Source organism: Pseudoxanthomonas sp. LARHCG66 (assembly GCF_052871755.1).
Genome location: NZ_JBIXJW010000004.1, coordinates 279194 through 390909 on the forward strand (window position 1 = coordinate 279194; position 111716 = coordinate 390909).

General features: G+C 67.5%; 105 protein-coding genes, 1 pseudogene and 2 riboswitches (2 of these 108 running past the window's edge). Of the genes and pseudogenes, 61 read left to right on the forward strand and 45 right to left on the reverse strand.

The features are described from left to right. From ACIPRS_RS14060 to ACIPRS_RS14090, 7 genes are all read left to right on the forward strand, one after another. Positions 1-217: the 3' end of a hypothetical protein gene (locus ACIPRS_RS14060; RefSeq protein ID WP_446538968.1), read on the forward strand. The gene continues 308 nt to the left of window position 1, outside the view; the window shows 217 of its 525 coding nt (coding positions 309-525); its start codon lies off the left edge, out of view; it ends in the stop codon at positions 215-217. 115 nt (positions 218-332) lie between these two features. Then, positions 333-632, forward strand: coding sequence for a hypothetical protein (locus ACIPRS_RS14065; RefSeq protein WP_446538969.1), 300 nt, complete (start codon positions 333-335; stop codon positions 630-632). 10 nt (positions 633-642) lie between these two features. Next, positions 643-1503: a sterol desaturase family protein gene (locus tag ACIPRS_RS14070; RefSeq protein ID WP_446538970.1), complete on the forward strand. Its 861-nt coding sequence runs from the start codon at positions 643-645 to the stop codon at positions 1501-1503. Positions 1504-1577: 74 nt separating this feature from the next. Further along, complete coding sequence (hglS, locus tag ACIPRS_RS14075) at positions 1578-2942, forward strand: 2-oxoadipate dioxygenase/decarboxylase HglS (protein WP_446538971.1); 1365 nt, start codon at positions 1578-1580, stop codon at positions 2940-2942. Positions 2943-3237: 295 nt separating this feature from the next. Continuing rightward, positions 3238-3456: riboswitch (cobalamin riboswitch) on the forward strand. 273 nt (positions 3457-3729) lie between these two features. After that, complete coding sequence (locus tag ACIPRS_RS14080) at positions 3730-6066, forward strand: ribonucleoside-diphosphate reductase subunit alpha (protein ID WP_446539109.1); 2337 nt, start codon at positions 3730-3732, stop codon at positions 6064-6066. Positions 6067-6339: 273 nt separating this feature from the next. Next, on the forward strand, positions 6340-7359 hold the full coding sequence (locus tag ACIPRS_RS14085) for a ribonucleotide-diphosphate reductase subunit beta (RefSeq protein ID WP_337732898.1): 1020 nt from the start codon (positions 6340-6342) through the stop codon (positions 7357-7359). Between the two features lie 222 nt (positions 7360-7581). Further along, on the forward strand, positions 7582-7998 hold the full coding sequence (locus ACIPRS_RS14090) for an acyl-CoA thioesterase (RefSeq protein ID WP_142122924.1): 417 nt from the start codon (positions 7582-7584) through the stop codon (positions 7996-7998). Between the two features lie 12 nt (positions 7999-8010). Here ACIPRS_RS14090 and ACIPRS_RS14095 read toward each other — a convergent pair whose 3' ends face one another. Together ACIPRS_RS14095 and metE are read right to left on the reverse strand one after the other, a co-directional pair. Next, a complete protein-coding gene (locus ACIPRS_RS14095; RefSeq protein WP_446538972.1) occupies positions 8011-8544 on the reverse strand; it encodes a hypothetical protein in 534 nt (177 codons plus the stop codon). 168 nt (positions 8545-8712) lie between these two features. Continuing rightward, entirely contained in the window at positions 8713-11004 is a 2292-nt protein-coding gene (metE, locus tag ACIPRS_RS14100) for a 5-methyltetrahydropteroyltriglutamate--homocysteine S-methyltransferase (protein ID WP_446538973.1), read from the reverse strand. A gap of 199 nt (positions 11005-11203) precedes the next feature. After that, positions 11204-11437, reverse strand: a riboswitch (cobalamin riboswitch). A gap of 107 nt (positions 11438-11544) precedes the next feature. Here metE and ACIPRS_RS14105 point away from each other — a divergent pair. Further along, positions 11545-12807, forward strand: a complete 1263-nt coding sequence (locus tag ACIPRS_RS14105; RefSeq protein ID WP_446538974.1) for a serine hydrolase domain-containing protein — start codon at positions 11545-11547, stop codon at positions 12805-12807. On the opposite strand, the gene ACIPRS_RS14110 is transcribed toward ACIPRS_RS14105, so the two are convergent. Next, positions 12808-13866: a linear amide C-N hydrolase gene (locus ACIPRS_RS14110; protein WP_446538975.1), complete on the reverse strand. Its 1059-nt coding sequence runs from the start codon at positions 13864-13866 to the stop codon at positions 12808-12810. A gap of 110 nt (positions 13867-13976) precedes the next feature. On the opposite strand from ACIPRS_RS14110, the gene ACIPRS_RS14115 reads away from it, so the two are divergent. Further along, the gene (locus ACIPRS_RS14115) at positions 13977-14294 is read left to right on the forward strand and encodes a hypothetical protein (RefSeq protein WP_337732893.1); all 318 of its coding nucleotides are present in this window, start codon (positions 13977-13979) and stop codon (positions 14292-14294) included. Positions 14295-14304: 10 nt separating this feature from the next. After that, entirely contained in the window at positions 14305-15156 is an 852-nt protein-coding gene (purU, locus tag ACIPRS_RS14120; RefSeq protein ID WP_192203192.1) for a formyltetrahydrofolate deformylase, read from the forward strand. 163 nt (positions 15157-15319) lie between these two features. Here the strand turns inward: purU and ACIPRS_RS14125 are convergent, their stop codons facing one another. After that, positions 15320-16657, reverse strand: coding sequence for an APC family permease (locus ACIPRS_RS14125; RefSeq protein ID WP_446538976.1), 1338 nt, complete (start codon positions 16655-16657; stop codon positions 15320-15322). Between the two features lie 152 nt (positions 16658-16809). On the opposite strand from ACIPRS_RS14125, the gene ACIPRS_RS14130 reads away from it, so the two are divergent. Next, positions 16810-18120: an amidohydrolase gene (locus ACIPRS_RS14130; protein ID WP_446538977.1), complete on the forward strand. Its 1311-nt coding sequence runs from the start codon at positions 16810-16812 to the stop codon at positions 18118-18120. Between the two features lie 156 nt (positions 18121-18276). On the opposite strand, the gene ACIPRS_RS14135 is transcribed toward ACIPRS_RS14130, so the two are convergent. After that, positions 18277-19062, reverse strand: a complete 786-nt coding sequence (locus ACIPRS_RS14135) for a TSUP family transporter (RefSeq protein WP_192203189.1) — start codon at positions 19060-19062, stop codon at positions 18277-18279. 179 nt (positions 19063-19241) lie between these two features. On the opposite strand from ACIPRS_RS14135, the gene ACIPRS_RS14140 reads away from it, so the two are divergent. Beyond that, on the forward strand, positions 19242-20573 hold the full coding sequence (locus tag ACIPRS_RS14140; RefSeq protein ID WP_446538978.1) for a M20 family metallopeptidase: 1332 nt from the start codon (positions 19242-19244) through the stop codon (positions 20571-20573). A gap of 215 nt (positions 20574-20788) precedes the next feature. Here ACIPRS_RS14140 and ACIPRS_RS14145 read toward each other — a convergent pair whose 3' ends face one another. Together ACIPRS_RS14145 and folE are read right to left on the reverse strand one after the other, a co-directional pair. Then, a complete protein-coding gene (locus ACIPRS_RS14145) occupies positions 20789-21172 on the reverse strand; it encodes a YchJ family protein (protein ID WP_446538979.1) in 384 nt (127 codons plus the stop codon). Between the two features lie 144 nt (positions 21173-21316). Next, complete coding sequence (folE, locus tag ACIPRS_RS14150; protein WP_337732887.1) at positions 21317-21922, reverse strand: GTP cyclohydrolase I FolE; 606 nt, start codon at positions 21920-21922, stop codon at positions 21317-21319. Between the two features lie 337 nt (positions 21923-22259). On the opposite strand from folE, the gene ACIPRS_RS14155 reads away from it, so the two are divergent. Next, positions 22260-22880, forward strand: a complete 621-nt coding sequence (locus tag ACIPRS_RS14155) for a hypothetical protein (RefSeq protein WP_142122914.1) — start codon at positions 22260-22262, stop codon at positions 22878-22880. 99 nt (positions 22881-22979) lie between these two features. Here the strand turns inward: ACIPRS_RS14155 and ACIPRS_RS14160 are convergent, their stop codons facing one another. From ACIPRS_RS14160 to ACIPRS_RS14170, 3 genes are all read right to left on the reverse strand, one after another. Beyond that, the gene (locus ACIPRS_RS14160; RefSeq protein ID WP_446538980.1) at positions 22980-23468 is read right to left on the reverse strand and encodes a DUF421 domain-containing protein; all 489 of its coding nucleotides are present in this window, start codon (positions 23466-23468) and stop codon (positions 22980-22982) included. 20 nt (positions 23469-23488) lie between these two features. Then, positions 23489-23830: a cupin domain-containing protein gene (locus ACIPRS_RS14165; RefSeq protein WP_446538981.1), complete on the reverse strand. Its 342-nt coding sequence runs from the start codon at positions 23828-23830 to the stop codon at positions 23489-23491. Between the two features lie 119 nt (positions 23831-23949). After that, positions 23950-24396, reverse strand: coding sequence for a fasciclin domain-containing protein (locus tag ACIPRS_RS14170; RefSeq protein WP_446538982.1), 447 nt, complete (start codon positions 24394-24396; stop codon positions 23950-23952). A 311-nt stretch (positions 24397-24707) separates the two neighbouring features. Between ACIPRS_RS14170 and ACIPRS_RS14175 the strand changes: the two genes are divergently transcribed. From ACIPRS_RS14175 to ACIPRS_RS14200, 6 genes are all read left to right on the forward strand, one after another. Further along, a complete protein-coding gene (locus ACIPRS_RS14175) occupies positions 24708-25007 on the forward strand; it encodes a hypothetical protein (protein WP_192203185.1) in 300 nt (99 codons plus the stop codon). 187 nt (positions 25008-25194) lie between these two features. Continuing rightward, complete coding sequence (locus tag ACIPRS_RS14180; RefSeq protein WP_446538983.1) at positions 25195-25665, forward strand: LuxR family transcriptional regulator; 471 nt, start codon at positions 25195-25197, stop codon at positions 25663-25665. Positions 25666-25914: 249 nt separating this feature from the next. Continuing rightward, positions 25915-27012, forward strand: a complete 1098-nt coding sequence (locus tag ACIPRS_RS14185) for a sensor histidine kinase (protein ID WP_446538984.1) — start codon at positions 25915-25917, stop codon at positions 27010-27012. Then, on the forward strand, positions 27009-27758 hold the full coding sequence (locus ACIPRS_RS14190) for a LytR/AlgR family response regulator transcription factor (RefSeq protein ID WP_446538985.1): 750 nt from the start codon (positions 27009-27011) through the stop codon (positions 27756-27758). The genes ACIPRS_RS14185 and ACIPRS_RS14190 overlap by 4 nt, the downstream gene beginning before the upstream one ends. 150 nt (positions 27759-27908) lie before the next feature. Continuing rightward, positions 27909-29366: a serine hydrolase domain-containing protein gene (locus ACIPRS_RS14195; RefSeq protein WP_446538986.1), complete on the forward strand. Its 1458-nt coding sequence runs from the start codon at positions 27909-27911 to the stop codon at positions 29364-29366. A gap of 71 nt (positions 29367-29437) precedes the next feature. Further along, a complete protein-coding gene (locus ACIPRS_RS14200; protein WP_337732879.1) occupies positions 29438-29734 on the forward strand; it encodes a hypothetical protein in 297 nt (98 codons plus the stop codon). A 495-nt stretch (positions 29735-30229) separates the two neighbouring features. Here the strand turns inward: ACIPRS_RS14200 and ACIPRS_RS14205 are convergent, their stop codons facing one another. Beyond that, positions 30230-30730 carry a M48 metallopeptidase family protein gene (locus ACIPRS_RS14205; RefSeq protein WP_446538987.1) on the reverse strand — a complete coding sequence of 167 codons (501 nt, stop codon included), beginning with the start codon at positions 30728-30730 and terminating at the stop codon, positions 30230-30232. A 76-nt stretch (positions 30731-30806) separates the two neighbouring features. Here ACIPRS_RS14205 and ACIPRS_RS14210 point away from each other — a divergent pair, with 76 nt between their 5' ends. The 5 genes from ACIPRS_RS14210 (at position 30807) to ACIPRS_RS14230 (ending at position 35836) form a co-directional block, all read left to right on the forward strand. Then, positions 30807-31355 carry a DUF2058 domain-containing protein gene (locus ACIPRS_RS14210; protein ID WP_446538988.1) on the forward strand — a complete coding sequence of 183 codons (549 nt, stop codon included), beginning with the start codon at positions 30807-30809 and terminating at the stop codon, positions 31353-31355. Between the two features lie 37 nt (positions 31356-31392). Continuing rightward, entirely contained in the window at positions 31393-32517 is a 1125-nt protein-coding gene (locus ACIPRS_RS14215) for an alpha/beta hydrolase family protein (protein WP_446538989.1), read from the forward strand. A 558-nt stretch (positions 32518-33075) separates the two neighbouring features. Continuing rightward, positions 33076-34167 carry a sensor histidine kinase gene (locus ACIPRS_RS14220; RefSeq protein WP_337732875.1) on the forward strand — a complete coding sequence of 364 codons (1092 nt, stop codon included), beginning with the start codon at positions 33076-33078 and terminating at the stop codon, positions 34165-34167. After that, complete coding sequence (locus tag ACIPRS_RS14225; protein WP_337732874.1) at positions 34164-34925, forward strand: LytR/AlgR family response regulator transcription factor; 762 nt, start codon at positions 34164-34166, stop codon at positions 34923-34925. The genes ACIPRS_RS14220 and ACIPRS_RS14225 overlap by 4 nt, the downstream gene beginning before the upstream one ends. A gap of 338 nt (positions 34926-35263) precedes the next feature. Beyond that, entirely contained in the window at positions 35264-35836 is a 573-nt protein-coding gene (locus ACIPRS_RS14230; RefSeq protein ID WP_337732873.1) for an ester cyclase, read from the forward strand. 127 nt (positions 35837-35963) lie between these two features. On the opposite strand, the gene ACIPRS_RS14235 is transcribed toward ACIPRS_RS14230, so the two are convergent. The 5 genes from ACIPRS_RS14235 to recC all read right to left on the reverse strand — a co-directional run bounded on the left by ACIPRS_RS14235 (position 35964) and on the right by recC (position 45637). Further along, a complete protein-coding gene (locus tag ACIPRS_RS14235; RefSeq protein WP_337732872.1) occupies positions 35964-36308 on the reverse strand; it encodes a hypothetical protein in 345 nt (114 codons plus the stop codon). 8 nt (positions 36309-36316) lie between these two features. After that, positions 36317-36589, reverse strand: coding sequence for a hypothetical protein (locus ACIPRS_RS14240; protein ID WP_142122901.1), 273 nt, complete (start codon positions 36587-36589; stop codon positions 36317-36319). Positions 36590-36774: 185 nt separating this feature from the next. Then, positions 36775-38652 (reverse strand): exodeoxyribonuclease V subunit alpha, encoded by a 1878-nt coding sequence (gene recD / locus ACIPRS_RS14245; protein ID WP_446538990.1) that lies wholly within the window; start codon positions 38650-38652, stop codon positions 36775-36777. Next, complete coding sequence (locus ACIPRS_RS14250; protein WP_446538991.1) at positions 38649-42266, reverse strand: UvrD-helicase domain-containing protein; 3618 nt, start codon at positions 42264-42266, stop codon at positions 38649-38651. The genes recD and ACIPRS_RS14250 overlap by 4 nt, the downstream gene beginning before the upstream one ends. Beyond that, on the reverse strand, positions 42263-45637 hold the full coding sequence (gene recC, locus ACIPRS_RS14255) for an exodeoxyribonuclease V subunit gamma (RefSeq protein WP_446538992.1): 3375 nt from the start codon (positions 45635-45637) through the stop codon (positions 42263-42265). Before recC ends, ACIPRS_RS14250 begins: the two co-directional genes overlap by 4 nt. Before the next feature lie 219 nt (positions 45638-45856). On the opposite strand from recC, the gene ACIPRS_RS14260 reads away from it, so the two are divergent. The 6 genes from ACIPRS_RS14260 (at position 45857) to ACIPRS_RS14285 (ending at position 50109) form a co-directional block, all read left to right on the forward strand. Then, positions 45857-46645 carry an ABC transporter ATP-binding protein gene (locus ACIPRS_RS14260; protein ID WP_446538993.1) on the forward strand — a complete coding sequence of 263 codons (789 nt, stop codon included), beginning with the start codon at positions 45857-45859 and terminating at the stop codon, positions 46643-46645. Between the two features lie 175 nt (positions 46646-46820). Then, positions 46821-47573, forward strand: coding sequence for an MlaE family lipid ABC transporter permease subunit (locus ACIPRS_RS14265; RefSeq protein WP_192203171.1), 753 nt, complete (start codon positions 46821-46823; stop codon positions 47571-47573). Between the two features lie 3 nt (positions 47574-47576). Then, positions 47577-48119 carry an outer membrane lipid asymmetry maintenance protein MlaD gene (mlaD, locus tag ACIPRS_RS14270; RefSeq protein WP_192203170.1) on the forward strand — a complete coding sequence of 181 codons (543 nt, stop codon included), beginning with the start codon at positions 47577-47579 and terminating at the stop codon, positions 48117-48119. Positions 48120-48127: 8 nt separating this feature from the next. Next, a complete protein-coding gene (locus tag ACIPRS_RS14275) occupies positions 48128-48790 on the forward strand; it encodes an MlaC/ttg2D family ABC transporter substrate-binding protein (RefSeq protein WP_446538994.1) in 663 nt (220 codons plus the stop codon). Further along, positions 48774-49076, forward strand: a complete 303-nt coding sequence (locus ACIPRS_RS14280) for an STAS domain-containing protein (RefSeq protein WP_446538995.1) — start codon at positions 48774-48776, stop codon at positions 49074-49076. Before ACIPRS_RS14275 ends, ACIPRS_RS14280 begins: the two co-directional genes overlap by 17 nt. 31 nt (positions 49077-49107) lie before the next feature. Further along, positions 49108-50109 (forward strand): MlaA family lipoprotein, encoded by a 1002-nt coding sequence (locus tag ACIPRS_RS14285; protein ID WP_446538996.1) that lies wholly within the window; start codon positions 49108-49110, stop codon positions 50107-50109. A 106-nt stretch (positions 50110-50215) separates the two neighbouring features. Here the strand turns inward: ACIPRS_RS14285 and rmuC are convergent, their stop codons facing one another. After that, positions 50216-51511: a DNA recombination protein RmuC gene (gene rmuC, locus ACIPRS_RS14290; RefSeq protein ID WP_446539110.1), complete on the reverse strand. Its 1296-nt coding sequence runs from the start codon at positions 51509-51511 to the stop codon at positions 50216-50218. A 217-nt stretch (positions 51512-51728) separates the two neighbouring features. On the opposite strand from rmuC, the gene ACIPRS_RS14295 reads away from it, so the two are divergent. The 3 genes from ACIPRS_RS14295 to fabV all read left to right on the forward strand — a co-directional run bounded on the left by ACIPRS_RS14295 (position 51729) and on the right by fabV (position 55363). Further along, positions 51729-52367 carry a suppressor of fused domain protein gene (locus ACIPRS_RS14295; RefSeq protein ID WP_337732864.1) on the forward strand — a complete coding sequence of 213 codons (639 nt, stop codon included), beginning with the start codon at positions 51729-51731 and terminating at the stop codon, positions 52365-52367. Between the two features lie 172 nt (positions 52368-52539). After that, complete coding sequence (locus ACIPRS_RS14300; RefSeq protein WP_446538997.1) at positions 52540-53976, forward strand: amino acid permease; 1437 nt, start codon at positions 52540-52542, stop codon at positions 53974-53976. Between the two features lie 169 nt (positions 53977-54145). Continuing rightward, positions 54146-55363, forward strand: a complete 1218-nt coding sequence (fabV, locus tag ACIPRS_RS14305) for an enoyl-ACP reductase FabV (RefSeq protein WP_446538998.1) — start codon at positions 54146-54148, stop codon at positions 55361-55363. Between the two features lie 185 nt (positions 55364-55548). On the opposite strand, the gene ACIPRS_RS14310 is transcribed toward fabV, so the two are convergent. Both ACIPRS_RS14310 and ACIPRS_RS14315 read right to left on the reverse strand, forming a co-directional pair. Next, positions 55549-56229, reverse strand: a complete 681-nt coding sequence (locus ACIPRS_RS14310) for a 3-keto-disaccharide hydrolase (protein WP_446538999.1) — start codon at positions 56227-56229, stop codon at positions 55549-55551. Between the two features lie 2 nt (positions 56230-56231). Beyond that, complete coding sequence (locus ACIPRS_RS14315) at positions 56232-57401, reverse strand: class I SAM-dependent rRNA methyltransferase (protein ID WP_446539000.1); 1170 nt, start codon at positions 57399-57401, stop codon at positions 56232-56234. Positions 57402-57642: 241 nt separating this feature from the next. On the opposite strand from ACIPRS_RS14315, the gene ACIPRS_RS14320 reads away from it, so the two are divergent. Continuing rightward, on the forward strand, positions 57643-58602 hold the full coding sequence (locus ACIPRS_RS14320) for a TerC family protein (RefSeq protein WP_446539001.1): 960 nt from the start codon (positions 57643-57645) through the stop codon (positions 58600-58602). 90 nt (positions 58603-58692) lie between these two features. After that, complete coding sequence (locus ACIPRS_RS14325; protein ID WP_337732858.1) at positions 58693-59478, forward strand: rhomboid family intramembrane serine protease; 786 nt, start codon at positions 58693-58695, stop codon at positions 59476-59478. A 149-nt stretch (positions 59479-59627) separates the two neighbouring features. Here ACIPRS_RS14325 and ACIPRS_RS14330 read toward each other — a convergent pair whose 3' ends face one another. Beyond that, positions 59628-61943 carry a TonB-dependent receptor gene (locus ACIPRS_RS14330; protein WP_446539002.1) on the reverse strand — a complete coding sequence of 772 codons (2316 nt, stop codon included), beginning with the start codon at positions 61941-61943 and terminating at the stop codon, positions 59628-59630. A gap of 262 nt (positions 61944-62205) precedes the next feature. Here ACIPRS_RS14330 and ACIPRS_RS14335 point away from each other — a divergent pair, with 262 nt between their 5' ends. Together ACIPRS_RS14335 and ACIPRS_RS14340 are read left to right on the forward strand one after the other, a co-directional pair. Then, positions 62206-63225, forward strand: coding sequence for a TIGR00266 family protein (locus tag ACIPRS_RS14335; RefSeq protein WP_446539003.1), 1020 nt, complete (start codon positions 62206-62208; stop codon positions 63223-63225). 52 nt (positions 63226-63277) lie between these two features. Then, the gene (locus tag ACIPRS_RS14340) at positions 63278-64342 is read left to right on the forward strand and encodes a patatin-like phospholipase family protein (RefSeq protein ID WP_446539111.1); all 1065 of its coding nucleotides are present in this window, start codon (positions 63278-63280) and stop codon (positions 64340-64342) included. A 9-nt stretch (positions 64343-64351) separates the two neighbouring features. Here ACIPRS_RS14340 and ACIPRS_RS14345 read toward each other — a convergent pair whose 3' ends face one another. The 4 genes from ACIPRS_RS14345 to ACIPRS_RS14360 form a co-directional block, all read right to left on the reverse strand. Next, the gene (locus tag ACIPRS_RS14345; RefSeq protein ID WP_446539004.1) at positions 64352-64963 is read right to left on the reverse strand and encodes an HD domain-containing protein; all 612 of its coding nucleotides are present in this window, start codon (positions 64961-64963) and stop codon (positions 64352-64354) included. Between the two features lie 171 nt (positions 64964-65134). After that, the gene (locus tag ACIPRS_RS14350) at positions 65135-65434 is read right to left on the reverse strand and encodes a putative quinol monooxygenase (protein WP_446539005.1); all 300 of its coding nucleotides are present in this window, start codon (positions 65432-65434) and stop codon (positions 65135-65137) included. An 84-nt stretch (positions 65435-65518) separates the two neighbouring features. Next, positions 65519-66199, reverse strand: a complete 681-nt coding sequence (locus ACIPRS_RS14355) for a glycosyltransferase (protein ID WP_446539006.1) — start codon at positions 66197-66199, stop codon at positions 65519-65521. Then, the gene (locus ACIPRS_RS14360; protein ID WP_446539007.1) at positions 66196-66678 is read right to left on the reverse strand and encodes an Lrp/AsnC family transcriptional regulator; all 483 of its coding nucleotides are present in this window, start codon (positions 66676-66678) and stop codon (positions 66196-66198) included. The genes ACIPRS_RS14355 and ACIPRS_RS14360 overlap by 4 nt, the downstream gene beginning before the upstream one ends. Positions 66679-66807: 129 nt before the next feature. Here ACIPRS_RS14360 and phhA point away from each other — a divergent pair, with 129 nt between their 5' ends. The 8 genes from phhA to ACIPRS_RS14400 all read left to right on the forward strand — a co-directional run bounded on the left by phhA (position 66808) and on the right by ACIPRS_RS14400 (position 74959). After that, the gene (gene phhA / locus ACIPRS_RS14365) at positions 66808-67692 is read left to right on the forward strand and encodes a phenylalanine 4-monooxygenase (RefSeq protein WP_446539008.1); all 885 of its coding nucleotides are present in this window, start codon (positions 66808-66810) and stop codon (positions 67690-67692) included. A 46-nt stretch (positions 67693-67738) separates the two neighbouring features. Next, positions 67739-68194, forward strand: coding sequence for an azurin (gene azu, locus ACIPRS_RS14370; RefSeq protein WP_446539009.1), 456 nt, complete (start codon positions 67739-67741; stop codon positions 68192-68194). A 148-nt stretch (positions 68195-68342) separates the two neighbouring features. Then, on the forward strand, positions 68343-70958 hold the full coding sequence (gene acnD, locus ACIPRS_RS14375) for a Fe/S-dependent 2-methylisocitrate dehydratase AcnD (RefSeq protein WP_446539010.1): 2616 nt from the start codon (positions 68343-68345) through the stop codon (positions 70956-70958). A gap of 43 nt (positions 70959-71001) precedes the next feature. Beyond that, positions 71002-71466: an SRPBCC family protein gene (locus ACIPRS_RS14380; RefSeq protein WP_446539011.1), complete on the forward strand. Its 465-nt coding sequence runs from the start codon at positions 71002-71004 to the stop codon at positions 71464-71466. Between the two features lie 83 nt (positions 71467-71549). After that, entirely contained in the window at positions 71550-71936 is a 387-nt protein-coding gene (locus ACIPRS_RS14385) for an endonuclease domain-containing protein (RefSeq protein ID WP_446539012.1), read from the forward strand. Between the two features lie 12 nt (positions 71937-71948). Then, positions 71949-73142: a 2-methylaconitate cis-trans isomerase PrpF gene (prpF, locus tag ACIPRS_RS14390; RefSeq protein ID WP_446539013.1), complete on the forward strand. Its 1194-nt coding sequence runs from the start codon at positions 71949-71951 to the stop codon at positions 73140-73142. A gap of 84 nt (positions 73143-73226) precedes the next feature. Beyond that, positions 73227-74333, forward strand: a complete 1107-nt coding sequence (locus ACIPRS_RS14395; RefSeq protein WP_446539014.1) for a sensor histidine kinase — start codon at positions 73227-73229, stop codon at positions 74331-74333. After that, a complete protein-coding gene (locus ACIPRS_RS14400) occupies positions 74330-74959 on the forward strand; it encodes a response regulator (protein ID WP_446539015.1) in 630 nt (209 codons plus the stop codon). The genes ACIPRS_RS14395 and ACIPRS_RS14400 overlap by 4 nt, the downstream gene beginning before the upstream one ends. Positions 74960-75129: 170 nt before the next feature. Here the strand turns inward: ACIPRS_RS14400 and ACIPRS_RS14405 are convergent, their stop codons facing one another. After that, positions 75130-76365, reverse strand: a complete 1236-nt coding sequence (locus tag ACIPRS_RS14405) for an MgtC/SapB family protein (protein WP_446539016.1) — start codon at positions 76363-76365, stop codon at positions 75130-75132. 91 nt (positions 76366-76456) lie between these two features. On the opposite strand from ACIPRS_RS14405, the gene ACIPRS_RS14410 reads away from it, so the two are divergent. After that, positions 76457-77488 carry a class 1 fructose-bisphosphatase gene (locus ACIPRS_RS14410; RefSeq protein WP_337732842.1) on the forward strand — a complete coding sequence of 344 codons (1032 nt, stop codon included), beginning with the start codon at positions 76457-76459 and terminating at the stop codon, positions 77486-77488. A gap of 34 nt (positions 77489-77522) precedes the next feature. After that, entirely contained in the window at positions 77523-78236 is a 714-nt protein-coding gene (locus ACIPRS_RS14415; protein WP_446539017.1) for a 2OG-Fe(II) oxygenase, read from the forward strand. 16 nt (positions 78237-78252) lie between these two features. Here the strand turns inward: ACIPRS_RS14415 and ACIPRS_RS14420 are convergent, their stop codons facing one another. Continuing rightward, positions 78253-78786, reverse strand: a complete 534-nt coding sequence (locus ACIPRS_RS14420; protein ID WP_446539018.1) for a nucleoside 2-deoxyribosyltransferase — start codon at positions 78784-78786, stop codon at positions 78253-78255. Positions 78787-78878: 92 nt separating this feature from the next. Beyond that, a complete protein-coding gene (locus ACIPRS_RS14425) occupies positions 78879-79964 on the reverse strand; it encodes a PA0069 family radical SAM protein (RefSeq protein ID WP_446539019.1) in 1086 nt (361 codons plus the stop codon). A gap of 57 nt (positions 79965-80021) precedes the next feature. Between ACIPRS_RS14425 and cls the strand changes: the two genes are divergently transcribed. The 3 genes from cls to ACIPRS_RS14440 all read left to right on the forward strand — a co-directional run bounded on the left by cls (position 80022) and on the right by ACIPRS_RS14440 (position 82565). After that, the gene (gene cls, locus ACIPRS_RS14430; RefSeq protein ID WP_446539020.1) at positions 80022-81476 is read left to right on the forward strand and encodes a cardiolipin synthase; all 1455 of its coding nucleotides are present in this window, start codon (positions 80022-80024) and stop codon (positions 81474-81476) included. A gap of 64 nt (positions 81477-81540) precedes the next feature. Further along, positions 81541-81801: a hypothetical protein gene (locus ACIPRS_RS14435; protein WP_337732837.1), complete on the forward strand. Its 261-nt coding sequence runs from the start codon at positions 81541-81543 to the stop codon at positions 81799-81801. Further along, positions 81798-82565 carry a pyridoxine 5'-phosphate synthase gene (locus tag ACIPRS_RS14440; protein ID WP_446539021.1) on the forward strand — a complete coding sequence of 256 codons (768 nt, stop codon included), beginning with the start codon at positions 81798-81800 and terminating at the stop codon, positions 82563-82565. Before ACIPRS_RS14435 ends, ACIPRS_RS14440 begins: the two co-directional genes overlap by 4 nt. A gap of 27 nt (positions 82566-82592) precedes the next feature. Here ACIPRS_RS14440 and ACIPRS_RS14445 read toward each other — a convergent pair whose 3' ends face one another. The 12 genes from ACIPRS_RS14445 to dnaA form a co-directional block, all read right to left on the reverse strand. Continuing rightward, the gene (locus tag ACIPRS_RS14445; protein WP_446539022.1) at positions 82593-82988 is read right to left on the reverse strand and encodes an ExbD/TolR family protein; all 396 of its coding nucleotides are present in this window, start codon (positions 82986-82988) and stop codon (positions 82593-82595) included. 142 nt (positions 82989-83130) lie between these two features. Then, complete coding sequence (locus ACIPRS_RS14450) at positions 83131-83541, reverse strand: ExbD/TolR family protein (RefSeq protein WP_192203093.1); 411 nt, start codon at positions 83539-83541, stop codon at positions 83131-83133. 3 nt (positions 83542-83544) lie between these two features. After that, the gene (locus ACIPRS_RS14455; protein ID WP_192203091.1) at positions 83545-83973 is read right to left on the reverse strand and encodes an ExbD/TolR family protein; all 429 of its coding nucleotides are present in this window, start codon (positions 83971-83973) and stop codon (positions 83545-83547) included. A gap of 46 nt (positions 83974-84019) precedes the next feature. Further along, on the reverse strand, positions 84020-84781 hold the full coding sequence (exbB, locus tag ACIPRS_RS14460) for a TonB-system energizer ExbB (protein ID WP_142122860.1): 762 nt from the start codon (positions 84779-84781) through the stop codon (positions 84020-84022). Positions 84782-84877: 96 nt separating this feature from the next. Further along, a complete protein-coding gene (locus tag ACIPRS_RS14465; RefSeq protein WP_446539023.1) occupies positions 84878-85549 on the reverse strand; it encodes an energy transducer TonB in 672 nt (223 codons plus the stop codon). 159 nt (positions 85550-85708) lie between these two features. After that, on the reverse strand, positions 85709-86902 hold the full coding sequence (locus ACIPRS_RS14470; RefSeq protein WP_446539024.1) for a tetratricopeptide repeat protein: 1194 nt from the start codon (positions 86900-86902) through the stop codon (positions 85709-85711). Between the two features lie 133 nt (positions 86903-87035). Next, the gene (locus ACIPRS_RS14475) at positions 87036-87842 is read right to left on the reverse strand and encodes a M48 family metallopeptidase (RefSeq protein ID WP_337732834.1); all 807 of its coding nucleotides are present in this window, start codon (positions 87840-87842) and stop codon (positions 87036-87038) included. A gap of 70 nt (positions 87843-87912) precedes the next feature. Continuing rightward, a complete protein-coding gene (locus tag ACIPRS_RS14480) occupies positions 87913-88743 on the reverse strand; it encodes a CPBP family intramembrane glutamic endopeptidase (RefSeq protein WP_446539025.1) in 831 nt (276 codons plus the stop codon). An 11-nt stretch (positions 88744-88754) separates the two neighbouring features. Continuing rightward, positions 88755-91202, reverse strand: coding sequence for a DNA topoisomerase (ATP-hydrolyzing) subunit B (gene gyrB / locus ACIPRS_RS14485; protein WP_192203082.1), 2448 nt, complete (start codon positions 91200-91202; stop codon positions 88755-88757). A 101-nt stretch (positions 91203-91303) separates the two neighbouring features. Beyond that, positions 91304-92422, reverse strand: a complete 1119-nt coding sequence (recF, locus tag ACIPRS_RS14490) for a DNA replication/repair protein RecF (RefSeq protein ID WP_446539026.1) — start codon at positions 92420-92422, stop codon at positions 91304-91306. Between the two features lie 202 nt (positions 92423-92624). Then, on the reverse strand, positions 92625-93725 hold the full coding sequence (gene dnaN / locus ACIPRS_RS14495; RefSeq protein ID WP_192203079.1) for a DNA polymerase III subunit beta: 1101 nt from the start codon (positions 93723-93725) through the stop codon (positions 92625-92627). Between the two features lie 431 nt (positions 93726-94156). Then, on the reverse strand, positions 94157-95488 hold the full coding sequence (gene dnaA / locus ACIPRS_RS14500) for a chromosomal replication initiator protein DnaA (RefSeq protein ID WP_192203228.1): 1332 nt from the start codon (positions 95486-95488) through the stop codon (positions 94157-94159). Between the two features lie 271 nt (positions 95489-95759). Between dnaA and rpmH the strand changes: the two genes are divergently transcribed. The 6 genes from rpmH to ACIPRS_RS14530 all read left to right on the forward strand — a co-directional run bounded on the left by rpmH (position 95760) and on the right by ACIPRS_RS14530 (position 101447). Next, entirely contained in the window at positions 95760-95900 is a 141-nt protein-coding gene (gene rpmH, locus ACIPRS_RS14505; RefSeq protein WP_013536759.1) for a 50S ribosomal protein L34, read from the forward strand. Between the two features lie 87 nt (positions 95901-95987). Further along, the gene (rnpA, locus tag ACIPRS_RS14510) at positions 95988-96428 is read left to right on the forward strand and encodes a ribonuclease P protein component (RefSeq protein ID WP_337732831.1); all 441 of its coding nucleotides are present in this window, start codon (positions 95988-95990) and stop codon (positions 96426-96428) included. Positions 96429-96441: 13 nt separating this feature from the next. Continuing rightward, a complete protein-coding gene (gene yidC / locus ACIPRS_RS14515; protein ID WP_446539027.1) occupies positions 96442-98160 on the forward strand; it encodes a membrane protein insertase YidC in 1719 nt (572 codons plus the stop codon). Between the two features lie 88 nt (positions 98161-98248). Continuing rightward, complete coding sequence (gene mnmE, locus ACIPRS_RS14520; protein ID WP_446539028.1) at positions 98249-99589, forward strand: tRNA uridine-5-carboxymethylaminomethyl(34) synthesis GTPase MnmE; 1341 nt, start codon at positions 98249-98251, stop codon at positions 99587-99589. Between the two features lie 238 nt (positions 99590-99827). After that, positions 99828-100814: an energy transducer TonB gene (locus tag ACIPRS_RS14525; RefSeq protein ID WP_446539029.1), complete on the forward strand. Its 987-nt coding sequence runs from the start codon at positions 99828-99830 to the stop codon at positions 100812-100814. Between the two features lie 201 nt (positions 100815-101015). After that, positions 101016-101447 carry an outer membrane beta-barrel protein gene (locus ACIPRS_RS14530; protein ID WP_446539030.1) on the forward strand — a complete coding sequence of 144 codons (432 nt, stop codon included), beginning with the start codon at positions 101016-101018 and terminating at the stop codon, positions 101445-101447. Positions 101448-101636: 189 nt separating this feature from the next. Here ACIPRS_RS14530 and ACIPRS_RS14535 read toward each other — a convergent pair whose 3' ends face one another. The 4 genes from ACIPRS_RS14535 to ACIPRS_RS14550 all read right to left on the reverse strand — a co-directional run bounded on the left by ACIPRS_RS14535 (position 101637) and on the right by ACIPRS_RS14550 (position 105974). After that, on the reverse strand, positions 101637-102818 hold the full coding sequence (locus tag ACIPRS_RS14535; RefSeq protein WP_446539031.1) for an ABC transporter permease: 1182 nt from the start codon (positions 102816-102818) through the stop codon (positions 101637-101639). Then, positions 102815-103561 carry an ABC transporter ATP-binding protein gene (locus ACIPRS_RS14540; RefSeq protein WP_446539032.1) on the reverse strand — a complete coding sequence of 249 codons (747 nt, stop codon included), beginning with the start codon at positions 103559-103561 and terminating at the stop codon, positions 102815-102817. The genes ACIPRS_RS14535 and ACIPRS_RS14540 overlap by 4 nt, the downstream gene beginning before the upstream one ends. A 43-nt stretch (positions 103562-103604) precedes the next feature. Beyond that, entirely contained in the window at positions 103605-105113 is a 1509-nt protein-coding gene (locus ACIPRS_RS14545; RefSeq protein WP_446539033.1) for an alpha/beta fold hydrolase, read from the reverse strand. Between the two features lie 108 nt (positions 105114-105221). Beyond that, entirely contained in the window at positions 105222-105974 is a 753-nt protein-coding gene (locus tag ACIPRS_RS14550; RefSeq protein ID WP_337732825.1) for a ferredoxin--NADP reductase, read from the reverse strand. A 99-nt stretch (positions 105975-106073) separates the two neighbouring features. On the opposite strand from ACIPRS_RS14550, the gene ACIPRS_RS14555 reads away from it, so the two are divergent. From ACIPRS_RS14555 to ACIPRS_RS14570, 4 genes are all read left to right on the forward strand, one after another. Next, on the forward strand, positions 106074-107045 hold the full coding sequence (locus tag ACIPRS_RS14555; protein WP_446539034.1) for an ABC transporter ATP-binding protein: 972 nt from the start codon (positions 106074-106076) through the stop codon (positions 107043-107045). Next, the gene (locus ACIPRS_RS14560) at positions 107042-107851 is read left to right on the forward strand and encodes an ABC transporter permease (protein ID WP_337732823.1); all 810 of its coding nucleotides are present in this window, start codon (positions 107042-107044) and stop codon (positions 107849-107851) included. The genes ACIPRS_RS14555 and ACIPRS_RS14560 overlap by 4 nt, the downstream gene beginning before the upstream one ends. Beyond that, the gene (panE, locus tag ACIPRS_RS14565; protein ID WP_446539035.1) at positions 107851-108780 is read left to right on the forward strand and encodes a 2-dehydropantoate 2-reductase; all 930 of its coding nucleotides are present in this window, start codon (positions 107851-107853) and stop codon (positions 108778-108780) included. Before ACIPRS_RS14560 ends, panE begins: the two co-directional genes overlap by 1 nt. Before the next feature lie 68 nt (positions 108781-108848). Further along, entirely contained in the window at positions 108849-109364 is a 516-nt protein-coding gene (locus ACIPRS_RS14570) for a hypothetical protein (RefSeq protein WP_192203059.1), read from the forward strand. A gap of 4 nt (positions 109365-109368) precedes the next feature. Here ACIPRS_RS14570 and ACIPRS_RS14575 read toward each other — a convergent pair whose 3' ends face one another. Both ACIPRS_RS14575 and ACIPRS_RS14580 read right to left on the reverse strand, forming a co-directional pair. Beyond that, positions 109369-111030 carry a tetratricopeptide repeat protein gene (locus tag ACIPRS_RS14575; protein WP_446539114.1) on the reverse strand — a complete coding sequence of 554 codons (1662 nt, stop codon included), beginning with the start codon at positions 111028-111030 and terminating at the stop codon, positions 109369-109371. 65 nt (positions 111031-111095) lie between these two features. Then, positions 111096-111329, reverse strand: a pseudogene (locus ACIPRS_RS14580) (winged helix-turn-helix domain-containing protein); the annotation flags it as partial. 182 nt (positions 111330-111511) lie between these two features. On the opposite strand from ACIPRS_RS14580, the gene ACIPRS_RS14585 reads away from it, so the two are divergent. Next, positions 111512-111716: the 5' portion of a hypothetical protein gene (locus ACIPRS_RS14585; RefSeq protein WP_446539036.1), read on the forward strand. Its footprint extends 122 nt past the window's final position; the window shows 205 of its 327 coding nt (coding positions 1-205); its start codon is at positions 111512-111514; the stop codon falls past the right edge of the window.

Sequence of the window (111716 nt, forward strand, 5' to 3'; positions counted from 1 at the left end):
GTATGCCAACGGTCCGAACGGCGGCACCGCCAGCACCAGCGGCGGCATCAGCCGCGACGCGGACGGCCATGTCAGCGGCGCGCGCAACACCACGGCCACCGGCGCCAACGGCAACAGCTACACCGGCAGCACGACGGTGTCGGACGGCACGCTGGTGCACACACGCAGCTGCACCAATGCCGCCGGTGACGCCATCGCCTGTCCGCGCGGCAACTGATCGGCCTGCATCCGCTTTCCCGCAGGCGCGGCGGCATGGCACTCCCCCCTGTCGCACGGATGCATTCCCGCACCGCCGCGCCTGCACCTTTCCTTCCCTCACCCGGAGATTCCCGATGTCCCGTTCCATCCTGCTCCCCCTCGCCACCACGCTGTCCATCTTTGCGCTGGTGGCCGCTCCCGTCGGCGCGCAGCAGCGCACGCTGACCGAAGAACAGAAAGCCAAGCTGCAGGAACGGCTGCAAGCCGCCGATGCCAACGGCGATGGCCTGATCGACAAGGCGGAAGCCGAGGCCAGGCTGCCGCGCGTGGCGAAGAACTTCGACACGCTGGACGCCAATGGCGACGGCAGGCTGTCGCCTGACGAGATGCGGGCGATGGCAGCGCAGCTGGCCGAACGCCGTCGCCCGCGCTGAGGCCGCGACGATGGCATCGCTGCCCCCGCTGTTGGGTGTGCCCCTGCTGGTGTTCGCCGGCATCGCCGCGCTGGAAGGCGCATGGTTGATGCGGCGCGGCGGCTATGACTGGAAGAGCTACTGGGCATCGCTGGGCGATGCGGCGGGACGCGCACTGCTGGGCCTGCTGATCCAGGGCGGCGTGGTGGGCATGCTGCTGCTGGCGATCTGGGAATTCCGGCTGACGACGATCGCGATGGATCGCGGGTGGCACTGGGTGGCGCTCTTCGTCGGCCAGGAGTTCTGCTACTACTGGATGCATCGCGCCGATCACCGCGTGCGCTGGTTCTGGCTGAACCATTCGGTGCACCACTCCTCCGAGCAGTACGCCCTGTCGACCGCGTACCGGCTGGGCTGGACCGGCAAGCTGACCGGTGCCGCGGTGTTCTTCGGGCCGCTGGTGTGGCTGGGCTTTCCGGTGCCGTACGTGGTCGGCGCGCTGGCGGTGAACCTGCTGTACCAGTACTGGCTGCATACCGAATTGGTGCCACGGCTGGCGCGCCCCATCGAGTTCGTCTTCAACACGCCCGCGCATCACCGCGTGCACCACGCCAGCAACCCGGAGTACCTGGACTGCAACTATGGCGGCGTGCTGATCGTGTTCGACCGCCTGTTCGGCACCTGCCGCGAGGAAATCCCCGGCGTACCGCTCCGCTACGGGCTGGTCGAGCCGGTGCGCAGCTACAACCCGGTGAAGATCGTCTTCCACGCCTGGGTGAAGCTGGGCCGCGACCTGCGCCGGGCGCGTGGCCTGCGGCAGGTCGTGATGACGCTGTTCGGGCCGCCCGGATATGTCCCGGACGGCGCGGAAGCGGTCCGCCCGCGCCGTTGAGAGTGGCCCGCGCCCGCCCGGGCGGCGACAATACGCGCCCCCGGCGGCCCCACGCCGCCCGCATGCCGAGCCCCATGACCGCTTTCGTTCCGCCCGACCGCATCCGCGGCCTGTTCGCCCAGGCCATGTCCGACATGTACCGCACCGAGGTGCCACTGTACGGCGACCTGATCGCGCTGGTCGGCGACATCAATGCCGACACGCTGGCCCGCGACACCGCGCTGGCGGACCGCCTGCAGCGCACCGGCGAGACCGGGCGGCTGGACTTGGAGCGCCATGGTGCAATTCGCGTCGGCACGCCGGCGGAACTGGCGATGCTGGGCCGCGTGTTCGCGCTGATGGGCATGCACGCGGTGGGCTACTACGACCTGACCGTGGCCGGCGTGCCGGTGCATGCCACCGCGTTCCGCCCACTGACCGAAGAAGCGCTGGCCGCCAATCCGTTCCGCATCTTCACCTCGCTGCTGCGGCTGGAGCTGATCGCGGACGCGGCCTTGCGCACGGAAGCCGAGGCCATTCTGGCCCGCCGCGACATCTTCACCGCGGGCGCGCGTGCCCTGGTGGCACAGGCCGAACGCGATGGCGGACTGGGTGAGGCCGACGCGCAGCGCTTCGTCGCCGAAGTTCTCGAGACCTTCCGCTGGCACGGCGATGCCACCGTCTCGCTGCAGACCTACCAGGCCCTGCACGGCCTGCACCGGCTGGTCGCCGACGTGGTCAGCTTCCATGGCCCGCACATCAACCACCTGACCCCGCGCACGCTGGACATCGATGCCGCGCAGGCGGCGATGCTCGACCGTGGCATCCAGGCCAAGGCCCTGATCGAAGGCCCGCCCCGCCGTGCGGTGCCGATCCTGCTGCGACAGACCAGCTTCAAGGCGCTGGAAGAGGAAGTCGCCTTCCCCGATGCCAGCGGCACGCTGGTACCCGGCAGCCACAGCGCGCGCTTCGGCGAGATCGAACAGCGCGGCCTGGCGCTGACGCCGGCCGGACGCGAACTCTACGACCGACTGCTGGCGCAGGTGCGCCAGGCAGGCGGTGCCGGCAATACCTCGGCGGACTATCCGCAGCGGCTGGCGGCCGCGTTCGCCGCGTTCCCGGACGACGAGGACACGCTGCGCCGTGAGGGCCTGGGCTACTTCCGCTACCGCCTGACCGATGCCGGCGCAGCACTGCCCGCCAGCGAGCGCACAGCGATGACGCCTGACGCGCTGGTCGAGGCGGGCCACGCCGTGGTCGATCCCATCGTCTACGAAGACTTCCTCCCGGTCAGCGCGGCGGGCATCTTCCAGTCCAACCTGGGCGGCGGCGAACAGCGCGCGTATGACGCGCACGCCAACCAGGAAGCGTTCGAAGCAGCACTGGGCAAGACGATCCACGACCCGTTCGCGCTGTACCAGCAGGCGCAAGACGCGTCGATCGCCGCGCTGAAGGCGTGATGCTCCTTCCCCTCTCCCTGCGTGAGCGGGGAGAGGGTGCCGAAGGCGGGTGAGGGGCGAACGAAGTCCGGGCACCCAATGCGTCGGATCGCGACAGCGCTTTTGATGCCAAAGAGCTTCATGCACGAATCATCACCGCGCCTGCCCCTCATCCGCCCCCGTATCCAGTACGGGGCAGGCTCTCCGGGCACCTTCTCCCCGCCGCGCGGGGAGAAGGCTTCAAAGCGTGAAACCCGCATCGCGTCGACATCGGCTGTTCCACACAACATTTGGTGTTGACGCTTCCATACACCCCCACTATCTTGTGGCCGTCGGTTCCGGAGATGGCTAGTCTCCGGATGAAAAGGGAAGCCGGTGACGCCTCGCGCCACTCCGGCACTGCCCCGCAGCGGTAATTGGGAACGACCCCGCCACACAGCACTGAGGCCCACGCCTCGGGAAGCGGCGGACTAGGAGGAAGGCACCGCCTTCCACGCCCATGAGTCCGAAGACCTGCCGACAGCCGCGCGTTGCACACCGCGCGGTGCCGGCCGCGGATTCTCCGGGGGGAGATGGCTGGCGAAGCAGGGCACCCGCAGTCCGACTGCGTGGTCTCGCCGCCTGCGACGCCGCTTCCCCACTGTGATTCCCCATCCGGCCTTCCGCTGCCCCGCGAGGGACGGGCCGCCGCGTGCACCACGCATGGAGGAATCTCGTGACCCAGATCGACACCGCCGTCGCCGACGCAGGCACCACCCCGTCCCAGAAGGACGCGTTTTCTCTGACCCCGCCGCCCACCGCCACCGCGATGAGCGTGACCAAGCGCAATGGCGGCCGCGAGCCGGTGGACCTCAACAAGATCGTGCGCGCGGTGCAGCGCAACTGCGAAGGCCTGCACGCCATCGACCCGATGCGCGTGGCCACCCGCACCATCTCCGGCCTGTACGACGGCGCCAGCACGCGCGAACTGGACGAACTGTCGATCCGCACCGCCGCGCTGCTGACCGGCGAGGAGCCCGAATACAGCCGCCTGGCCGCGCGCCTGCTGGCCGGCTACATCGTGAAGGAAGTCACCGGCCAGGAGATCCACGCGTTCTCGCAATCGGTCACCCGCGGCCACGAGGTCGGCCTGATCAACGACCGCCTGCTGAACTTCGTGCAGACCAACGCGCGCAAACTCAACGACGCGCTGGATGCCTCGCTCGACCTGCACTTCGACTACTTCGGCCTGCGCACGCTGTACGACCGCTACCTGCTGCGCCACCCGCACACCCGCAAGGTGATCGAGACCCCGCAGCAGTTCTTCCTGCGCATCGCCTGCGCGCTGAGCGAGGACGTGCCGGAAGCGCTGGCGCTGTACCGCCGCATGGGCAACCTGGACTACCTGCCCAGCTCGCCGACGCTGTTCAACAGCGGCACCACCCACGAACAGCTGTCCTCGTGCTTCCTGCTGGATTCGCCGCAGGACACGCTGGAGTCCATCTACGCCAAGTACGGCGACATCGCGCAGCTGAGCAAGTTCAGCGGCGGCATCGGCGTGAGCTACACCCGCGTGCGCTCGCGCGGCTCGCTGATCAAGTCCACCAACGGCCACAGCAACGGCATCGTGCCATGGCTGAAGACGCTGGATTCCTCGGTCGCCGCGGTCAACCAGGGCGGCAAGCGCAAGGGCGCGGCCTGCGTGTATCTGGAAACCTGGCATGCCGACATCGAGGACTTCCTCGAGCTGCGCGACAACACCGGCGACGAAGCCCGCCGTACGCACAACCTCAACCTGGCCAATTGGGTGCCGGACCTCTTCATGAAGCGCGTGGAGGCCGATCAGGAATGGTCGCTGTTCGATCCGCGCGTGGTGCCGGAGTTGACCGACCTGTACGGCGCTGCATTCGAGCTGGCGTACACGCAGGCCGAGACGCAGGGCAAGGCGATGAAGACCATCTCCGCCCGCAAGCTCTACGGCCGCATGATGCGTACGCTGGCCGAGACCGGCAACGGCTGGATGACCTTCAAGGACAAATGCAACGCCGCCAGCAACCAGACCCTGCGTGCCGGCAACGTGATCCACCTGTCCAACCTGTGCACCGAGATCCTCGAGGTCACGTCGACCGAAGAGACGGCGGTGTGCAACCTGGGCTCGATCAACCTCGCCCGCCATTTCGACGAGGACGGGTATTTCGATTTCGACAAGCTGGCCGAGACCGTGCGCCTGGCCGTGCGCCAGCTGGACCGCGTGATCGACCTGAATTTCTATCCGATCGAAACCGCGCGCCGCGGCAACCTGCGCTGGCGCCCGGTGGGCCTGGGCTGCATGGGCCTGCAGGATGTGTTCTTCAAGCTCCGCCTGCCGTTCGACAGCGCCGAAGCGCGTGCGATGTCGGCGAAGATCGCCGAGACCATCTACTTCCACGCACTCGAAACCTCGGTGGAACTGGCGCAGGAACGCGGCCGCCATCCGTCGTTCGCCGATACCCGCGCCGCCAACGGCGAACTGCAGTTCGATGCATGGAACGTTGTGCCCGAGAACGCAGAGCGCTGGGACGCGCTGCGCGCGCGCATCAAGGAGCACGGCCTGCGCAACTCGCTGCTGATCGCCATCGCGCCGACGGCGACGATCGCCTCGATCGCCGGCTGCTACGAATGCGTGGAGCCGCAGGTGTCCAACCTGTTCAAGCGCGAGACGCTGTCGGGCGATTTCCTGCAGGTCAACCGCTACCTGGTGGACGAGTTGAAGAAGCTGGGCCTGTGGACGGCGGAGACGCGCGATGCGATCAAACTGTCCGAAGGCTCGGTACAGGGCCTGGCGCAGGTGCCGGACACGCTGCAGCAGATCTATCGCACCGCGTGGGAAATCCCGATGCGTTCGCTGATCGACATGGCCGCCGGCCGTGGCGCCTTCATCGACCAGTCGGCCTCGCTCAACCTGTTCATGGAGAGCCCGAACATCGGCGCAATGTCGTCCATGTACATGTACGCGTGGAAGCAGGGCATCAAGACCACCTACTACCTGCGCTCGCGCCCGGCTACCCGCATCGCCAAGACCACGGTGAGCGCGGCGGCGACCACCGCGCCGAAGCGCGACTACACCCCGACCGAAGCCATCGCCTGCTCGCTGGAGAATCCGGAAGCCTGCGAGGCCTGCCAGTAACGTATCCCCGCGTCGGCATCCCCGACGGACTACGGGACACGGAGGTTCCGGGCGCATGGAAGCGCCGACCCACGTAAATCGCCCCTTCCCCCGCGTGCGGGGGAGGGCTGGGGTGGGGGCCAGCCGACGACTCCGACGGCAAACCACCACAGGCTCGGCCGAAACCTTCGCTGCTCTTTCCGCTCCAGCAAACGAACGCCTAACGGCTTCGTTCGCCCCCATCCCAGCCTTCCCCCGCACGCGGGGGAAGGAGCAGAACAGGAACACCGCACCATGTCCGCACACCCCAAGCAGATGCTGCTAGACCCCGGTTTCGAACTGACGCTGCGCCCGATGCGCTACCCGCAGTTCTATGACATGTACCGCGACGCCATCAAGAACACGTGGACGGTGGAGGAGATCAACTTCCAGATCGACATCACCGACCTGCATTCGAAGATGACGCCGGCCGACCGCCACCTGATCCACCGGCTGGTCGCCTTCTTCGCCACCGGCGACTCGATCGTGTCGAACAACCTGGTGCTGAACCTGTACCAGCACCTCAACGCGCCGGAAGCGCGCATGTACCTGTCAAGGCAGCTCTACGAAGAAGCGCTGCACGTGCAGTTCTACCTGACCCTGCTGGACAACTACCTGCCCGACCCGTCGGAGCGCTTCAAGGCGTTCGCCGCGGTGGAGAACATTCCGGCGATCAAGAAGAAGGCCGACTTCTGCTTCAAGTGGATCGACAGCATCCAGGACCTGCGCAGGATCGAGACCCGCGACCAGCGCCGCCAGTTCCTGCTCAACCAGATCTGCTTCGCCGCGTGCATCGAGGGCCTGTTCTTCTTCGCCGCGTTCGCCTACGTGTACTACTTCCGCTCGCGCGGCCTGCTGCCGGGCCTGGCATCCGGCACCAACTGGGTGTTCCGCGACGAGAGCTGCCACATGGAGTTCGCGTTCGAGTGCGTGCGCACCGTGCGCGAGGAAGAGCCCGACCTGTTCGACGACGTCATGCAGCAGCAGGTGTACGACATGCTTGAAGAGGCGATCGAGTGCGAAGTGCAGTTCGCCGAGGACGTGCTGTCCGGCGGTGTGGCCGGCATCTCCACCCGCGACATGCGCCAGTACCTGCAGCATTGCGCCGACCAGCACTTCGCCAAGCTCGGCATGGACAAGAAATACAACGTGCGCAACCCGCTGCCCTTCATGGAACTGCAGGACGTGCAAGAGCTGACCAACTTCTTCGAACGCCGCGTGTCGGCCTACCAGTTGGGCGTGCAGGGCGAGGTGGGCTTCGACCACGCGTTCTAGCGCAAGCGCCTTGCAGGAGCGACGTGAGCCGCGACCGCACGAATGACGGGGCCTGGCCTCGGATCACTTCAAGGCAACCCAAACAAGCGGCCGCCGTCATCCGTGACGCTGCCGGGCCGGAGAGGGATTCGTTGCCGCGGTCGCGACTCACGTCGCTCCTACACCAGCACAACATCCGGCGCGCTATGCTGCGGTCGGGAGCACGCGAACCGGAGCACCACCATGACTGAACTGGCCAACGCCGAAGTGCGTCCCCTCGAGGCGCGCCTGCTGCACATGGTCTTCCCCGACCACACCAACCACCTGGGCACGCTGTTCGGCGGCCAGGCGCTGGCGTGGATGGACATGTCGGCCTTCATCGTCGCCTCGCGCTATGCGCGCAGCACCGTGGTCACCGCACGCTCGGAGCAGGTGGACTTCAACCAGCCGATCCACAAGGGCGACCTGGTGGAAGTGGTGGCGCGCGTGGTGAAGGTCGGCCGCAGCTCGATGAACGTGGACGTGGAAGTCATCACCGAGAACCTGCTGACCGGCGAACGCAAGCTGTGCACGCGCGGCCACTTCGTGATGATCGCGCTGGATCCACTGGGCCGGCCGACGCCGGCACCGCCGTTGCCCCCCGCGATTGCGCAGGACTGACCGCCGCGACGTTCAGAGGGTGGACGTGGTCTCGTTGCCCGCCTGCGCCAGGATGCGTTCGGCCTCGCGCTTCTGCTCTGCGGACAGTGCGTGCACGACCACGGCGGAGTCGCCCTTCCGCAGCGCACCGAGCACTTTCATCACGTAGGGATCGTGATCGGGTCGCAAGGTGACCAGCCCGCCGACCATCAGGCCGGCGATGCCGCCGAAGAACGCCAGCGCCGCCAGCGACAGCCACGGCGATTGCGTGATCATCGGCACCGCTTGCATGCGCAGCACGGCGTAGGCAAGTACGCCGGCAAGCGCACCTATGGCACCCAGCTTGGCGTGCGACCAGAGCATGGTGCGATAGATGCCGTGGCTTTCAGGCTCCAGCATGCGGCCCGGCTTCGTATCGCCGGGCGTGAGGACCTGGACCTGGCTCGCCGGCAGGCCCATCGCCTCACGCGCGCGCGCCGCCTGCAGGCGCGCCACCGCCACGCTCGGACAGATGGCCGCCACCTTGCTGTTGGAAACCTCTTCGGTGAAGAACACGGATCCGGTCATGACGACGGCTCCCGGTGGGGGTGTAAGCCCACCGTGATGCCGGCGGCGTTGGCGAAGGGTGAAACCCGTGTGCAGCCGATGTTGCGCGCCTGCCGGTGTTCACGCTGGGCCATGCGCGCGAACGCGCCCCTGCGCGATGCCCCGCGCCACGCGGGGCATCCGCTTCCCCTACGCCGCGCGAACCTCCCCCTGGCGCACGGCCCGTGCCGCTTCGACCATGCGCTCCAGAGCCGTGCGTACCTCCGGCCAGCCCCGCGTCTTCAGGCCGCAATCGGGATTGACCCAGATCTGCTCCGGCGCCAGCACCGCACGCGCTTTCTCAAGCAAGCCGATCATCTCGCCGACCGAGGGAATGCGCGGCGAATGGATGTCGTACACGCCCGGCCCGATGTCGTTGGGATAGCGGAACTTCACGAAGGCATCCAGCAGCTCCATGCGCGAGCGCGAGGTTTCGATGGAGATCACGTCGGCGTCCATCGCCGCAACGGCGTCCATGATGTCGTTGAACTCGGAATAGCACATGTGCGTGTGCACCTGGGTGTCGTCGGCCACGCCGGCGGCGGTGATGCGGAAACACTCCACCGCCCAGTCGAGGTATGAAGACCAGTCGGCGCGCCGCAGCGGCAGGCCTTCGCGCAGTGCAGGCTCATCGATCTGGATGACGCAGATGCCGGCCGCTTCCAGATCCAGCACTTCGTCGCGCAGCGCCAGCGCGATCTGCCGGCAGGTCTGCGCGCGGGACTGGTCGTCGCGGACGAAGGACCACTGCAGCACCGTCACCGGGCCGGTCAGCATGCCCTTCATCGGCCGGTCGGTCAGCGACTGCGCGTACTGCGACCAGCGCACCGTCATCGGCGCCGGGCGCTGTACGTCGCCGTAGATTACCGGCGGCTTCACGCAGCGCGAGCCGTAGCTCTGTACCCAGCCATTGCGGGTGAAGGCGAAGCCTTCCAGCTGTTCGCCGAAGTACTCCACCATGTCGTTGCGCTCGAACTCGCCATGCACCAGCACGTCGATGCCGATCTCTTCCTGGAAGCGGACGCAGCGTTCGGTCTCCTCGCGCAGGAAGGCTTCGTAGTCCGCGTCCGGCAGCTTGCCGCTCTTGTTCCTTGCCCGTGCCTCGCGCACTTCGTGGGTCTGCGGGAACGAGCCGATGGTGGTGGTCGGGAAATCCGGCAATCCGAAGCGTGCCGCCTGCGCGGCACGGCGTTGCGGGTAAGGCGAATCGCGATGGATGTCGGCGACCTCCGTCGATGCCAGGCGCGCCGCCACTGCGGGACGATGCACGCGCGCCGAATGCCGGCGCGATTCGATCCGGTCGCGGGCGATGGCCAGGCCCGGCTCCGCCGCGCGCGGATCGCGCAGGGCATCGGACAGCAGGCGCAGTTCTTCGATCTTCTGGCGCGCGAAGGCCAGCCACGATCGCAGGTCGGAAGGCAACGCCTTCTCGCCGGCCACGTCGACCGGCACGTGCAGCAGCGAACACGACGGCGACAACCACAACGCGATGTCGCCGACATGGCCCTGCGCGTACTTCGCCAGGATCAACGCGTTGTCCAGGTTCGTGCGCCAGATGTTGCGACCGTCCACCAGCCCCGCCGACAGCACGCGGCCCTTCGGCAGATGCTTCAACACCTCGTCCAGTTGCTCCTTGCCGCGCACCAGGTCGACATGCAGGCCATCCACCGGCAGCGCGCACGCGAGCGGCAGGTTGTCGCCCAGGCGGCCGAAGTAGGTCGCCAGCAGCAGCGACGGCCGCGCCCCTTTCGCCAGCGTGGCATAGGCCTGCACATAGGCGGCGCGCGCGGCATCATCCAGATCCAGCACCAGGCAGGGTTCGTCGATCTGCACCCAGTCCGCCCCTGCGTCGTGCAGCCTGGCCAGCAGCGCCGCGTACACCGGCAGCAATGCTTCCAGCAGCGCGAGACGATCGCTGCCATCCACCGTCTTGGCCAACAGCAGGAAACTCACCGGCCCCAGCAGCACGGGCCGCGCGGCATGGCCGGCGGCGCGCGCTTCCAGGAATTCCGCCACCGGCTTGTCGCCACGCAGGCGGAAGGTCTGGCCGGCGTGCAGCTCCGGCACCAGGTAGTGGTAGTTGGTGTCGAACCATTTGGTCATCTCCAGCGCGCGCAGGTCGGCACCGCCGTCCTGCACGCCGCGCGCGAGTGCGAAATAGCCGGCCAGCGGATCGGCGTCGGCCAGCGCGCGGTAGGCGTCCGGGATGGCATCGAACAGGAAGGCGGTGTCCAGCACGTGGTCGTACAGCGCGAAGTCGTTGCACGGCACGACATCGGCGCCGGCCTCGCGCTGCAGCTGCCAGTGGCGATGGCGCAGGTCGCGCGCGGTGCGCTGGAGGTCGTCGGCGGTGCTTTCGCCCCGCCAGTAGCTTTCCAGGGCGGATTTCAGTTCGCGCTTCACGCCGATGCGCGGGAAGCCGAGGGTGGTAACGGTGGTCATGGTGCGTGTCCTCATGCGGTAGCGGATGAGGAACGAAGGAACCGCGCGCCAGGCCAGGGCCCGCCACGCCAGCGACCTTCGCCCCCGCGGGCGAGCCGGAGTGCCGAAGTCGGGCGCAGGAGGACGCATCCGGGCAGGCGCGCACGGACACGGGCTCCGGCCACCTCCCCTCGGAAGCTCCAGGTCAGTCGGAGGACGGTCGTGTCCTCCGGCCAGGGCAGGTCTTCGGGCTCATGGACGGGCGCGGGTGCGCTGGCCTACTTCCCGCCGCTTCCCGGTCCGCGAGGACCAGTGCTGTTGGCGAGGTTCGTTTCCAAATACCGCTGCGGGGCAGCGCCGGAATAGGCCCATGGAACAGGCCGCACCGGCTTCCCTTTTAATTCCATCGCTATATCTGGATAAAGCGATGGAATCCTTGGCGATGGGCAAAGTACCCCCGGCATGGTGGTACGTCAAGTGCAGCCATGACGATCTCGCGGCGGGGTTTGCGGTCGCTCGTTCGTCCACCTCCATGACGCCACGATCTTCAACCAGGCCCGCATGAATCATCCCTCCCTGCCATCCCTCCCGCGCCGCCGCTGGCTGAAGACCGCCGCCCTGTCGACCCTGGCGGCCGCGACCTGGCCGCAGGTCACCCGCGCCGCCGCCTGCGACGATGCTGCCGGCTGGATCCCGCCCGATCCTTTCCTCGCCGACCTGCCGCGCCTGATGCAGGCATTGCGTGTCCCGGCCATCGGCCTGGCGGTGGTGGAACGCGGCGAGGTGGTGTGGTCACGCAACCTCGGGGTATCGAATGCGCAGGCGCGTACGCCGGTGGCGGACGACACGCTGTTCGAGGATGCCTCGCTCAGCAAGCCCGTGTTCGCCTACCTGGTGCTGCAACTGGCGGACCAGGGCGTGATCGATCTCGACGCGCCGCTGGTGCGTTACCGGCGGATGGACTACCTGGCCGATCACCCCTGGGTGGACCTGGTCACCGCGCGCGACGTGCTGCGCCATTCCACCGGCATGCCGAACTGGCGCAAGGATCCGGCGAACGAAAAACTGGTGCCCGCAGTGAAGCCCGGCACGCGCATCGACTATTCGGGCGAGGCGATCTTCTGGCTGCAACTGGTGGTGGAGACGCTGACCGGCGAGAGCCTGGACGAGTCCATGCAACGCCTGTTGTTCGGTCCGGCCGGCATGCGCGACAGCAGCTACACGTGGAGCGCGGACCTCGCCGCGCGTTCGGTCCATGGCCATCGTGCCGTCGAGGACGAAGAGCCCGGCATGCCGCCGCAGATGCTGCGCGAACAGTGGAGCGCGGCGCAGGTCATCGCCGGTCGCTGGGGCAGGCCGCTGTCCGCGTGGCGTTACGAAGACGCCGCGCGCGCACTGCCACTCGTGCAGGCGATCACGCCCAAGGGCCTGGTGAACTGGCCCGGCGACATCCTGGCCAATGCCGCGGCCAGCCTGCGCACCACGCCGACGGACTACGCCCGCTTCATGGCGCTGATGGTGCGTACGCCGCGCGCGCCCTGGCAGATCAGCGAGGCCACGCGCACGGCGATGCTGACGAAGCAGATCGACGTGCCCGGCCGCTGGACCGAGAAGGGCCTGGGCTGGAACCTGGAAGCCACGCCGCGCGGGCCCGTGTTCTACCACTCGGGCAGCAATGGCGGCATCTTCAAGAACTTCGCCCTGGGCGATCTTGCCGGCCAGCGCGCGCTGGTGGCGCTGACCAATGGCGGCAGCGGCAACGTGCTGTACCGGCGCGTGGTGCGCGCGGCCACCGGTCACGACCTGCTGGCGTTCGACCTCTGACTACAGGCCCAGGAACTCGAACGGCTCCGCCGGCCTGAAGTCCTTCACCGCATTGCCGGCGAACACGTTGCGCTGGTCAGGGCCCAGGTCCAGACGCAGCACCTTGCCGGTCTCCTTCGAGAAGTCCACGTCCTTCAGGTCCACCCAGAAGGTGTTGGGCGTCAATGCGGATTCGAAGAAGTACAGCCTGCGCTTGTGGTCGGCCACCGTGCGCCAGCGGGTGGACGAAATGTTGGGCTCCTCCGGCGTGTTGATGCCGAATGGCACCGACGCGTTGCGGATCACGCTGAAGACACTGGCCAGTGCCTTCACCGGATCTTCGCTCTTGGGAATCGCGTTGACGTGGAACGACGCGCGCGCGAAGCGGTCCGAGGCGCGGTTCGTGCCCGGCAGCATCACCGTGCCACCGATCTGCTTCCAGTACGCGTTGAGCGCGAGCTGCTGGTCGAACACCGGCGAGTTGGTCATCACCTGGTACTGGCGCCCGTGATGGATCACCTGCTTCCCGCCGATGTACTCGATGATGGCGCTGTCGCCGCTGGCGTCCGACAGCGACAGGTGCAGCGTGGCCAGCCGGTCCTCGCCGGGCACCTTGTCGGTCACCAGGGTGAAGGGCTCCTTGCGCAGCGCCTCGACGGCTTCCTTCACGCTGCCGTAGTTGTCCAGCGCGTACTGCGCCCACGCCGCGATGCTCAAGCCCGGGCCGCGCCCGTTGTAGACCGGGTACTCGGATTCCACCAGCCACAGCACGTTCGCCATCAGGCCGGCTTCGTTCATGCCGTCGGTGGTGGAGACCTCGTAGCCGGTGGCGATGACGCTGCCGTACTTCGATGTCCACGTGATCGAGTTCGGCCCCGCCTGTCCGCTGCGCTGCATCCCGCGCGGGAAGATCCACAGGTTCGTCGCCACGTCATTCTTCCAGTCCATCGAACGGGCGGTGATGACGTCGTTGCCCGCCCCCAGATAGACCAGCCGGGTGCAGGCAGCGGCGGGCCGGGAGGACAGGGTGGGCAACAGCACGGCGGCAAGGGCAAGCGGCAGAACGAAGCGACGATCCATGACGATCTCCGTAGGCGTGGGACGGCAGCGGGCGATGGCGGCGGGGGCCCGCCCTTTGAGCCAGCGAGTGTGTTAAACAGCGGTCCTCCCCCGCATCCGGAGATGCTGCCATGACATCCCCTCGCCTGTTGCACCGTTCGTCTTTCCAGGCCTTCCTGCTGACAGGCGCCGCCTTCGCCCTGTCTTCCTGCGTCAGCACCCCCGGCCCCCAGGTGGAGGGCGGCGGGCGCTGCAGCGATAGCGCGCTCGGCTGGGCGACGGGTCAACCTGCGGACGAGGCCACGCTCAAGCGCCTGTCGCGCGAGAGCGGTGCCGGACTGGTCAACCCCATCGGCCCGAAGACGGTCGTGAAGCACGACGCGCGCAACGACCGCCTGCGTGTCTACCTCGACGCCGACAACCGCATCACCGCGGCCCGCTGCGAGTAAGCAGACCCCCATGCGCCGCGACCACATCCTCACGCTCTCCTGCCCGGATACCACCGGCATCGTCTATCGCGTCACCGGCCTGCTGTTCGACGCGGGCTGCAACATCCTGGACGCCCAGCAGTTCGGCGACGACGAATCCGGCCGCTTCTTCCTGCGCGTGCATTTCGATCTGCCGGAGGCGATTGCCGCCGATGCCCTGCGCGCGCGCTTCGCGCCGCTGGCCGACGCGTTCGCGATGGAATGGCAGATCCACGACGCACGCCGCAAGGCGCGGCTGATGGTGCTGGTGAGCAAGCAGGGCCATTGCCTCAACGATCTGCTGTTCCGCGTGCACAGCCGGCAGCTGCCGGTGGAGATCGCCTGCGTCGCGTCCAACCACGACGACTTCGCGGCGCTGGCGCAATCCTACGGCGTGGCGTTCCACCACCTGCCCGTCTCCGCGGCGCATCGGGACGAGCAGGAGCAGCGCATCATCGACCTGGTCGAACGCGAGCAGATCGACCTGGTCGTGCTGGCCCGCTACATGCAGATCCTCTCGCCCACGCTGTGCGATGCGCTGGCCGGCCGCGCGATCAACATCCACCACAGCTTCCTGCCCAGCTTCAAGGGCGCCCGGCCGTATCACCAGGCGCACCAGCGCGGGGTCAAGATCATCGGCGCCACCGCGCACTACGTAACCCGCGACCTGGACGAAGGCCCGATCATCGAACAGGACGTCGCCCGCGTGGACCATGCGATGACGCCGAAGGAACTGGTTCGCATGGGCAGCGATATCGAATCGCTGGTGCTGGCCCGCGCGGTGCGCCGCCACGTGGAACACCGGATCCTGTTGAACGGGCACCGGACGGTGGTGTTCCGCTGAGCAGGGGATGGGCTTCCTGTAGGAGCGACGTCAGTCGCGACCGCGCCCCGATAGCGATCCACCGTGCAGAACAGGAACGCGCCGCAGCGCGCCCGCACGGAGAACAACCGGCTTGCGATATGAAGATTGGCCGTGCGGTCGCGACTGACGTCGCTCCTACAGATCAGGCCCCAACACGCCGACGCAGCCCCACCAGCACCGCGTACACCACCGCCAGCACCACCACCGCCACACCGATCGCCGTCCATTCGCGCGCGCTCAGCGTGGTCAGGATGGCGACCATGCCGACCACCGCCAACCCCGGCACCAGCGGACCGCCGCGCAGCACGAAGGGCTCACCGCGCTCGCGCAGGTCGCTTCGCTGCGCGCGCCATGCCGCCACGCACACCATCACGTACACCAGGCACACGGCCCCGCCCGAGATCAGCACCAGTGCTTCGAAGTTGCCCACCACCGCCAGCAGGCAGGCAATGCCGGCGTGCGTGGCCAGCGCCAGCAGCGGTACACGGTGGGCGGCGCTGACGCGGCCGAAGGCCTGCGGCAGGTAGCCATCGCGCCCCAGCGCGAACAGCAACCGCGACGAACCCAGCAGGTTGCCCAGCAGGAAACCCGCCATCGAGATGCAGGCGGTGACCAGCAGCGCGATGCGCGCCGGATCCCACAGCCGCCCCGCGGCCTCGGCGATCGGCACGCTGCTCGAAGCCAGGGCCGGGCCCAGCACGCCCTGGCAGACGATCTGCAGGCCCAGGTACAGCAGCACCACCAGCAGGATGGCGCTGAGTGCAGCGCGCGGCACGCTGCGCGAGGGATCGCGCACTTCGCCACCGGGAATCAGCGCCGTCTCCACGCCGGAATACGCGAACACCACCATCACCATGGCCGCGCCCAGCGCCGTCCACGACGGCACGTCGGTGAAGGCAAAGCTGACCTGCGTGGTGTCGACGAAGGCCAGGCCCACGAGCACCAGCAGGAACAGCGGCACCAGCTTCAGCGTGGCCAGCGTCATTACGGCGCGCGCGCCCAGCTTCACGCCGAAGGCGTTCAGTGCGTAGATCGCGGCGTACACGCCCAGTAACAACAGCGCGCGCGGCACCGGCGCGGCGAACACGGGCCACAGGCTGGCGACCTGCAGCGACAGCGCCGCCGCCACGCCGGCACTGGAGGCCACGTTGCAGATCCACATCAACGCCCCGGCCAGGAAGCCCGGCAGCGTGCCGAACACTGCGCTGACATAGGTGTACGGTCCACCGGTGGCGGAGGCGCGGCTGCCGATGGCGGCGAAGCACAACGCCACCGGCACCATCACCACCGCGCCGGCCAGCAGCGCCAGTGGCGCGGCCGCACCGACCTGCGATGACAGCGCCGCCGGCATCTTGAAGATGCCGCCGCCGACGATGATGTTGATGACGGCGGCCGCCAGCGCCAGGCTGCCCACCGCGCGCAGCAATGCGGCATCGCCCTGCAGCGGACGGGAGGAAGCAGGATCGGCGTCGCGGGTCATGGGTATACGGGGGCTGCTCAGTGGCCTGCGAGCCTGCCACGCGCGCCTATCGAATGCGAGCCGCGCGCGGGCATGCACTCATGGTGATTCGCCATTGGACGCGCGCCCCGCAGGGGCTAGCATCGTGCTCCCCGCACGCCCCGGATGCCACCATGCTTCGCGCCCAACGCCTGTTTGCCGCCCTGCTCGTCGCCACCGCCGCACTGGCAGGTGCCGACGTCCGTGCTCAGGACGCCACCGCGCTCGCTGCGCTCGAGCGTGCGCAACCGCAGCTGGTGCAATGGCGCCGCGACTTCCACCAGCATCCCGAGCTGGGCGAGCAGGAAGTCCGCACCGCCAGGCGCGTCGCCGACCACCTGCGCTCACTGGGCCTGACGGTCCGCACCGGCGTCGGCAAGACCGGCGTGGTCGCGGTGTTGAAGGGTGCGAAGCCGGGTCCGCGCATCGCTTTGCGCGCCGACATGGACGCGTTGCCCGTCACCGAACAGACCGGCCTGCCGTTCGCCTCGAAGGTGAAGGCCGACTACCGCGGCCAACCGGTCGGCGTGATGCACGCCTGCGGCCACGATGCGCATGTCGCCATCCTGATGGGCGTGGCGCAGGCGCTGGTCGCCGCGAAGGACGAGCTCGCCGGCGAGGTGATGTTCGTCTTCCAGCCGGCCGAGGAAGGTCCACCGGTCGCCGGTGAGGTATTCGGCGCGGCGCTGATGCTGCAGGAGGGCGTGTTCAAGGACTTCATGCCCGATGCCGTGTTCGGCCTGCACGTCTGGGCCGGCCTGCCGGTCGGCAGCGTGGGCTACCGCAGCGGACCGCTGCTCGCGGCGGCGGACGAATGGTCGCTGGTGGTGAAAGGCAAGCAGACGCACGGTTCGCGTCCGTGGGATGGCGTGGACCCGATCACCCTGGGCGCGCAGATCCTGCTGGGCACGCAGAGCATGATCGCGCGGCAGGTGAACATCGCCACCAGCCCGGTGGTACTGACGGCGGGCCAGTTCCAGGCCGGCGTGCGCTTCAACATCATCCCCGACGAGGCCACGCTGGTCGGCACGCTGCGCACGTTCGACCCGGTGGTGCGCGAAGACGTGATCGCACGCTTCCGCCGCATCGCCGATGACTACAGCCATGCCAGCGGTGGCAGCGCCGAGCTGAAGGTGGCCAACAACGCGCCGGCCACCATCAACCAGCCCGCGCTCACCCAGCGCGTGCGGCCTTCGCTGGAAAAGGCGATCGGCGCAACGAACGTGGTCGAGATGCCCTTGGTGACCGTGGCCGAGGACTTCTCGCAGTTCGCCAATACGGTGCCGGGCTTCTATTTCTTCGTCGGTGCGACGTCAAAGGGCATCGATCCGGCCACCGCGCCGATCAACCACTCGCCGCAGTTCCTGTTGGACGAGCAGGCCCTGCGGACCGGCAGCCAGGCGATGCTGCAGGTGGCGCTGGACTATCTCGCTACGAAGCCTTGATCTTCCCCTCTCCCCGCCTGCGGGGAGAGGGTGCCGAAGGCGGGTGAGGGGCAGACGAAGCCGTCGACCCCCACGTGTGCAGGACGCAATCGAAGCATCGCGCTCGCCCCTCATCCGCCCTCCGGGCACCTTCTCCCCGCCTCGCGGGGAGAAGGACTACAAGCCCACCCACATCCGCAACGGATGCTGTGGATCGGCCAGCAGGCGGATTGCCAGCGCGATCGACACCGTGACCAGCAGCGGCTTGATGATGCGGGCGCCCTGCTTCATCGCGAAGCGCGAGCCCAGCTGCGCGCCGAGGAACTGCCCCGCGCCCATCACCAGCCCCACCTTCCACAGCACCGCGCCGAACGCGAGGAACACCGCGAACGCGCCCAGGTTGGAACCGAAGTTGAGGAACTTGGTATGCGCGGTGGCCTTGAGGATGCCGAACCCGGCCAGCGCCACGAAGCCGAGCATCAGGAACGACCCCGTGCCGGGACCGAACACGCCGTCATAGAAACCGATCACCGGCACGAAGGTCAGCCCGAATACCAGCGGGCGCATGCGCTGGTGCCGGTCCACGTGGCCGATGTCGGGCTTCAGCCCGAAGTAGATGGCAATGCCCACCAGCAGGAACGGCAACGCCAGCTTCAGCCACTCCACCGGGATGATCGTCGCCAGCAGCGCGCCGCCCACCGCGCCGAGCGCCGCGGTGAGTGCCATCGGCAACTGGCCTTTCAGGTCGACATGCCCGTGCCGCGCGTAGGCCCAGCTGGCCGAGGCCGAACCGAACAGCGACTGCAGTTTGTTGGTGCCCAGCACGTGCAGCGGCGGAATGCCGGCCAACAGCATCGCCGGGATGGTGACCATGCCACCGCCGCCGGCGATGGCATCGATGAAGCCCGCCAGCATCGCGGCGAGGAACAACAGCAGGAGTACCTGCAGGGCGAGGTCGGGCATGGGGGTTCCGGACGGAAGTCGGTGCGTGTCCGCGTGTGCATTCTAGAAGCCGCGGCGGGGTTGTAGGAGGGGCTTCAGCCCCGACCTGACGTTATCGGCAAGGCGTCGGGGCTGAAGCCCCTCCTACAGTGCCAGCCCATTGCGGTTAGCATCGGGGCTTGCCTCCAGGAGCCGACACGATGCGCCACGCACGTCCCTTCGCCGTTTCCCTGCTCACCGTCGCGCTGGCCTGCGCACTGCCCGCCGCCGCGCAGGACGCCGCACCCGCGCAACGAGCGGAAGTCGCTGCCGCCGGCAAGGCCGTGCAGCAGCAGGTCGTGGACTGGCGCCGGCACTTCCACCAGCATCCGGAGCTGTCCAACCGCGAGGAGCAGACCGCCAGGCGTGTCGCTGAAGAGTTGCGCAAGCTCGGTCTGCAACCGCGCACCGGCATCGCGCACCACGGCGTCACCGCCGTCATCAAGGGCGGCAGGCCGGGTCCGCGCATCGCGCTGCGGGCGGACATGGATGCGCTGCCGGTGACCGAACGCAACAGCCTGCCGTTCGCATCGAAGGCGACCGCGACCTATCGCGGCGAAACCGTCGGCGTCATGCATGCCTGCGGCCACGACGCGCACACCGGCATCCTGCTGGGCGTGGCGAAATCGCTGGTGGCGATGAAGGACACGCTGCCCGGCGAAGTGCTGCTGGTGTTCCAGCCTTCCGAGGAGGGCGCGCCCGCCGGCGAAGAAGGCGGCGCGTCGCTGATGCTGAAGGAAGGCCTGTTCAAGGACTTCAAGCCGGACGCGATGTTCGGCCTGCACGTGTTCTCGTCGATTCCCGTCGGCCAGATCGGCGTGCGCCAGGGCCCGTTGATGGCGGCCTCGGACAGCTTCAACCTGAAGGTCGTCGGCCGGCAGACGCATGGCTCGCGGCCATGGGGCGGCGTGGACCCGATCGTGGCGATGGCCGACGTCATCGGCACCACGCAGACGATCGTCAGCCGCCGCACCGACATCTCCCGGCAACCCGCGGTGGTCAGCTTCGGCGCCATCAAGGGCGGCATCCGCTACAACATCATCCCCGACGACGTGGAAGTGGTCGGCACCATCCGTACTTTCGACGAAGGCATGCGGCAGAAGATCTTCGCCGACCTGAAGAACGTCGCCAGCCACGTGTCCGCCGCGCACGGCGCGAAGGTGGAAGCCAACGTGCCCGACCGCAGCGGCAACCCCGCCACCATCAACGACCCCGCGCTCACCGCGCGCATGACGCCGAGCCTGCAGGCCGTGGTCGGCACGGACAACGTCATCACCCCGCCGCTGCAGATGGGCGCCGAAGACTTTTCGTTCTACGCGCTGGAAGTGCCGTCGATGTTCTTCTTCGTCGGCAGCACGGCGAAAGGCACCGACCCGGTGACCGCGCCCAGCAACCATTCCCCGGAGTTCATGCTGGACGAAGCTTCGCTCGACGTCGGCGTGCGCGCACTGCTGCAGGTCACGCTGGATTATCTGGAGAAGCCGAGGGGCTGAGATAGTTTCTCCCTCTCCCTGCGCCAGCGGGGAGAGGGTGCCGAAGGCGGGTGAGGGGCGAACGGAGACCTGTTCCTCGACGGCACGCGAAACCATTAGAAGAAGTGATCACGCATGTAATGGGCGCGCGACATGGCCAGCATCGCCGCTTCGTTCGCCCCTCATCCGGCCTGCGGCCACCTTCTCCCCGCCACGCGGGGAGAAGGAAAAGCCCGTCACCGATGCTCGCCTTCCACGTACAGCCACCGCCCGTCGAGGCGGACGAAGCGGCTGCGCTCGTGCAGCCGCACGGCGCTGCCACCGCCGACGCGGTAGCGGGCGACGAACTCCACCTCGGCGATATCCGGTCCGGTGACGCGATGCTGCTTCACCGACAGGCCCAGCCACGTGGTGCGTGGCGCGCCGGGCGCGTCCAGGCCCAGCTCGGCCGGGCAGGTGTCGGGATGCCAGGTGGCGCGCAGGTAGCCGGCATCGGCCATGACGAAGGCGCTGTAGCGCGAACGCATCAGCGCTTCGGCATCCGGGGCGATGCCACCGGCGTGGTAGCGGCCGCAGCAGGCCGCGTAATCGCGGCCGGTGCCGCAGGGGCAGGTGGTCATGCTTGTGCCCTTTGTAGGAGCGACGTGAATCGCGACCGTACACCTCCCGATAACGGGAAAGCGGGCGCCACGGGATACGGCAGGCGAATGGACGCAGACGTCATCCGGTCGCGACTCGCGTCGCTCCTACAACGTCGCCCGCCCTCACCGCCGCCCGTTGCCGGTCTCGATGAAGCGCAGGAACTCGGCGCGGGTGCGTGCGTCTTCGCGGAAGGTGCCCAGCATCTTGCTGGTCACCATGCTGACGCCGCGCTTGTGCACGCCGCGCGTGGTCATGCATTCGTGCGCGCCGTCGACGACGACCGCCACGCCGCGCGGCTGCAGCACGTCCTGGATGCACTGCGCGATCTGCGCGGTCATCTTCTCCTGCACCTGGAAACGGCGCGCATACACGTCCACCACGCGCGCCAGCTTGCTGATGCCCACCACCTTGCCGTCGGGCAGGTAACCCACGTGCGCGCGGCCGATGATCGGCGCCATGTGGTGCTCGCAATGGCTTTCGAACTCGATGTCGCGCAGCACGATCATCTCGTCGTAGCCGGCCACTTCCTCGAACGTGCGCGCCAGGTACTCGCGCGGATCCATCTGGTAGCCGCTGAACCAGTCACGGTAGGCCTTGGCCACGCGCTTGGGCGTGTCCAGCAGGCCTTCGCGCGCCGGGTCTTCGCCGGCCCATTCGAGCAGCACGCGCACGGCATCCTCGGCCTGCGCCTGGGTGACCTTGCCGGGGTTGTCGTCGGACTGGCTCATCGCATCGATTCCTGCGGGGGGCGTGGAGGATAACCCATCATGCCGGACATGGCCCGGGCGGCCCCGGGCTGGGCCGCGTTCACCACTACGGAACGGGGCAACGTCCGGATGCGCGCCTCCACAGCGCGCGGCGCACCCTGCCGATGTCCGCTGCCGGAACAGGACTGCGGGCACGCGTCGGGTATCCACGACATGACGCCGCGCATCGCGCCTCGCAGGCGCTGCACCGGCGCGTGCGCAGTTGGCTATGTGAACGTCGTGCATGCGTCGCCGTCACATCGTGTTTTCGCGCCTGCGCCTAGAACGGTTACTCCTTTCACAGCCACGGAGTACCGCCATGGCACGTTCCCGCACCGTCAACACCGCGCAAGTCCACGAGCTGCTGCTGCAGGCCATCGAAACCGAACGCGGCGGCATCCAGATCTACACCACGGCGATCAAGGCCGCAGTGAACAAGGACCTGAAGAAGGAGTGGGGTGAGTACCTCGACGAAACACGCACGCATGAAGAAGTGCTTACCCGCGTGTTCGAGCAACTCGGCATGGATACCGAAGAGAAGTCGCCAGGCCGCAGCGTGGTCGCGCACCAGGGCGCTTCGCTGGTGAAGGCCATCGAGATGGCCATGAAGAGCGACACGCCGGAAGCCGCCGAACTGGTCGCTGCCGAATGCGTCGTACTGGCCGAAACCAAGGACCATCAGAACTGGGAACTGATCGGCAAGGTCGTGGAACAGGGCGGCGAACTGGCCAAGGTGCTGGAGCCCGCGTACAAGGCCGTGGAAAGCGACGAAGACCACCACCTGTACCACACGATGGGCTGGTGCCGGGAGCTGTGGATCCAGTCGCTGGGCATGCCCGCAGTGCTGCCGCCCCCGGAAGAGGTCAAGAAGGTCGAAACCGCGATCGGCGCCTCGCGCGCCGAACAGAGCCGCGACGAGATGCTCGGGCACAAGCACTGAGTTTCCACCGGCCGCACGCCCGGTCTCCGGCCATCCTTCTCCCCGCACGACGGGGAGAAGGAATGGGCGCACCGTCTTGCCGCCCACCTGGCTACCGAATCAGGGCTTCCTGCCGATGAAGGTGATCTCGCCCGAGGTTTCCAGCACGGCCAGTTCGATTTCCCCCAGCGTGGCGTAGCCTGCGGAACGGCGCGCGATGGCGAAGTCGTGCTCGCTCAGCGACTGGCGCGCCAGCTCATCGCGGAAGAGTTCGCCATGCCGCAGCAGGATCACCGGCTTGCCCTCCACCACCTGATCGAAGCGGCGGCTGCGCGCGGAAAATTTGCCCACGCTCCAGTTCAGGCCCAGCAGCGTAGCCGCCAGGATCAGGCCGCCCAGCAACGAGGTGTCCTCGCCGATCAGCGAGTTCTGCACCGCCGTGCCCAGCAGCACCACCACCAGCAGATCGAACGGCGTGAACTGGCCCACGGTGCGCTTGCCGGTCAGGCGCACCATCAGCAGCACCACCACGTAGACGGCGACGGCACGCAACACGAATTCCCACCACGGCATGCCCAGTTCGAACAGGCTGCGCGCCACGCTTTCCATCGTCGTCACCTCGTCGTGTATCAGGGTTTGCCCGCCGGCCGCTCATCGCCGTCGGGCGTGTAGGCGGGCGGGGAATAGAAGTTGACCGTCTTCAGCGGCGTACGGCCGGTGGCGCGGATCTCGTGGCGTTCGCCGCGTTCGATCAGCAGCAGGCTGCCGGGCTTCAACGCGCGGCGCGCGCCTTCCACGATGGCCACGCCCTGGCCCTCGGCGACGAACAGCCACTGATCGGCGCCGCGATGGCGATTGTCCGGTCCGCCTTCCCTGCCACCGGGCCTGATGACCATCTGCGCCGCCTGCACACCGTTCGCCTCGAAGATCGGCAGGAAGCCGACGCCCATGCGCAGATGCCTGGATTTCATGGATCGTTTCTCGCCTGTTGCGCGGTCCGTGCGCAGCATCGGTCGTCGCACGTGCAGGTTCCGTCAAAAAAAACGGCGGGGATTGCTCCCCGCCGCGTGCATTCCCTTGCTGCCTCACCTCAGTGAGGCCTGGATTCCGGAATGTTCACTTTGTCGATGCCGTGGATCACGCCATTCCTGGCCATGATGTCGGGCCGGGTGAGGTGGGCGCCGTCGATGCTGATCTGTCCGTCGGCAATCCTGATCGGCGCGCCCTGGCCCTGCACGGTGCGCGCGGACTGCCATTTGCCCACATCGGCCGTGGTCTTGCGGCCGGTGACCAGGTGATAGTTCACCAGCGCGGTGAGCTCATCCTTGTTGGACGGTTCCAGCAGGCGATCCAGCGTTCCGGCGGGCAACGCCGAGAACGCATCATCGGTCGGCGCGAACAGGGTGTACTGATCGCTGCCATTGAGGGATGCGGTCAGCCCTGCCTTGTCGATGGCATGGGCGAACGTGCCGAACGTGTGGTGGCTCCTCAGGGTGCCTACCAGGTTCTGTTGCACGAGGCCTTCTTTCTGCTGCATTTCCATGGGGGTTCCTGCGGGATGGACCCTTCCTGGGTCTCGTGGACGGCCAAGGCCGTGACCCGGCGCGATGCCAGGTGCAGCTCAATGCGGAGGATGGGGAAGACGTGGCGCGCGGCTGAGCAGCCGATACGGATTGCACCGTAGCTGCGCCACGATGCGCGCCCCGTCGTGACCGTGGCGTGACGCCCGCCTGTCCGAAACCGCGCCGTGCATGCTGGCGACGTGCTAGCTTGGCTTCACGCGGAATTCCGAAACTGGTTAACTTCCGCGCCCGCAGTGTGCCGGCTCGCACAACGTCCGGAGCCGCCATGAACACCAAGCTGCATCGCGTCATCTCGAATGCATCCGGCTTCCAGCGCGTCGCGCACCTGCTGAATGACCGCGCGGTGGAATGCGCCGAGAACGAAGGCTGGCCCATTCCGGCCGAGGCGCGCGAACCCATGCTGGTGGTCGTGCAGACCGGCGTGGTGCAACGCGTGGCGGTGTTCTTCGGGCAGCATCTCAAGCGCGAGATCCATTTCTGGTCCGGGCGCAAGGATGCACTGCGCAGGGCGAGACCGAGGCGCGCACTTCCGTCGCTGCTGCTGCACGCATCCGCCTCACCGTGATCACGCCGCCCGGGTGAGGCCACGGCCGCATCCGGCACTGCAGATCCCGATACCTCGCTTGGCCCCGGGCGCGTTGCGCATGCCGGGGCTGCATGGCTGGACAGTATTGCGGATGGAATGGCATGGTCGCCCTGCCCGCGACGGATGCGGTTCCCGCCGCCATCGCGCCACCCTGCACGGAGGCTCCATGAAGACCAAGTCCCTCGCCCTGTTGGTCGCACTCGCCCTGCTCGCCGCGCCCGCGTTCGCCGCATCACCGCTGGTCGGCCGCTGGGCACTGGATGTGGCGACGTTGCCGATGCCCCCCGACGCCCGCCCGCGCAGCGTCACGATGGAATTCAGGCAGCCCGGCGACGGGATGTGGTCGACGCATATCGAGATCGTCGATCCGAATGGCGGCACGATGGATTCGGACGCCACCCTGGCGCTGGACGGGACACCCGGCAAGATCACCGGCAGCTACTGGGCCGACGTCGGCACGGCGAAGATGCCCGCCCCCAACGTGGTGGTGCTCCAGCTCGCCTACCAGGGCACGCCCTCCTCGACCCGCATCTACTCGGTGACGGAAGACGGCGGCACGCTGACCGAAACCAAGGCCGCCTTCCACAAGGACGGCACTCCGTTCCTGCAGACGACGACGTTCAAGCGGCTGCCGTAACGCGTCGCGACCCGCGGACGTCGCTGTCATCGACACGCCACCCGCGCCGCTCGCGCCAGTCACCGCATCACCGCATGCCATCACCGCCCTGGCGCACCCCGCTGGCCGCGGTGCCGGCGATCATGCTGAGCTGGTGCCGCGCGCTTCCGCCGTCGCGCGCCCGCATCCACCTCTGAGCCCGCCCCCTCTCCGCATCATGTGCCCGTCCACGCTTCCACCCACCTATCGCGAACACGGTGCGACATGCCGATGACGCCTGCGCGCGCCAGCCGGCACGCGTTGCCGCCGTTCTGGCTGCCGGTGCTGGCCGGGCTGCCGCTGGGCGTCTGCCTGCTGGTGATGGCCATGCCGATCCTCGGCCACGGCAATGCCACGCTGGCACGTACGCTGTACCTGTCCGCGTTCGTGTTGTGGGTGCTGCCGCTGACCGCTTTGCAGCGATGGCTGTGGCGGCGCGGCATGGCGGTGTGGCGGATCGCGCTGGTGCTGCTGCTGGCGACCTATGCGATGGCGCTGGCCACGCGCCTGCTCAGTGTCGCACTGCAGGCCACCACCTCAGGCAGCCTGGCGCGTCTTGTCGCGCCGGGCACGCTGGATGTCGGCTTGCTGTTCCGCGGCCTGGAAGGCGCCTGGCTGGTGCTGGTGGCGTACTGCGCGGTGCATGCGGTGGTGACGTACTACGCGGAGCTGCGCCACGAGCAGGCCCGGCACCTGGAGGCGCGTGCCCTGGCGCGTGATGCCGAACTGCGTGCACTGCGCTACCAGCTGCAGCCGCACTTCCTGTTCAACACGCTCAACGCGGTCTCCGCACTGGTCGCCGAGGAGCGGGGCCCGGAAGCACGGCAGATGCTGGCGCGGCTCGGCGACTTCCTGCGCGCGGTGCTCGACGCACGCGCGGGACACGAGGTGACGCTGGCCGAAGAGATCGTCATGACCGAAGCCTATCTGGAAGTGGAAAAAGCAAGGCTTGGCCGGCGCCTGCTGCTGTCGTGGCATGTCGGTGACGGCGTGCTCGGCGCGCACGTGCCCGGGCTGCTGCTGCAGCCGCTGGTGGAGAACGCGATCCGCCACGGCATCGCCCCGCGCAGTGCGCCGGGCCGCCTGGACATCCGCATCGCCCGCGACGATACGCAGCTGGATATCCGCATCGACAACGACCTTCCTGCGCCCGGCGAAGCACCACCACGATCGGAGGACGCGCGTACCGCCGTCGGCCTGGACAACGTGCGTGGCCGCCTCGCCCGGCTTTATCCGGACCACGCCGGCCTGCAGGCCGGCATCGATGCGGGGCGTTACCGCGTCCGGCTGACGTTGCCGCTGCGCACCGCGCCGGAGCCGGCCGCGTGATCCGCGTCTGCGTGGTCGACGACGAACCGCTGGCACGGCGCGGCGTACTGTCGTTGCTGGCGGCGTTCGACGATCTGCGGGTGGTGGGCGAGTACGAAGACGGCACCACCGCACTGGCCGGCCTGCAGGCGCAGCCGCCTGATCTGGTCTTCATGGATGTGCAGATGCCGGGCATGACCGGCCTGGACGTGCTGGCGGCGCTCTCGCCGCAACAGCGACCGCTGGCGATCCTGCTGACCGCGCACGACAGCTTCGCGGTCAGGGCGTTCGCCTTGAACGCCGTCGACTACCTGCTCAAGCCCGTCGATGACGTGCGTTTCGCCGAGGCCATGACCCGCGCGCGCCAGCTGCTGCGCCTGCGTGACCTGGACACGGCGCGCACGCTGCCCGTCGCCGACGCGCCGATGCGGCACCTGGAGAAATTCTCGGTGCGGATCGGCCACCGCACGCTCTTCATCCGCGCCGACAGCGTTGCGTGGATCGGCGCCGACGGCGACTACGCCGTGCTGCATGTCGGCGAACGCACGTACATCGTGCGCGAATCGCTGCACCAGCTCGCCGCGCAGCTGGACCAGGCGCGCTTCGTGCGCGTGCACCGCTCCTCCATCGTGCGCCTGGACCAGGTGGCGGAGCTGCAGCCGCTGACCAACCGCGATGCGGTGCTGCGGCTGCACGATGGCACGCCGGTGCGCGTCAGCCGCACCTACATCGACGCGCTGCTGTCTGCGCTGCACGCGGGCGGCTGATCCCGGCAACGGCGCGCGCGCACGCCGTCTCATCCGCCGCGCGGACACCGCCCCACCGGACCGGCGCAGCGCGTGCACGTGCAGCCGCACGCGCGACGACAACGCAGGATCGCGCCACTAGGGTGAGGGCTCCCCTTCCGGAGCCGTCCGATGCGCGTCACCTCCTTCCGTCCGTTCGCGCCACTGCGCGTCACCGCATGCATGCTTGCGCTGTCCTGCACGGCGACGCCCGTGCTTGCCGCCGACACCTGCGGCGGGCCGTCCGACGATGCCGCCGCCATGACGGCGCAACAACTGCTGCAGGCCCTGGTGGCCACCAACGGTGTGCCGGGCATGGGCGCCGCCGTGTGGCACGACGGTCGCGTGGTGTGGACCGGCTGCGCCGGAATGCGCGATGTCGAAGCACGCGCGCCGGTGCAGCGCGATACGGTGTTCCGGTTGGCCAGCGTTTCCAAGGTCATCGCCGCCACCGCGGCAGCGAAACTGGCGGAAGAAGGTCGTATCGACATCGATGCGCCCGTCGGCGACGTACTGCCCTGGCTGCCGCCGGCGTGGTCGCCGGTGACGGTGCGCCAGCTTGCCTCGCACACCTCCGGCGCACCGCACTACGCCGGCAACGACCTCCAGGTGCTCGGCCGCGTCCGCTATCCGACCGCGCGCGATGCGGTCGGCATTTTCTCCGGCCGCACGCTGCTGTCGGCCCCCGGTACCACCTACCGCTATTCGTCATGGGGCTACACGCTGCTCGGCGCGGTGATCGAAGCGCGTTCGGGCGAACATTTCCTCGACTACGTCCGCCACCACGTCACCGATGGCCTGGCGATCGGTGCCGACGGCGAAACGGATGGCGGACACGCTTCGCAGCTGTACGACATCGAACACGGCGCTGTGCGCCACGTACCGCGCACCGACATGAGCTATACCTGGCCCGGAGGTGGACTGGCCGCCACGCCCGAGGCGCTGGTCACCTTCGGCGGCCGCGTGCTGGAGCACCGCATCGTCGGCGCCGCGCGCTGGCAGGCGATGCGACAACCCATGCGACTGGCCAGCGGCGCCCCCGTGCATGACAGCACCTACGACGTCGGCTTCGGCTGGCGCATCGGCCGCGATGCCGACGGCGAACCCATCGCGCACCACGCCGGCATCACCACCGGCGCGCGCAGCATGCTGATGCTGTGGCCGGCGCAGGACACCGCTGCCAGCGTGCTGTCCAACGCGATGTGGGTATCGGCGATGGAGCCCACCGCGCAGTTGCTGGCGGCGCCATTCCGCCCGCAACCGGACGGACTGGTCGCGGCGGCCTGTCCCGCCTCGGGTCGCGTGGCCGGCACGCTGAAGGGCGCGCGCTTCGACACCGAGGCTTCGTTCCGCATCGAGCACGGTCGCTGCGTCGGCGAACTGGCCGGCGCGGAACCGCTGCGCGCCTTCTTCGCCAATGCCTACGCGTGGCCCGGCCAGCGCCTGCGCATCGTCTCGCTGGCCAGCGACGGCTCGCTGTCGCGCGCCGCACTGGCCACGCCCTACGGCCTGTACGACCTGCGTGCTACCGGCGCACGCCGCTGGTCGGCAGCGTTCAACGCCGAGGCGACGCTCGAACTGGCGCTGTGATCCCCGCGCGCGCTTCCGGGGTCTGCGCGCGTGTTGCCTCTCCGACCCCCATCATGAAAAGGATTCACACGATGCGTTTTCGCACCCTCGCCTGGAATGTCCTGGCACTCGGCTGCCTCATCGCTGCCGGCTGCAGCTCCATCGCCAGCCGCACCAACTCCCTGTCGGACGAACGCATCCTGTCCGAAACCGGTGGCGTGCTCGGTCTGTCCCCCTCGGAACTGACGATCGCGGAACGCCGCACCGAGGGCACCAACACCTACGTCACCCTCAAGGCCCGCAACGGCAAAACGTATGCCTGTACCGTCAACGGCGGCAACCTGCTGTCGTTCGGCATGACCAACCCGCCGGTGTGCCAGCCGCGCTGACGCCGTGCACGTCACCGGACGCTGACGGCGAACAGTGAGTGGGCGCACCCCCGCTCCGCTCGCCCCTCATCCGCCTTCGGCACCCTCTCCCCGCAAGCGGGGAGAGGGAGAACGCTCCCTCCATGCCTCCTTTTCCCCACAGACGATGAGGGGAAGAAAACACCCCGCGCCATGAATCCTTCTCCCCGTTCACGGGGAGAAGGTGCCCGGAGGGCGGATGAGGGGCGAGCAGAAAGGCGGTGCTGAAGCCACGTAGCCCGGGCAAGCGCAGCGCACCCGGGGCATCGGGACATGTCCGGCCCTGTGTGCCCCGATGCGGCCGCTGGCCGTATCCGGGCTACGCCGGCTTCGAAGGCGTCATGCACGCGCGACATGCAGCGACGGTTGCGTCGCCCCTGGATCAAGACAGTTGCTCCACCGCGCGCGGGGCGAGGGAGAAGCACAAGCACTGCACGCCCCCCTTTTCATACCCCGGGTGCGTTGCACTTGCGCGTGCTACCTGCCCGCACCCATCTCCAGATGGGTCAGGTACAAGCGCAGGTCGAACTCCAGCTGGTGGTAGTCGGGTTCCATGTGCGTGCACAGCTGGTAGAAGGCCTTGTTGTGGTCGGCTTCCTTCAGGTGCGCCAGTTCATGCACCACGATCATCTTCAGGAACTCGGCGGGAGCGTCGCGGAAGACGGTGGCGATGCGGATCTCGCGGCTGGCCTTGAGCCGGCTGCCGTGCACGCGCGAAATCGCGGTGTGGGTGCCCAGCGCGTGCTTCATCACCTGCAGCGTGCTGTCGTAGGCCACCTTGCCCAGCGGCACCGAGCGGCGCAGGTGGCGTTCCTTCAGCGCCTGCACGTAATCGTACAGCTGGCCGTCGCTGCGCACCGTATGCAGCTGGCCGTACTTGTCGGCCAGCATCGGGCCCAGCCGCTCCTGCGCGATCAGCGCACGCACGCGTGCCTGCAGGTCGGCAGGGTAACCGGCGAGGTATTTCAGGGCATCCATCGTGGGCGTGGACGGCGGGTGGAGGGCGGGGACGGCGGGTATGATGGCCCGGAAACCTCCTGCACGACACCACGACATGGCAAAGGGAAATCCGTTACAGGAACAGCTGCTCAAGGCAGGCCTGGTCAAGAAATCCAAACTGGCCGAGGTCGCGCGCGAGCAGAACAAGGCGCGCCACGGCAAGGGACCGGCCGCGCCCAACGATATCCAGCGCGATGCGGAACGGGCACGCGCCGAAAAGGCCGAACGCGACCGCGCCATCGAAGCCGAGCGCAAGGCGCAGGCGCGCAGCACGGAACTGCGTGCACAGGCGCGGCAGATCATCGAAGACCGCAAGGTGCCGCGCACGGGTGAAGTCGAATACCGCTTCACCGCGCACGGTGCCATCCGCACCGTGCTGGTCAACGACGACCTGCGACGGAAGCTGTCGGCCGGCGCGCTGGTGATCGTGCAGCTGGATGACCGCTACGAACTGCTGCCGCGCGTGGCCGCCGACAAGGTGCGCGAACGCGATGCCGGCATGATCGTGCTGGACCATGGCCAGGGCACCGACACCGGGGCCGCCACCTCGGAGGACGATGCGTACTACGCGCAGTTCCAGGTGCCCGACGACCTGATGTGGTGACAGCGACCGCCGCATCGCTTTGACAAGGAGTTCCACCATGCGCCTGCACCGCCTGCTTGCCTGCCTGCCGATCGCGTTGTTGCTGGCGTTGCCGCCGGCACGTGCCGTGGATGCCTCAACGGCGGTGGCGCCGCCGGTGGAAGACACCGGCACGTTGGCCGCCGCACCGTACCGCATCGACATTCCCGCCGACTGGAATGGCGAGCTGGTCATGCTGGTGCACGGTTTCGAGCCGGTCGGCGTGCCGCGCGCGTCGCCGTGGCCGGCCAACGAGGCCACGCCGGTGTTCCTGTCGAAGGGATACGCGGTGGCGCAGAGCGGGTTCGCGACGCAGGGCTGGGCGATGCGCGATGGCATCGACGATACCGAGCGCCTGCGCGCGCACTTCGTCGAACGCCATGGCGCACCGCGTCGCACGTGGCTGGTGGGTTTCTCGATGGGCGGCGGCATCGCGGTGGCCAGTCTTGAACAGCAGCCGGCGCAGTACGACGGCGCGCTGTCGCTATGCGGTGCCAACGTGCCGGGCGCACGGTTGGCGGAAGAGTTGTTCACCACGCTGGTGGCATTCGACGCGTTCTTCCCCGGCGCCACGGGCGTACCCGACGGTGGGCTGTCCGGTCCTGCCGCGGCGGAGCTCGGGCAGATGGACGTGATGAACGCGGTGACCGGCGCGTTGCCCGGCAACCCGGACGCCGCCGCGTTGCTGGCCAAGCACATGGAGGTGCCTGTCGACGCGGTGCCCGGCATCGTCAGCCTGCATGCCCTGGTGTTCAACGACATGCGACGCCGCGCGGGTGGGCTGCCGGTGGACAATACGCGCACGGTGTACACGGGGTTCGGCGACGACGCAGTGTTCAATGCGGCGGTGCCACGCCATGCGGGCGATGCGGCGGCGATGGCCTATGCAGCCACCGCACCGGCGCTCACCGGGCAGGTGCGCAAGCCGCTGGTGATCCAGTACAACACCGGCGACCCGACCATCGCGCCGCGTCTGCAGCCCCTCTATGCGGCCCTCGCGCACGCGGGCGGGGACGTCATCGCACCGCTGGTGCTGCCCGACGCGGGCGAAGGGCATTGCGGGTTTTCCCCGGAGCAGATCGGCGAGGCGTTCCGCACGTTGACGCAGTGGTCGGTCACGGGGAAACGGCCGGGCGGGGAGTGAGGCGCGGCCGGTATCGCCGGCCACGCACTGGTACTGCCGCAAAAGAAAGGCCCCGCGTTGCGGGGCCTTCTGCTGTCTGGGGCGGTCGCGTGTCAGTCGTTGCCGCCGCTCCCAGTGTCGGGTGTCCGGTGCGTGGCTGCGGCGAAAGCGCGAGGTCAGTTCGCGCCGGGCTCCATCGAGGCCCTTGTCCTTGCCGGCACCAGGGGCGGGCTTGAGCCGGAGCCGATTCGACGCGCGCTGCAGTCCGGGCTTTGTCGGCCATGGCGCCGACGGCATGGTCGAACTCAACGGCTTCCACGTTGCACTTCCAGGCCTGAGGGTCGCCGTCGACAGCACGCTCGCCGAAGGGGCTGGGGATGTGCACCGGACATCGCAGGGGATGGATCAACACAGGCGCTACTCGCTTCCGGATGGCCGATGGGCGCATTGCCGAGGGATTGATGTGCGGCGACGCGTTCGGGGGGATGAAGCAATTGGGTATGCTGCCAACGCCGGCGACGGGATCGGCGACGGGAGGCAGCTCGGCCGGTGGCACACCTCGCTGGAAAAGAGCCCGACATGGCGACACCGATGATGGAGACCGGGTCCGGCTTCGGTCGCCGGGGCGTGGCCATCCTGGGGGCATGGACCTTGGTCGCGATGCTCTTCGCCGGGCAGGCCTGGTTCGCCGCCCAGGTACGGGGCGAACCGCTGGCGTGGGTCCGCGCCAGTGTCATCTGGCTCGTCTGGGCCGCCGTCTGGGCTGCCCTCACGCCGGCCGCCCTCCGGCTTGCGGCACGGTTTCCGCTACAACGACCGCAGGTCCTCCGCGCGCTCGTGGTCCACGGCCTCGCTTCGGGGATCTGCGCCTTGGTCAACCTGGCGCTCTTCGCGCTGGCGGCGCCGATGATCGGCGCGGCCCAGGTCGAGCCCACCTGGTTCGGCACCTTCAACCGGCTGCTCGGCACGACGTTTCTCCTGAATCTCCCGGTGTACTGGCTCATCGTCGCTGTGGCACACGTGGAGCGTTTGGTGCGGACCGCCCGCGAAAAGGATCGTCGGCAGCTCCGCCTGGAAGCGCAGCTGGCGGACGCCCGCCTGCAGACATTGCGCACCCAGCTGCAGCCTCACTTCCTTTTCAACGCCCTGAACACGATCTCCGTGCTGATGCACGAGAATGCCGACTCGGCGGATCGGATCCTCTTGCAGCTGAGCGCCCTGCTGCGCCGCTCGCTCGACAGCAGCGAGGCGCATGAGGTGCCGCTTGGCGAGGAGATCGGCTTTCTGGAAAGCTATCTCGAGATCGAGCAGGCCCGCTTCGAGGGGCGTCTGAGCTACCGAATCACAGTCCCCGACGAGGTGCGTGAAGCGCGGGTCCCCAACCTGATCCTCCAGCCCCTGGTTGAGAACGCCCTGCGCCATGGACTGGCCACGCGCGCAGGACCTGGGCACATCGAAATCAGGGCGGACCGGCAGGACGATGCCCTGCTGCTGCGCGTTTCGGATGACGGCCGAGGATTGCCACCGTCGACGACCGAACGCATCGGCCTGGCGAACACGCGGGCGAGGTTGCGCTTGCTGTATGCGGACAGGCAGCGCTTCGAAGTGCGAAATTCCGACGACGGCGGCGTCATCGCCGAGATCGAGCTACCCTGGCGCACTGTCGCATGACCCTCCGCGTACTGATCGTTGACGATGAACCGGTCGCCCGCCGCGGGATAGTGCGGCTCCTGCGGCAGGAGCCGGACATCGAAGTCGTCGAAGAGTGCGAGGACGGTGGAGCGGCCATATCGGCCATCAGCGCGCATTCGCCCGACCTCGTCTTCCTCGATGTGCAGATGCCCGAACTGGATGGCTTCGCCGTTATCGAAGCCATCGGCGGCAACCGCATGCCGGCGGTCGTGTTCGTGACCGCATTCGATCAACACGCTGTGCGCGCGTTCGATGCCCAAGCGATCGACTACGTGCTTAAGCCGATCGATCCGGAACGCTTTCGCCGTGCGCTGCAACGCGCCCGTTCCCACGTCGGCCATCCCGATGACAGCTTCGCCCGCCGCGTTTCCGAGGTGCTGAAATCGATCGATCGAAGTGCACCTCAGCGCTATCCCACGCGACTCGCAATCCGTTCAGAGGGACGCGTCCGATTGCTCGACATCGACGAGGTCGATCGCATCGTCGCCGCAGGAAACTACGTCGAGATCCACACAGGCGCGAAACAGCACCTGCTGCGCGAGACGATGGCCAGTCTCGAGTCCCGCCTGGATCCACAATGTTTCATCCGGGTATCACGCGCAGCGATCGTCAGCATTGCCCGGATTCGCGAAGTCCAGCCACTGTTCAATGGCGACTTCGTCGTTCTCCTCAAGAACGGGGCGCAGGTCAACGGCAGTCGCCGTTATCGGGCGGCGCTCGACGTGTTGCTTCGCTGAGCGCCGTTTTCCTCTGCGCTCGCTGTGCGGGTGACACAGTAGAGTACGCTCTGCCGCCTGGAGGGGGGATCTCAACCGCAGACTTCAGGGATTGCGGCCAACGCAGCCGCTGCATGCAGCCCTGCGGCACCCGTGGACGTTCCTTGAGCTGCGTGGCCACGCCTTCGATGTCGGCACGCAATCGTGGCAGCCCGGCTCATCACGAAGTTCAGCGCGCACCCCGGAGCCACGATCGACAACATGCCGGCAGCGCCGAGCCGTGACGCGCTCCCGTCACTCCGCAGCCACCACTCATCCCGCCACCACGTCCACCCGACACCAAGGGCGCGCGAGCGGTCGTGCACGACCCCATCATCCGCAACACGCGCTTCCGCGTTTCGGAGATGGTCATGAAAACCTGCAACATCCTGCTGTCCGCAATGGCAACACTCGTCGCCCTCACCGGCATGACTCCGTGCGGAGCCACTGCGTCCGACGGCGTTCGCGCCGAGTCTCTGGAACTCAACAAGTCGGTCACCCGCAGGGTGTACGAGGAAGGCCTCAATCAGGGTCGATTCGAAGTGCCGTACAGCGCGGACTTCGTTGGCCACGGCGGCAGGAGAAACTTCACCCATGCCGACGGCATGGCAGAAGCCAAGGGATGGCGCGAGGCGTTTCCGGATCTCAACATCACGGTCGACAAACAGGTTGCCGAGCGCGATCTGGTGGCCGTGCACTGGACCGCGCGCGGGACCAACACCGGCACAGGGAATGGCATTCCGGCGACCGGTCGCGCAGTGCAGATCACGGGCACGACGCTGTTTCGAATGGCGGACGGACGAATCGCCGAGGAATGGACCTGCGCCGATTCGTTTGGGCTGATGAAGCAACTGGGCCTGTTGGCGACGCCGGCAGCAGCGCCAGCGCGATAGGTTGGCGTGAGCGTGCGAACCCCGAAGCCGGGCACGCACCATTCGTCGGCCCGCGTGGGGCCGCTTTGGTCATCGGGAGGGTGCAACCACCATCTGACCGCGCGTGCCGGGCACGCGCGGGAGGTTCTCAGCGCCAGCTCGCCTTGCGCGAGGGCTGCGGGGGCGTGGGGGCCGGGTCGATGGTGGGCACCAGCATCGACAGCCGCGCCTTGGCGAACTCGCCGCCGCCGTCGACATCCAGCTTGCCCACGCTGTTGGCGTTGATCAGGCCGGTGTCCAGGAACACCTCCTCGCCCACCGTCAACGGATGACGGGCACTGCACAGCTTCGACGGCACATGCAGCACGCTGATGCCATCACGCTGCCACTTGGTCTCCGGCACCAGCCGGCGGACGATGGAACCATCCACCCAGACTTCCACCGAATCCGACGACACCGACCGGCACTTGCCGATCCCAACATCAAAAGCCATGCACCCTCCTACAGGGCGGTATGCGTAAGCGTGAACAGGAAGCCACGCGCTTCAAGCAGGGCACGCATCCGCCTTTCGGCCGGTGCGCGATGGAATTGGCGGCCCGCCCACAGACTGAAGCACGGGCGACCGGTGTTGTGGCCGTGGCCAAGCTCGCGCCGGGACACCGCGATATCGAGCGACTCGCACGCCGTGGCCCACATCACCCGCAGGTCGCCGGGACCAATGGATTGCTGCGATCCCAGATGGAGAATGAACACCTGGACCTGCTGGTTCGTCATACACACCTCCTCGGCACGCGCTCAGTCGCGTTCGGTAAGCCGAGAGGGAGAGAAATCGGCCCGCGGGAGGCGGCGGAGGAGACTGCCAGTCAGCCAGGACAGGTATACGCCCTTGGGGGCGTGACCGCAAACCCGTGTTCATGCTTTGCGACGCGCGTGCGATGCGGTTGCACGGTACTGCGGTGCTACGACGCGATGCGTGGACGCGCCAACCGCCAGCCCAGCCCCGACCACCGGCTTGCATGCCGCGACAGTGCGTCGCGGATCACCGCTTCGCTGCCGGCGATGTGCAGCTCGCGCCGCGCGCGGGTGATGCCGGTGTAGACCAGCTCGCGCGACAGCACGCGGTTGCCGCGTGCCGGCAGCAGCAGCCAGACCGCGTCGAACTCGCTGCCCTGCGCCTTGTGTACGGTCATGGCGAATGCGGACTCGTGCGCGGGCAGCGAGGCGGGATGGAAGGCGCGCGGCTGTGCGGGTGTGTCGCCCGGGAACCAGGCCAGCAACACGCCTTGCGCATCGCGGAAACACAGCCCGATGTCGCCGTTGAACAGGCGGTGGCGATAGCTGTTCTCGGTGACGATGACCAGCTGGCCGTGGAAGTGTCCCTGCCCGGCGCGCTGCAGGCCGGTGCCGCCCTCCACCAGCAGGCGCTCGATGCGCGCGTTCAACGTGCGCGCACCCTGCGGGCCTTCACGCACGGCGGTGAGGATGCGCAAGCGCGCGGACAGTGCCAGCGCGTCGGTGGGCGTGGCGGCTTCGCCCAGCGCGCGCCAGTGCGACAACAGGTCTTCGCGCTGCATGTCCAGCGGATCGGCCAGGTCTTCGTGGAACCGCACGCCGGCCAGCGTGTCGCCGCGCAGCAGCGACAGCGTGGCGGAGGCATCGCCTTCGCGCACCGCGGCGGCCAGCGGCGCCAGCTGCAAGGCCTCGCTCTGGCGCCATCCGCGCTGCAGGTGCACGCGGATGCCGGCGAAGCGGCCCGGTCGCTGATCCCCGCCTGCATGGTGATCAGCGGGCGGAGCATCGCCGAGCAGCGGGCGGAGCGCCCCCGCATCCTGCATGCCGAGGTCGTTGCCTTCCCCCGCCGCGCTGAGGATGGCGGCCAGCACGTCGCCCGCTTCCACCGATGGCAACTGGTCCGGATCGCCCAGCAGCACCAGGCGCGTGCCATCGGCCACGGCGTCCACCAGCTTGGCCATCAGGGGCAGGTCGATCATCGAGGCTTCGTCGACGACCACCACGTCGAACGGCAGCGGGTTGTCGGCGTGATGGCGGAAGCGGGGCGAATCCGGAATCGTGCCGAGCAACCGGTGCAGGGTGGTGCCCGTGGTGGGCAGCGCCGCGAGCAGGTCGGCGTCCACGCCCTGCGCCGCCAAAGCCTGCACTGCATGGCGGACGCTCTCGGCCATGCGTTCGGCGGCGCGGCCGGTAGGCGCGGCCAGGGCGATGCGCGGCGTGGCGCGGCCCGCGTGCTGCGCCTGTGCGGCCAGCAGCACCAGCAGGCGCGCGGTGGTGGTGGTCTTGCCGGTACCGGGACCGCCGGTGACCAGCAGCAGGGCATGGCGCAGCGCGAGCGCGGCGGCACGCGCCTGGTGAGCATCATGCGCGGCCGGCGGAAACAGCTGTGCGAACACGGGTGCGAGCGCATCGATGCCGGTTGCCGGCACCGCGTGCGCGGCGAGGCGTTGCAGGCCGAGCGCGAGCGCGCGTTCGTACTCGCGATAACGGCGCAGGTAGAGCAGGTCCTGTTCCAGCACCAGCGGCGCGTGCGGATCGGCGACGGCATCGGCATCGTCCGGCGTGGCCACCCAGCGCGAGGCGGCAAGACATGCGCGCCACGCATCGGCGGATGGCCAGTCGATGGGGGCTTCGGCATCGAGCAGTGCCTGCGGCTCGCGCAGCGAGAGTCCGGCATGGCCCTTGGCGACGGCGAGCGACGCCAGCGCGGCGGCGGCCAGTACCGTGTCGGGCGTGGACGCATCCAGGCGGCGCAGGCTCTGCGCGAGGGCGTGGTCCAGGGTGCGCAGGTGGCCGTTGCGGAACAGGGCATCGAGCAGGCTCATGCGGCCACCTCCTGACCGTGGCCGGCGAACAGGGCATCGAGTGCGTGCACGAGTTCCGGCGCGAAGCGCTGCGCATGTACACCGAGCGACGCATCGCGCGCGGGTTCGAGCCCGCGGCAGAACACGTAGCGGATGCCGCCGAAGTCGCGAGCGTACTCGTAGCCGTCGCCCAGGCGGAAACGCAGCCAGCGATGCAGCGCGACGGTGTAGACCAGGGCCTGCAGGTCGTACTCGCTGTGCGCCATCGCGGCGGCCAGCGCGGGCGCGTCGTAGCGCGGTAGCCGGTTGGACTTGTAGTCGAGCACGTACCAGCGCCCGTCGCGCACGTAGGTCAAATCGATCTTGCCGGTCATCAACCCTTCCAGCCGCGAACGCAGGCCGAACCCCTGGCGGGCGCGCACCACGCCATGCGCGTGCAGCAGCGCCAGCAACGCCGGCACGGCGGTGGACGCGAGGGCGAAGTGGAATTCGATTTCGGCACGCCGCTCGTATTCGCCCAGCGCATGCAGTGCGCCGCCCTCGGGCAGTGCGACGGTCAGCGTGCGCCCGACCAGCGAGGTGAGCAGCGCGATGCCGTCGGCCAGGTCGTCCTGGGCGTAGCCTTCCCTGCGCAGCGCAGCGAGCAGGGCAGCATGTTCTCCTTCCGGCGCCGCATCGCCCACCTGCCACGGCGCCCATGCGCTGAAGCGCGCGTCTTCGAGTGCCGCATGCAGCACGTTGCCGAAACGGCTGCCACTGAAACGCGGGTCGTACGCGTCGGCGGGGATGTCGGCGGATGCGTCCGCGTCATCGGGAAGTTGCACCGGTTCGTCCGCGGCCGCGCCATCGGCCTCGGTGGAGGCGGCATCGATGGCGTGGCCCGCATCGGCATGTGCGAGCTGGGTGAAACTGTAGACCCACCAGTCGGGCGCGATGGAACGCCGGGCGATGCGGGCGGCCGGCACCGCGCCCTCGGCCACGGGCGGCAACCACGGCAATGCCGCGGGCGGCGACGTGGGGTCGATGCGGATGCCCGGGTCGCGCGCCAGCAGGGCGTCGGCATCGCGCACCATCGCCCACAGCGGTGACTGGGCGTGCTGGTAGAAGGCGCCCGCTGCCAGCCACAGCGCGTGGCAGGCACGGGTCAGGCCGACGTACAACAGGCGCGCATCTTCGGCGCGCTGTGCCTCGCTCCATTGCGCCTTGGCCGCGCTCCAGCCGGAAACTTCGTCCTGCAGCTTCCAGTGCAGCACGCTGCCATCCGCGTCGGTGACGACGACACGCTGGCCGGGATCGGGCGCCTTGCCGCCGATGCCTGCGTACGGCAGGAACACCAGCGGATACTCCAGGCCCTTGCTCTTGTGCAGCGTCACCACCTGCACGCGGTGCGCGTCGGATTCCAGCCGCAGCAGCTGCGCGTCGTCATCGGCGCCGGTGCCGGCATCGGCGATGGCAGCGGCCAGCCAGTCGACGAGGCCGGGCAGGCCGAGCGTACGGGCGTCGGCCTCCTGCAGCATTTCGGCCGTCTGCAGGTAGTTGGTGAGCCTGCGCTCACCGTCGAGCAGGCCGAGCAGGCGCGGGGCGTGCTCCGCGCACAGGTCGTTGACCAGCGCCAGCGGGCCGCCGCGTTGCAGGCGTTCGCGCCAGTCCTGCGCGCGTTGCTGCCAGCGGCGCATCGCATCGCCGTCGGTCTCGAGTGCGGCGATGCCGGTGGCATCCACGCCCAGCAGGACGGTGGACAGCGCGGTGCGCAGATGGCCGTCGTCCGCGCCGTGCATCAACGTGCGCAGCAGCGCGTGCAGTTCGCGCGCTTCCGGCGTGGCGAACAGGCTGAGCTTGCCGGCCGCGACGGCGGGAATGCCGACATCGGCCAGCGCCTGCCGGATGCGGGTGGCATCCCTGTGCGTGCGGACCAGCACGGCGATGTCGCCGGGCCGCACGGGCCTGCCGGCGATCGTCGCCGCGCCGGACCGCGCCTCGACCAGCACGCCATGGATGGCGGCCACGCAGGCAGCGGTGGCCAGCTCACGCGAGGTGCCTGCGTCCCAGGGCTTGAGCTTGCCGTCCGGTCCGGGCGCTGGCGATGGCGCCTGCCACACGGTCAGCGCGGGTGCGGCCGTGCCATGGCGCTGGAAGTCGTCATCGTGACGGGTGCCGCCGGGCGCGACCGGATGGAAACGGATGCGCTCATCGACGAACGCGGCGTCGCCGGCCTGTGCGTACAGCGCTTCGATGGCGCGCAGCACCGAGGGCCTTGAGCGGAAGTTGTGCGACAGCGGTGGCGCGGCGACGGCATTGGCCTGCGCGGCGAGGTAGGTTTCCACGTCGCCGCCACGGAAGCCGTAGATCGCCTGCTTGGGATCCCCGATGACGAACAGCGCCGGCTGCGGACTCCTGCTGCCGAACACGCGGTCGAAGATGCGCCACTGGCGCGGATCGGTGTCCTGGAACTCGTCGACCAGCGCGACGCGGTACTGCGCCCGCAGGCGCTGCACCAGGGCGTCCGCATGCGGCGTTTCGAGCGCGTCGGCGACGCCGTCGATCAGGTCGTCGTAAGTCTGCACGCGCAGCTGCTGTTTGCGCAGCACCAGCCGTGCCCGGGCATCGTCGCGCAGGCGATGCAGCAGGGCGACGCGGCGCGCCTCCCGGTAAGCCTCGATGCGGCCCTGCATCTGCAGATACACGTCGATGGCATCGCTCAGCGGCGACGCCGGGGTGCGGCCCGTGCCGCCCTTGCTGGTTCTCCGCAGCAGCGCCTCGCGGCGCAGTTGCGGCAGCTTGTCGTGCGCGAATGGCACGCCGGCATCGTCCGCAAGCGCCCACGCACCCAGCGCGTCGAACAGCGCGGCGATCCACTCGACCTTGTAGCTGCCGCCGTGCAGCACCTTGCCCTCCACCGCGGCGACCAGGGCATCGCGGAACGCGTTCCCGTGGGCGCGGTACGCGGCGGCGAGTGCTTCGCCCGCCTCGCGCAACGCGGGTGCGGGGTCGGCAGGCAGCGGATCGTCGGGGTGCGGCTGCAACCGCTGTTCGCGCAGCAACACGGGCAGGTCGGCCGCCAGGGCCTCGGGGCCGCCCTTCCACAGCGCAAGCAGATCATCCGCACCGTCATCGTCCACGCCATGCGCGCGCCACAGGTCCGCGGCGATTTCCTGCCGTAGCGATGCGTCGTTGGCGAGCAACTGCGGGGCATCGAAACCGTGCCCGCTTTCCAGGGCGTGTTCGCGCAGCACCCGTGCACAGAAGCCGTGGATGGTGAACACCGCCGCCAGGTCCATGCCGTCGGCGGCTTCGCGCAGGCGGCGGTGCAGTGCAGTGGGGGATTCGCCACTCCGCGCGCGATGCGCGTCGAGGAGCGCGCGCGTCAATGCCACTTCCGGCCCTTCATCGGCGGCGGCGACCGCGGGCAGCGATGCCGCCAGCAGCAGACGGGCACGGATGCGCGCGCGCAGCTCCTGGGTGGCGGCCTCGGTGAAGGTGACGGCCAGGATCTCGCCGATGCGCAGGCCACCTTCCACCACCAGCCGCACGACCAGCGTGGCCAGGGTGAAGGTCTTGCCGGTACCGGCAGACGCCTCGATGGATTGCACGCCATCGAGCGGCAGCGCGAGATAGGGATCGCGTGCGGCGGTCATCCGGCGTCCTCCGCGTCGAAGATGGGGGCCAGCGCGCGCAACGCCTCGGGATCGGTGCCGGCGTAGACCTCGCCCTGCGTGACCGCGAGATAGATCGACATCGAAAGATCCGCGAACCGCAGCCGTGTTGCGTCATCGGTGAACGGATCGCACCCGCGCAGCGCGAGCCGCAGCGCATCTCCGCTGCCTTCGCTCCAGCTGCGCTCGCTTCCGCACCATTTCTTGGCCGCTTCCTTCAGGCCCGCTTCCATGTCGGGCGCGGCGGCGAAGAATTCCCAACCGCTGTAAGGCGCGAACGGCAGCGGTTCGCGCAGGCCCTGTTCGCGCAGCCAGAGCAGGTGCCGGAGCGCCGTGCGCGCCTGGTCCGGAGCGAGGGGCGGACGCACGTGGGGACCGAACGGATGGCCGGATGCCGGCTTCCTGCCGCCTTCGTGGAATTGAACCAGGGGCAGCGCCAGGCCGGCCGCACTGGCGAGCAGCCAGTCCAGGCCGTCGCGGATCGCCGCGTTTCCGCCCGGAGCACCGATGCGAACGCGGGCAAGCCCGTGCGGATACACGCCCGCCAGCGTGCCGTGCAATGCGACGCCGTCGATGTCCACCTCGATGCGCTGCGTCGCCGGCACGTCGCTGCCACGCCAGTTGGCGAAGGCGCGCGCATACGGCATGACCTCGCTGCGCAGCGCGGCCAGCGTGCGCCGCCCCAGCGGACCCGAGGGCAGCAGTGCGCGGGCGCGCAGGGCGGCATGCAGCGTGGCGTCATCGTCGCCCTGCAGCACCCCGGCGAACACGGCCGCCTGCACTTCGCTGCGCGCCAGGCCGCGGCCCGGCAGCAGCAACGGTTCGACGTCGTCGCCCGTCTCGTCGATCCCATCCAGCCGCAGGCCGAGCCGCTGGCGCAGGAACTGCTCGGCCGGTGCGGTCAGAAAGCGGCGCAGCAGGTCGAGCGACAGCGGGGAGCCGGCGTCGGCAGGTGGCGGCATCGCGTCGCCCGGGAACCAGCGCGGCAGGGGCGAGCGCCGCCCTGCCAGCTGGCCGGCGGCGGGATGCCATTGCCGGCGGTAGCTGAAGCGGCGCGGGTCGTCGTCGTCGCCGAACGCGGCGGGCGAGAACGGCTGCAGCGGATGGTGCACCACCAGCGCCCTGGCGACGGAGGCCGGATCGGCATGCTGCTGCGCGGCGGCGTCGATGAGTTCACTGACCAGCACGGACGGCTCGCGTGCGCTGCCGTCGCGCGGATCGGCACCGAGATAACTGAGAAGGAACACGTCCTGCGCGGCGGCGAACAGTTGCAGGAACAGGAAGCGGTCGTCTTCGCGCAGCGAGCGGTCGCCATGCCGGCGCTTGTCGGTGCCGAGTTCGGCCGTGAGCTTGCTGAGGCCGGCGGCGGGATCGCGGCGCGGATAGTCGCCATCGTTCATGCCGAGCACGCAGATCACGCGGAACGGCAGCAGCCGCATCGGCACCATGCGGCCGAAGCTGATGGCGCCGGTCAGCAGGGGCGCGCGCGTATCGGCTTCGGCAAGTGTGGTGGTGAAGTGCGCGCGCACCACGTCGGCCGGCACGGTGTCGGCATAGCCCGCTTTCTCCGCCTGCGCGGCGAAGTCGTCGATGAGCATGCGCAGGCGGTCGAGTGCGCGCTGGCGGGCAGGCAGGGCGGGCTCGCGCGGCAGCAGTGCGGCGAGCAGTCCGAGCAGCCGTTCGCGCCATTGCGCAGGCGTGATCGCTTCGCCCAGCGATTTCTGGTGGCGGGCCAGCACGCGCAACAGGCGGACCAGGATGTCCAGCGCGTCGAGCGCGCTGCCTTCCAGTTCCGGCCAGGGCGCGACGCCGGCGATGTCGTCCTGCGCGCCGCTGGCGTGGCCCAGCAGCAGGCGGTCGAGCGCGAACTGCCAGGTGTAGGCATCGTCGGCGGGCGCGTCGTGCGCGGCACGGTGCTTCGCATCCAGTCCCCAGCGCGCGCCTGCGGCCTGCAGCCACGCGTGCAGGCGCTCGAAGGCGGGGGCATCGAGACCGGCCGCGTCCGCGATGGGCGCACTGGCGAGCAGATCGAGGATCTCGTGGGTGCCGAAGCGCGAGACCGGCAGGCCGAGCAGGCGCACGAACACGTCGGCCAACGGCTCGCCGGCCAACGGACTGGTGTCGGCCAGCGCGTACGGCAACCGGTCGCCATCGCCCGGTGCGCCGAACACGGCTTCCAGGTAGGGCACGTACGGGTCGATGTCCGGCGCCAGCACCGCGATCTCGCGCGGCTGCAGCGGCGGATCGAAGCGGTCGTCCTCCAGCAACGCTCGCAGCTGGTCGTGCAGTACCTGCAGCTCACGCAGGCGCGTGTGGCAGGCGTGTACCTGCAGGCTGGGATCGTCGGTGCGCAGGGCCGGCAGCAGGTCGGACGGCTGCGCACGGCGATGGAACAGGTCCGACTGCAGTCGCCGCAGCAGGCTGCCCTGGAACTTGCCGCCCCCCGCACCGGGATCGGCATGGCCGCGCACGTCCAGGCTGGGATGCACCAGTTCGTAACCGCCGATCACGGCCATGAAGTCGCGCCCCGCCGCACCCCAGGCCTGCAGCAGGCGGGCGTCCGCGGTCGTGTCGTCCCCGGTGCCCGCGCGCAGGCGTTGCAGGTCGCCCCAGTAGTCCTTCACCGGCGACGGGACATAGAAATGCAGCGTGCCCACGCGCGCCTGCGTGGCCAGCACGCGCAGCACGTCGGGGGAGACATTGAGCGTGGCGAACGCGAACACGCGTGGCGGCAGTCCCTGCGGCAACGGCTGGCCTGCGCCCTCGAAGCGGTCGAGATAGCGCTGGATGCGCCGCGCGCGGTAGTCGTGGCCACCGGCGACGTGGCGCCACAGGATCGCCTGCGGGTCGTCGGGATCGGCGCCACTTTCCCAGCGCAGCAACCAGTCGCGACGCCAGGCCTGGTACTTCTCGAACACGTCGGCCAGTTCCCCCGCCAGCGCCCACGGCTTGAGTGGATCGGGCCGGCGCGCCGCGGTACCCGCCAGGTAGGCGGCGATCTGCGCCATGGCCGGACGCGCGAGCAGCACGGGGTCCGTCAGCGCGGCGTACAGCCGCCAGTGCAGCGTCGCGGCATCGAGATCGTCGCCCTCGCCGGGCACATTGGCGTCCAGTGCACGTGCGACGAACTCGCCGGGGGTGAGGAATTCCAGGTTCGCGGCGATGCCGTGCTCGGTGGCCAGCGTGGCCTGCAGCCAACGCCGCATCGCGACTTGGGGGATCAGCACGGTATCCGGCGCCAGCAGCGGCACGCCGGGCGCGGGCGTGCTCAGCTCCCGTGCCAGCAGGCCCGCCAGCACCTCCAGCGCGTTGGAGTGGTAGAGGCGGAAGTCGGGCGTGGCGTGGATCGTCATCGTCGTCGCCATTGTGCCGGATGCCGGCATCGCGCCGGAGACACAGCGGTTTGGGCCACAGCATCCCGCACGACCGTGCGCGCGGGCGGCGGTCGGGTGCCACAATAATCAAACTGCGCGGTACGGTTTATGTTCAGCCGTTGGCCGTGAAGCTACATCGTTGTTTTTGCGTTAACCCGCTACTCCCCCGCTCCACCCCCCCGCTCGCCGACGACGCCCATGACGCCTGCCGACGCCCCTGCCGTGCACCTGTCCGGTCTCCGCCTTGATCGCGGCGGCCGCAGCATCCTGCGCGACATCGACCTGTCGGTGCCGCGCGGCAGCATCACCGCGGTGCTGGGCCCGTCGGGCAGCGGCAAGTCGACGCTGCTGGCCGCGTTGACCGGCGAATTGCCGCCAGCGGCGGGCAGCGTGGAGGTGTTCGGCCAGCCCGTGCCGCACCGCAGCCGCGCCTTGCTGGAAATGCGCAAGGGTATCGGCGTGCTGCTGCAGGGCAACGGCCTGCTGACCGATCTGAGCGTGGCCGACAACGTGGCGCTGCCGCTGCGCACGCATACGAAGCTGCCGGACGCGCTGATCCGCCGGCTGGTGGACTTCAAGTTGAACGCGGTCGGCCTGCGCGCCGCCGCCGACGCCTATCCGCGCGAACTGTCCGGCGGCATGGCACGCCGCGTGGCGCTGGCCCGCGCGCTGGCGCTGGACCCGCCGCTGATGATCTACGACGAACCGCTGACCGGGCTGGACCCGATCGCCAGCGGCGTGATCATGAGCCTGATCCAGCGCCTCAACGACACCCTGGGACTGACCAGCATCATCGTGACCCATCACGTGCATGAAACCCTGCCCATCGCCGACCAGGCGGTGGTGATCGCCAACGGCGGACTGGTGTTCTCCGGCACGCCGGCCGAACTGGAAGCGACATCCGACCCGCTGGTGAAGCAGTTCCTGCGCGGCGAACCGGATGGCCCGATCGCGTTCGACACGGTCAAGCGTGGGGAGGCTGCGTGATGCGTTATTGCACGGCGCAGATTGTCCCTCTCGTCATCCCGGCGAACACCGGGATCCATGTCGATTTTGATTCTGCTCGCAAGGCCCGGAGCAACCGCAAGAGCACCATGGATTCCGGCGTTCGCCGGAATGACGGCTCAAGCGCGGCAGACGGCGCTGTGGGGGAGGCGCACTGATGCCCTTCGTCGAAGCCACCCGTTCGCTGGGCCGTGCCGGCCTGTTCTCGCTGTCGGTGTTCCGTGCCTCGAAGCCGACCCGCGACTTCTTCGCCGAGCTCACCCGCGAGATCTACAAGATCGGCGGCCGCTCGCTGCCGATCATCGCGGTGGGCGGTGCGTTCGTGGGTCTGGTGCTGACGCTGCAGGGCTACCGCACGCTGACCACGTTCGGCGCCAGTGATGCGCTGTCCACGTTGCTCGGCCTGTCGCTGTACCGCGAGCTGGGCCCGGTGCTGACCGCGCTGCTGTTCATCGGCCGCGCCGGCAGCTCCATCGCCGCCGAGCTGGGCCTGATGCGCGCCACCGACCAGATCAAGGCGCTGGAGCTGATGGCCATCGATCCGGTGGCCAAGGCCGTGGCGCCGCGCTTCTGGGCGGCGGTGCTGACGGTGCCGCTGCTGACCGGCTTCTTCTGCTCGCTGGCGATCAGCGCGAGCTATTTCGAGGCCGTGCACGTGCTCGGCCTGGACAACGGCACGTTCTGGTCGGCGCTGCAGAACAGCGTGGATTTCTGGGACGACTTCGGCGTGGCCCTGCTGAAGTCGGCGGTATTCGGCGGTACGGCCGCGCTGGTCGCGGCCTACGTGGGCTTCCACGCCGAGCCGACCATCGAGGGCACCTCCGTGGCCACCACCCGCGCGGTGGTGAATGCCTCGCTGCTGGTGCTGATGTTCAATTTCGTCATGTCTGCATTGCTTTTCAGGAGCTGACCCATGTCCGTCCGTGGACCCCGTCTCGAGTTCGCCGTCGGCGCCTTCCTGCTGCTGGCCCTGGCCTCGCTGCTGGTGCTGGCGCTGGCTTCCACCAACAAGCGCTTCGGCGTGGGCGGCGGCAGCTACGAGCTGACTGCGCGCTTCTCCAACCTCGGCCAGCTGCGCAAGCAGGCCCCGGTGAAGATCGGCGGCGTGGTCATCGGTCAGGTGGCCGACATCCGCCTGGACCCGGTCAAGTTCGACTCGCTGGTCACGCTGTCCATCGACAGCCAGTACAAGGACCTGCCGGCCGACACCGCCGCCGGCATCTTCACCAGCGGCCTGCTGGGCGAGAACTACATTGGCCTGTCGCCGGGCGGTGATCCCGAAGTCCTGAAGCCCGGCGAGGAGATCGCCTTCACCCAGCCGGCGGTCGATCTGCTGCAGCTGGCCGGCAAGTACATGTTCAGCGGCGGCACCAACAATGCCGGTGCAGGCTCCGGGGAAACCCCGGCCAGCGGCGAGACTGCCGCGCCCCCCGTTACGGAAGAACCCACGCCATGAAGACCCTGATGAAGCCCTCCCTCCTGTCCGTCGTACTGTCTGCCGCGCTGCTGGCGTCCGCGCCGGTCGCCGTCTTCGCACAGGCCACGGCACCCGCCACCGCTACCAAACAGAACACCGCCAGCCAGGTCGTGCTGGCCAGCAGCACGCGCATCCTGACCACGCTCGACCAGCGCCGTGCCGAATTCAAGTCGAATCCGGCCGCGCTGCGCCAGTTCGTCACCGGCGAGTTCAACACGCTGTTCGACGGCGATTACGCTGCCCGCCTGGTGCTGGGCGTGCACGGCCGCGGCGCCTCCGATGCCGACGTGAAGCTGTTCGGCCAGGCCCTGACCGAGCGCCTGCTGTCGGCGTACGGTGCGCGCCTGGCGGACTTCAATGCCCGCCTCAAGGTGCGGGTGAAGTCCGAAACGCCGCTGCCCGGCGGGCGCGGCGTGAAGGTCGACACCGAGTTCCTGCAGCCCGACCAGACCGTCACCCCGATCACCTTCTACGCGCGCAACGTAGGTGGCCAGTGGAAGGTGTTCGACGTGCTGCCGGAAGGCGTGTCCTTCGTGCAGACGTTCAAGACCCAGTTCGACACGCCGCTGCGGCAGAAGTCCATCGCCCAGGTGGCCGCGGACCTGAAGTCCGGCAAGCTGCAGGTCAACGGCAGTGCCAGCGGCCGCTGACGCCAGCGTCCGCCGGGACGGTGAGGCGCTCGTGTTCGCGGGCGCGCTGGACCGCGCGGCGGCGGCAGCGCTGTGGCCGCAGGTCTCGGCGCAGCTGGCCGGCGTGCAACGCATTGTCCTGACCAACGTCACTACCGTCGACAGCGCCGGGCTGGCACTGTTGGCCGAGCTGGCCGCGCGACTGCGCGCCGGCGGCGCCGCTCCCCGTTTCGAAGGACAGCCCGCAGGTCTCGCCGACCTCCAGGCCGCGTATCGCCTGACGCCGGAACTGGATTTCCCGGCGTAACCCCCACCCCCGCCGTTTTGCAGGAATCAGGATGAATCTGTTCCGCCTCAGCACCGTCGTCCTGCTCGCCGCCCTGGCGACCGCATGTGCGTCGGCGCCCAAATCCTCGACAGCCGCGCCGGCCGACGCGGTGGTGATCGACAGCACCGCGTCGGCCCCGTTGCCGACCGAACCGCCCATCGACCCGGCCAGCATCGACACGCCTGCGCCGGCGACGGACACCGCCACGGCGTCGGAGGGCGAGGACGACTTCGCCGCCATCTACGGCCAGGGTGCCTACGACCCGGTGGCCGATCCGACCCTCCCCGCACCCGCACAGTCGCCGACCGCCTACGACCCGTGGGAGAAGTTCAACCGGAAGGTGCACGCGTTCAACAACGTCGTCGACCGTGCGGTCGCACGCCCGCTGGCCCGTGCCTACGTGGCGGCGGTGCCGCGACCCGTGCGCTTGGGCGTTGGCAACTTCTTCGACAACCTGCGCCAGCCGCTGACGATGGTGAACCAGCTGCTGCAGGGGCGTCCGCGCGATGCCACGCAGACGTTCGGCCGCTTCCTGCTGAACTCCACGGTCGGCATCGGCGGCATCTTCGACCCCGCCAGCGACCTCAAGATGAAGCGCCGCAGCGAGGATTTCGGCCAGACGCTCGGTACCTGGGGCTGGAAGCGCTCTCGTTATGTGGAGCTGCCATTCTTCGGTCCCCGTACCGTGCGTGATGTGCTCGGACTGGCAGGCGACATGCCGCTCAGTCCGACCCGGTACGTGGAAGACGACAAAACCCGCATCTTCCTGCAGGGGCTGAACCTGGTGGACACGCGCGCCCAGCTGCTGTCGCTGGACAGCCTGCGCGAAGGCGCGGTGGACGATTACGCGCTGGTCCGCGATTCGTGGCTGCAGCGCCGCAATTACCAGATCGAAAGCCACCGCACGCCGAAGCAGACCGAAGAAGAACTGCCGGAGTACCTGCAGGACGAGAGCACCCCCACCGTGCCGGCGGACGCCATGCCGATGCCGGAGATCAGCGGCGGCGGTTGAGGCGGGATTGGAATGCGATCAAAGACAACGGCGCCATTAGGCGCCGTTGTCTTTTGGCTGTTGCCCTCTCCCTGCGCAGCGGGGAGAAGGAACAACGCCCGACGCCTCACTCTGCTTCGTCGCCGCCCAGCAGCTTCTGCGTTTCCTCACCCGGCAACGCTTCGACGCCGCGCAGCTGGCGCTCGATCGCGCGCGTACGCACCCCCGCCTGCTTGATGCTGTTCTGCACCGTGTCCAACTGGCTGTTGGCTTTCTCCAGCACCGTGGCGAACTTGCCGAACTCGGTCTTCACCGCTCCCAGCAGCACGCGTACCTCGCTGGAACGCTTCTCGATGGCCAGCGTGCGGAAGCCCATCTGCAGGCTGTTGAGCAGTGCCGCCAGCGTGGTCGGGCCGGCGATGACGATGCGGTAGTCGCGCTGCAACGCATCGACCAGGCCCGGACGGCGGATGGCTTCCGCATACAGGCCTTCGGTGGCCAGGAAGAGCACGGCGAAATCGGTGGTGTGGGGAGGCACCACGTATTTTTCGTTGATCGACTTCGCCTGCACCTTGATCGCGCGTTCCAGCTGCGTGGCCGCGACACGCATCGCATCGGCGTCGCCGCGCTCCTGCGCTTCGATCAGCTTCTCGTAATCCTCGCGCGGGAACTTGGCATCGATGGGCAGCCACACCGGCACGTCGCCATCCTGCCGGCCAGGTAGGCGGATGGCGAAATCGACGGCTTCGTTGCTGTCCGGACGCACCTTCACGCTGCGCGCGAACTGCTCGGCCGTCAGCACCTGCTCCAGCAGGTTCTCCAGCTGCACCTCGCCCCAGCCGCCGCGATCCTTGACGTTGCTCAGCACGCGCTTGAGGTCGCCGACACCGGTGGCGAGCTGCTGCATTTCGCCCAGGCCGCGCTGGACCGCCTCCAGCCGCTCGGACACCAGCGAGAACGACGCATCGAGCCGCTGCGTCAGGGTGGCCTGCAGCTTTTCGTCCACCGTCGCACGCATCTGCTCCAGCTTCTGCGTGTTGTCGGCCTGCAGTTCCTTCAGGCGATCCTCCAGCGTGGCGCGCATCTCGCCGATCCGCTGCTCGTTGCGCTGGGTCAGTTCGTTGAGCCGCTGACCCAGCGCGTCGGCGAAACGCTGCTGCGATTCGGAGGATTCCAGCCGGCCCTTGCGCGCGTCTTCGGTCAAGGTATCGCGCAGCACGTCCAGGCGCTGGTCGGTGCGGGTGCTGAGATCGGCCAGGTTGCGGGCAAAGCCGTCGATGCGGGCCTCCTGCGCGCGCGACAACCCCTCCAGCTGCTCGCGCAACTCGCCACGGCCCTCGCGCTGCTCGTCGCGCAGCGCCCGTTCCAGCAGGTCACCGATGCGCGCCTCCGGACGGCGCAGCACCAGCACCGCCAGCAGCACGACGGCGAAGGCCACGAGAATCAGCAGGAGGACGAGCAGGGTCTGGGAATCCATGCGGACAGTGTAGCCGCTGGCGTCTCATCGCCTGAGCCGGCCACGGCGCGAACGCCCTCGCACAAGAAGCGCGCGCCGCGTCACGGGACGTGGAGATGCGGCTTGACCCGCTCGAGCCGGCGGCGCACAGTCGCCGCGCACTGACCGCTTGGGGAAAGCCGGCATGCTGCAACGCCTCCGCACGCTGATGGGCGCCGCGCCCGATCCGCTGCCCGCACTCGCCGGCGCGCGGATCGCCGCATTGCGCGATGCGCTGGGCGAACCCGAATACATCGACCGCGACGACGACCGCCGGCACCGCGTGGACGTGCACGTGTACGCACGCGAGTTCTCCGGCGGTGGCGACATTGGCCACGTGCTGGTCACCAGTGGCATGAGCGACCGCCTGATGACGATGCCGGCGGGCTATGACGGCGATGAATCCGCCGCGCGCGAGCTGTTCTGGTACGTCCGCGAGCCGCATCCGGACTTCATCGCCCAGCTGCGCTGGCTGGCCAAACTGCCGTTCGCCGAAGGCAGCTGGCTGGGTTACGGCCATACCGTGCCCATGCCCGTGCCCCCCCTGGCTGCCTCGCCGTTCTCCACGTTCCTGCTGCTGCCGCCCGCGGTCGCGGCGGACCGGCACCTGTTCGACAACCTGCATCTGCACGGCCATGGCATAGAGACCCTGGTGGTGCACCTGCTGTCGGATGCGGAGTACGACCTGGTGCGATCTGACGAAGGCCTGGACGTGTTCCTCGACCTGCTGGATGTGCACCACTACCCGCAGGTGTTCGATCCGTCGCGATCGTCCTACCTCTGAGCGGTCCCGCATCGCGTGGTGCGGCGCCGATTGCCAGCCCGTGCCCTGCCCGCTTAGGCTGCGGGCGGCCCCGGGGCGGGGATTGCGCCGGCGGGTCCTGTCCTCCCCCTTACCATTCCTGCGCCAGCCCATCGCCGGCGTGCAGTCCCGTTGACGCATTCGAGGAGTTTCCATGACCTGGCTACGGCGCAAATCCATCGACCGGATCACCGAGCACGAAGAGGGCCGCCGACTGGTTCCCACGCTGAGCTGGCCGCACCTGGTGGCGCTGGGTATCGGGGCCATCGTCGGTACCGGTATCTACACGCTGATCGGCGTGGGCGCCGAGAAGGCCGGGCCCGCGGTACTGATCTCGTTCGTGGTCGCCGGCATCGTCTGCGCGTGCGCCGCGCTGGCCTACGCCGAACTCTCAACGATGATGCCCGCCGCCGGCAGCGCCTACACCTACAGCTATGGCGTGCTTGGCGAAGCGATCGCGTGGATCGTCGGCTGGAGCCTGATCCTGGAATACTCGCTGGTCGTCAGCACGGTGGCCGTGGGCTGGTCGGGCTATTTCGTCGGCTTCCTCGAATGGGTGCAGCAGAGCTTCGGCTGGAACGTCACCCTGCCCGCAGCACTGTCGGCCGGTCCGCATGCCGGTGGCCTGATCAACCTGCCGGCGATCGTCATCACGTTCCTCGTCGCGGGGATGCTGATCGCGGGGACGCGCGAAAGCGCGACGCTCAATGCGGTCCTGGTGGTGCTCAAGCTGATCGCACTGGCGGTGTTCATCGCGGTCGCACTGCCGGCCTTCAACCCGGACAACCTGCAGCCGTTCATGCCGTACGGCTTCCCGAAATCGATCGGGCCCGATGGGGTCGAACGCGGTGTGATGGCGGCTGCGGCGATCATCTTCTTCGCGTTCTACGGCTTCGATGCGATCTCTACCGCCGCCGAGGAAACCAAGAATCCCGGCCGCGATCTGTCCATCGGCATCATCGGTTCGATGGTCGGCTGCACGCTGATCTACTTGGTGGTGGCGGTGGCCGCGGTGGGTGCCCTGAGCTACACGGTCTTCGGCCAGAGCGCCGAGCCGCTGGCGCTGATCATGCGCGAACTCGGCCACGGCACGGCCGCGCTGGTCATCGGCATCGTGGCGATCATCGCGCTGCCGACGGTGCTGCTGGCGTTCTTCTACGGGCAGAGCCGCATCTTCTTCGTGATGTCGCGCGACGGCCTGTTGCCGCGCAATCTGTCGAAGGTCAACGCGCGTACCGGCACGCCGGTAGCGATCACCGTGTTCACCGCGGTGCTGGTGGCGGCGCTGGCCGGCGTGGCGCGCCTGGACGAAATCGCCGCGCTCGCCAACGCCGGCACGCTGGCGGCCTTCGTCGCGGTGGGCGTGTGCCTGCTGGTGCTGCGCGCGCGTGAACCGGAGCGCAAGCGCGTGTTTCGCACGCCGCTGGCGTGGGTGGTCGGCCCCGTCGCAATCTTGGGCTGCCTGTACCTGTTCTGGAGCCTGCCGCAGCGCACGCAGCTGTGGTTCCTGGTGTGGAACGCGGTCGGCATCGTGGTCTACCTGGCCTATGGTCGCCGCAACAGCATGCTGGCCAAGGGCGGCGACGCCTGATCGCGTCACGCAGCAACGAAACGGACAAGCGGGCTTCGGCCCGCTTTTTCTTTGCCCGCGCCCATCGATGCATTTCCCCATACGCCTGCGTGTGCACGCGTGACGCTTCATTCCCGGCGCCTGCGGCACTAAGATGCCGCGCAGGCACACCATCCCCCGGGTTACGACGTTGATCATCCATCCCAAAGTCCGCGGCTTCATCTGCACCACCACCCATCCGCTCGGTTGCGAGCTCAACGTGCGTGACCAGATCGCCGCCACGCGTGCACAGGGCGTTCGCACCGACGGACCGAAGAAGGTGCTGGTGATCGGTGCGTCCAGCGGCTACGGCCTTGCGGCGCGCATCAGCGCGGCCTTCGGCTTCGGCGCGGACACGCTGGGCGTGTTCTTCGAGAAGCCGGGCAACGAGAAGAAGCCCGGCACGGCCGGCTGGTACAACTCGGCCGCGTTCGACAAGTTCGCCAGGGAAGCCGGCCTGTACAGCAAGTCGATCAACGGTGACGCATTCTCCGACGAGGCGCGTGCGAAGGTCATCGAACTGATCAAGGGCGAAATGGGCGGCAAGGTCGACCTGGTTATCTATTCGCTGGCTTCGCCCGTGCGCAAGCTGCCGACCACCGGCGAAGTGAAGCGCTCGGCACTGAAGCCCATCGGCGCGCCGTACACGTCCACCGCCATCGACACCAACAAGGACGCCATCACCCAGGCCACCATCGAACCCGCCACCGAGCAGGAGATCGCCGACACCGTCACCGTGATGGGCGGACAGGACTGGGAACTGTGGATCGATGCGCTGGACAAGGCCGGTGTACTGGCCGATGGCGCGCGCACGGTCGCCTTCAGCTACATCGGCACCGACATCACCTGGCCGATCTACTGGCACGGCGCGCTGGGTCGCGCCAAGGTGGACCTGGACGAGACCGCGCAGCGTCTGGACGCACGCCTGAAGACCACTGGCGGCACCGCGAACGTCGCCGTGCTGAAGTCGGTGGTGACCCAGGCCAGCTCCGCGATCCCGGTGATGCCGCTGTACATCAGCATCGTGTTCAAGGTGATGAAGGAACTGGGCCTGCACGAAGGCACCATCGAACAGCTGGACCGCCTCTATCGCGATCGCATGTACCGCACCGACGGCACGCCGGCCGAAACCGACGACGAGAACCGCCTGCGCCTGGACGACTGGGAGCTCAAGCCCGAGGTCCAGGCCCAGGCCAAGGCGCTGTGGCCGCAGGTGACCACGGAGAACCTGTTCCAGCTGACCGACTACGCCAACTACAAGCACGAGTTCCTGAAACTGTTCGGCTTCGAACGCGGCGACGTGGACTACGACGCCGAGGTGGACCCGGACGTGCAGTTCGATTGCATCGAGCTGTCGCCGGAAGGCTGAGCATCCCGTGTAGCGCAAGAAAAGGCGGGCTCCGGCCCGCCTTTTTCTTTCCCGTCCTGTAGGAGCGACGTAAGTCGCGACCGCACGGCCGGACAACAAGGACATCATCAGCAATCGCAGGTGCGCCGGATGCTCGTCCGGCGCCATCGACCCCTGTCAGCGTGCGGTCGCGACTTACGTCGCTCCTACAGGGAAGCAGGCCTGCAATCCGGACCCAGCGCACGGATACGCATGCCGCGCACGTACACGACGTTGCCGTGGTCCTGCAGGGCGAGGTGGCCGCGGCGCGCCATGGCGAAGTCCGCCTGCCCGGCGAACTTGCTGGCCGCCACGCGCTGGCGCCAATCTTCGCTGCCGGTGTCGTACACCGCGACGCGTACGCCATTGAGCCAGTGCTCCACGCGCGGGCCACAGGCGACGATGCGCGCGTGGTTGTAGTCATCGGTGGTGCGCAGCATGTCGCGGGCCGGTGCGACCAGGTCGTACGCCGCGCCCGCGCGATGACTGGGGACGATGCGGTCCTCGGCCTCACGATCGTCAAGCAGCTGGTACTCGACCGCGCGTGCCCACACCGGCGAGGCATCGACCGCGCGATAGAACAAACCGCTGTTGCCGCCCGCAGGTAGGCGCCATTCGAATTCCAGTTCGAAGTCGCCGTACGTGCCGACGCTGATGATGTCGCCACCGCCCGCCACCGTGAGCGCGAGTTCGCCGTCGCTCACCTGCCAGCGCGGATCCAGCGTGGACGCGCCGACGCTGCGCCATTGCGCGGTATCAGCGAGCGATTGCCACGGCGCGGCCGGCGTGGAGGCACATCCGGCGATCAGGACGGCCAGCAGGATCGATACGATCCGCCTGCCGCGCATGTTCAGTCGACCACGCGGCAGAACACGGCCTTGAGGTAGCGCGATTCCTGCACGTGCGCCATGAACGGATGGTCGGGACCGGCGCCGGCGACTTTCAGGATCTGGATCGTCCGGCCGGAGAAGTACGCGGCGCGGCGCAGCATGTCGAGGAATTGTTCCTCGCTGACCAGGCCGGTGCACGAGAACGTGGCGAACAGGCCACCGGGCTTCACCACGCCCAGCGCCAGCTTGTTCATGTCGAGGTACTTCTTCAGCGCGGCGATCACCTGCTCGCGGTCGCGCGTCATCTTGGCCGGGTCCAGGATCACCACGTCATACTGCTCGCCGCGGTTCGCCGCATCGCGCAGGTACGGGAAGATGTCGGCCTGCACGAACTTCGGTCGCACGTTGTTGAGCTTGGCGTTGCCCTTCGCGATCTGGATGACGTCCTGGTCGATGTCCACGCCGACCACCTCGGACGCACCGCGCGCCGCGGCATACACCGCGAAGCCGCCGGTATTGCAGCACAGGTCCAGCACGGTCTTGCCTTCCACCTGCCGGCTCAGCCATTCGCGGTTCTCGCGCTGGTCGGCAAAGAAACCGGTCTTGTGCGCGCCCGCGGGATCGGCGCGGAACTTCACGCCGTATTCGGTGATGACCTCGGCTTCGGTGGTGGTGTTGCCGTGGAAGTCGAAGCTTTCCTGCTTCTGCACGTGTTCGTCGGCGAAGCTGTGGAAACGGCAACCCGGGAACTGCTCGCGCAGCGCCTCGTAGATCCATTCGCGATGGCGGAACATGCCGGCGGCGAAGAACTCCACCACGATCAGGTCGCCGTAGCGATCCACCACCAGGCCGGACAGGCCATCGCCCTCGGCATGCACCACGCGCCAGGCATCGCTGATGGCATCCAGTTTCAGCACGTCACGGCGCAGCGACACGGCGTCGGCGATCTTGCGCGAGAACCAGCCGGCGTCCACCGGAATGTCCGGATGCGTCTCGAGGATGCGCACGGCGATCCGCGAGTGACCGTTGTAGAAACCGCGGCCGATCCACTCCCCGTCCACGCCGACCACTTCGACGACGGTGCCCGGCTTGGGTTTGGCGGTGGGCTTCTCGATCAGTTTCTGGAAGATCCACGGGTGGCTGGAACGCCAGGCGTTCTTCAGGCGTACGGTCGGGTTGGGGGTATTCATGAACGCATTTTACCCGCGCGGTTGACCGCATCGCGTGCCACCCGGACAATTCGCGGCAGAAGGGGAGTAGCTCCCAACGTGCCGGCCGTCATTTCGAGCAGCGATGCTCCGGTCCCACGGCAGCCCACCGGGCTGTGAGCGAGACCTTCGCCGCGATGGCGAAGGCACCCCCGGACTCCCGTTTCCCCGGTTTCCGAGATGTCCGCGCCTGCGGCCGTCCTCCACTTTTTCGGGAATCTCGATGGAAACGATTGGCAACCCCTGGTTATGGGCCGGCTTCGGCGGCCTGGTGGTGATCGCGCTGCTGGTGGACCTGGTGCTGATGCGCCACGGCGGCGCACACAAGGTGACGTTCAAGGAAGCGATGTGGTGGAGCCTGGGCTGGATCGCCCTGGCCATGGCCTTCAACGGCGGCCTGTGGTGGTACGTGAACGAGACCGCCGGCCTGGTGGAAGCCAACCGCGTGGGCCTGGAGTTCCTGACCGGTTACCTGGTCGAGAAGGCGCTGGCGGTCGACAACATCTTCGTGTTTCTGATGGTGATGACCTACTTCGCCGTGCCCGAGGAACAGCGCCAGCGCGTGCTGGTGATCGGCATCCTCGGCGCCATCGTCCTGCGCAGCATCCTGATCTTCGCCGGCGCTGCGCTGCTGCAGCACTTCCACTGGCTGCTCTACATCTTCGGTGCGTTCCTGCTGCTGACCGGCATCAAGATGTGGTTCGCTGCCGGCAAGGAGCCGGACCTGGAGAAGAACCCCGCGCTGCGCTGGATGCGCAACCACCTGAAGCTCACAGATGGCTACCGCGGCGCGGCGCTGAGTGTGCGCGAGAACGGCGTGCGCTGGTTCACCCCGCTGTTCGTGGTGCTGGTGCTGATCGGCGTGACCGACGTGATCTTCGCGGTGGACAGCATCCCGGCGATCTTCGCGATCACCTCGGACCCGTTCATCGTGCTGACTTCGAACGTGTTCGCGGTGCTGGGCCTGCGTGCGATGTTCTTCCTGCTGGCGGGCATGGCCGACCGCTTCCACCTGCTGCCGTACGGGCTGGCGGTGGTGCTGGGTTTCATCGGCACCAAGATGCTGCTGATCGACGTGTACAAGATCCCGGTGCCCTGGGCGCTGGGCACGGTGGCGCTGATCCTGGGCGTGACCGTCGCGCTGAGCCTGGCGCGGCCGGCCAAGCCCGACGCAACGGGCTGACCGGCAACTGGCAGACCATCCCGCACGCGGGATGGTCTGTCCATCCCGGCCCGGCCTTGCATTCGTCCGGGCCGCCGCCAGAACTGGACCATGGACCTGCACCCCGACGACCCGGCGTTCGATCCGGAATCCCAACAGCGCCACGACCGCAGACGGCTGCTGCGCGCTCTCAACCTGAGCCTGGCCTTCGTGCTGTTGCTGGCCATCGTGTACTCGGCCCAGAACAGCTTCGACGTGCGCGCCTTCACCATCTCGCCACTGTCGGTGGAGGGCCTGCTCGGCATCCTCACTGCGCCGCTGCTGCATGGCTCGCTGGAACATATCGCCGCGAACGCCTCCGCCCTGCTGATCCTCGGCACGCTGGCCGGCGCCGTCTATCCGCGCGCCACGCTGTGGGCGATTCCGCTGGTGTGGCTGGGCGCCGGGCTTGGCCCGTGGCTGCTTGCCGATCCGGGCACGCACACGCTGGGTGCCAGTGGCCTGACCCACGGCTTGATGTTCATGATCTTCATGCTGGGCCTGCTGCGCCGCGACCGCGCGGCGATCGCGGCCGGCATGATCGCCTTCCTGTTCTACGGCGGCATGGTGCTGACCGTGCTGCCGCGCGAAGCCGGCGTGTCATGGCAGGCGCACCTGGGTGGCGCCGTGGCGGGATTGATCGCGGCGTTCCTGTTCCGTCGCCTGGACCCCGAGTTGCCGAAGAAGAAGTACAGCTGGGAGATCGAGGAAGAGGAAGCCGCCGCGCGTGTCGACGATGAACTCGAACTGCCGGCGCCCCGCGAAGTTCCGCTGCTGTGGTTGCGCCCGGAGCATCCGGAAGAGGAACAGCGCGGCGTGGTGTTGCGCTTCCCTCCGCGCGAGCCGCCGACGTCGTGACGCCTCTTGTGGGAGCGACGCAAGTCGCGACGGGATGGCACTTGGTCTAGGACAAAAGGAAAAGGCAGACCATCTCGATCTGCCTTTTCTTCTTCCGGATGATGACGCGGTGCCCGGTCGCGACCCACGTCGCTCCTACAGTGGAACCATCAGAACTTCGCGCTGAACTCCACACCCACCGTGCGCGGCTCGTTGATGAAACCGGTCAGGTTGTTGAAGTCGATGCCGCCGACGATGCGACGCTGGTCGGTGATGTTGCGGCCGAACAGTGCGACCTCGTAGTCGCCGTAACCCCATCCGTAACCGACGCGCAGGCCGCCTTCCAGCGATGACTTCCCGGTGAACTCGATGGAGTCATACAGGAAGAAATTCACTTCGCTGCGATAGGCCCAATCGGTGTAGACGTACAGTTCGCTGCCCTCGCCCAGGCCGACGCTGTAGCGCGCGGTGAAGTTGTGCACCCACTTCGGCGCCTGCGGCAGGCGATTGCCGCCGATGTAGTAGCGGCCCGTCGGATCGCCGTTCTCGTCCAGCACTTCTTCATCGGTCACGGTGCAGGCCGCACAGACGGCGACATTCAGGTCGTCGTCCTTGATCTCGGTGTCGTTGTAGCTGCTACCCAGCGTGACCAGCAGGTTGTCCAGTACGTAGGCCTGCAGGTCCAGTTCGAAGCCCTTGCCCACCGACTTCTCGGCATTGACCAGGATGTTGGCATTGGCAGCGCCGCCGACGGCGGTCAGCTGCTGATCCTTGACGCGGTAGTAGAAGACGCCCGCGCTCAGGCGTGCGCGCTTGTCCCAGAAGTCGGCCTTCACGCCCGTCTCGAACGAGGTGACGGTTTCCGGACCGGCGACCGACTTGCCGTTGAATGCGCCGGCAGCCTGAATACTACTGCCGCGGAAGCCGGTGGCAGCGCGTGCATAGACGTTGACGTCGTCATTGACCGCGTAGGTCGCCGACAGGTCCCAGTTGAACTTCTTGTCTTCCGGCGATGCGGAAAGGTCGCCATCGGGCTCAAGCGCCGCCAGCTGCGCCAGCGTGCACTTGCCCGCCAGCACGCAGGCGGCGAAGCCGGTGTTCCAGTAGTCCTCGACCGTCAGTTCCTTCTCGTCGACGGTGTAGCGCATGCCGGCGCGCAGCTCCAGCTGGTCGGTCGCCTGCCATGTCACCGCGCCGAACGCCGCCCATGCGTCATTGGTCTGGCGGATGCGCTGGTAACCATCCTGGGCACTGTTGTTGAGCGAGTCGTAGCTGAAGCTTTCGACGCGATAGTCTTCCTTGAAGTAGAACAGGCCCGCCTGCCAGTTCACCGGGCCATCGAAGGCCGACTCGATGCGGAGTTCCTGCGTCCACTGCGAATGATCCGGGATGCCGTCGGCGGTTTCCGACGCGAACGGGATCACGCCGGGACCGGAGTCGGGCAGGAACACCGCGCCATAACCACCGTCGATGTCGCCACGGTTGATGGTTTCAACACTCTCGTAACCGGTGATCGAGTGCAGCGTGTAGTCACCCAGGTTCCAGCGCAGGCGCGCGCTGGCACCTTGGGACTCCAGCTCGGAATAGTTCAGGCCATCCTGCGACACCTTGTTTTCGTCGAAACCAGCGACGAAGTCGTTGGTACCCGGCTCGATGATGTTGGCGCGGAACAGGCGCGCAGTGCCATTGAGCTTGCGCGCATGCGCGTTGAGCAGCGCCTCGAAGCCATCGCCTTCGTACAGGAACTGGACACGGCCGGCCGACTCGTCATAGCCCTCGAAGCCGTCGTTCGGACCCGGGTAGGTGTTCTCCACCCAGTCGTCGCGGCGCTGGTAGAGCACCGACGCGCGCGCGGACCAGTTCTCGCTCAGTGCGCCACCGACGGCGCCTTCCAGGTTCCACATGTTGTCGCTGCCAACACCTACCTTGCCGTAGCCGCTGGTTTCCTGCGACGGCTTGGCGGACTCGAACTTCACCACGCCGGCCGGCGTGTTGCGGCCGAACAGCGAACCTTGTGGACCGCGCAGCACTTCGATCTGGTCCAGGTCAAACAGCGGGAAGCCCTTCAGGATCGGGTTTTCCTGCACCACGTCGTCATACACCAGCGATACCGGCTGCGAAGTGTTCAGGCGGAAATCGGTGTTGCCGTAGCCGCGGATGTAGAAACGCGGGAACGCGCGGCCGAACGAGGACTCGATATTGAGGCTGGGCACGCGGCCCGACAGGAAGCGGATGTCGGTGCCGCCTGACGCCAGCACGCCCAGCTGTTCGCCGTTGATGGTGCTGATCGACACTGGCACATCCTGGATGTTCTCGACCTTGCGCTGCGCGGTCACTTCGACGGTGTCGAGGGTGGTTGCGCTCTGCGTCGCGGGCTCGGCGGGTGCGGGCGTTTCCTGGGCGAAGGCGGTGCCGAAAGGCAGCAGCGCGGCGATGGCAAAGGCGAGGCGATGCGGCCGGGCGACGGCCGGGCGGAGTCGGGACATGGCGGTGGCTTTCCGAGTGGGTGGGAGTCGGGGCGCGCGGAGGCGCTAGCACGCGAATGTTGCATTACAGCAACAACAGGGGCAATGGCCGGAAGTCCCGTTCCTGACGAAGGTAACGGCGGTTGCCCTCCACAGTCGGTATTTCCGTACGCCCGGCAGCCGGCCGGTACGTTCAGGCCACCGACGTGACCGGTGGCAGGTGACGGCACGCGGGGACGGCGGGCTAGACTCGGCGCCCTTTCCCCGCCTCAGGATGGCGCCCATGACGCACTGGTTCTTCAATCTCCCCGGCAGTCCGGACCGCACCGGTCCGCTGGACGAAGAGGCGGCGCGCAGCCATGCCCAGCGCAACCCCGGCGCATTGGCCTGGCGTGAAGGCATGCGCGAATGGAAGCCCGTACGCGAGCTGCCGGAGCTGGCCGGCCAAGCCGCGCCGCCGCCCCACCTGCCACCGCTGCCGGGCTCCGGCGGGCGCAAGGCGGCGGACGAGATCGACTTCCGCATCGTCGGCGGCGACATGCAGTTCGTCGAAGTGGAACTGGACCCCGGCGAAAGCGCCATCGCCGAAGCCGGCGCACTGATGTTCAAGGACAGCAGCGTGCAGATGGACACCGTGTTCGGCGACGGCTCGCACAGCGGCCAAGGTGGCGGCTTCATGGAGAAGCTGTTCTCGGCCGGCAAGCGCGTGCTGACCGGCGAGAGCCTGTTCACCACCATGTACACGCATACCGGCCAGGGCAAGGCGAAGGTCGCCTTCGCGGCGCCCTACCCCGGCACCGTGCTGGCGATGAAGCTGGACGACCACGGCGGCCGCCTGATCTGCCAGAAGGACAGCTTCCTGGCCGGCGCGCGCGGCGTCACCGTCGGCATCCACCTGCAGCGCAAGATCCTGACCGGCCTGTTCGGCGGCGAGGGCTTCATCATGCAGAAGCTGGAAGGCGACGGCTGGGTATTCGTGCACGCCGGCGGCACCGTGGTGGAACGCGAGCTGCAGGCGGGCGAACGCATCGACGTGGATACCGGCTGCGTGGTGGCGTACCACGCCAGCGTCAACATGGACGTGCGCCCGGTCAGCGGCATCAAGAGCATGTTCTTCGGCGGCGAGGGCGTGTTCCTCGCCACGCTGACAGGGCCGGGCAAGGTGTGGATGCAGTCGTTGCCGTTCTCGCGCCTGGCCGGCCGCATGCTGCAGGCCGCGCCACAGGGTGGTGGCCAGAATCGGGGCGAAGGTTCGGTACTGGGTGGCCTGGGCCGGATCCTCGACGGCGACAACAGCTTCTGACGCGGCGAGTGCGGTTGGCCCTCATTGCGGCGGCGCGCTGTATGCTCCGCCGCTGGTCGCCCCACCCTGCCCTCTCCCCATGTGCCTGATCTCCCGTTCGCGTCCCTTCCTGTTCGCGTTGTGCGCGGTTCTGCTTGCCGCTTGCGGCGGCGACAACGTGCGACCCGTACCGCCCGCCGCCGTGGTGAAGCCGGTGCCGGCGGCGCCGAAGCCCAGGGTCGGCATCGCGCTGGGCGGCGGTGCGGCCAAGGGCTTCGCGCACATCGGCGTGATCAAGATGCTGGAAGCCAACGGCATCGAGCCGCAGGTCGTCTCGGGCACCAGCGCCGGCAGCGTGGTCGGCGCGCTGTATGCGAGCGGCATGGATCCGTTCCAGATGCAGAAGCAGGCGTTCGCGCTGGACGAGGCAAAGATCCGCGACGTGCGCCTGTTCTCCGGCGGGCTGGTGCAGGGATTGAAGCTGCAGGACTACGTCAACGAGCTGGTGGGCAAGCGCACCATCCAGCAGTTGAAGAAACCGTTCGCCGCCGTGTCCACACAGCTGGAGAATGGTGAGCGCACGGTGTTCGTGCGCGGCAATACCGGCCAAGCGGTGCGTGCGTCCAGCAGCATTCCCGGCGTGTTCGAACCGGTGGTGATCGGCAAGGCCAGCTACGTGGATGGCGGCGTGGTCAGTCCGGTGCCGGTGGATGCCGCGCGCCAGCTGGGCGCGGATTTCGTCATCGCGGTGGACATCTCCACCAAGGCGCCCGGCACCAAGCCCGGCAGCATGCTGGGCATCGTCAACCAGTCCATCGGCATCATGGGCCAGCGTCTGGGCGAACAGGAACTCGCGCGTGCCGACATCGTCATCCGGCCGAAGGTCAACGATATCGGCCCGGCCGATTTCGAGCAGAAGAACAACGCCATCCTCGAAGGCGAACGCGTCGCGCTGGCCGCCATGCCGCAGATCAAGGCGAAGCTCGCCGAGCTTCAGCGCAGCCGCAATGCCGCGCATGCGGCGAGGCACGCCCCGCCCAAGCCCGATCCGCGTTGCCTGGAAGAACCCTCTCGCCTGGGTCGCCTGTTCGGCCGCGACGTGAAGTGCGACGCCGCCGGACAACCGGTCAAGCCTTAAGCCCGCGGGTCAGCCGGTCACGCGGCGCAGGTTGTCCCGCGCCCTCGCCTCCAGCACGTCGTGGAAATGCGGCGTGCTGTAGATAGCCGGCCGATCCAGGAACCCCTTGAGGATCTCGCGCCGCTTGCGCCGGAACAGGAAGCCGGGGACGTAGGCGTATTCCTTGCGGATCTGCTGCTCGTACTCGTCGAAACGGGTGCGCTCGGCACCGAGGATCGACAGGTCGATGTCGACCAGCAGTTGTTCGTCGTGGCCCGACGGCACCGCGGTATGCCGCGTTGCCATCACCAGGTCGTGCACGTGCTGGGCCGACTCGCCCAGGACACCGGCTGCACGCAGCGCATCGCGCGCCCAGTCGGCGCTGCGCTGCTCGTTCTCGTGACCTTTGACGTCGTAGATCGCGTCGTGGAACCACAGGGCGAGTTCGACTTCATCGGGATGCTCGGCCAGCGCACGCACGTCATCGAACGCCGAGAGGCATTCACCGAGGTGCTGCTGCGTGTGGTAATGCCGCTGCGGCTCGGCGTACGCGGTCATCAGCTGTGCGAACAGCGCGTCGCCCTCGCCCGCCGCGCCGATGCCGGTCCATGCGCGTTGCCAGGAGCTGAGGAAGAAATCCATGGATGTCGTCCAGGCCAAGAGCGATGGGCCCATTGTAGGAGCGACGTGAGTCGCGACCGCACGGCATGAACGCCTTGATCCGCACAGGACGACCGAGCGGCATCCCCTCGCCGTCGCAGGTTCTCAAGACGTCATGACCGGGTGGGCATGCGGTCGCGACTTACGTCGCTCCTACAAGGGAGTCAGCCCATGCCCGCCCACCGGCACCGTCTCGATGTGGCTGTCGAATCCCGCGATCAGCGGCCGCGCCTTCGCGATGGCCTGCTGCACGGCCGGCAACGTGAGCGAGGCCGTGTGGCTGGCCGCATCGGTCCAGACCTCGGTGATCCAGATCGCATCGGCATCGGCGGGATCACCCGCGATCACGTAGCTCAGGCAGCCCGGCATGGCTTCGGTGCCTTCCAGCAGAATCGCGAGCAGCGCGTCGCGCTGGCCCGGTGTGGCGCGCATCTTGCCGATCAGTCCGTACATGATGGTCTCGAGGGTCGGTAACCGCGTGCGTTGTAGCACGTGTCGCGGACAGGATCCGCGTGGACGCGACCTGGGGACGCTGCGCTAGTCGCCCCACTTCGCCAGATAGTCGCCGTAGGCGGCCTGCCAGGCATCCGACCCGAACGCGCCTCCACTCTGGTGCGTCAACGCGATCGGCCAGGTTCCCAGGCGCAACCCCGCCTGCCTGGCGGACCGGCAGAAATCCATGTCGTAGAAGTGGAAGCCGAAGCGCGGATCGAATTCGACGCGCGCCTGCGACAGGGCTGCCCGGCGTGCGGCGAGGAAGACGCCATCCAGCAGTTCGCAGTCGGCAGGCATGCCGCCGAAGTAGGACACCCCGCCAAAAGGATATGCGCCGTGCGCCACCCCGCCCGACAGGTGGGCCTTGTCGTCCCATGCCAGCGTCATGTCGGCGAACGCCCATGCGGGCTGCCGGGGCTGCCTGCGCCGGTTGCCTGCCACGCCGACCACGTCGTAGCGGAGCAGCGCGTCCTGCAAGCGGTCAGCGAGGAAGCTGTCGTCGATCCAGACATCGTCGTGCACGAATACCAGCACATCACTGTCCTGGCTTTCCCTGATCGCCTGGTTGTAGACCTCCGGCAGGCCACGACCGTTCTGGTACGCGATCCGGCTCCGGATGCGCGCGTCGAACGACAGCCGGCGCAACGATGTCCCCAGCGCACTGCCCTCCCGGAAATCCCGCTCTGTCCGCCGTGTCGCGCTGACAACCATGATCGATGTCATCCGGCATACCCCAATGGCAGGCCGCCGTCGGTCTTGACCGCACGCAGCACCAAGCTGGAGTTCACGTCCGCCACGCCGCTGGCATTGAGCAGGTTGTCGAGCAGGAAGCGGGAGAAGTGCTCCAGGTCCTGCACCACGACGTGCAGCAGGTAGTCCATGTCGCCGGTCAGCGCGTAACACGCCACCACTTCGTCCCAACCCCGCACGCCGTCCCCGAAGTGCTGGACGCTGGCCGGGTCGTGCCTCTCCAGTTGCACGCGGACGAAGGCCTGCAGCCCGAGCCCGACCGCCTTGGGGTCGACGCGGGCAGCGTACCCGGCAATCACGCCCGTCGCCTCCAGCCGCTGGATGCGGCGCAGGCAGGCCGAGGGCGACAGGTTCACCTGCGCCGCGATGTCGGCATTGGTGGCACGGCCGTCGCGCTGCAGCAGCGCCAGCAGGCGCAGGTCAATGCGGTCGAGAGAGGCAGATTCGGTCATTTGCTGCACAGGATAGCCTGTTCACGCAATTTCATTGCACCATCTGTCGGTGTGGGCGCAATTTAGCAAGCCTGTTGCGCGCGTCTGCCGCTAGCATCGGCCTATTCCTCCTCCCTCCGGGAAGCCGCCATGAACGAGCCTCGCCGCGTCGAGCACCAGCAGACCGACAAGGGCTACGTACCGGTATATACGACCGCCATCGTGGACCAGCCCGCCGAGTACCCGGCCAACGACCATGCCACCTGGGGTGCGTTGTACGAACGCCAGCGCGCGCTGCTGGTCGGCCGCGCCTGCGACGAGTTCCTGCAGGCGCAGGACGCGATGGGCATGACGCCGGACCGCATCCCGCGCTTCGATGAACTGAACGCGGTGCTGCGCGCCACCACCGGCTGGCAGCTGGTCGGGGTGGAAGGACTGCTGCCGGAGCTGGAGTTCTTCGACCACCTGGCCAACCGGCGATTTCCCGTCACCTGGTGGATCCGCCGGCCGGACCAGATCGACTACATCGCCGAACCCGACCTGTTCCACGACCTGTTCGGCCATGTGCCGCTGCTGATGAACCCGGTGTTCGCCGACTACATGGAAGCGTACGGCAAGGGCGGCGTGAAGGCGCACGGGATCGGTCCGGACGCATTGCAGCACCTGACCCGGCTGTACTGGTACACGGTGGAGTTCGGCCTGATCAACACGCAGGACGGCCTGCGCATCTACGGCGCGGGCATCGTGTCGTCGAAGGGCGAGTCGCTGTATTCGCTGGAATCGGATGCGCCCAACCGCATCGGCTTCGATCTGGAGCGGATCATGTGCACGCGCTACCGGATCGACACGTTCCAGAAGACCTACTTCGTCATCGACAGTTTCGAGCAGCTGATGAATGCGACCGCGCCGGACTTCACCCCGATCTACGCGCGGCTGGACGCGCAGGACGCGGTCCCCGCCGGCGACGTGCGTGATGGCGACAAGGTCTACACACGCGGCACCGGCGAAGGCTGGGCGGACGGCGGCGACGTCTGACACGCGCCGTACAATCGCGGGCATCCCGCCTTTCCGTGGATGTCCGATGCTCCGACGCCTGCTCCCGCTGTTCGCCCTCTGCGCACTGCTGCCCCTCTCCGGCGCCGCGTTCGCCCGCAACTGCGCGGTGACCGTCGAAGCGACGGACATGATGACCTTCAACCTGAAGACCATCCGCGTGCCGGGCGACTGCGCGCAGCTGCGGGTGGTGCTGAAGCACACCGGTCGCATGCCGGCGCAGGCGATGGGCCATAACTGGGTACTGGCCGAAACACGCCATCATCGCGAGCTCGGCCTGGCCGGCGGCCGCATGAAACTGGCCGACGACTATCTGCCCCGCAACGACGCCCGCGTGATCGCCCACACGCCGGTGATCGGCGGCGGACAGGCGACCGAGGTGGTGTTCCCGACCTCGCGACTGCGCAGGGGCGGCGACTACACCTTCTTCTGCACCTTCCCCGGGCACTGGAACATGATGAAGGGCAAGCTGGTGTTCGAATGACCCGCGCATGTTGATGGTCTTCATCAACGCATCGGTGATTTCTTGCCGGTAACAGGCGTTTTCCCGGCCATGGACACCTGCCTCCGGTAGCATGTCGTCACGCGCCGACCCGCATCGCGCGCACCCCGTTCACAGCAGACGGCATGCCATGAATACCGACTTCCGCACCTCGCTCCCGGGCACCACGCTCGACTATTTCGATGCGCGCGCCGCCGTCGATGCCCTGCGCCCCGACGCCTGGGCCACGCTGTCGTACACCGCGCGCGTGCATGCGGAGAACATCGTGCGCCGCGCCGATCCCGCGCGCCGCGACGACTACCTGCGCCAGCTGATCGAGCGCCGCCGCGACCTGGATTTCCCGTGGTTCCCGGTGCGCGTGGTCTGCCATGACATCCTGGGCCAGACCGCGCTGGTGGACCTGGCCGGGCTGCGCGACGCGATCGCCGACATGGGCGGCGACCCCGCGCAGGTGAACCCGGTGGTGCCGGTGCAGTTGATCGTCGACCACTCGCTGGCGGTGGAGTGCGGCGGCTACGACCCGGACGCGTTCGCCAAGAACCGCGCCATCGAGGACCGCCGCAACGAAGACCGTTTCCACTTCATCGACTGGACCAAGCACGCATTCAAGAACGTCGACGTGATCCCGCCGGGCAATGGGATCATGCATCAGATCAACCTGGAGAAGATGTCGCCGGTGATCTATGTGCAGGACGGCGTGGCCTTCCCCGATACCTGCGTGGGCACCGACAGCCACACGCCGCACGTGGACGCGCTGGGCGTGATCGCCGTCGGTGTCGGTGGACTGGAAGCGGAGAACGTCATGCTCGGCCGCGCGTCGTGGATGCGTACGCCGGATATCGTGGGCGTCGAGCTGGGCGGCAAGCCTGCGCCCGGCATCACCGCCACCGACGTGGTGCTGGCGCTGACCGAATTCCTGCGCCAGTCGAAGGTCGTCGGCGCCTATCTGGAGTTCCGCGGCGAGGGCTCGGCGGCGCTGACCATCGGCGACCGCGCGACGATCTCCAACATGGCGCCCGAGTACGGCGCGACCGCGGCCATGTTCTTCATCGACGACAACACGCTGGACTACCTGCGCCTGACCGGCCGCACCGACGAGCAGGTGGCCCTGGTCGAAACGTATGCGAAGACCGCGGGACTGTGGGCCGACGACCTGAAGAGCGCGCTGTACGAGCGTACGCTGCACTTCGACCTGTCCACCGTGGTCCGCAACATGGCCGGGCCGTCGAATCCGCACAAGCGCCTGCCGACCAGCGCGCTGGCGGAGCGCGGCATCGCCGACGGAACCAAGCTGGAGGCGGGCAGGGCGGATGAAGCGCAGGGGCTGATGCCTGACGGCGCCGTGATCATCGCCGCCATCACCTCGTGCACCAACACTTCGAACCCGCGTAACGTCATTGCCGCCGCACTGCTGGCCCGCAATGCGAATGCGAGGGGCCTGGCGCGCAAGCCGTGGGTGAAGAGCTCGCTCGCGCCGGGCTCCAAGGCGGTACAGCTGTACCTGGAAGAGTCGGGCTTGTTGCCGGACCTGGAGAAGCTCGGTTTCGGCATCGTCGCCTTCGCCTGCACCACCTGCAATGGCATGAGCGGCGCGCTGGACCCGGCCATCCAGCAGGAGATCATCGACCGCGACCTGTACGCCACCGCCGTGCTGTCGGGCAACCGCAACTTCGACGGCCGCATCCACCCGTACGCCAAGCAGGCGTTCCTGGCCTCCCCGCCGCTGGTGATCGCCTACGCCATTGCCGGCACGGTGCGCTTCGACATCGAAAAGGATGCGCTGGGCGTCGATGCAGACGGCAGGCCGGTGACGTTGAAGGACATCTGGCCGAGCGACGATGAAATCGATGCCATCGTCAAGGCGAGCGTGAAGCCGGAACAGTTCCGCAAGGTCTATGGACCGATGTTCAACGTGCGCGTCGAGCACGGTGGCAAGATCGAACCCCTGTACGCCTGGCGCCCGCAGAGCACCTACATCCGCCGCCCACCGTACTGGGAAGGCGCACTGGCCGGCGAGCGCACGCTGACGGGCATGCGGCCGCTGGCCGTGCTCGGCGACAACATCACCACCGACCATCTGTCGCCGTCGAACGCGATCCTCGCGTCCAGCGCCGCAGGCGAGTACCTGGCCAAGATGGGCCTGCCGGAAGAGGACTTCAATTCCTACGCCACGCATCGCGGCGACCATCTCACCGCGCAGCGCGCTACCTTCGCCAACCCGCAGCTGGTCAACGAGATGGCGGTGGTGGATGGCGAGGTGAAGAAGGGATCGCTGGCCCGCATCGAACCCGATGGCCAGGTGACGCGCATGTGGGAAGCCATCGAAACCTACATGGCACGCAAGCAGCCGCTGGTGATCATCGCCGGCGCCGACTACGGACAGGGCAGTTCGCGTGACTGGGCCGCGAAGGGCGTGCGCCTGGCCGGCGTGGAAGCCATCGTGGCCGAGGGCTTCGAGCGCATCCACCGCACCAACCTGATCGGCATGGGCGTGCTGCCGCTGGAGTTCAAACCGGGCGAGACCCGCAGGACCTACGGCATCGATGGCACCGAGACCTTCGACGTGGTGGGCGCGCGCGCGCCGCGCGCGGCGCTGACGCTGGTGATCCACCGCGCCAGCGGGGAGACCGTGCACGTGCCGGTGACCTGCCGACTGGACTCGGACGAGGAAGTCTCGATCTATGAAGCGGGCGGGGTGCTGCAGCGGTTCGCGCAGGATTTCCTGGACGCGTCGAAAGCGGCCTGACCCGTTCGTCGTATCGGTACACCCAACGCACAGGAGTCCGATCATGTCCGAGAACACCGCCCCCGGTACCGTCCGCCTGCATCGCGTGCTGCGCGCACCGCCTTCGCGCGTCTACCGCGCATTCCTCGATCCCGACGCGATGGTTAAGTGGCTGCCGCCGCACGGGTTCACCGGCAAGGTCCATTCGATGGATGCCCGCGTGGGCGGCGGCTACACGATGTCGTTCACCAACTTCGGCACCGGCTCCAGCCACTCCTTCGGCGGCACTTACGTGGAACTGGTGGAGAACGAATTGCTGCGTTACACCGACCAGTTCGACAACCCCGGCCTGCCAGGCCAGATGCACGTGACCGTCACGCTGAAGAAGAGCGTCGCCGGCACCGAGCTCAATGTCGTGCAGGAAGGCATTCCCGCCGCGATCCCGGTCGATTTCTGCTACCAGGGTTGGCAGGAATCGCTGGAGATGCTGGCGAAGCTGGTGGAGCCGGAGATTCCGGACGGAGCGTGAGGATGTGTATGCTCTCTTCCATGCAAACGGACATTGCGAGCCCCTCTCCCCTCGCGGGAGAGGGGTTGGGGAGAGGGGGCCTCATGGAATCGAGACAGTTCGCGAAACATCTCCGCCGCAACATGACCGATGCCGAACACAGGCTCTGGCTGCATCTGCGTGCGCATCGACTGGACGGACAGAAATTTCGTCGCCAGCAACCGATCGGACCCTTTGTCGTCGACTTCGTGCATTTCGGAGCGCGTCTGATCGTCGAGGCCGATGGTGGGCAGCACAACGGCTCACCGCACGACGCGGGCCGTGATGCGTGGTTGATGAGGCAGGGATTCCGGGTATTGCGATTCTGGAACGACGAGATTCTCCAGCAGACGGATGCAGTCCTAGAATCCATATGGAAGGCACTGCGCGAAGAAGCGCCCTCTCCCCCGGCCCCTCTCCCGCAAGGGGAGAGGGGAGAACAGCCCAACTGACAGAGTCCCGATATGCCACACGCCCCCCAGATCCGCATCCCCGCCACCTACATGCGCGGCGGCACGTCGAAAGGCGTGTTCTTCCGCCTGGAAGACCTGCCTGCACGCGCACAGGTGCCGGGGCCCGCGCGTGATGCCCTGCTGAGCCGCGTGATCGGGTCGCCCGATCCGTACGGCAAGCACACCGACGGCATGGGCGGGGCGACGTCGAGCACCAGCAAGGTGGTGATCGTCTCGCCGAGCACGCAGCCCGGCCACGACGTGGACTATCTGTACGGACAGGTGCCGATCAACGAAGCCTTCATCGACTGGAGCGGCAACTGCGGCAACCTGTCGTCGGCGGTCGGTCCGTTCGCGATCACGAACGGCATGATCGACGCGTCGCGCGTGCCACGCGACGGCGTGTGCACGGTGCGTATCTGGCAGGCCAACATCCAGAAGACCATCGTCGCGCACGTACAGGTCAGCGGCGGTGAGGTGCAGGAAACCGGCGACTTCGAACTGGATGGCGTGACATTCCCGGCGGCAGAAGTGCAGCTGGAGTTCATCGATCCGGCCGACGAGGGTGAAGGCGAGGGCGGTGGCGCCATGTTCCCCACCGGCAACCTCGTCGACGATCTTGATGTCCCCGGCGTGGGCGTGTTCAAGGCCACGATGATCAACGCGGGCGTGCCGGTGGTGTTCGTCGAGGCCGCAGCGCTGGGCTACGACGGCACCGAGCTGCAGGGCGCGATCAACGAGGACAAGGCCGCACTGGCGAAGCTGGAAGCGATCCGTGCCCACGGCGCAGTACGCATGGGGCTGGTGGACGATGTGGCGAAGGCCGCCGCGCGACCGCTGACACCGAAGGTCGCTTTTGTCGCGTCGCCGAAGGATTACCTGTCGTCGAGCGGCAAGCTGGTGCGCGCGGCCGACATCGATCTGCTCGCGCGCGCCATGTCGATGGGCAAGCTGCACCACGCGATGATGGGCACTGCGTCGGTCGCCATCGCCGCCGCCGCTGCCGTCCCCGGCACGGTGGTCAATGCCGCGGCGGGCGGCGGATCACGCGAGGTGGTGGTGTTTGGTCATCCTTCGGGCACGTTGCGGGTCGGGGCGGAGCTGAAGCAGACGGACGGCCAGTGGTCGGCCACCAAGGCCATCATGAGCCGCAGCGCGCGGGTGCTGATGGAAGGCACGGTGCGCGTGCCGGGTGACGCGTTCTGACAACGCCGCGTCGCTGACCTGCCGGAAGTCACCACTTTCGCCCGACCCATTGCCTCGGCGCCACGCGCACGACAGCATGCGCGCATGTGGCCAACCCTGAATCGACTTCGCGAACCCATGACGCTGGCGGGCGTGTTCACGCTCGCCGCCGTGTCGCTGGGCCTGCGCTTCCTGCCGCCGGAGGTGCTGCCAGCCGCGGCCGCCGCACTGGTGGCGTACGCGCTGGGATTCCTCCTGTTCGCGCTGGCACCGGACACCTGGGAGCGGCAGCGGCGGATCGCCCTGGTGGCGATGGCCGGCCTTGCGCTGCTGCTGGCATGGTTGACGCCGCGCGTGGGCACCGCGCAAGTGTTGCTGGTGGTCTGGGTGGCATGCGCGGTCAACGTGCTGTCGCCGCGCGGGGTCATCGGCGCCGCACTGGTTTTGAACCTGGCGTTCTACGCGCTGATGGTGCACCACGAATTCGGCGCGCCGCTGACGATGACGTTGATCAACATCGGCTTCCAGGCGCTCGCCGGCCTGTGCGTGCACTATGCCCGCCGCTCCGAGGAATCCCGCGACCAGTTGGCGCTGGTGAATGCGGACCTGCTGGCCACACGGGCGCTGCTGGCCGACAGCGCGCGTGACGCCGAACGGCTGCGCGTGGCGCGCGAGCTGCACGACGTGGCCGGTCACAAACTCACGGCGATGAAGCTCAACCTGCGGGCACTGGCCAGCGATCCCGTGTTCGCCGTGCGCGATGAAGTCCGCATCGCGCAACAGTTGTCCACCGAGTTGCTGGACGATATCCGCAACGTCGTGCAGGCCCTGCGCGATTCGCGCGGGCTGGACCTCCAGACCGCGATCCGTGCCCTCGCCGCACCGCTGCCACGGCCCACGCTGGATCTGCGTATCGCGGAAGACATCCGCATCACCGATCCGGCCGTGGCGGAGTCGCTGCTGCGCATCGTGCAGGAGTGCCTGACCAACGCCGCACGGCACGCGAACGCGGAGACGTTGATGGTTTCGCTGAGCAGGGAGGACGCTGACATGCGCCTGTGCATTGAGGACGATGGCAAGCTCAGGGGTGGTTTGCGCGAAGGCAATGGACTGTCGGGCATCCGCGAGCGCGTCGCGGCGCTGGGCGGCGATCTGCGCCTGGGCACCGCGCCTCGCGGTGGCCTGCGCCTGGACGTGAGGCTGCCCGCATGACCGTGCGGGTCGCCCTGGCCGATGACCAGGCCCTGGTGCGCGCCGGCCTGCGCGCCTTGTTGAAGGCGCAGCAGATCGAGGTGGTCTTCGAAGCCGAAGATGGTGCCGACCTGCTGGCCAAGCTCAAGGCCCAGCCGGTGGACGTGGTGCTGAGCGACATCCGCATGCCCGGCACCGACGGCATCGAAGCCCTGCTGCAGCTGCGCGAGGGTGGCGACCGGACGCCGGTGCTGCTGCTGACGACCTTCGACGACAGCGACCTGTTGTTGCGTGCCACCCAGGCCGGTGCGCAGGGCTTCCTGCTGAAGGACGCCGCACCCGAAGACCTCCATGACGCCATCCAGCGCGTGGCCGCAGGCGAGACGCTGCTGCAGCCGGTGAGCACAGATCCCGTGCGCGCGCGCTTCCGCTTCCGCGACGAAGCGCCACCCAGCGATACGTTCAGTGAGCGCGAAGTGGCGATCCTGCGGCTGCTGGCGGGCGGCTATTCGAACAAGGAAATCGCCCGCACGCTGTTCCTGGCCGAAGGCACGGTGAAGAACTACGTCTCCACGATCCTCGACAAGCTCGGCACACGCGACCGCACCCGCGCCGTGCTGAAGGCGATCACGCTGCGGATCATCTGAGTCCGCTGGTTTTTTTAGGAGCGACGTGAGTCGCGACCGCACGCTCACCATCACCCGGATCTTTTAGTGACACGTAACGGATCGGCAATCCCTTCTCGTGAAGGTGTCGTGTTCCACGGCGATTCGGTGCCCCGGTCGCGACTCACGTCGCGCCTACAGAAAAGCCAGGCTCAGAACACCACCATCGCCGCGCCCGCGGCCAGCGCCACCAGCAGACCCGCGGACACCCGCATGCCGTAGGCGGTCCCGCCGCTGACCCAGGCGATCACCGACTTGGCGATGAGGCTGGCCGCCAGCAACGCGAGCATCCACCAGCGTGCTTCCGCAGCCTCCAGTCCACCGCGCGAAAACTGGTTGGCCAGCGTTGCCACGGCTGCATGCAGTTCCGCGACCGCCGACAGCGCAGCGGCTGCCATCGCGCCCCGTGGTCCGATCCACGTCGCGAGCGCCGCCGCCACGAACGTCAACACACCTACCAGCAAGGCGAAACCGAGCGCCTGCCCGAAGCGGAACATGCGGCTCTCGGAGGTAGGGGGCTTCACGGATTCCTCGCGTCCCGCGCGCAGGCCCAGCAGGCCGCCCGCCAGCAGCACGGCACCGATCGCGCCGAGTTCCAGCAGCAGGTCGCGCACCAGGGCTGGGGATACCGCCCACAGGATGGGCACGCACAACGTCAGCGAGGCCAGATTCGCCAGCAGCGCGGCCGCGACAGCCGAGCGCAACAGGGCCGGTGTTTCCTTCGCCCGCTGTCCGAACCCGATGGTGGCCGCCGTCGACGACACATAGCCTGCAAAGAACCCCGCCGCCGCCAACCCCCAGCGATTGCCCACCACGCGCAGCACGACATGGCCCAGCGCACTGACCGCCATCACCAGTACCACGAGTTTCCAGATGGTGGCCAGGTTGATGGCGTCGAAAGGCCCGATCGGGCGGTCCGGCAGGATCGGCAGGATGACCAGCGCCGAAGCGAGCAGCAGCAGGCCGTCGAAGACCTCGCGTTCGCTGAAGGTGTCGCGGGTGAGTTCATGCAGCGGCTGCTTGGCATACAGCAGCACGGCCACCACCACCGCCAGCGCGGTGGCCAGCGCCGGTGCGCGCATCGCCATGGCGCCCAGCAGGAAGGTCAGCACCAGGGTCACTTCGCTCGTCAGACCGGGATCGTCCTGGCGCGTGGCGTGGTAGGCCATCGCCGCCAGTGCCCCGACGACGCCCAACCCGACCAGCAACACGGGCAGGCCCAGCCACGCCGCCACCGCCGCGCCCAGCGCCACCAGCGCATGCGTGCGCAGGCCGGCGATGGCATGCGCGCGACGACCGTGGCTGCGTTCGCGCACCAGGCCGATCAGCAGGCCCAGGCCCAGCGCCGAGGACAGCGCCAGCCAGGTCTCCGGGGTTGCTTCGTCCATTCCTTCCTCCAGACCCGTCAGCATAGCGAATGGTCTTGCATTGGTCCCATCAACCCGGACAATGCGCGCACCGTTCGCCGTGGATCCCATCATGCCCGCTCCCGTTCCGTCCGCCGTCTCGCTGAGCCGTTACCTGATCGAGGAGCAGCGCGCCGGCCGCATCAGCGCCGACCTGCGCCAGCTGATCGCGGTGGTGGCCCGTGCCTGCACCAGCATCTCGATCGCGGTCAGCAAGGGTGCGCTGGGCGGCGTGCTGGGCGACGCCGGTACCGGCAACGTGCAGGGCGAGGCGCAGAAGAAGCTGGACGTGCTGAGCAACGACATCCTGCTGGAAGCCAACGCCTGGGGCGGCCACCTGGCCGCTTGCGCCTCGGAAGAGATGGACCACAGCCAGCCGATCCCGGACGCCTACCCGCGCGGGGGCTTCCTGCTGCTGTTCGATCCGCTGGACGGCAGCTCCAACATCGACGTCAACGTCTCGGTCGGCACCATCTTTTCGGTGCTGCGCAGCCCGGATGGCGTGACCACGCCGGGCGACGAGCACTTCCTCCAGCCCGGCCGTGACCAGGTAGCCGCCGGCTACTGCATCTACGGCCCCAGCACGATGCTGGTGCTGACCACGGGCAACGGCACCCATGCGTTCACCCTGGACCGCGAGCAGGGCGCCTTCGTGCTGACCCAGCGCGACATGCGCATCCCGGAGGAGACGAAGGAGTTCGCCATCAACATGTCGAACCAGCGCCACTGGGAAGCGCCGATGCAGGGTTACGTCAGCGACCTGCTCGCCGGCAAGGAGGGCCCGCGCGGCAAGGACTTCAACATGCGCTGGATCGCCAGCATGGTGGCGGACGTGCACCGCATCCTGACCCGCGGCGGCATCTTCATCTACCCGTGGGACCGCAAGGACCCGGGCAAGGCCGGCAAGCTGCGCCTGATGTACGAAGCCAACCCGATGGGCATGCTGGTGGAGCAGGCCGGCGGCGCGGCGAGCACCGGGCGCGAGGACATCCTGTCGCTGCGCCCGACACAGCTGCACCAGCGCGTACCGGTGTTCCTGGGATCGAGGAAGGAAGTCGAAGCCGCCGTCGGCTACCACCGCGCGCACGACACGGCCGCGGCGTGATCGCGATACGCAGGCCGGCGGCTAGAATCCAGGCATGACACCGAACAGAGAGCCTGCGGACTTCATCGAGGTCTATCACGACGCCCTGGACGTGGAGACCTGTCGCGCCATCGTGGCGCGCTTCGATGCCAGCCGGCAGGACCGGCCAGGGCAGGTGGGCGGCGGACACCACCCGGAGCTCAAGCACAGCCGCGACATCAGCATCAGCGGGCAGGCCGACTGGCGCGACGTGGAACAGCGCCTCAACCTGGCCGTGCTCGCCGGGTTGAAACAGTACCTGCGTACCTATCCCTTCAGCCTGATCGCGCCCTTGATGCTGCAGCAGCCGGGCGCCGACGGGCAGCTGCGCCGCCTGGGTTACGAGGACATCGCCGGCATGGACGACGACGCGCTGATGAAGCTCATCATGGCGGTGTTCGTGCCGGGCCGGATCAACCTGCAGCGGTATCCCGCCGACGAGGGTGGCTATCCGTACTGGCACTGCGAGCTGTTCCCGAAAGGCGCGGATGCCGAACCGCTGCACCGCCACGTGCTATGGACGCTCTATCTCAACGACGGCTTCGAGGCGGGCGAGACAGAATTCTTCCACCAGCAGCGCAGGATCGTGCCCCGCACCGGCAGCCTGCTGATCGCGCCGACGGCGTTCACCCACACGCACCGCGGCAACCGTCCGGTGGGCGGCGACAAATACATCGCGACCAGCTGGATCCTGTTCCAGCGCGCTGAACACCTGTACGGCGGACGCTGAAGCGCGACAACGTCGCTCAGGCGACATCCCGCCGTGCATCGATGTCGCTGCGCAACCGCTGCAATGCCGCCTCCACACCGCCCACCACCATCACGCAGGGGACTGCGAGCATCAGGTTGAGCGGCAGGCCGAACTCTTCCAGTTGCCAGCCGTGAACATCCATGCCGGCATCAGCCGCCAGGTACTGGGGACAACGGTGACGGATGCGTTCGGCAAGGCTGCCGCTGTCGGGCACATAGGCGTAGACCGGCTTGCCGCGGGCGACGGCATACCCGACTTCGAAGCACGTGCCGCTGTCCGGTTCCGCACCGCGGAAGAAATCGAGGTTGGCGAGCACCGCATCGGCGGCATCCAGCAGACCGATGTCGGCGCGGTAGATCCCGCGCGCGGTATCCCGTGCATCGCCTGTCGCGTGTCCAGCCACCTGCGCGTCCAGCGGAAACAGGCCCTCGAAGCCATGGCGTGCACACAACGCCTTGAGTCGTTCGCCGTGCGCAACCGCGTCGGGGCGGAAGATGTCCGGACCGGCGAGGTAGAGGGACGTGATCATCGGCGTGCATGCGGAGGAAGGCACACGGGATTGTCCATGCGCGCCTCCGGCGTTTCCCGTGACCGATCGTCGCAGCGCGCTCGCCGATGCCGTCAGAACAGTTCGCCCTGGGGCGACGGTGCGCGTGGCGGCACGAAACGGCTGCAATCGAGCGGCGGATGCCGGCGCTCCCTGAAACCGGCCCGTTTGAGTGCCAGCGCGAACCGGCGCGCCAACAGATCGGCATAGACGCCTTCGCCACTCAATCTCTTCCCGAACCGGCTGTCGTAGTCCTTGCCGCCGCGCAGTTGCTGGATCGTGCTCATCACATGCGCGGCGCGGTCGGGAAGATGCGTCTGCAGCCAATCGCGGAACAAGGGAGCGACTTCATGCGGCAGGCGCAGCAACACATAGCCTGCGGCGGTGGCGCCATGTGCACTCGCCGCGTCCAGCACGGCTTCCAGCGCCTGGTCGTTCACCCACGGGATCACCGGCGCGAACATCACGCCAACGGGAATGCCGGCTTCGCTGAGGCGCTTCACGGCCTTCAGCCGGGTGTGCGGTGCGGACGCGCGCGGTTCGAGGCGCGAGGACAGCGCGTTGTCCAGCGTGGTGATGGAAAAGTACACATGCACCAGGTTTTCGCGGGCCATCGGGACGAGAAGATCCAGGTCACGCTCGACCAGCGCGTTCTTCGTGATCAGCGAGAACGGATGCCTGGTTTCGGCCAGCACCGCGATGATGCGACGTGTCAGTTGCAGCTTCCGTTCAACCGGCTGGTAGGCGTCGGTGTTGATGCCCAGCGAGATCGGGCTGACCCGATAACCGGGCTTCGCAAGCTCGCGCCTCAGCACCTCCGGCGCATTGGTCTTCGCGAAAATCCTGGTTTCGAAATCCAGTCCGGGCGACAGATCGAGATAAGCGTGCGACGGGCGCGCAAAGCAGTAGCTGCAGCCGTGCTCACACCCCCGGTAGGGATTCAGCGACTGGTCGAAGGGGATGTCCGGCGACTGGTTGCGGGTCAGGACACTGCGCGCGACCTCCTCGCGCAGTTCGGTCTTCGGAGCGGACGTGATGTCGCCTTCGCCGTCGGCATCATGCCAACCGTCGTCGACGGCTTCCGGCGTGGTCACCGCGAAGCGACCGGGCAGGTATCGGGCGGAACCACGTCCCTTCACGCTGGGCGGGGGTGTCGTCATGCAGACAGTTTGCACCGTGATCGTCGCAGGCTGCGCGACACCGAATAGAATCGCTGGATGGCTGATGTGCTGAACGCCCTGTGGGAGTCTTTCACCTCGCTGCCGCATCTGCAGTTGTGGGTGACGGCCGCGTGGCTCTTGTACCTGGTGCCGCTGTGCGCCTGGATCGCGCTGCAGAAGCGGGAACCGGTGGCCACCTTGAGCTGGCTGCTGTCGCTGGCGCTGCTGCCCTACGTGGGCTACCTGATCTACTTCCTGCTGGGGCCGCAACGGATCAAGCGCCACCAGTTGCGTCGTACGCGCTCGCGCGAAGGGCTCGACAGCTACGAGGTCTTCGCGCCTACCGACGGCAACAGTGCCGAGCTGCCCATGCTCGCGCAGAAGATCACCGGCCTTCCTCCCTCCACCGCGACCTCCGTGCAGCAGCTGGTCGATGGATGCGCCACCTACCAGGCCATCGTCGACGCCATTGAAGCCGCAGACAACCACATCCACCTGGAGTACTACATCTTCAATGGCGACCGCACCGGCATGCGCGTGCTCGACGCACTGGCGGCGAAAGCGCGCCAGGGGGTGAAAGTCCGCCTGCTGTTGGACGCCGTAGGCTCCAACCGCCTGAAGAAGCGCGCACTGCAGGCACTGGTGGACGCCGGTGGCGAGTACGCGTGGTTCCACCCTACCCGCTTCCGGCCCTTCACCCGGCCATGGCTCAACCTGCGCACCCACCGCAAGATCGTGGTGGTGGACGGTCGCATCGCCTTCACCGGCGGCATCAACGTCACCGACGACGAAGACGAATCCTTGCGCGACGATGCCTACCGCGACCTGCACCTGCGCCTGGAAGGCGAGATCGTGCGCAGCATCCAGCAGGTGTTCGTGGAGGACTGGGTCTACGCGACCGGGCAGCAACGCAAGGATTTCCAGGGCACGCGGTTGTGGAGCGCGGGCGATGCGAACGTCCGCGGCGGCATCGCCACGCAGGCGCTGGTGTCGGGACCGGATTCCGCATGGGAGCCGATCCACCGCTTGAAGGTCGCCGCCATCCACGAAGCGAAGCAGCGCGTGTGGCTGGTGACGCCCTACTTCGTGCCGGGTGAAGCGGCACGGATGGCGCTGACGTCGGCGGCACTGGGTGGGCTGGATGTAAGGCTGGTGGTCCCGAAGGTGAGTGATTCGCGCCTGGTGACGCTCGCTGCGCGGTCCTACTTCGACGAGTTGCTGGCCGCAGGCGTGAAGGTCTACGAGTACGGCCCGCGGATGATGCACAGCAAGGCGCTGCTCTGCGACGACGCCATGGCGATCATCGGCAGCGCCAACTTCGACCACCGCAGTTTCCGCCTCAACTTCGAGATTTCGATGATGTTCCGGGACCGGGGCGTCGCCGGCACGCTGGCGCAGTGGCTGGAAGCGGAAATCGCCGCCAGCGAACCGGTGAAGCTGCAGCGCGACCGTTCGCTCTGGCGGCACCGGCTGCCCGAGGCGCTGGCCCGCCTGATGTCGCCGTTGCTGTGAAGCAGGCCCGTTTTTGTGCCGTGCCGGAGGCGGTAATATGCCGCGACCAACCCGGGGGTGGACGATGCACTGGTTGTTCCTGTTGATGGCGGTCGGCGCCCTGTATGTCGGCTTTTCCGTGACCTCCACGGCGGTGATGGTGGTTTCCCTGCTCGCGTCGCTGGTGCTGTTCCTGCTCTGGATCATGGGCTGGTACGCACGCCGCATCGGTGAGAGCAGCCGGGACCCGTCGCAGATGATCGATCCCACCGAGCTGCGCCGCCTGCGCGAGGTGGCCGAGGCGCGCCGCAACGCGATGCCACCCGCAGAGCCCCCCGCTTCGTGACCGCGCTCAGCGTCAACGTCAACAAGATCGCCGTGCTGCGCAATTCACGGGGAGGCACGGAGCCGGATGTGGTGCGCGCCGCGCGCACATGCCTGTCCGCAGGCGCGCATGGGATCACGGTGCATCCGCGGCCGGACCAGCGGCACATCCGCACGGCGGACGTGCATGCCCTGTCGGCACTGACGCGCGAGTGCGGCGTTGAACTGAACCTGGAGGGCAATCCTTTCGCCCCGCCCCGCGAGGGCTATCCCGGGTTCCTGGCCCTGTGCGATGCCGTGCGGCCGGCGCAGGCGACGCTGGTCCCGGATGCCGACGGGCAGATCACGTCAGACCACGGCTTCGATTTCAGTCGCGACATGGATCGCCTGCAGCCGCTCGTTGCCGAACTGAAGGCCATGGGCTGTCGTGTCAGCCTGTTCGTCGACGCCGGTTGCGAGGGCCTGGCTGAAGCCGCGCGGGTCGGCGCGGACCGCGTCGAGATCTTTACCGGCCCCTTCGCTGAGGCCGCCGCGCGTGGCGACGCTGCAACCGCGCTGGCACTCTGCGCCCGGACCGCACGCGAAGCGCAGGCCCTGGGTCTGGGCGTCAATGCCGGGCACGATCTGAGCCAGGACAATCTGGGTGATTTCCTGACCGCCGTGCCCGGGGTCCTGGAGGTCTCCATCGGTCATGCGTTGATCGGTGAAGCGTTGTACGCCGGCCTCGAGCGCACGGTGGAGGCCTACCTGGCCATCCTGCAAGCACCCGCCGGCGCCGCTCGCTGAGCGCCGGCCGGCGCCATCACGCGCGCATCAGTTCCGCATCACGATATTGTCCAGACCGCTCGCTTCGGCCTGTGCCAGGGCGCTGACCAGTTGCTGGTAGTCGGCGCCAGCGGAAGCATCCACCTGCAGTACCGTCCGGGGATCGGCGACAAGGGCATCCTCGAGCCGGAGACGCAGCTCGGCGAGTGATACCGGGCGGTCGTCCAGCGTGTAGGTTCCCCCCAAACCGACCTTGAGGACGAGGTCGTTCGGCGGCTCGGTTCTTTCTCCCGGTGCGGGCTGCGGCAGGATCGTGTCGATCGGGCGCGAGAGCAACGGCGCGGTGACGATGAAGATCACCAGCAGTACCAGCATCACGTCCACGAGCGGGGTGATGTTGATTTCGGCCAGTTCACGACGGCTTGCAGGTACGGAGAACGCCATGGCACACCTCCTTCTGTCAGGGACCGTGGTCCTGACGCTACGCCGGTCCCGGGGTTCAGACAAGAGGGGTGACCCGGCCTGTACAGGCGCAAAGAAAAACGCCGCCCGGGTGGGCGGCGTTCAAAGGTCTGTCGCGCCAGGATTACTGTACGAAACCGATCTTCATCATCTGCGCGTTCTTCGCGGCAGCCAACACCTTGGCCATCACGTCGTAGTGCGATTCCGAATTGGCTTCGATGCGCAGCTCCGGCTGATTGGTCGGATCGCGCTGTACTTCCTCTTCCATCTTCTGCTGGAGGTCGGCCACGTTCGCCGGGCTGTTGTTCCAGTAGACCGTGCCATCGGCCTCGATGCGCAGATCGATCGGCGGCGGCGGCTCACGCACCTGCGGCGGCGGGTTGATCACGCGCTGCGGCAGGGCCACTTCGATCGGGTACGTCATGATCGGCGCGGTCACGATGAAGATGATCAACAGCACCAGCATCACGTCCACGAGGGGCGTGACGTTGATGTCGGCCATGGGGCCCTTGCTTCCACCACTGCTGAATGCCATGGCTTACTGCCCCTTCTCTTTCGTGGCCACGTAGCCGATGTCCAGCATGCCCTGACCCTGCGCGATCTTGGTGACGTCGGCGATGGTGCCCATCTTCGTCGTCTTGTCGCCGCGCAGGTTGAGCTTCGGCTGCGGCTGCAGCTGGGCCACGCTGGACAGGCGGGATTCCAGGATCTCCTTGGTCACCGGCTCGTCGCCCCAGTACAGATCGCCATTCTCCTTGACGGAGATGGTGATCGGCGGGGTCGCCGGCGCGGTCTTGTCCGCCGGATCCTGCACCAGATTCGCTTCGGGCAGTTCGATCTTCACCTTGTGCGACATCAGAGGCGCCGTGATGATGAAGATGATCAGGAGCACCAACATCACGTCCACGAGGGGCGTGACGTTGATCTCGGCCATCGGGCCGCTGCTATTACCACTACTGAAAGCCATGACGGGCTCCGTCTAGAACGTTGCGTTGACTGCTTGTACCGCCGGCTCAGCGAACGCGCGAGCCGGTGGCGAAGAAGTCGTGCAGGTCGTGCGCGAACGTGTCGAACTTGGCGATGGTCGCCGAGTTGGTCTTGCTGAAGAAGTTGTACGCGAACACGGCCGGGATGGCGACGAACAGACCGATGGCGGTCATGATCAGCGCTTCACCCACCGGGCCGGCAACGGCGTCGATCGAGGCCTGGCCGGTTGCACCGATGCGGATCAGGGCGCCGTAGATGCCCCACACCGTACCCAGCAGACCCACGAACGGCGCGGTCGCACCGACGGTGGCCAGCAGCGTCATGCCACCCTGGAGATTGGTGCTCTCGCGGGTCACGGCCTGGCGCAGCGCGCGGTCGACGAACTCGGAGCGGCTCAGGGTTTCGCCCAGGCCTGCGGCGGAACCTTCGGCGCGCTGGTGGTGCGCGGCTGCTTGGGCAGCGTCAAGCGCGATCTTGGAGAACGGCTCGTTCTTCGGCTGCTCTTCCATCAGGCGGATGGCGTCCTGCGCGTTCGGCGTTTCCCAGAATGCGCTGGTGACGCGATCGGCCTGGCCCTTCAGGCGGCTGCTGCGCAGCACGTTGATGACCGTCCAGTACCAGGACATGGCCGACATGATGACGAGGGTGAGCAGCACGACCCACGAGACGATGAACTCGCCGGGCTTGCTGATCATTTCGCTGATCATGTGCTCGAAGCCCATCTGCGACAGGGCATTCGCGGCGTTGGTGCCCCCGGCGGCGGCGGCAAAAAGGGTTTCCTGCAGCATGACGCTTACCTTTATATAAGTGTTGATAGAGGGTGTTGCGGTTCTGAAAGGATGGAGCGTTGACGTTGGCCCAGGTGTTGGCCGCGGTCTTCCTTCTTAAAGCGTGAAATCCACCGGCACGCGGACCCGGCCAGCTGACTTCTGGCCGTTGACGACGGAAGCATTGAAGCGCCATTTGCGTGCGGCATCGATCGCTGCACGGTCGAGGTCGCGGTTGCGGCTCGACTTTTCCACCGACACGTTGGTGACGTTGCCGTTGGCGTCCACGTCGATGATCAGGATGACCGTACCGGTGATACCGGCGCGCGCAGCGGCGGGCGGGTAACGCGGCGGGTTCATGTTCTTCGACGAGATGTCCACGCTGGCACCGATGTCCGGCGTCGGCGCAGGCGGTGCAGGCGGCGACGGCGGGGTGACGATGTCGGTCGGACGCGGCTCGGCGATGTCGACCGGCGGTGCTTCCGGCGGCGGCGGCAGCGGGGTCGTCTTCGGCGGCGCCAAGTTCTTGACCGGCGGCGGCGGCGTGTCCTGCTTCGGCGGCGGCGGCGGCGGCGGCGGCGGCGGGGGAGGCGGCGCGTCGACGATGACGACCGAGGTGCGGCGCTCTTCCTTCTTTTCAGCCGGCGGAGCAACCGCCGGGATCAACAGCGCAAGCAGGGCCGCTGCGTGCAATGCGATCACGAAGGCAATACCGATGATACGGGGCCAGTTGAGGCTGTTGTCCTCTTCTTCTTCCCGGTACCTGTTGATGACCAGTTGTTCAGCCATGCGCCAATTAACTCAAGGTTGTTACGAGCGCCGAGACGCCTCGTCGATTCTGGGCCCTGCCGGTGGTTTTCACCGACGGAACCCCCAGCTTATACCAATCCGGCGCCCCGATGCCATCATCCGTATGGATTAATTGGCCTTCGGTGTCATCGAATCCCGTTACGGCAACGCGATGATCTTCTTCGCGTCGTCCGGCTTCTTCAGACCCTTCCCCAGCGCGGCTCGCGCAGCGACCTTGGCTTCCGGGATACGGCCTTCCTGCCACAGGACGCGCGCCAGGTTCAGATAGGTTTCGCCATCCGCGGCGAGGGGCGCAGCCTTCTGCCACGCGTCGATGGCTTGCGGGATCTGCTCGGAGTAGTAGTACGCCTGCGCCAGGGCCAGGAAGGTCTGGTGGTCCGGCTTCAGCAAGCCCTTCTCCAGGCCTTCGTTGACGACGGAAATGACGTCCTTCTCCCGGCCGTCCATGTTGGCGTAGGTCACGTAGAGCTGGCGGTATTCCTTTTCTTCGGTCAGCTGGCCAGCGGAACGCATCTTCTCCAGCGTGGTGGCGGCCTTGTCGTACTGGTCCGCCTGCTGGTAGGTCGCGACCAGGTTGAGCTGGGCCTTCTTGTCGGCCGGATTCTTGGCGGCCATCTGCTCGGCGATCTTCACCGCTTCGGCAGGCCGCTCGGCGGCAATGAGCGACGCCAGCAGCAGACCGTACCAATTGTCCTTGGGCTCGGGCGTGGCGGCGATGGCCTGTTCGAGTACCGGGATGGCTTCGGCGTACTTCTCCATCTGGTACAGCGCCTGGCCCTTCTGGATCAGGTCGTCGGGCTTGTTGGATTTCGTCTCTGCGAGATAGCGGTTGAGATTGGCCATGCCCGGCTCGAACTCGTCGTCCTGCAGCTGCAACTGGGCCAGCATCAGCATCGACTGGTAGTGGCCGTTGTTGTCCAGCGCGTTGAGGTCGATCACCTGCTGGAGCAGCTGCTTGGCAGTCGCCATGTCATCCAGGTTGTATGCCGCCTGCCCGCCCAGCTGGGCGGCCATGGCCTTGTCATATTCGTTCGCATTCGGTTCGGCCAGCAGCTCCTTGGCCAACGCCAGCGTCTCGGCGTCGTTGTCTTCCTTCTCGTAGGCCTTGAACAGCTTGCCCAGCTTGCCCTGCATCTTGCTGGAGGGCTTGATCTTGGGGTCCTCGCGCGTCGCGTCGGGGTAACGGACTTCCGCTTTCTGGCTGCCTTCGCGCGAACCGCTCCGGTTGGCAGAACGGGCGGACTGCGCCACGGCATCGGCGACAACGCCGCCGCCAAAGGCGGCCAGCAGCATCATGCTGAGTAGGGTGTTCTTTTGCATGCGGAGCTTCATCTTCAAACCTCGTCAGGCCATCCGGGGGATGACGGTCCAACCCGCCTGCGTGCGGGGCCGGCAAAACTAACAGAAACCTGGTGCGTGCGGATACCGTTTCAGGTGTTGCGTAGCAGCAATACCGTGCCGTGTGTCAGCCGCATTTCGGCGCGTTTCCGGCCTTCCTGGCCGCCTCGTAGGTGGGTACGAGGGAGGGCGCATCGCGTTGCAGTTCGCGAATGCGGTTGGCGGGGTCGGGGTGCGTGGACAGCCACTGCGGTTGACGGCCACCGCTGGCGGCCATCATGTTCTGCCAGAGATCGACGGCTTGGCGAGGATCGAAGCCCGCCTGGGCCATGAGCCGCTGACCGACCACATCCGCCTCGCTCTCCTGGGTGCGCGACCCTGGCAACAGGAAAGCCGCCTGTGCGGTCATGCCACCCAGCTGGTTCACCGTGCTGGCCGCACCCTCACCGTAGCGCGCACCGGCCAGCGCACCGAGGACGCCCAAGCCGGCCTGCGCTCCCATCTGACGGGTAATGCGCTCTTCGTGATGGCGCGCGATCACGTGGCCGATCTCATGGCCGAGCACCGCCGCAAGCTGATCCTGGTTCTTGGCCACCGTGAAGATGCCGGTGTTCACGCCCACCTTGCCACCCGGCAGCGCGAACGCGTTGGGCTCTTTGTCCGAGAAAACAGCGGTTTCCCACGCGACGCTGCGTTGTTCGGGAGGCAGCTGGCGCACGAGTGCGTTGACCACGCAGGTGACGTAGCCGTTCTGTCGCGCGTCGCGACTCAAGGTTTCCTTCGCCTTGGTCTCGGCAAAGGCCTGTGCGCCCAATTGATCGAGTTGCGCCTGCGAGACGCCCCCGACCATCTGGGTCCGGCCGGTGGGCGAGGTCGTCGTGGCACACGACGTCAGACCGAGAATTGCGACGGTCCCGAGAATCCAGACTTTCATGCGCGCCCCCTGCGACCATTGCGTACAACGCGAGTCTGGGCAAACGCGTCTTAAACTTTCGTCAATCACATTAAGCCTGCGTCTGGCCGTAAATCTGCAGGACAGCCAGCGCAAGGGCGTTGTTCAGGATATGCGCGGCGATCGGCGCCCACAGCGTGCCTGTCAACCGGTAGACCCCGGCAAACATGGCGCCCATGCCCGCATAGACCAGAACCAGGAAAAGTGTGCTGGCGAGGGGTTTTCCGTTGACGCCCGGCATTTCATGGACGAGGGCGAACACGAGGCTGCTCAGCACCAAGCCCAGGACGGGCCAGCCCGCATGCCACAGTCGCCCGAACAGGACGCGGCGGAACAGCAGCTCCTCGTACATGGGCGCAAGGACGACAGCGAACAGGCCCAGGAACACGGGGTATTGCGCGAATCCGGCCTTGATCACGTCCAGGTTGCTAGGTTCCAGGTCCAGCCCCAGCGCGCGGCCGCATCCGCTCATGACTGCACTGAACAGAAAGGTCGAAATTCCCGCAGCAAGCGCCCAGAACCAGGTCCGGGGAAGACGCGTGTTGGCCCGTGACTGCTTCTGTTCGGTGATCGTTGCGCGTCGGCGCCAGAAGTACAGCAGCAACGCCGTGCCGCCGGTGCTGACGAGCGTGGCCACGATGAGGAACAGGACGGGCGGAGCGCCCACATTCGCCTGCAGGGCCTGCGCGTCGATCATGCCGCCATGCGTGCGCGCCAACTGCACACCGCGCCAGCCGGCCCATCCCAGCAAGCCCAGGAGCATGGCTGAGAACGAAAGCACCACCGCCAGCACGACATCCAATGCGAACGCCGGCAGCACGCCGCGCAATGGTCGTCCGCCGGGGACTCCCGCGTCGACCAGGGAGGAGGGGACCGGGTTCATCCGCCGAAACGTCACACGTCGAGGTTGGAAACCTTCAGCGCGTTGTCTTCGATGAACTCGCGACGCGGCTCCACCACGTCTCCCATCAACGTGCTGAAGATCTGGTCGGCGGCGACGGCGTCCTCGATGCGCACCTGCAACAGACGGCGCGTATCCGGATTCACCGTGGTATCCCACAGCTGCTCGGGATTCATTTCACCCAGGCCCTTGAAGCGCTGGATGCTGCGGCCCTTCTTGGCCTCTTCCAGCAACCATGCTTGTGCGTCGGCGAAGGTAACCACCGGCTGCGCCTTGTTGCCGCGGATGACCTGTGCGCCTTCGCGCACCAGTCCATGTAACAGCGCCGCCGCTTCGCGCAACGGACGCAGTTCGCCGGTCTCGAAGGCCGACAGCGACAGCACCTGCACCAGTTCCTCGCCCATGTGCCGACGCGTCGCGAGCAGCGCAGCGGGGCGTTGTTCGGTGGCGGGCTGCAGCGTCAGCGCATAGCGCGCACTGCCCAGGCTGCTCCGGTTGAGCTTGGCTTCCAGCGCGGCCAGTTCGTGCCGCTCGTCGATGTTCTTCTGCAGGTGCTCCGCATCGAGCGGGGTGAAATCGATCAGCGACTCCAGCAGCACCGGATCGTAACGGTGTGCGTTGCGTGAGATGGCATCACGTGCGGTGGTGAAGGCAAGCAGCAGCTTCTCCAGGGCTTCACCGGAGATTGGGGGCTCGCCATCGGCGGGAATCAGTGACGCGCCTTCGACCGCGTTGTTGGCCAGGTACACGTTGAGCGCCGCATCGTCCTTCAGGTACAGCTCCTGCTTGCCCTGCTTGAGCTTGTAGAGCGGCGGCAGGCCGATGTAGATGTGGCCTCGTTCGATCAACTCCGGCATCTGCCGGTAGAAGAACGTCAGCAGCAGCGTGCGGATGTGCGAACCGTCGACGTCGGCGTCGGTCATGATGATGATGCGGTGGTAACGCAGCTTGTCCGGGTTGTACTCGTCCTTGCCGATGCCGGTGCCGAGCGCGGTGATCAGCGTGCCGACTTCGGCGGAGGCGAGCATGCGATCGAAGCGCGCGCGTTCCACGTTGAGGATTTTTCCCCTCAACGGCAGCACCGCCTGGTTCTTGCGGTTGCGGCCCTGCTTGGCGGAACCGCCAGCCGAGTCACCCTCGACGATGAACAGTTCGGACAGTGCCGGATCCTTCTCCTGGCAGTCGGCCAGCTTGCCGGGCAGGCCGGCGATGTCCAGCGCCCCCTTGCGGCGGGTCAGGTCGCGGGCCTTGCGTGCGGCTTCGCGGGCACGCGCTGCGTCGACGATCTTGCTGGCGATGGCGCGGGCTTCGTGGGGGTGTTCCTGCAGGAACTCCTCCAAACGTGCGCCGAACGTGCTCTCAACGGCCGGCCTGACCTCGGAACTGACCAGTTTCTCCTTGGTTTGAGAGGAGAAGCTGGGGTCCGGCACCTTCACCGACAGCACCGCGATCATGCCTTCGCGCATGTCGTCGCCGGACAGATTGACCTTGGCCTGCTTGGCGATGCCGTTCTGTTCGATGTAGTTGGTCAACGTGCGGGTCAGCGCGGCACGGAAGCCGATCAGGTGGGTACCGCCATCCTTCTGCGGGATGTTGTTGGTGAAGCAGAACATCGTTTCCTGGTAGGCGTCGGTCCACTGCAGGGCGACATCCACCACGATCCCGCTGGCTTCGCCGGTGACCGAGATGACATTCGGGTGCAGCGGTGTCTTCAGCTGCGCCAGGTGCTCCACGAAGCTGCGGATGCCGCCTTCGTACTCGAAGACATCCTGGCGACCTTCGCCACGCTCGTCGATCAGGGTGATCTTGACGCCCGAGTTGAGGAACGACAGTTCGCGCAGGCGGCGGGCCAGGATGTCGTAATGGAACTCGACATCGCTGAAGATCTCGGCCGCCGGCAGGAAGCGCAGCGTGGTGCCGCGGCGCTCCGAAGCTTCCAGCTGCTTGAGCGGGTAGGTGGGCTCGCCCAGCGCGTATTCCTGCTGGTAGTGGTGGCCATCGCGCCAGATGTCCAGCCACAGGTGCGAGGACAGGGCATTGACGACGGATACGCCCACGCCGTGCAGGCCGCCGGAAACCTTGTAGCTGTTGTCATCGAACTTGCCGCCCGCGTGGAGCACGGTGAGGATGACTTCCGCCGCCGAGACGCCTTCTTCCTTGTGGATATCGACCGGGATGCCGCGACCGTTGTCCGAGACCGAGACCGAGCCGTCTTCGTGGATCTTCACCACCACGTTGTCGGCGTGACCGGCCAGCGCTTCGTCGATCGAGTTGTCGACGACCTCGAACACCATGTGATGCAGGCCGGTGCCGTCGTGCACGTCGCCGATGTACATGCCGGGCCGCTTGCGGACCGCTTCCAGGCCCCGGAGGACGGTGATCTTGCTGGAGTCGTAGGTGCTGTTGCCGTTCGGTGCAGAAGAGGTCGTTTCGTCGGTCATTCGCTTCGGGTCGGCTGCATGGCAGGCGCCGCGTCACCGGGTCGGTGGGCGCCACGCGCGGGCCAAGGGATTCAATGCGGAATTATAGCACCGGTGGGCACTTAGCCCTCTTTGCCGCCAACCTGCTGCAGCCCGATGGCGCCCTGTTCCACGTGGAACACAGTGGGCGTAGCCTGCATGCCAGTGAGTCCGGAAGGGCTTTCGGTGCCGGTAATCAAGACCTGGGCACCGCAAGCCAGCAGCCGCTCCAGGATGCGGCGCTGGTGATGCCGATCCAGCTCGGATGCCAGGTCATCCAGGGCGATGACCGGCCACTCGCCTCTCCGCACAGCGAAATCCTCCGCTTGCGCCAGCAGGCAGCACAACGCGGTCAGTTTTGCCTGGCCGCGGGAAAGCGTTTCGCGGTGGGGCAGGCTGGAGTAGTCGATGCGCCAGTCAGCCCGGTGGGGGCCGACGGTGGTGTAGCCCGCCGCACGGTCCCGCTCCCGGGCGAGCAGCAATGCGTCCGCCAATGCCAGTTCGTGGCGCCGCCACCCGGGCTGGAACTGCAGGTCTGCGGAACCGAGCGACGGCGCCAGTTCTGTGGCAACCGCGGAGAGATGGCCCTGCAAAGCTTCGAGATAGCGCAAGCGATGGCCCGTCAATGGCTCACCCGCTTCGGCCATCTCGTGATCCCAGGCATCGAGTTGGGCACCCCCTGCGCCTGACTTCAGCAGGGCATTCCGCTGCTTGAGCGCCCGGGCATACCGACGCCACAACGGCAGGAAGCTCCCCTCACCCCCCTGTTCCACGTGGAACAAGCCCCAATCGATGAAACGACGACGCGGTTCACCGCCACCGGTGACCAGGGCGTGGCTACCCGGCTCGAAGCTGACAACTGCGAGCGCGGCGCAAAGATCTCCGAGTTGAGCCACATTCTCGCCATCCAGCCGACCGGTCCATGTCTGGCCGGTATGGCGAAGGCCAGCGCGACGAAGACGCTCCTGGCCCGTTTCGCGCCACTCCACGAACACCTCGACGGCGTCGGCACCGGTTCGGACCAGGCCGTCACGCACGCGGCCACGGAAGCTGCGTCCGTATGCCATCAGGTGGAGCGCTTCGAGCAGGCTGGTCTTGCCCGCGCCGTTATCGCCTGTGATCAGATTGAGCCCGGGTCCCGGGGCCACTGAAACCTGCTGGAATCGACGCAACCCGCTTACCTCCAGGCGGGTTACCTGCACGGGGAGTTCCCCTGTGTGACCCAAGGCAGCTGGGCACGGGAAAGGCGAGGGCGGAGCAAGGGGCAGGCGAGCGACAGCGGCATCGCGAGATTCTAGCGTGCGGTGTTGCCCGGAAGCCGGATCGCTCGAAATCGGCACCTGGAAACGACATCGCCCGGCGCTGGGCCGGGCGACTGACGTGTTTCACGTGGAACAAGGCGGGTCAGAGACGCAATGGCATCACGACGTGGCGCGACTTCTCGCTACTCGCCTCACGCACCAGTGCCGAGGAATTGGCATCGCGCAGCTGCAGGACGATGTGCTCGTCGCGCAGGGCCGACAACGCGTCCAGCAGGTAGTTGACGTTGAACCCGATCGCCAGACCGTCCACTTTGGTGTCGGCTTCGATTTCTTCCTGGGCCTCTTCCTGCTCGGGATTATGAGCGCTGATCTTCAACTGGCCGGGAGAAACCTCGACACGGACGCCCCGGTACTTCTCGTTGGACAGGATGGCGGCACGCTGCAGGGCGGCGCGCAGGACTTCCCGATCCAGCAGGACTTCACGGTCCGCGCCAATCGGAATCACGGCGGCATAGTCAGGGAAGCGACCATCGATCAACTTCGAAGTGAACGTCACATCGTCCCGCTTGACCCGGATGTGGCTGCGGCCGACCTCCAGCTCCAGCGACCGGTCGCCACCTTCCAGCAGTCGCTGCAGTTCGGTCACGCCCTTGCGGGGCACGATGATCTGACGCTTGCCCACGGGCGCGCCTTCCAGTTCCGCCTCGCACAGGGCGAGGCGATGGCCGTCGGTCGCCACGCAGCGCAGCGTCCGCTCGCTCAGGTCAAACAGCAGCCCATTGAGGTAGTAGCGTACGTCCTGCTGGGCCATCGCGAACGAAGTGCGTTCGATCAGCTCCTTCAAGGTGGCTTCCGGCACCTCGATACGTTCGGTCGCTTCGACTTCGTCCACTGACGGGAAATCGTTCGCAGGCAGGGTCGCCAGCGTGAAACGGCTACGGCCGGCCTGCACCGTGACCTTGTCGCCCGTCTGGCTCACCGTCACCTTGCTGCCGTCGGGCAGCGCCCGAATGATATCGAACAGCTTGCGCGCCGGGATCGTGGTTTCACCGTCCTGCGCCTCATCGACACCGATACGGGAAATCATCTCCACTTCCAGGTCGGTACCGGTCAGCGAGAGCTGCCCGTTCTGCACCTGCACCAGGAAATTTGCCAATACCGGCAACGTCTGCCGGCGTTCGACCACATTGACCACCTGGGCCAAGGGCTTGAGGAAAGCTTCGCGCTGCAGACTGAAACGCATGAGTGTTGGGGCCCCTTCGCTTTGGATTTTTAAAGACTAAAAGCTTAAAAGCTGGTGGTGATGGTAGGGCCCGAAATCCGGGAAAACCCACATAACCATTTGAATTGAATCAATTTCTTCTTCTTCCAACCCGGTGGACAGGGGCGGGTGTGCCTATGCAGAAACCTGTGGACAACTTTCCGGCCTGATTCCACGCACATCTTATCCACAGAAGGCAGGCCTGCTTGTCCACGATGTTATGCGTTGCCCCGTTTCGTCGCCCCACCTACAGTAACGCCACAGGTTGCGGCGGCGGCCTGGAGCAGCGACATCGACGACAGGAAACGGCATGCCATACCCAGAGCCGGCACCTGCGGCGGACACACGGGACAACGTGAAGCACTGGCCGGATGCCCTGCGTCAACGCGGATGCGCCGCAGGGCGATCCTCGATTACTCGCTGAGTTTCCGGATCAGCTTGTCCCAGTCCTCGCGCAGCTTGCCATCCGCTTCCATCAGGGTGCGGATCTGTCGGCAGGCGTGCAGCACGGTCGTGTGATCGCGACCGGCGAACGCGTCGCCGATTTCCGGCAGGCTGTGTTCGGTCAGTTCCTTGGCCAGGGCCATCGCCACCTGCCGCGGACGCGCCAGTGAACGCGTGCGCCGCTTGGACAGCAGGTCCTTGACTTGCAGACCGTAGTAGTCTGCCACGGTCTTCTGGATATTGGGGATGCTGATGGCCTGCTGCTGCGCGCGCAGCAGGTCGCGCAGGGTTTCCTGGGCGAACTCCGTGGTGATGGCGCGCCCGGTGAAGTTGGCGCGCGCCGCGAGCGTGTTGAGTGCGCCTTCCAGATCGCGCACGTTGCTGCGCATCTTCTTGGCCAGCAGGAACGCCACGTCGTCGGGGATCTGCGCACCGCGCTCGTGCGCCTTGGCCAGCACGATGGCCGCGCGCGTCTCGAAGTCCGGCGGGTCGATCGCCACGCTCAGGCCCCAGGCCAGGCGTGATTTAAGCCGGGGTTCCAGGCCTTCCACTTCGCGCGGATAGCGGTCGCAGGTCAGGATGATCTGCTGGCGGCCGTCGAACAGCGCATTGAAGGTGTGGAAGAACTCTTCCTGCGTGCGGTCCTTGCCGGCGAAAAACTGGATGTCATCGATCAGCAACGCATCCACTTGCTGGAAGCGACGCTTGAACTGGTCCATCGACTTTTCGATCAGTGCCTTGGTCATGGCGCTGAAGAACTGTTCGCTGCGAAGGTACAGCACGCGCGCATTCGGGTTCTGCCGGCGCATTTCATTGCCGGCCGCGAACATCAGGTGCGTCTTGCCAAGGCCGGTGCCGCCGTACAGCAACAATGGGTTATGCGAGCGATCGCCCGGCTTCTGTGCAGCCTGCCATGCGGCGGCGCGACCAAGCTGGTTGCTGCGGCCTTCGACGAAATTGTCGAAGGTGTAGTGCAGGTCCATGTTGCCGGCGAAAGGCTCGGCGGGCGCCGCAACGCCAACAGCGCCATGGCCTGTCGCGACCGGCGCGTTGATGTCGACCGGTTTGCTGCGCGAACCGATTTCCAGTGAAACGTCACCGTGGCCGACAAAGTAGTCCAGCAGCTCACGGATGCGGCCCAGGTAACGCTCGCGAACCTGCTCCACGATGAAGGCGTTGGGTGCGTACAACACCATGGCATTGCTGCGCTGCTCGGCCTGCAAGGGCTTCAGCCAAGTGTGTACATCCTCGGCCGGCAGTTCGGCTTCCAGGCGTTCGAGGCAACGGGGCCAGGCATCCATCAGGTGGAACAACTCGCGTGTGGGGTAGAACAGGCCATCCCGCGTTGCCGGAGGCAGCACGGGGCGGAGTCAATGGGGTCAGCCAGACTACCACCGGCGTCCGGACCCGCCAACGATCCTGTGCATAAGATGTGGATGAAGCGCGTGAACGGCACCGTGTTCAGCCCGTTGCGAAGGACCATCGTGTCGAAAGCACCGGGGGAGTTGACCGTAAACCGGTGGTTCCTATAGAATTTCCGGTTCTTTCCACCCGAACACGCCCGAGGGCCCCATGGCCACCAAGCGCACTTACCAACCCAGCAACCTGAAGCGCAAGCGCGACCATGGTTTTCGTGCCCGCATGAAGACCGCCGACGGCCGCAAGATCCTGGCCCGTCGTCGTGCCAAGGGCCGCAAGCGCCTGACCGCCTGATGGCTTGGCCGCACATCGCGGCCATGCATCCATGCGTTCACTGCATCACCAGGAGCCCGCCCGGTCACGAGCGGGCTTCTTGCTGAGATGAGCACCACTTTCCCGCGCGCAGCGCGCGTCCGCGCGCGAGCAGACTATGCGCGCGTGTTCGATCAGGCGCGCCGCACCTCCGATCCGATGCTGAGCCTGCACTGGCTGCCGGGCGAGGGGCCTGCACGCCTGGGGTTGGCGGTATCGCGCAAGGTCGATACGCGCGCCGTCATGCGAAACCGGATCAAGCGCCAGTTGCGCGAACACTTCCGTCGTCTGCGCGCGGGCCTTCCCGGCGGCGACTACGTGGTGGTTGCGCGCGCGCCGGCTGCCAAGGCGGATGCAGGCCAGCTGCGGGCGACCTTCGAACGTGTCCTCGTGCGTGCCGGCGCATTGCCGCCACCGGCACCGGGCGGCACAATGCCGCCGGGCTTGAATTCCCCTTCGCCGCCACCCACTCCTTCTTCTTCGACCAAACCGGTTTCCGACGCCGGTTGAGACTGCCTGCCTGATGAACCAGACCCGTGTATTCCTGATCTTCGCCTGGCTGATGGTGGCGACCTTGTTGTGGATGCAGTGGGGCCAGCAGAAGGCGGCCCCCGTGGCGCCCGCTGCGGCCACGCTCGCGACGGCAGCGCCCGCCGGCAGCACCGTGCCGACCGCGACCCCCAGTACCGGCACCGCACCCGGTGCCAGCGGGACCGTGCCGACGGCGCCGATGGTGCCCGCCACGCCCGCGACGGTGGCGAAGACATCGACGGCTGCACGGGTGACGGTGTCCACGGACGTGCTGCGCCTGGTCGTGGACGGGGGCAGCGTGCTGCAGGCGGACCTGCTGCATTACCCGCAGAGCAAGGCGCCGGGCAGTGGCCCGGTCCGCCTCATGAGCGAAGACCCCCAGCATTTCTACGTGGCCGAAAGCGGTTGGGTCAGCGGGCAGTCGAAGGCGCCCGACCATCATGCGTTCGTGCCCGAGAACGGTGCCGGCGATGTCGCGCTCGCCCAGGGCGCCGACAGCGTCCGCGTGCCGTTCCTGTGGCAGGGCCCGGACGGCGTGAGCATCCGTCGCACCTACACCTTCAAGCGCGCCAGCTATGAGGTGGAAGTACGCGACGAGGTCGTCAACGCGGGCACCGGCACCTGGCAGGGCACGGTCTACCGTCAGCTGCTGCGCGCACCGCCGGAGGTCAAGAGCGGGATGACCAATCCGGAGTCCTTCAGCTTCAGCGGCGCCACCTGGTGGGATGGCGGCTACCAGCGCCGCAAGTTCAACGAGGATTATCTGGAAGACGGTCGCGTTGATGCGCAGGTGAAGGGCGGCTGGATCGCGATCCTGCAGCACCACTTCTTCACGGCATGGATTCCGCACACCGACGACACCACCACTATCTCGCTCGACAACCCGAATGGCGGCGCGCGCGCGTTGATCCGCGAGATGGGGCCGGGTGTGAATGTCGGCCCGGGCCAGCAGGCCACCACGACTGCCCGCTTGTGGATAGGTCCCAAGCTGGTCGACAAGATCCATGCGATCAACGCGCCCGGCATCGACCGCGTGGTCGACTACAGCCAGTTCTTGATCCTCGCAATGCTGGGCCAGGGCCTGTTCTGGGTGCTGAACTTCCTGCATGGCTTCATCGGCAACTGGGGCTGGTCGATCATCGGCCTGGTGATCCTGGTGAAGCTGGCGCTGTATCCGCTTTCGGCGGCGCAGTACAAGAGCTTCGCCAAGATGCGCAAGTTCCAGCCGCGCATCCAGCAGCTGAAGGAGCGTTACGGCGACGACAAGCAGAAGTTCCAGGTCGCCATGATGGAGCTGTACAAGAAGGAGAAGATCAATCCGATGGGCGGCTGCCTGCCGATCCTCGTGCAGATGCCGGTGTTCCTGGCGCTGTACTGGGTGCTGGTGGAAACCGTCGAACTGCGTCAGGCGCCGTGGTTCGCGTGGATCCAGGACCTGACCGCGCGCGATCCGTACTTCATCCTGCCCGTGCTCAACATGCTGGTGATGTGGCTGACGCAGAAGCTGACGCCGGCGCCGGGCATGGACCCGATGCAGCAGAAGATGATGCAGTTCATGCCGCTGGTGTTCGGCGTGATGATGGCCTTCTTCCCGTCCGGCCTGGTGCTGTACTGGGTCACCAACGGCGCGCTGGGCCTGCTCCAGCAGTGGTGGATGACCAAGCGCCACGGCGAGTCGGCCACGCCACCGAAGGCCGCGACGGCGAAGTAATTGTCGCCCACCGCTGCGCCCCGAAGCCCGCCCTCCGGCGGGCTTCGTGTTTCCGCTACCCTGAAAGCTCACCCGCCGGCATTTGCCCATGAACAATGCACAGGACACCATCGTCGCCATTGCCAGCGCTCCGGGCGCGGGCGGTGTCGGCATCGTGCGTCTGTCCGGGCCTGTCGCGCAGGCCATCGCGAAGAATATCTGCGCGTGTACGCTGACTCCGCGGCATGCACACTACGTGCGTTTCCTCGATGAAGAACGCCGCGTCATCGACGACGGCATCGCGCTTTCGTTTCCTGCTCCCGCCAGTTTCACCGGGGAGGACGTGGTCGAACTGCAGGCGCACGGCAGTCCCGTCGTGCTGCAGCAACTGGTGGCGCGCGCATGCGCACTGGGCGCGCGCATGGCACGGCCGGGCGAGTTCTCCGAACGCGCGTTCCTCAACCACAAACTCGATCTCGCCCAGGCCGAAGCCATCGCCGACCTGATTGCCGCCGCGGATACCCGCGCGGCGCGCGCGGCCCGGCGCTCGCTCGACGGCGTGTTCTCCACGCGCGTCGACGGCATCGGTCAGTCGCTGCTGGCCTTGCGCGTGCATGTGGAAGCCGCGATCGACTTCGCCGACGAATCGATCGACACGCTCGGAGGTGAGCAAGTGCGCGCACGTCTGGCGGATACCCGCGATTCGCTTGCCGGTCTGATCGCCGATGCGGAGCGCGGGCGCAAGCTGCGCGACGGCATGCACGCCGTCATCGTCGGTCCGCCGAATGCCGGCAAGAGCTCGCTGCTCAATGCACTGGCGGGCAGCGAGCGGGCCATCGTCACCGACGTGGCGGGCACCACGCGCGATACCTTGCGCGAAACCATCCGACTGGATGGCCTGGAACTGCATCTGGTGGATACCGCAGGCCTCCGGGATGGCGGCGACGCGATCGAACGCGAGGGCATGCGGCGCGCGCGCGCGGAGCTCACGCGCGCCGATGTCGCGCTGGCGGTGGTCGATGCGCGCGATCCCGACGCTGGCCGCGCTGCGATCGCTGACAGCATCGCCGGTGTGCCCACGGTGCTCTGGATCCACAACAAGGCCGACCTGCTGGCCGAGGTGCCCGCGGATGACGACGCCAGCGTGCATGTCTCCGCCGCGACGGGCGCCGGCCTGGCGCGCCTTCACGAGCGCCTGCGCGCGCTGGCCGGAGAGCCGGCTGCCGCGGGAGGCGAAGGCGAGTTCTCGGCGCGTGCCCGTCATGTGGAAGCACTGCATCGCGCCTCCCTCCATGCGGCGTCCGCAGCGGAGCAACTGCGGTACGAACACCTGGAACTGGCGGCCGAGGAACTGCGGCTCGCCCATGACGTGCTGGGCGAAATCACCGGCCGCCTCAGTGCGGACGACATGCTGGGCCACATCTTCTCCACGTTCTGCATCGGCAAGTGACGCGCCTCCGAACGGGTCTGGCCAAAACTGTGACGCACGTCAAGTGTCGATGATGATGAGGCGACGTACCCTGACCACCGGGTAGGGGTACCCGGAAGGCATCGCGCCGTTTCCCGCCTGACCAAGTGTCGGCGTGCGGCGACGGGCCCACGTTGACAACCAACGTCCGATCCCGCGTCCTATGCGGGTCGGGGCTGTGTCGCCATCATTAGAAACGCACTTGGGGGAGTAGAAACTGATGTCCTTGATCAAAACGACCGGGCGCCTGCGTTACATCGCGCCGTTGCTGCTGATCGTCGCGGTGGCGGCGTGCTCGAAGAAGGAAGAACCCGCCGCGCCCGCCGCTGGTGCGGCTGCCACGCCCGCCGCACCGCCGCCGCCGGCCGTGTCCGCCGAGGTCCAGGCCATGGACGCCGATGCCCTGCGTGATGCTGCCACCAAGGCGCTGCGCGAGAACCGGATCTACGCGCCGGGCGGCGACAATGCGATGGAGTACTACCTCGCCCTGCGCGACAAACTGCCGAACGATCCCGGTGTCAGCAGCGCGCTGACCGACCTGATGCCGTACACGCTGATCGCCGCCGAGCAGAGCATCGCGCGGGAAGAGTTCACGGAGGCCCAGCGCCTGTCCGCCATCATCGAAAAGGCCGACCCCAAGGCACCGGCGCTGCCGCGCCTGCAGCAGAGCATCGCCGCAGCGCAACAGGCGGTGGCCGAGCGCGCGGTCACCGACGACGCCAAGACCAAGGCTGACGATGAGGCGCGCCAGAAGGAACAGCAGCGCCTGGCCCAGCAGGCCGAACAACAACGCGCCAGCGAGGCCGCGGCGGCACAGCAACTGGCCCAGCAGCAGGAAGCGGCCCGCGCCGAGGCCGCTCGCCAGGAAGCCGAACGCCAGGCAGCCGCCCAGCGTGAAGCCGTAGAACGCCAGGCAGCCGCGACCCGTGCCGCCGTTCCCGCCGCTGCGCCGGCACAATCGCTGCGTGCAGTCAGCACGCCGGCACCGCGCTATCCGCCTGAAGCCCTGCGCTCGGGCACCAGCGGTGAAGTGCTGGTGGAAATCACCGTGGGCACCGACGGATCGGTGACCAACGCACGCGTGGTGCGTGCCACCCCGGCGCGCGTCTTCGACCGCGAAGCGCTCAACGCAGTGCGACGCTGGCGCTTCGAACCGCTGGATGCGCCGGTCACCACGCGCCGCACGATTGGTTTCAGCCCCGGCTGATCCACGAATCGGTGAGAAGAGAGGAGAGCCGGCCATGCGCCGGCTCTTTTTTTGTGAGACGAATAGCGATGCGAAGCAGGCCGCGTGCGCGACGCAGCGATTGAATGTGATGTGATCGCATGCAGTAGACAATCGTCTTCCCAGTGCTTGATGTGCGCCGCCCGCATGGCGGGCAACACATCACACTCAAGGAAGGATTCCATGAAGCAGGTTCTTTTTCCCTGCGCACTGTTCCTCGCAACCCTGTCCGCGCCGACCATGGCCACCGAAGCCGGCCAGTGGTACGGCCGCTTCGAGATCGGCCACAGCGACCTCAAGCTGAGCGTCGATGGCCTCAGCGCCGACGACACCGATACGGCCTATGGCGTGCGCGTGGGCCACTACTTCCACCCCAGCTTCGCCGTGGAAGGTTTCTATTCCATCCTGGGCGATCGCTCGCTGGAAGGCGTGTCGTTCGACATGGATGCAGTGGGCATGGGCGTGGTGGGCAAGAAGAACTTCGGTGCCGACGACACCGGCTTCTTCATCGCCGGACGTGCGGGTGCACAGAGCGTCAATACCAAGCTCAGCGTGGATGGCCTTCGCCTGCGCGAACGGTCGACCAAACCCTACGTGGGCATTGGCGTGGGCTAAGACTTCGATCACCACAACGGTCTCAGCCTGAACTACGACTACAACAAGGCCGACCTGTTCAACGCCGACGTGAAGGCACAGACGCTGACGTTGGGTTACGAATACCGCTTCTGAAGCAGCCCGAAGCGTGCACGGAAAACGGCCACCCGAAGGTGGCCGTTTTCTTTCGAAGGATCGAGACGGCAGGCACTATCCGGCGACGGCGAGCTTCTCCTGGTGGTACCTGCGCACGGCGGCGAACCACAACAGTGCAGCCACGCCGAACGCCGCAGCGATGTAGATGGCCCAGGTCTGCGGACCGATGTACTCGTTGCGGATGACCTTCAGCAGCAACTGGTTCTGTGCCAGGAACGGCACGGCGAACTGCCACGGCTGGCTCTTCAACGGGTTCGCCATCAGCGCGAACGTCGGGATCATCGGCAGCAGCATCAGCCAGGTCATGTGGCTCTGTGCCTCCTTCATGCTCTTGGCCGACGCCGCGAGATAGGTGAGCAGCGAGGTGCCGATGAACAGCATCGGCAGCAGGATCAGCAGCATCTTGCCCATCGACAGGAACGACACATTCAACTGCCTGCCCAGCGTGCCGGCGAACTGCGCGCTGAACTTGAACGCCAGCAACGTCAGCAGCAGGGTGGTCAGGCCGATCACGCACGCCGCCGCGATCTTGCCGCTCACCACCGCACTGCGCGGTGCCGGCGTGGCCAACAACGGCTCCAGCGACTGCCGCTCGCGCTCGCCGGCCGTTGCGTCGAGGATCAGGTAGGCGCCACCGATGAAGGACGTCAGGATCAGCAGGTAGGGCAAGAGTACCGACAGCAGCATGCCCTGCTTGGCCTCGGGCGTGGCCAGGTCCTGCATGCCGACGTTCACCGGCCGCGCGACGGACGCATCGACACCACGTGCCAGCAGACGCAGTGCGCCGACCTGCTGGCTGTAGGCCGAGAGCGCGGCATTGACGCGCTGGGTGGGAATGTCCGCGTCACGACGCGTGCTGTCGCGGATGATCTCCACCAGCGCGGGACGACCGTTGCGCCAGTCCTCCGCATAGCCGGGGCTGATGCGCAACGCGACATCGATCTCCTGCGTGCGGATCGCGGCATCGAGGTTGGCCGGCGCCTTCGCCGCCGTGATGCCGTTGGTGGCGAGGAACTTCACCAGGTTCGGTGCATGTTCGGCGCCCACCATCGGAATCTCCAGCGTCTTGTCGACCTGGGTGCGGATGCGGTTTTCGGTCAGGTAACCCATGCCCAGCATCAGTGCCGGATAGAGCAGCGGCCCCAGGAACAGTGCCAGCGCCAGCGTGCGGCGGTCACGGGAAAGGTCGCGCAATTCCTTGCGCATCACGGTGAAGACTGTGCGGAACATGTTCATGCCAGCAGGCCCTCTTCCGAACCGATCACTTTGACGAACGCATCCTCCAGGTTGTCCTCGCCTGCCTGTGCACGCAGCTCGTCGGCGGTGCCGGCGGCGACCACCGTGCCCTTGGCGATGATGACGATGCGGTCACACAGCGCCGCGACCTCCTGCATGATGTGGCTGGAGAAGATCACGCAACGGCCCTCTTCGCGCAGCTGGCGCAGGAAGCCACGCATCGCGCGCGTGGTCATCACGTCCAGCCCGTTGGTGGGCTCGTCGAGGATGACGTTGCGCGGATCGTGCACGAGTGCGCGTGCGATGGCGGTCTTCGTCCGCTGGCCCTGGCTGAAGCCTTCGGTCTGGCGGTCGAGGATGTCGCCCATGTCCAGCGCGTCGGACAGTGCCCTCGTGCGCTCGGCGATCTGCTTCGACGACAGCCCGTGCAGTTCGCCGAAGTAGGCGATGTTCTCGCGCGCGGTCAGGCGCTTGTACACGCCGCGCGCATCCGGCAGAACGCCGAGCGCGCGCCGCACCGCGACAGGATCGCGCGCGGTGTCGATGCCGTCCACGGTGACCTGCCCGCGATCAGGCGTCATCAACGTGTAGAGCATGCGCATGGTGGTGGTCTTGCCGGCGCCGTTGGGGCCGAGCAGGCCGGTGATCTGGCCGTCGTGGGCGGTGAAGCTGACGCCGTCCACGGCGGTGACCGTGCCGGTCTTGGTCTTGAAGGACTTGTGCAGGTCGTTGGCGATGATCATTCGGTCATGTCCATTGAAGAAGGGCGGGCGCGCAGGGCGCGGCTCACGGCTCCCAGCCGTTGAAGCTGGTGAAAGGCGGTACGTAGTCGAGGCTGTCGAGGCACTTCGCGTCCAGGTCCTTGGCGCTCGCGGTCTCCAGGAAGCGGCCGAGGAGCTTGGGCATGCAGCCGACGGCGAACGTGCCGTGGCCCTGACCCTTCAATACCAGGTGGCGTCCATTCGACAGCGTGCGCAGCACCTGGTCGCCGTAGCGCGGCGGCGTGACCGGATCCAGCTCGCCGGAGGTCAGCAGTGTCGGGATGTCGGACGTCCACGCGGTGTGGAAGTCGGCCGGCCGCTTGCCCGTTGGCCACGCACCGCACTGCGTCTTCAGGGTGTCGCCCAGCAGGCTGCCAAGCACCGTGTCGGCGTCGCCGGGGTCGGCCTTCAGCAGGTCGGCGTCCTCGGCGCAGATCACCGACAGCTGCATGCCGTGCATGAACTGGTCGCCGACCTGCGTTTCCAGCAGCTTGGACAGCGACATCAACGAGCCGTAGCGGCCCTGCTGTGCTTCGTTCAACACCAGTGGCAGCAGTGCGGTGCCCTGCGGGAAGTAGGAGTACATGCGCGTGATGCCGGCGACGGTGCCTGCAGTGACTTCGCCAGTGACCAGTTCGCCGGTCGAGGGGTCGCGATACTCGGTACTCACCGGCGCGGCCGCCAGCCGCGTCATCAGCGTGCGCAGCTGTCCGCGCAGGTCATCGCCGAAGCGGTCCCTGCAGGTCTGCGTGGCCTGGCAGCGCTGGAACTGCAGCGCCAGCGCCGCGTCCAGGTTGCGCGCGTGCTCGCTGCCCAGTACCAGCTCGTTCGGCACCACACCGTCGATCACCACGCTGCGCGTGCTGTCCGGATGGCGCATGGCGTACTGCTGCGCCACGCGTGTGCCATAGGAGCCGCCGACCAGGTTGATCTTCGCCGCGCCCAGCGCCTTGCGCACGCTGTCCAGGTCGCGCACGGCATCGGTGGTGGTGTAGAAGCGCGGGTCGGCCTGCAGCGACGCGGCGCAGTCGCGTGCGAACGCGACCGCGGCAGTCTCGCTGAGGTCCTCCGCATCGCTGTAGGCATTGCGGCCCTTGTCGTCCTTGCACGACAGCGGGTTCGACTTGCCGGTGCCGCGCTGGTCGACCAGCACGATATGGCGCGACTTGCGTACCTCGCGGAAGGCGGCGTCGATGGCGGGCCAGACCTGCACTGCGGCCTGTCCGGGGCCACCGGCGAGGAAGAACACCGGATCGTCGGTGGCCGCCCCCTCATTGGTCGCCGGCAGCCATGCGATGTTGAGTGCCACTTTGCGGCCCGTGGGCTTGGCCGGGTCTTCGGCCACGTTGAAGGTCGCGCACTGCGCCTCCACCGTGGTGGTCAGGTAGGGCGCCGTCAGCGTGCACGGCTTGAAGGCGATATCGCCGTAGTGGCGCACGGCTTGCTGGTCGGGGCTGGTAGCGGTGCCCTGGCAGCCTGCCAGCAGCAGGACGCCCAGGGCCGGCGCGAGGGATCTACGAAGAGTGGAGTCCATGCATCTGTTCCGTTGTAGGCGGGTTCCAGCATGCCATGACGGTGCAGCGCGGCGGATGTGACCGGACAAGTGCGGGCGCGATAGCGGAAGGTCGCTGCCCGGCAGGGACTACTTGCTGCTGACGTACTTCTCGCGGCGTATCTGGGGAATCGGCAGGCCGCAGCCTTTCAGCGCCTCGAAGCAGGCGTCCACCATGTCCGGGTTGCCGCACAGGTAGGCGATGTCGCGCGCCGGATCCGGTGCGAACTCCGCCAGGTGCTGCTGCACATAACCCTGGCGCACGTCAGGGTGCGGATGGGACGGCAGTTCACGCGAGAGGCAGGGCACGAAGCGGAAGCCGGGATGCGCATCGGCGAACGCACGGAACTCGTCGCCGTACAGCAGTTCGGTGGGCGTGCGGGCGCCCTGCAGCAGCACGACCTCCACGCCGCGTTCGGCGATCAGTGCTTCCAGTTGCGGCAGCATGGAACGGTACGGCGTGACGCCGGTGCCAGTGGCAATCAGGAGATAGCGCGCGTTGCGGTCGCCGGGCATCAGGCAGAAACGGCCGAATGGGCCGCTGGCCTCCACGTGGCCGCCTTCCGGCAGGCCTTCGAACAACGCGGTCGCCGCCCCGCCCGGCACGTAGCTGACCGCGATCTCGACCGCTTCGCCCGGACCCATCGCATGGTCGTGGATGGTGGCCAGCGAATAGCTGCGCTTGGTCGCCGTGCCGTCGGCATAGGCGAAGTGCACCTGGATGAACTGGCCGGGGATGAAGTCCAGCGGCTGCCCGTCATCGCGGACGAAGCTGTAATGCCCGACGCTGGGTGCCAGCATGCGGCGTCCGACGAGCTTCAAAGGGAAATGCACGATCGCCAAGGCGGCTGGAACACTGTGTGGCCCGGGGCGGCCCCGGCGGGACGCCTATAATAAGCGCTCGCATCCCCCGGGCGCCTTCGCGGCGCCACAAGGTATCCCATGGCGTCCGCAACAACGGCTCCGGCGGCGGCTCCCGCGCTGGCCATCACCGACCTGCGCAAGGTCTACGACACCGGCGTGCAGGCCCTCAAGGGCGTGTCGCTGCAGGTCGAGCCCGGCGACTTCTTCGCGCTGCTCGGCCCCAACGGTGCAGGCAAGTCCACCCTCATCGGCATCGTCAGTTCGCTGGTCAACAAGAGCAGCGGGCAGGTTGACGTGTTCGGCGTGGATCTGGACCGTGACCGCGACGGCGCGATGCGCCTGCTGGGCCTGGTGCCGCAGGAGATCAACTTCAACATGTTCGAGAAGCCGCTCGACATCTGCGTGAACTACGCGGGCTTCTACGGCATCCCGCGCGCCGAAGCGCTGGTGCGGGCCGAAGAGGAACTCAAGCGCGCCCAGCTGTGGGAAAAGGCCCACGTCATGAGCCGCACCCTGTCGGGCGGCATGAAGCGCCGGCTGATGATCGCCCGCGCCATGATGACGCGCCCCCGCCTGCTGATCCTGGACGAACCGACCGCCGGCGTCGACATCGAGATCCGCCGCGGCATGTGGAAGACGCTGAAGGACATCAACGAGGCAGGCACCACGATCATCCTGACCACGCATTACCTGGAAGAGGCCGAGAGCCTCTGCCGCAACCTGGCCATCATCGACCGTGGCGTCATCGTCGAACAGGGGCCGATGCGCGTATTGCTGGCCAAGCTGGACGTGGAGGGCTTCCTGTTCGACATCGACGGCGAGCTGCCGGCGCAGCTGCCGGTGATCGAAGGCACCACGCTGTCCGCCACCGACAGCCACACCCTGGACCTGGACATGCCGCGTGCGATGGACCTCAACCGCGTCTTCACCGCCCTGGGCGACGCCGGCATCCGCGTGCGCTCCATGCGCACCAAGAGCAACCGGCTGGAGGAGCTGTTCGTGCGCCTGACCGGCGACGAAGCCGCCGCCAAGCGGGAGCAGGCCGCATGAGCGCCGTCGATCCGCAAGAGACGGCCATGACGACGCCGCTGCAGAAGAACCTCGTCGCGCTGGGCACCATCGTGCGCCGCGAAGTGAACCGCATCCTGCGCATCTGGGGCCAGACCCTGGTGCCGCCGGCCATCACGATGACGCTGTACTTCCTGATCTTCGGCGGCCTGATCGGCTCGAAGATCGGCGACATGGGCGGCTACACCTACATGGAGTTCATCGTGCCGGGCCTGGTGATGATGAGCATCATCCAGAACAGCTACGGCAACATCAGCTCCAGCTTCTTCGGCGCCAAGTTCGGCCGCCACGTGGAAGAACTGCTGGTCAGCCCGATGCCGAACTGGGTGATCCTGCTCGGCTACGTGGCCGGCGCGGTGCTGCGCGGCCTGATGGTGGGCGCCATCGTGCTGGTCATCGCGATGTTCTTCACCAAGGTCCGCGTGCCGCACCCGCTGGTGACCATCACCACCGTGCTGCTGGGCGCGACGATCTTTTCGCTGGCCGGCTTCGTCAATGCGGCGTACGCGAAGAAGTTCGATGACATCGCCATCGTGCCGACCTTCATCCTCACCCCGCTCACCTACCTGGGTGGCGTGTTCTATTCGGTGACCCTGCTGCCGCCGTGGGCCGAAGCGCTCACGCACGCCAACCCGATCTTCTACATGGTCAACGCGTTCCGCTACGGCCTGCTCGGCACCAGCGACGTGCCGCTGTGGGTGGCGTATGCGCTGATGATCGGGTTCGTCGTCGCGCTGGCATCGCTGGGCCTGTGGCTGCTGAAGAAGGGCGTGGGGCTGCGCAGCTGATGCGCGTGCTCGTGCTCGGCGCCGGCGGTACAGGCGGTTACTTCGGTGGTCGGCTGGCACAGGCGGGCGTCGATGTCGGTTTCCTCGTCCGTCCCGCGCGCGCGGTCCTGTTGCGGGATCGCGGCCTGCGCATCCGCAGCCCGCTGGGCGATGCCGATCTGCCCGTGCAGGTGCTGACGGCGGACGAACTGCCCCATGCCACACCGTTCGACCTGGTGCTGCTGAGCTGCAAGGCCTACGACCTGGACAGCGCAATGGACGCCATCATGCCGGCGGTCGAGGCAGGTGCCCGCGTGCTGCCGCTGCTCAACGGCCTGCGCCATTACGAAGCCCTGGATGCACGCTTCGGTTTCCCGAACGTCCTCGGCGGCCTCTGCTTCATCAGCGCCACGCTGGGTGGCGAAGGCGAGATCCTGCATCTCGGCAAGCCGGCATCGATGACGTTCGGCGAACGCGAAGGCCAGTCGCCCGATGCGCGCCTGCAGGCGCTGGCCGCCGCCTGCGCGCAGGCCAGCATCGACCATCAGCACACGCCGGACATCGCACAGGCGCAATGGGTGAAGTACAGCTTCCTTGCCGCGCTCGCGGCGGGAACCTGCCTGATGCGTGCGCCGATCGGCACGATCGTGGCGGGCGAGGGCGGCAAGGAGTTCATGGCCGCCCTGCATGCCGAATGCGTCGCGGTCGCAGCCGCCAGCGCCCATCCGATCCCCGAGCCGGCGCATGCCGGCGCGCGCGACACGTTGACGATGCCGGGCTCACCGATGAAGGCGTCGATGCTGCGCGACCTGGAGGCGGGCCAGCGTGTCGAAGCCGCCCACATCGTCGGCGACATGGTCCATCGCGCGGCCGCGCACGGCATCGCCACGCCCCACCTGCAGGCCGCCTGGGCGCACCTGCAGGCCTACGAGGCACAGCGCGCGGCCTGAGCCGCGGGCTTCACGCCGCGCTGACGGCGCCTGCCTCCATCCTGCGCCACCTTTCCGGTGGCGCTGCCATGAAGCACCTGCAGAAACTCTTCCTTGCCGGCCACCTGGCCATCATCGCCCTGTTCTTCTTCGCCGCCGCGGCGCTGGTCGTGCTGGCGGCCAGCGAGCTGTGGCATGGCGTGGTCATGGCAGGTGGAGACGCCGGCCTGCGCGACCGCTTCGACCGCATCCTGGAGAGCATCGGCATGCTGACCATCGGGCTGGTCGCGCTGGAGCTGGCGCAGACGGTGTTCGAGGAAGAGGTGCAGCGTGACGTCAAGGTCAGCGGACCCACGCGCGTGCGCCGTTACCTGTCGCGCTTCCTCGTGGTCATCGTCATCGCACTGTCGATCGAAACACTGGTGGCCACGTTCGAGCTGATGCACGAGGACGCGCGCCAGCTTCCGTACGTCATCGCGATAGGCGGCTCGGCGGCGTTGCTGCTGGTGGCGTGGGGCGTGTTCGTCCGCCTCAACCGCAGCGCCGAGGAACTGGAACCCGAAGCGATGGAGCAGGCGAAGTCGGAAGACCGCAAGGTCGACTGATGCCTCATTCGCACACCGCGCCGTCGCCCTGCGCACGGCACTGTGCCGGGAATCCGTGCGCCCGCCAGTAGGCGAGGATGCCGTTGTCGCGCAGGAACCGCTGGAACGCGGGATCGCGCCGCAGGTAGGCCAGGTCCTTCGTCCACAGCAGCAGGTCCCAGGTGGAGTAGCCTCGTTGGCGCACCTGGTTGAGGTCGTCGATCAGAGAAGCAGCGTTTGCGGGCGCGTCGGGTGCCAGTACGCGCGAGAAGTTGCCCATGCCGGTGGTTTTTTCGTACGCATCGAACGCGGCGATCGCGCGCGGCCATCGGGAAGGATCGATCAAGGCCTCCGACGTGGCGATGTATCCGGGCGCGAGTTGCTTCGCATACGCATCGGGGTGGTTTGGCCCGTCGATGTCCACCTTCGCAATCCGCAAAGCGCCTGCGTAGTCCTTGCGCCAGACGGCATTGAACCAGCGCGCATAGGCCGCGTAGGCAGGAAGGGGCTCCAGCAGGCGGTGCGCTTCGTCGTGCCGTCCCTGTGTATCCAGCACGCGTGCCAGCATGAAGCCGCCGTTGCGGCCCAGGGGATCGCGCGCGTGCAACTCGCGCGCCCCGGCTTCCGCGCGATCGAGGTACCCCAACCTGGCCAGCGAGAGCGTCATGCCGTAGGCCATCTCCGCGTTGCTGGGGTTCACCCGCAATGCCCGCTTCTGGAGGGACAGGCAGCGTTCCCAGTCGTCGGCGATGCAGGCATTGGCGGCGAGTACGAAGTACGGCTCGGCGAGGGTCGCGTCCAGGCGTTGGGCCAGTGTCGCCTCGCGGATGGCTTCCTCGCGCAGGGTGGCGGCCAGCGTCGGTCGCCGTTGGGCACGAATCTCGAGTGCCAGGGCGAGCCCGGCATGGGCGCGGGCATCGTCCGGGCGCTCGCGAAGCAGCCCGCGGAATTCCCGCTCCGCACGCTCGGTCGATGTCTCGGGCGGCAGGTCGCGCAGGCTGACCAGCGCGCGCGCCATGTGGTAGCGACGCAGGAATTCGGCATCGCCGCTGCGCGACGGCGGGGTGGTCAGCCCCAGGCGGAGGGCGAGCGAACCTGCAACCGTCTCGGCAATCTCGCGTTGCAGCAGCAGCACTTCCGAGGCGTCGCGATCGAAATCCTTCGTCCACAACGCGCCGCCGCCGCGCGCGTCGACCAGGCGCAACCGCACGCGCAGGGACTGGCCGGCCTGCTGCAGGTTGCCTTCCAGCGCATGTGTGATGCCGAGCCGTTGCACCAGCGTCGCCGGGTCGGCCGAAGCATCGGTGGCCAGTTGGGTGGAGTCGCGCGCGATCACGCGCAGCCCTTGCACTTGCGCCAGGCTGCAGATCAGTTCCTCACCCAGGCCGTCGGCGATGATCCGCACGCTGTCGCCCTCGCCGATCGGCTTCAACGGCATGACCACCAGCGTGGGTGGCGCGGCGGCAGCGGCTGCCTTCGGTGGAGCCGGGTCAAGGTGCGCGGCGTTCGCCGTCGAGCGGGTCGACCACCACCAGGCCGCGCCGATCGCACCCGCCGCGACGAGAAGCGCGGCGTACCAGAACACGGCAGGCGCGGTGCGGCGGCGCGCATCCGCGTTCGCGTCCGCATGCACCTCGGCTGCGGCTCCGGCAGGCTCGGTTGTCGATGGCCCGGCGATGACCGGCATGTCGAGCCCACGCCATGCAGGGTGTGCAGCAGCCGGGGATGGTGGGCGTCTTCGCCCAGTGCGTGGCGCAGCAGGGTCACGATCCGGTTCAGCACGCCGGGGGTGACGTGCCGGTGGCCCCAGACAGCGTCGAGGATCTCATCGCGGGTGAAGACGCGACCGGGATCGCCGACCAGCAGCGCCAGCACGCCGAATGCCTTCGGCTCCAGCGGCTGCTCTTCGCCCGCACGCCACAGGCGTCGGCCGGCCAAGTCGATCGTGGTGTCGCCGAAGTGCAGTGCGTGGTCGGGCGAGGACATGGCGGAGCAGCATCCCCGGGGTCGGTCTTCCTTCAACGCAGCGCGCGTGGCCGGTCGGCCTAAGCATTCCCCAAGGTTTCGCGGGGTATCTCCGCGCCTGCCTCAGCGTTTCCTCAAGACCGGTGGTCCCGAGGGGCGGACGCTGGTGGCCGACGCCCGACTTCCGGGCCGAGGAGAACGCCATGAACCCGTACGCCCCCATCGTCGCGCTGGTCGTCCTGTCCGTCGCCACGCCGTCCATTGCCGGGCCTGCCGGCGCCGACGAGACAATCGCGCCGCGCATCGTGATCGACTGCGCCCGCCCGCGCCTGCCGCCGCAGCATGAGGTCGGGGCCCTGCTGGGCCAGCACAACGCCAGCCAGGTCTACGCCAGCCGCGCCGTGCTGA

What these genes read in the sequence shown, in the direction of transcription:
- ACIPRS_RS14065 (WP_446538969.1), top strand. Translation starts at nt 333, where the DNA reads ATGTCCCGTTCCATCCTGCTCCCCCTCGCCACCACGCTGTCCATCTTT.
- ACIPRS_RS14070 (WP_446538970.1), top strand. Translation starts at nt 643, where the DNA reads ATGGCATCGCTGCCCCCGCTGTTGGGTGTGCCCCTGCTGGTGTTCGCC.
- hglS (WP_446538971.1), top strand. Translation starts at nt 1,578, where the DNA reads ATGACCGCTTTCGTTCCGCCCGACCGCATCCGCGGCCTGTTCGCCCAG.
- ACIPRS_RS14080 (WP_446539109.1), top strand. Translation starts at nt 3,730, where the DNA reads ATGAGCGTGACCAAGCGCAATGGCGGCCGCGAGCCGGTGGACCTCAAC.
- ACIPRS_RS14085 (WP_337732898.1), top strand. Translation starts at nt 6,340, where the DNA reads ATGTCCGCACACCCCAAGCAGATGCTGCTAGACCCCGGTTTCGAACTG.
- ACIPRS_RS14090 (WP_142122924.1), top strand. Translation starts at nt 7,582, where the DNA reads ATGACTGAACTGGCCAACGCCGAAGTGCGTCCCCTCGAGGCGCGCCTG.
- ACIPRS_RS14095 (WP_446538972.1), bottom strand. Translation starts at nt 8,544, where the DNA reads ATGACCGGATCCGTGTTCTTCACCGAAGAGGTTTCCAACAGCAAGGTG.
- metE (WP_446538973.1), bottom strand. Translation starts at nt 11,004, where the DNA reads ATGACCACCGTTACCACCCTCGGCTTCCCGCGCATCGGCGTGAAGCGC.
- ACIPRS_RS14105 (WP_446538974.1), top strand. Translation starts at nt 11,545, where the DNA reads ATGAATCATCCCTCCCTGCCATCCCTCCCGCGCCGCCGCTGGCTGAAG.
- ACIPRS_RS14110 (WP_446538975.1), bottom strand. Translation starts at nt 13,866, where the DNA reads ATGGATCGTCGCTTCGTTCTGCCGCTTGCCCTTGCCGCCGTGCTGTTG.
- ACIPRS_RS14115 (WP_337732893.1), top strand. Translation starts at nt 13,977, where the DNA reads ATGACATCCCCTCGCCTGTTGCACCGTTCGTCTTTCCAGGCCTTCCTG.
- purU (WP_192203192.1), top strand. Translation starts at nt 14,305, where the DNA reads ATGCGCCGCGACCACATCCTCACGCTCTCCTGCCCGGATACCACCGGC.
- ACIPRS_RS14125 (WP_446538976.1), bottom strand. Translation starts at nt 16,657, where the DNA reads ATGACCCGCGACGCCGATCCTGCTTCCTCCCGTCCGCTGCAGGGCGAT.
- ACIPRS_RS14130 (WP_446538977.1), top strand. Translation starts at nt 16,810, where the DNA reads ATGCTTCGCGCCCAACGCCTGTTTGCCGCCCTGCTCGTCGCCACCGCC.
- ACIPRS_RS14135 (WP_192203189.1), bottom strand. Translation starts at nt 19,062, where the DNA reads ATGCCCGACCTCGCCCTGCAGGTACTCCTGCTGTTGTTCCTCGCCGCG.
- ACIPRS_RS14140 (WP_446538978.1), top strand. Translation starts at nt 19,242, where the DNA reads ATGCGCCACGCACGTCCCTTCGCCGTTTCCCTGCTCACCGTCGCGCTG.
- ACIPRS_RS14145 (WP_446538979.1), bottom strand. Translation starts at nt 21,172, where the DNA reads ATGACCACCTGCCCCTGCGGCACCGGCCGCGATTACGCGGCCTGCTGC.
- folE (WP_337732887.1), bottom strand. Translation starts at nt 21,922, where the DNA reads ATGAGCCAGTCCGACGACAACCCCGGCAAGGTCACCCAGGCGCAGGCC.
- ACIPRS_RS14155 (WP_142122914.1), top strand. Translation starts at nt 22,260, where the DNA reads ATGGCACGTTCCCGCACCGTCAACACCGCGCAAGTCCACGAGCTGCTG.
- ACIPRS_RS14160 (WP_446538980.1), bottom strand. Translation starts at nt 23,468, where the DNA reads ATGGAAAGCGTGGCGCGCAGCCTGTTCGAACTGGGCATGCCGTGGTGG.
- ACIPRS_RS14165 (WP_446538981.1), bottom strand. Translation starts at nt 23,830, where the DNA reads ATGAAATCCAGGCATCTGCGCATGGGCGTCGGCTTCCTGCCGATCTTC.
- ACIPRS_RS14170 (WP_446538982.1), bottom strand. Translation starts at nt 24,396, where the DNA reads ATGCAGCAGAAAGAAGGCCTCGTGCAACAGAACCTGGTAGGCACCCTG.
- ACIPRS_RS14175 (WP_192203185.1), top strand. Translation starts at nt 24,708, where the DNA reads ATGAACACCAAGCTGCATCGCGTCATCTCGAATGCATCCGGCTTCCAG.
- ACIPRS_RS14180 (WP_446538983.1), top strand. Translation starts at nt 25,195, where the DNA reads ATGAAGACCAAGTCCCTCGCCCTGTTGGTCGCACTCGCCCTGCTCGCC.
- ACIPRS_RS14185 (WP_446538984.1), top strand. Translation starts at nt 25,915, where the DNA reads ATGACGCCTGCGCGCGCCAGCCGGCACGCGTTGCCGCCGTTCTGGCTG.
- ACIPRS_RS14195 (WP_446538986.1), top strand. Translation starts at nt 27,909, where the DNA reads ATGCGCGTCACCTCCTTCCGTCCGTTCGCGCCACTGCGCGTCACCGCA.
- ACIPRS_RS14200 (WP_337732879.1), top strand. Translation starts at nt 29,438, where the DNA reads ATGCGTTTTCGCACCCTCGCCTGGAATGTCCTGGCACTCGGCTGCCTC.
- ACIPRS_RS14205 (WP_446538987.1), bottom strand. Translation starts at nt 30,730, where the DNA reads ATGGATGCCCTGAAATACCTCGCCGGTTACCCTGCCGACCTGCAGGCA.
- ACIPRS_RS14210 (WP_446538988.1), top strand. Translation starts at nt 30,807, where the DNA reads ATGGCAAAGGGAAATCCGTTACAGGAACAGCTGCTCAAGGCAGGCCTG.
- ACIPRS_RS14215 (WP_446538989.1), top strand. Translation starts at nt 31,393, where the DNA reads ATGCGCCTGCACCGCCTGCTTGCCTGCCTGCCGATCGCGTTGTTGCTG.
- ACIPRS_RS14220 (WP_337732875.1), top strand. Translation starts at nt 33,076, where the DNA reads ATGGCGACACCGATGATGGAGACCGGGTCCGGCTTCGGTCGCCGGGGC.
- ACIPRS_RS14225 (WP_337732874.1), top strand. Translation starts at nt 34,164, where the DNA reads ATGACCCTCCGCGTACTGATCGTTGACGATGAACCGGTCGCCCGCCGC.
- ACIPRS_RS14235 (WP_337732872.1), bottom strand. Translation starts at nt 36,308, where the DNA reads ATGGCTTTTGATGTTGGGATCGGCAAGTGCCGGTCGGTGTCGTCGGAT.
- ACIPRS_RS14240 (WP_142122901.1), bottom strand. Translation starts at nt 36,589, where the DNA reads ATGACGAACCAGCAGGTCCAGGTGTTCATTCTCCATCTGGGATCGCAG.
- recD (WP_446538990.1), bottom strand. Translation starts at nt 38,652, where the DNA reads ATGAGCCTGCTCGATGCCCTGTTCCGCAACGGCCACCTGCGCACCCTG.
- ACIPRS_RS14250 (WP_446538991.1), bottom strand. Translation starts at nt 42,266, where the DNA reads ATGACCGCCGCACGCGATCCCTATCTCGCGCTGCCGCTCGATGGCGTG.
- recC (WP_446538992.1), bottom strand. Translation starts at nt 45,637, where the DNA reads ATGACGATCCACGCCACGCCCGACTTCCGCCTCTACCACTCCAACGCG.
- ACIPRS_RS14260 (WP_446538993.1), top strand. Translation starts at nt 45,857, where the DNA reads ATGACGCCTGCCGACGCCCCTGCCGTGCACCTGTCCGGTCTCCGCCTT.
- ACIPRS_RS14265 (WP_192203171.1), top strand. Translation starts at nt 46,821, where the DNA reads ATGCCCTTCGTCGAAGCCACCCGTTCGCTGGGCCGTGCCGGCCTGTTC.
- mlaD (WP_192203170.1), top strand. Translation starts at nt 47,577, where the DNA reads ATGTCCGTCCGTGGACCCCGTCTCGAGTTCGCCGTCGGCGCCTTCCTG.
- ACIPRS_RS14275 (WP_446538994.1), top strand. Translation starts at nt 48,128, where the DNA reads ATGAAGCCCTCCCTCCTGTCCGTCGTACTGTCTGCCGCGCTGCTGGCG.
- ACIPRS_RS14285 (WP_446538996.1), top strand. Translation starts at nt 49,108, where the DNA reads ATGAATCTGTTCCGCCTCAGCACCGTCGTCCTGCTCGCCGCCCTGGCG.
- ACIPRS_RS14295 (WP_337732864.1), top strand. Translation starts at nt 51,729, where the DNA reads ATGCTGCAACGCCTCCGCACGCTGATGGGCGCCGCGCCCGATCCGCTG.
- ACIPRS_RS14300 (WP_446538997.1), top strand. Translation starts at nt 52,540, where the DNA reads ATGACCTGGCTACGGCGCAAATCCATCGACCGGATCACCGAGCACGAA.
- ACIPRS_RS14310 (WP_446538999.1), bottom strand. Translation starts at nt 56,229, where the DNA reads ATGCGCGGCAGGCGGATCGTATCGATCCTGCTGGCCGTCCTGATCGCC.
- ACIPRS_RS14315 (WP_446539000.1), bottom strand. Translation starts at nt 57,401, where the DNA reads ATGAATACCCCCAACCCGACCGTACGCCTGAAGAACGCCTGGCGTTCC.
- ACIPRS_RS14320 (WP_446539001.1), top strand. Translation starts at nt 57,643, where the DNA reads ATGGAAACGATTGGCAACCCCTGGTTATGGGCCGGCTTCGGCGGCCTG.
- ACIPRS_RS14325 (WP_337732858.1), top strand. Translation starts at nt 58,693, where the DNA reads ATGGACCTGCACCCCGACGACCCGGCGTTCGATCCGGAATCCCAACAG.
- ACIPRS_RS14330 (WP_446539002.1), bottom strand. Translation starts at nt 61,943, where the DNA reads ATGTCCCGACTCCGCCCGGCCGTCGCCCGGCCGCATCGCCTCGCCTTT.
- ACIPRS_RS14335 (WP_446539003.1), top strand. Translation starts at nt 62,206, where the DNA reads ATGACGCACTGGTTCTTCAATCTCCCCGGCAGTCCGGACCGCACCGGT.
- ACIPRS_RS14345 (WP_446539004.1), bottom strand. Translation starts at nt 64,963, where the DNA reads ATGGATTTCTTCCTCAGCTCCTGGCAACGCGCATGGACCGGCATCGGC.
- ACIPRS_RS14350 (WP_446539005.1), bottom strand. Translation starts at nt 65,434, where the DNA reads ATGTACGGACTGATCGGCAAGATGCGCGCCACACCGGGCCAGCGCGAC.
- ACIPRS_RS14355 (WP_446539006.1), bottom strand. Translation starts at nt 66,199, where the DNA reads ATGACATCGATCATGGTTGTCAGCGCGACACGGCGGACAGAGCGGGAT.
- ACIPRS_RS14360 (WP_446539007.1), bottom strand. Translation starts at nt 66,678, where the DNA reads ATGACCGAATCTGCCTCTCTCGACCGCATTGACCTGCGCCTGCTGGCG.
- phhA (WP_446539008.1), top strand. Translation starts at nt 66,808, where the DNA reads ATGAACGAGCCTCGCCGCGTCGAGCACCAGCAGACCGACAAGGGCTAC.
- azu (WP_446539009.1), top strand. Translation starts at nt 67,739, where the DNA reads ATGCTCCGACGCCTGCTCCCGCTGTTCGCCCTCTGCGCACTGCTGCCC.
- acnD (WP_446539010.1), top strand. Translation starts at nt 68,343, where the DNA reads ATGAATACCGACTTCCGCACCTCGCTCCCGGGCACCACGCTCGACTAT.
- ACIPRS_RS14380 (WP_446539011.1), top strand. Translation starts at nt 71,002, where the DNA reads ATGTCCGAGAACACCGCCCCCGGTACCGTCCGCCTGCATCGCGTGCTG.
- ACIPRS_RS14385 (WP_446539012.1), top strand. Translation starts at nt 71,550, where the DNA reads ATGGAATCGAGACAGTTCGCGAAACATCTCCGCCGCAACATGACCGAT.
- prpF (WP_446539013.1), top strand. Translation starts at nt 71,949, where the DNA reads ATGCCACACGCCCCCCAGATCCGCATCCCCGCCACCTACATGCGCGGC.
- ACIPRS_RS14395 (WP_446539014.1), top strand. Translation starts at nt 73,227, where the DNA reads ATGTGGCCAACCCTGAATCGACTTCGCGAACCCATGACGCTGGCGGGC.
- ACIPRS_RS14400 (WP_446539015.1), top strand. Translation starts at nt 74,330, where the DNA reads ATGACCGTGCGGGTCGCCCTGGCCGATGACCAGGCCCTGGTGCGCGCC.
- ACIPRS_RS14405 (WP_446539016.1), bottom strand. Translation starts at nt 76,365, where the DNA reads ATGGACGAAGCAACCCCGGAGACCTGGCTGGCGCTGTCCTCGGCGCTG.
- ACIPRS_RS14410 (WP_337732842.1), top strand. Translation starts at nt 76,457, where the DNA reads ATGCCCGCTCCCGTTCCGTCCGCCGTCTCGCTGAGCCGTTACCTGATC.
- ACIPRS_RS14415 (WP_446539017.1), top strand. Translation starts at nt 77,523, where the DNA reads ATGACACCGAACAGAGAGCCTGCGGACTTCATCGAGGTCTATCACGAC.
- ACIPRS_RS14420 (WP_446539018.1), bottom strand. Translation starts at nt 78,786, where the DNA reads ATGATCACGTCCCTCTACCTCGCCGGTCCGGACATCTTCCGCCCCGAC.
- ACIPRS_RS14425 (WP_446539019.1), bottom strand. Translation starts at nt 79,964, where the DNA reads ATGACGACACCCCCGCCCAGCGTGAAGGGACGTGGTTCCGCCCGATAC.
- cls (WP_446539020.1), top strand. Translation starts at nt 80,022, where the DNA reads ATGGCTGATGTGCTGAACGCCCTGTGGGAGTCTTTCACCTCGCTGCCG.
- ACIPRS_RS14435 (WP_337732837.1), top strand. Translation starts at nt 81,541, where the DNA reads ATGCACTGGTTGTTCCTGTTGATGGCGGTCGGCGCCCTGTATGTCGGC.
- ACIPRS_RS14445 (WP_446539022.1), bottom strand. Translation starts at nt 82,988, where the DNA reads ATGGCGTTCTCCGTACCTGCAAGCCGTCGTGAACTGGCCGAAATCAAC.
- ACIPRS_RS14450 (WP_192203093.1), bottom strand. Translation starts at nt 83,541, where the DNA reads ATGGCATTCAGCAGTGGTGGAAGCAAGGGCCCCATGGCCGACATCAAC.
- ACIPRS_RS14455 (WP_192203091.1), bottom strand. Translation starts at nt 83,973, where the DNA reads ATGGCTTTCAGTAGTGGTAATAGCAGCGGCCCGATGGCCGAGATCAAC.
- exbB (WP_142122860.1), bottom strand. Translation starts at nt 84,781, where the DNA reads ATGCTGCAGGAAACCCTTTTTGCCGCCGCCGCCGGGGGCACCAACGCC.
- ACIPRS_RS14465 (WP_446539023.1), bottom strand. Translation starts at nt 85,549, where the DNA reads ATGGCTGAACAACTGGTCATCAACAGGTACCGGGAAGAAGAAGAGGAC.
- ACIPRS_RS14470 (WP_446539024.1), bottom strand. Translation starts at nt 86,902, where the DNA reads ATGAAGCTCCGCATGCAAAAGAACACCCTACTCAGCATGATGCTGCTG.
- ACIPRS_RS14475 (WP_337732834.1), bottom strand. Translation starts at nt 87,842, where the DNA reads ATGAAAGTCTGGATTCTCGGGACCGTCGCAATTCTCGGTCTGACGTCG.
- ACIPRS_RS14480 (WP_446539025.1), bottom strand. Translation starts at nt 88,743, where the DNA reads ATGAACCCGGTCCCCTCCTCCCTGGTCGACGCGGGAGTCCCCGGCGGA.
- gyrB (WP_192203082.1), bottom strand. Translation starts at nt 91,202, where the DNA reads ATGACCGACGAAACGACCTCTTCTGCACCGAACGGCAACAGCACCTAC.
- dnaN (WP_192203079.1), bottom strand. Translation starts at nt 93,725, where the DNA reads ATGCGTTTCAGTCTGCAGCGCGAAGCTTTCCTCAAGCCCTTGGCCCAG.
- dnaA (WP_192203228.1), bottom strand. Translation starts at nt 95,488, where the DNA reads ATGGATGCCTGGCCCCGTTGCCTCGAACGCCTGGAAGCCGAACTGCCG.
- rpmH (WP_013536759.1), top strand. Translation starts at nt 95,760, where the DNA reads ATGGCCACCAAGCGCACTTACCAACCCAGCAACCTGAAGCGCAAGCGC.
- rnpA (WP_337732831.1), top strand. Translation starts at nt 95,988, where the DNA reads ATGAGCACCACTTTCCCGCGCGCAGCGCGCGTCCGCGCGCGAGCAGAC.
- yidC (WP_446539027.1), top strand. Translation starts at nt 96,442, where the DNA reads ATGAACCAGACCCGTGTATTCCTGATCTTCGCCTGGCTGATGGTGGCG.
- mnmE (WP_446539028.1), top strand. Translation starts at nt 98,249, where the DNA reads ATGAACAATGCACAGGACACCATCGTCGCCATTGCCAGCGCTCCGGGC.
- ACIPRS_RS14525 (WP_446539029.1), top strand. Translation starts at nt 99,828, where the DNA reads ATGTCCTTGATCAAAACGACCGGGCGCCTGCGTTACATCGCGCCGTTG.
- ACIPRS_RS14530 (WP_446539030.1), top strand. Translation starts at nt 101,016, where the DNA reads ATGAAGCAGGTTCTTTTTCCCTGCGCACTGTTCCTCGCAACCCTGTCC.
- ACIPRS_RS14535 (WP_446539031.1), bottom strand. Translation starts at nt 102,818, where the DNA reads ATGAACATGTTCCGCACAGTCTTCACCGTGATGCGCAAGGAATTGCGC.
- ACIPRS_RS14540 (WP_446539032.1), bottom strand. Translation starts at nt 103,561, where the DNA reads ATGATCATCGCCAACGACCTGCACAAGTCCTTCAAGACCAAGACCGGC.
- ACIPRS_RS14545 (WP_446539033.1), bottom strand. Translation starts at nt 105,113, where the DNA reads ATGGACTCCACTCTTCGTAGATCCCTCGCGCCGGCCCTGGGCGTCCTG.
- ACIPRS_RS14555 (WP_446539034.1), top strand. Translation starts at nt 106,074, where the DNA reads ATGGCGTCCGCAACAACGGCTCCGGCGGCGGCTCCCGCGCTGGCCATC.
- ACIPRS_RS14560 (WP_337732823.1), top strand. Translation starts at nt 107,042, where the DNA reads ATGAGCGCCGTCGATCCGCAAGAGACGGCCATGACGACGCCGCTGCAG.
- panE (WP_446539035.1), top strand. Translation starts at nt 107,851, where the DNA reads ATGCGCGTGCTCGTGCTCGGCGCCGGCGGTACAGGCGGTTACTTCGGT.
- ACIPRS_RS14570 (WP_192203059.1), top strand. Translation starts at nt 108,849, where the DNA reads ATGAAGCACCTGCAGAAACTCTTCCTTGCCGGCCACCTGGCCATCATC.
- ACIPRS_RS14575 (WP_446539114.1), bottom strand. Translation starts at nt 111,030, where the DNA reads ATGCCGGTCATCGCCGGGCCATCGACAACCGAGCCTGCCGGAGCCGCA.